The organism is Pseudomonas sp. CFSAN084952 (assembly GCF_009648855.1).
GTDB lineage: Bacteria > Pseudomonadota > Gammaproteobacteria > Pseudomonadales > Pseudomonadaceae > Aquipseudomonas > Aquipseudomonas paracarnis.
This window is the reverse complement of sequence record NZ_CP045767.1, coordinates 4344019-4455904: the sequence shown is the minus strand read 5'-3', so window position 1 is coordinate 4455904 and position 111886 is coordinate 4344019. Positions and strand designations below refer to the sequence as shown.

General features: G+C 59.3%; 117 protein-coding genes, 1 tRNA gene and 3 pseudogenes (2 of these 121 running past the window's edge). 75 read left to right on the top strand and 46 right to left on the bottom strand.

What is annotated here, in order from left to right; genetic code table 11:
- The 4 genes from GH769_RS20280 to antA all read right to left on the bottom strand — a co-directional run.
- Positions 1 to 496: the 5' portion of an amino acid permease gene (locus GH769_RS20280; protein WP_003194112.1), read on the bottom strand. 905 nt of this gene lie to the left of the window's left edge; the window shows 496 of its 1401 coding nt (coding positions 1-496); its start codon is at positions 494 to 496; its stop codon lies beyond the left edge, outside the window.
- 71 nt (positions 497 to 567) lie between these two features.
- Positions 568 to 1575, bottom strand: coding sequence for an anthranilate 1,2-dioxygenase electron transfer component AntC (gene antC, locus GH769_RS20275; RefSeq protein ID WP_032902506.1), 1008 nt, complete (start codon positions 1573 to 1575; stop codon positions 568 to 570).
- A gap of 128 nt (positions 1576 to 1703) precedes the next feature.
- Positions 1704 to 2195, bottom strand: a complete 492-nt coding sequence (gene antB / locus GH769_RS20270) for an anthranilate 1,2-dioxygenase small subunit (protein WP_032902508.1) — start codon at positions 2193 to 2195, stop codon at positions 1704 to 1706.
- Entirely contained in the window at positions 2195 to 3586 is a 1392-nt protein-coding gene (gene antA, locus GH769_RS20265; protein WP_032902510.1) for an anthranilate 1,2-dioxygenase large subunit, read from the bottom strand. The genes antB and antA overlap by 1 nt, the downstream gene beginning before the upstream one ends.
- Before the next feature lie 311 nt (positions 3587 to 3897).
- Here antA and GH769_RS20260 point away from each other — a divergent pair, with 311 nt between their 5' ends.
- Positions 3898 to 4890: an AraC family transcriptional regulator gene (locus tag GH769_RS20260; protein WP_032902544.1), complete on the top strand. Its 993-nt coding sequence runs from the start codon at positions 3898 to 3900 to the stop codon at positions 4888 to 4890.
- 133 nt (positions 4891 to 5023) lie between these two features.
- Here GH769_RS20260 and GH769_RS20255 read toward each other — a convergent pair whose 3' ends face one another.
- Complete coding sequence (locus GH769_RS20255) at positions 5024 to 5899, bottom strand: LysR family transcriptional regulator (protein ID WP_032902511.1); 876 nt, start codon at positions 5897 to 5899, stop codon at positions 5024 to 5026.
- 114 nt (positions 5900 to 6013) lie between these two features.
- Here GH769_RS20255 and GH769_RS20250 point away from each other — a divergent pair, with 114 nt between their 5' ends.
- The 3 genes from GH769_RS20250 to catA are packed head-to-tail and all read left to right on the top strand — an operon-like array spanning position 6014 to position 8413.
- Positions 6014 to 7141 (top strand): muconate cycloisomerase family protein, encoded by a 1128-nt coding sequence (locus GH769_RS20250; protein WP_032902512.1) that lies wholly within the window; start codon positions 6014 to 6016, stop codon positions 7139 to 7141.
- Between the two features lie 12 nt (positions 7142 to 7153).
- A complete protein-coding gene (catC, locus tag GH769_RS20245) occupies positions 7154 to 7444 on the top strand; it encodes a muconolactone Delta-isomerase (RefSeq protein ID WP_014719906.1) in 291 nt (96 codons plus the stop codon).
- A gap of 39 nt (positions 7445 to 7483) precedes the next feature.
- The gene (gene catA / locus GH769_RS20240; RefSeq protein ID WP_020302514.1) at positions 7484 to 8413 is read left to right on the top strand and encodes a catechol 1,2-dioxygenase; all 930 of its coding nucleotides are present in this window, start codon (positions 7484 to 7486) and stop codon (positions 8411 to 8413) included.
- 106 nt (positions 8414 to 8519) lie between these two features.
- On the opposite strand, the gene GH769_RS20235 is transcribed toward catA, so the two are convergent.
- Positions 8520 to 8993 carry an Lrp/AsnC family transcriptional regulator gene (locus GH769_RS20235; RefSeq protein ID WP_003176072.1) on the bottom strand — a complete coding sequence of 158 codons (474 nt, stop codon included), beginning with the start codon at positions 8991 to 8993 and terminating at the stop codon, positions 8520 to 8522.
- 144 nt (positions 8994 to 9137) lie between these two features.
- Between GH769_RS20235 and kynU the strand changes: the two genes are divergently transcribed.
- Both kynU and GH769_RS20225 read left to right on the top strand, forming a co-directional pair.
- Positions 9138 to 10388: a kynureninase gene (gene kynU / locus GH769_RS20230; RefSeq protein WP_032902513.1), complete on the top strand. Its 1251-nt coding sequence runs from the start codon at positions 9138 to 9140 to the stop codon at positions 10386 to 10388.
- Between the two features lie 132 nt (positions 10389 to 10520).
- On the top strand, positions 10521 to 11927 hold the full coding sequence (locus tag GH769_RS20225) for an amino acid permease (RefSeq protein WP_014719903.1): 1407 nt from the start codon (positions 10521 to 10523) through the stop codon (positions 11925 to 11927).
- Here the strand turns inward: GH769_RS20225 and GH769_RS20220 are convergent.
- Complete coding sequence (locus GH769_RS20220) at positions 11873 to 12763, bottom strand: LysR substrate-binding domain-containing protein (RefSeq protein WP_032902514.1); 891 nt, start codon at positions 12761 to 12763, stop codon at positions 11873 to 11875. The two genes, GH769_RS20225 and GH769_RS20220, sit on opposite strands and share 55 nt — an antisense overlap.
- Before the next feature lie 185 nt (positions 12764 to 12948).
- On the opposite strand from GH769_RS20220, the gene GH769_RS20215 reads away from it, so the two are divergent.
- From GH769_RS20215 to GH769_RS20200, 4 genes are all read left to right on the top strand, one after another.
- The gene (locus tag GH769_RS20215; RefSeq protein WP_032902515.1) at positions 12949 to 13713 is read left to right on the top strand and encodes a sulfite exporter TauE/SafE family protein; all 765 of its coding nucleotides are present in this window, start codon (positions 12949 to 12951) and stop codon (positions 13711 to 13713) included.
- 41 nt (positions 13714 to 13754) lie between these two features.
- Entirely contained in the window at positions 13755 to 14651 is an 897-nt protein-coding gene (locus GH769_RS20210; RefSeq protein ID WP_014719901.1) for a LysR family transcriptional regulator, read from the top strand.
- Between the two features lie 103 nt (positions 14652 to 14754).
- Positions 14755 to 15648: an NAD-dependent epimerase/dehydratase family protein gene (locus GH769_RS20205; RefSeq protein WP_032902517.1), complete on the top strand. Its 894-nt coding sequence runs from the start codon at positions 14755 to 14757 to the stop codon at positions 15646 to 15648.
- Positions 15649 to 15847: 199 nt separating this feature from the next.
- Positions 15848 to 17293, top strand: coding sequence for a SulP family inorganic anion transporter (locus GH769_RS20200; protein WP_032902518.1), 1446 nt, complete (start codon positions 15848 to 15850; stop codon positions 17291 to 17293).
- Positions 17294 to 17414: 121 nt separating this feature from the next.
- Here GH769_RS20200 and GH769_RS20195 read toward each other — a convergent pair whose 3' ends face one another.
- The gene (locus tag GH769_RS20195) at positions 17415 to 17789 is read right to left on the bottom strand and encodes a lysozyme inhibitor LprI family protein (protein ID WP_032902520.1); all 375 of its coding nucleotides are present in this window, start codon (positions 17787 to 17789) and stop codon (positions 17415 to 17417) included.
- 189 nt (positions 17790 to 17978) lie between these two features.
- On the opposite strand from GH769_RS20195, the gene GH769_RS20190 reads away from it, so the two are divergent.
- Genes GH769_RS20190 through GH769_RS20175 form a run of 4 tightly spaced genes read left to right on the top strand, consistent with a single transcriptional unit; the run spans position 17979 to position 22131 of the window.
- A complete protein-coding gene (locus GH769_RS20190) occupies positions 17979 to 19382 on the top strand; it encodes a gluconate:H+ symporter (RefSeq protein WP_020302507.1) in 1404 nt (467 codons plus the stop codon).
- A gap of 25 nt (positions 19383 to 19407) precedes the next feature.
- Entirely contained in the window at positions 19408 to 20268 is an 861-nt protein-coding gene (locus GH769_RS20185) for a MurR/RpiR family transcriptional regulator (protein WP_108538461.1), read from the top strand.
- Between the two features lies 1 nt (position 20269).
- Positions 20270 to 21733 (top strand): amidohydrolase family protein, encoded by a 1464-nt coding sequence (locus tag GH769_RS20180; protein WP_020302506.1) that lies wholly within the window; start codon positions 20270 to 20272, stop codon positions 21731 to 21733.
- 29 nt (positions 21734 to 21762) lie between these two features.
- Positions 21763 to 22131 carry a glyoxalase superfamily protein gene (locus tag GH769_RS20175; protein WP_014719894.1) on the top strand — a complete coding sequence of 123 codons (369 nt, stop codon included), beginning with the start codon at positions 21763 to 21765 and terminating at the stop codon, positions 22129 to 22131.
- A 609-nt stretch (positions 22132 to 22740) separates the two neighbouring features.
- Here GH769_RS20175 and GH769_RS29505 read toward each other — a convergent pair.
- Positions 22741 to 23337 (bottom strand): annotated as a pseudogene (locus tag GH769_RS29505) (methyl-accepting chemotaxis protein); the annotation flags it as partial.
- 306 nt (positions 23338 to 23643) lie between these two features.
- Positions 23644 to 24660, bottom strand: a pseudogene (locus tag GH769_RS29500) (methyl-accepting chemotaxis protein); the annotation flags it as partial.
- A gap of 255 nt (positions 24661 to 24915) precedes the next feature.
- On the opposite strand from GH769_RS29500, the gene GH769_RS20165 reads away from it, so the two are divergent.
- Complete coding sequence (locus GH769_RS20165; protein WP_014719893.1) at positions 24916 to 25533, top strand: FKBP-type peptidyl-prolyl cis-trans isomerase; 618 nt, start codon at positions 24916 to 24918, stop codon at positions 25531 to 25533.
- A 60-nt stretch (positions 25534 to 25593) separates the two neighbouring features.
- Here the strand turns inward: GH769_RS20165 and GH769_RS20160 are convergent, their stop codons facing one another.
- From GH769_RS20160 to GH769_RS20150, 3 genes are all read right to left on the bottom strand, one after another.
- Positions 25594 to 25851, bottom strand: a complete 258-nt coding sequence (locus GH769_RS20160) for a hypothetical protein (protein ID WP_005791321.1) — start codon at positions 25849 to 25851, stop codon at positions 25594 to 25596.
- A gap of 160 nt (positions 25852 to 26011) precedes the next feature.
- Complete coding sequence (locus GH769_RS20155; protein WP_032902528.1) at positions 26012 to 26353, bottom strand: zinc ribbon domain-containing protein YjdM; 342 nt, start codon at positions 26351 to 26353, stop codon at positions 26012 to 26014.
- A gap of 170 nt (positions 26354 to 26523) precedes the next feature.
- Positions 26524 to 27492 carry a polyprenyl synthetase family protein gene (locus tag GH769_RS20150; protein WP_014719891.1) on the bottom strand — a complete coding sequence of 323 codons (969 nt, stop codon included), beginning with the start codon at positions 27490 to 27492 and terminating at the stop codon, positions 26524 to 26526.
- 239 nt (positions 27493 to 27731) lie between these two features.
- On the opposite strand from GH769_RS20150, the gene rplU reads away from it, so the two are divergent.
- From rplU to GH769_RS20115, 7 genes are all read left to right on the top strand, one after another.
- On the top strand, positions 27732 to 28046 hold the full coding sequence (rplU, locus tag GH769_RS20145) for a 50S ribosomal protein L21 (protein ID WP_007950961.1): 315 nt from the start codon (positions 27732 to 27734) through the stop codon (positions 28044 to 28046).
- Between the two features lie 34 nt (positions 28047 to 28080).
- The gene (gene rpmA, locus GH769_RS20140) at positions 28081 to 28338 is read left to right on the top strand and encodes a 50S ribosomal protein L27 (protein ID WP_003176049.1); all 258 of its coding nucleotides are present in this window, start codon (positions 28081 to 28083) and stop codon (positions 28336 to 28338) included.
- A gap of 192 nt (positions 28339 to 28530) precedes the next feature.
- Positions 28531 to 29754, top strand: a complete 1224-nt coding sequence (cgtA, locus tag GH769_RS20135) for an Obg family GTPase CgtA (protein ID WP_003194084.1) — start codon at positions 28531 to 28533, stop codon at positions 29752 to 29754.
- Positions 29755 to 29863: 109 nt separating this feature from the next.
- Positions 29864 to 30982 carry a glutamate 5-kinase gene (gene proB, locus GH769_RS20130; RefSeq protein WP_003194083.1) on the top strand — a complete coding sequence of 373 codons (1119 nt, stop codon included), beginning with the start codon at positions 29864 to 29866 and terminating at the stop codon, positions 30980 to 30982.
- 16 nt (positions 30983 to 30998) lie between these two features.
- Positions 30999 to 31463 carry a CreA family protein gene (locus GH769_RS20125; protein ID WP_003194082.1) on the top strand — a complete coding sequence of 155 codons (465 nt, stop codon included), beginning with the start codon at positions 30999 to 31001 and terminating at the stop codon, positions 31461 to 31463.
- Positions 31464 to 31565: 102 nt separating this feature from the next.
- Complete coding sequence (locus GH769_RS20120) at positions 31566 to 32048, top strand: glutathione peroxidase (RefSeq protein ID WP_003194081.1); 483 nt, start codon at positions 31566 to 31568, stop codon at positions 32046 to 32048.
- Positions 32049 to 32164: 116 nt separating this feature from the next.
- A complete protein-coding gene (locus GH769_RS20115; protein WP_032902530.1) occupies positions 32165 to 33268 on the top strand; it encodes an NADH:flavin oxidoreductase in 1104 nt (367 codons plus the stop codon).
- A gap of 379 nt (positions 33269 to 33647) precedes the next feature.
- Here the strand turns inward: GH769_RS20115 and GH769_RS20110 are convergent, their stop codons facing one another.
- Together GH769_RS20110 and cysZ are read right to left on the bottom strand one after the other, a co-directional pair.
- The gene (locus tag GH769_RS20110) at positions 33648 to 34826 is read right to left on the bottom strand and encodes a glycosyltransferase family 1 protein (protein WP_019817477.1); all 1179 of its coding nucleotides are present in this window, start codon (positions 34824 to 34826) and stop codon (positions 33648 to 33650) included.
- 54 nt (positions 34827 to 34880) lie between these two features.
- On the bottom strand, positions 34881 to 35645 hold the full coding sequence (gene cysZ, locus GH769_RS20105; protein ID WP_014719884.1) for a sulfate transporter CysZ: 765 nt from the start codon (positions 35643 to 35645) through the stop codon (positions 34881 to 34883).
- Between the two features lie 293 nt (positions 35646 to 35938).
- On the opposite strand from cysZ, the gene trxB reads away from it, so the two are divergent.
- Positions 35939 to 36901 carry a thioredoxin-disulfide reductase gene (gene trxB, locus GH769_RS20100; RefSeq protein WP_003194076.1) on the top strand — a complete coding sequence of 321 codons (963 nt, stop codon included), beginning with the start codon at positions 35939 to 35941 and terminating at the stop codon, positions 36899 to 36901.
- Between the two features lie 170 nt (positions 36902 to 37071).
- On the opposite strand, the gene GH769_RS20095 is transcribed toward trxB, so the two are convergent.
- The 6 genes from GH769_RS20095 to GH769_RS20070 are packed head-to-tail and all read right to left on the bottom strand — an operon-like array spanning position 37072 to position 39995.
- Complete coding sequence (locus GH769_RS20095) at positions 37072 to 37410, bottom strand: HopJ type III effector protein (protein WP_014719883.1); 339 nt, start codon at positions 37408 to 37410, stop codon at positions 37072 to 37074.
- Positions 37403 to 37699, bottom strand: a complete 297-nt coding sequence (locus GH769_RS20090; RefSeq protein WP_014719882.1) for a DUF1244 domain-containing protein — start codon at positions 37697 to 37699, stop codon at positions 37403 to 37405. Before GH769_RS20090 ends, GH769_RS20095 begins: the two co-directional genes overlap by 8 nt.
- A 15-nt stretch (positions 37700 to 37714) precedes the next feature.
- Entirely contained in the window at positions 37715 to 38086 is a 372-nt protein-coding gene (gene folX / locus GH769_RS20085) for a dihydroneopterin triphosphate 2'-epimerase (protein WP_003194073.1), read from the bottom strand.
- A gap of 2 nt (positions 38087 to 38088) precedes the next feature.
- Complete coding sequence (gene folE, locus GH769_RS20080) at positions 38089 to 38649, bottom strand: GTP cyclohydrolase I FolE (RefSeq protein WP_003194072.1); 561 nt, start codon at positions 38647 to 38649, stop codon at positions 38089 to 38091.
- A gap of 20 nt (positions 38650 to 38669) precedes the next feature.
- Positions 38670 to 39380: a dihydromonapterin reductase gene (folM, locus tag GH769_RS20075; protein ID WP_032902532.1), complete on the bottom strand. Its 711-nt coding sequence runs from the start codon at positions 39378 to 39380 to the stop codon at positions 38670 to 38672.
- Between the two features lie 57 nt (positions 39381 to 39437).
- Entirely contained in the window at positions 39438 to 39995 is a 558-nt protein-coding gene (locus GH769_RS20070) for an antibiotic biosynthesis monooxygenase (RefSeq protein ID WP_014719880.1), read from the bottom strand.
- Between the two features lie 213 nt (positions 39996 to 40208).
- Between GH769_RS20070 and GH769_RS20065 the strand changes: the two genes are divergently transcribed.
- Positions 40209 to 41171, top strand: a complete 963-nt coding sequence (locus GH769_RS20065; protein ID WP_032902534.1) for a MerR family transcriptional regulator — start codon at positions 40209 to 40211, stop codon at positions 41169 to 41171.
- Here the strand turns inward: GH769_RS20065 and GH769_RS20060 are convergent.
- On the bottom strand, positions 41162 to 41767 hold the full coding sequence (locus GH769_RS20060; protein WP_020302026.1) for a hypothetical protein: 606 nt from the start codon (positions 41765 to 41767) through the stop codon (positions 41162 to 41164). The two genes, GH769_RS20065 and GH769_RS20060, sit on opposite strands and share 10 nt — an antisense overlap.
- 58 nt (positions 41768 to 41825) lie before the next feature.
- The gene (locus GH769_RS20055) at positions 41826 to 42293 is read right to left on the bottom strand and encodes a PAS domain-containing protein (protein ID WP_020302025.1); all 468 of its coding nucleotides are present in this window, start codon (positions 42291 to 42293) and stop codon (positions 41826 to 41828) included.
- A gap of 129 nt (positions 42294 to 42422) precedes the next feature.
- Here GH769_RS20055 and GH769_RS20050 point away from each other — a divergent pair, with 129 nt between their 5' ends.
- From GH769_RS20050 to GH769_RS20020, 7 genes and pseudogenes are all read left to right on the top strand, one after another.
- On the top strand, positions 42423 to 42878 hold the full coding sequence (locus GH769_RS20050; RefSeq protein WP_014719876.1) for a flavodoxin: 456 nt from the start codon (positions 42423 to 42425) through the stop codon (positions 42876 to 42878).
- A gap of 175 nt (positions 42879 to 43053) precedes the next feature.
- Positions 43054 to 43836: a class II aldolase/adducin family protein gene (locus GH769_RS20045; RefSeq protein ID WP_020302024.1), complete on the top strand. Its 783-nt coding sequence runs from the start codon at positions 43054 to 43056 to the stop codon at positions 43834 to 43836.
- Positions 43836 to 44738, top strand: a pseudogene (locus GH769_RS20040) (alpha/beta fold hydrolase). Before GH769_RS20045 ends, GH769_RS20040 begins: the two are co-directional and overlap by 1 nt.
- Before the next feature lie 117 nt (positions 44739 to 44855).
- Positions 44856 to 45767 (top strand): SDR family oxidoreductase, encoded by a 912-nt coding sequence (locus tag GH769_RS20035; RefSeq protein ID WP_020302023.1) that lies wholly within the window; start codon positions 44856 to 44858, stop codon positions 45765 to 45767.
- A 481-nt stretch (positions 45768 to 46248) separates the two neighbouring features.
- Positions 46249 to 48039: a DUF1302 domain-containing protein gene (locus GH769_RS20030; protein ID WP_014719872.1), complete on the top strand. Its 1791-nt coding sequence runs from the start codon at positions 46249 to 46251 to the stop codon at positions 48037 to 48039.
- A gap of 27 nt (positions 48040 to 48066) precedes the next feature.
- On the top strand, positions 48067 to 49425 hold the full coding sequence (locus tag GH769_RS20025; RefSeq protein ID WP_032902537.1) for a DUF1329 domain-containing protein: 1359 nt from the start codon (positions 48067 to 48069) through the stop codon (positions 49423 to 49425).
- A 230-nt stretch (positions 49426 to 49655) separates the two neighbouring features.
- Positions 49656 to 52151 carry a LuxR C-terminal-related transcriptional regulator gene (locus GH769_RS20020; RefSeq protein ID WP_153649879.1) on the top strand — a complete coding sequence of 832 codons (2496 nt, stop codon included), beginning with the start codon at positions 49656 to 49658 and terminating at the stop codon, positions 52149 to 52151.
- On the opposite strand, the gene GH769_RS20015 is transcribed toward GH769_RS20020, so the two are convergent.
- The gene (locus tag GH769_RS20015) at positions 52148 to 53023 is read right to left on the bottom strand and encodes a helix-turn-helix domain-containing protein (RefSeq protein WP_020302019.1); all 876 of its coding nucleotides are present in this window, start codon (positions 53021 to 53023) and stop codon (positions 52148 to 52150) included. The genes GH769_RS20020 and GH769_RS20015 overlap by 4 nt on opposite strands.
- Before the next feature lie 136 nt (positions 53024 to 53159).
- Between GH769_RS20015 and GH769_RS20010 the strand changes: the two genes are divergently transcribed.
- Positions 53160 to 54062: a DMT family transporter gene (locus GH769_RS20010; RefSeq protein WP_020302018.1), complete on the top strand. Its 903-nt coding sequence runs from the start codon at positions 53160 to 53162 to the stop codon at positions 54060 to 54062.
- A gap of 156 nt (positions 54063 to 54218) precedes the next feature.
- On the opposite strand, the gene norR is transcribed toward GH769_RS20010, so the two are convergent.
- The gene (norR, locus tag GH769_RS20005) at positions 54219 to 55766 is read right to left on the bottom strand and encodes a nitric oxide reductase transcriptional regulator NorR (RefSeq protein WP_032902541.1); all 1548 of its coding nucleotides are present in this window, start codon (positions 55764 to 55766) and stop codon (positions 54219 to 54221) included.
- Between the two features lie 147 nt (positions 55767 to 55913).
- Here norR and hmpA point away from each other — a divergent pair, with 147 nt between their 5' ends.
- The 8 genes from hmpA to queC all read left to right on the top strand — a co-directional run bounded on the left by hmpA (position 55914) and on the right by queC (position 64298).
- Complete coding sequence (gene hmpA, locus GH769_RS20000) at positions 55914 to 57095, top strand: NO-inducible flavohemoprotein (RefSeq protein ID WP_032902543.1); 1182 nt, start codon at positions 55914 to 55916, stop codon at positions 57093 to 57095.
- A gap of 222 nt (positions 57096 to 57317) precedes the next feature.
- Positions 57318 to 57824 carry a disulfide bond formation protein B gene (locus GH769_RS19995; protein ID WP_014719865.1) on the top strand — a complete coding sequence of 169 codons (507 nt, stop codon included), beginning with the start codon at positions 57318 to 57320 and terminating at the stop codon, positions 57822 to 57824.
- 794 nt (positions 57825 to 58618) lie between these two features.
- Positions 58619 to 59560 carry a ubiquinol oxidase subunit II gene (cyoA, locus tag GH769_RS19990; protein ID WP_003194054.1) on the top strand — a complete coding sequence of 314 codons (942 nt, stop codon included), beginning with the start codon at positions 58619 to 58621 and terminating at the stop codon, positions 59558 to 59560.
- A 3-nt stretch (positions 59561 to 59563) separates the two neighbouring features.
- Complete coding sequence (gene cyoB, locus GH769_RS19985; RefSeq protein WP_005791254.1) at positions 59564 to 61582, top strand: cytochrome o ubiquinol oxidase subunit I; 2019 nt, start codon at positions 59564 to 59566, stop codon at positions 61580 to 61582.
- A gap of 3 nt (positions 61583 to 61585) precedes the next feature.
- Positions 61586 to 62212, top strand: a complete 627-nt coding sequence (locus tag GH769_RS19980; protein ID WP_003194052.1) for a cytochrome o ubiquinol oxidase subunit III — start codon at positions 61586 to 61588, stop codon at positions 62210 to 62212.
- Positions 62212 to 62547 carry a cytochrome o ubiquinol oxidase subunit IV gene (cyoD, locus tag GH769_RS19975; RefSeq protein WP_003194051.1) on the top strand — a complete coding sequence of 112 codons (336 nt, stop codon included), beginning with the start codon at positions 62212 to 62214 and terminating at the stop codon, positions 62545 to 62547. Before GH769_RS19980 ends, cyoD begins: the two co-directional genes overlap by 1 nt.
- An 11-nt stretch (positions 62548 to 62558) precedes the next feature.
- A complete protein-coding gene (gene cyoE, locus GH769_RS19970; RefSeq protein ID WP_019817484.1) occupies positions 62559 to 63446 on the top strand; it encodes a heme o synthase in 888 nt (295 codons plus the stop codon).
- 153 nt (positions 63447 to 63599) lie between these two features.
- On the top strand, positions 63600 to 64298 hold the full coding sequence (gene queC, locus GH769_RS19965) for a 7-cyano-7-deazaguanine synthase QueC (protein WP_014719863.1): 699 nt from the start codon (positions 63600 to 63602) through the stop codon (positions 64296 to 64298).
- A 54-nt stretch (positions 64299 to 64352) separates the two neighbouring features.
- Here the strand turns inward: queC and GH769_RS19960 are convergent, their stop codons facing one another.
- From GH769_RS19960 to GH769_RS19950, 4 genes are all read right to left on the bottom strand, one after another.
- Positions 64353 to 65177, bottom strand: coding sequence for an IS3 family transposase (locus tag GH769_RS19960; RefSeq protein WP_372242399.1), 825 nt, complete (start codon positions 65175 to 65177; stop codon positions 64353 to 64355).
- 8 nt (positions 65178 to 65185) lie between these two features.
- The gene (locus GH769_RS29495; protein ID WP_014717988.1) at positions 65186 to 65488 is read right to left on the bottom strand and encodes a transposase; all 303 of its coding nucleotides are present in this window, start codon (positions 65486 to 65488) and stop codon (positions 65186 to 65188) included.
- 163 nt (positions 65489 to 65651) lie between these two features.
- Positions 65652 to 66515 carry a queuosine precursor transporter gene (locus GH769_RS19955; RefSeq protein ID WP_014719862.1) on the bottom strand — a complete coding sequence of 288 codons (864 nt, stop codon included), beginning with the start codon at positions 66513 to 66515 and terminating at the stop codon, positions 65652 to 65654.
- Positions 66502 to 67107, bottom strand: coding sequence for a helix-turn-helix transcriptional regulator (locus GH769_RS19950; protein ID WP_003194047.1), 606 nt, complete (start codon positions 67105 to 67107; stop codon positions 66502 to 66504). Before GH769_RS19950 ends, GH769_RS19955 begins: the two co-directional genes overlap by 14 nt.
- A gap of 211 nt (positions 67108 to 67318) precedes the next feature.
- Here GH769_RS19950 and GH769_RS19945 point away from each other — a divergent pair, with 211 nt between their 5' ends.
- From GH769_RS19945 to GH769_RS19915, 7 genes are all read left to right on the top strand, one after another.
- Positions 67319 to 68404, top strand: coding sequence for a pyridoxal phosphate-dependent aminotransferase (locus GH769_RS19945; protein WP_032903657.1), 1086 nt, complete (start codon positions 67319 to 67321; stop codon positions 68402 to 68404).
- Between the two features lie 197 nt (positions 68405 to 68601).
- Complete coding sequence (locus tag GH769_RS19940; protein ID WP_020302014.1) at positions 68602 to 69318, top strand: LuxR family transcriptional regulator; 717 nt, start codon at positions 68602 to 68604, stop codon at positions 69316 to 69318.
- 249 nt (positions 69319 to 69567) lie between these two features.
- On the top strand, positions 69568 to 70632 hold the full coding sequence (locus GH769_RS19935; RefSeq protein ID WP_014719859.1) for a fatty acid desaturase family protein: 1065 nt from the start codon (positions 69568 to 69570) through the stop codon (positions 70630 to 70632).
- A gap of 4 nt (positions 70633 to 70636) precedes the next feature.
- Entirely contained in the window at positions 70637 to 71608 is a 972-nt protein-coding gene (locus GH769_RS19930) for a proline dehydrogenase family protein (protein WP_032903658.1), read from the top strand.
- A gap of 14 nt (positions 71609 to 71622) precedes the next feature.
- Positions 71623 to 72873, top strand: a complete 1251-nt coding sequence (locus GH769_RS19925) for an ATP-grasp domain-containing protein (protein ID WP_014719857.1) — start codon at positions 71623 to 71625, stop codon at positions 72871 to 72873.
- The gene (locus tag GH769_RS19920) at positions 72873 to 74075 is read left to right on the top strand and encodes an MFS transporter (RefSeq protein WP_019817486.1); all 1203 of its coding nucleotides are present in this window, start codon (positions 72873 to 72875) and stop codon (positions 74073 to 74075) included. The genes GH769_RS19925 and GH769_RS19920 overlap by 1 nt, the downstream gene beginning before the upstream one ends.
- A gap of 1 nt (position 74076) precedes the next feature.
- Positions 74077 to 75198 carry an aminotransferase class V-fold PLP-dependent enzyme gene (locus GH769_RS19915; RefSeq protein WP_014719855.1) on the top strand — a complete coding sequence of 374 codons (1122 nt, stop codon included), beginning with the start codon at positions 74077 to 74079 and terminating at the stop codon, positions 75196 to 75198.
- A 10-nt stretch (positions 75199 to 75208) separates the two neighbouring features.
- On the opposite strand, the gene GH769_RS19910 is transcribed toward GH769_RS19915, so the two are convergent.
- The 9 genes from GH769_RS19910 to GH769_RS19870 form a co-directional block, all read right to left on the bottom strand.
- Positions 75209 to 75925, bottom strand: a complete 717-nt coding sequence (locus GH769_RS19910) for a hypothetical protein (protein ID WP_032903659.1) — start codon at positions 75923 to 75925, stop codon at positions 75209 to 75211.
- 98 nt (positions 75926 to 76023) lie between these two features.
- Positions 76024 to 76278, bottom strand: coding sequence for a Txe/YoeB family addiction module toxin (locus tag GH769_RS19905; protein ID WP_014719853.1), 255 nt, complete (start codon positions 76276 to 76278; stop codon positions 76024 to 76026).
- Positions 76275 to 76529, bottom strand: a complete 255-nt coding sequence (locus GH769_RS19900; protein WP_003194039.1) for a type II toxin-antitoxin system Phd/YefM family antitoxin — start codon at positions 76527 to 76529, stop codon at positions 76275 to 76277. The genes GH769_RS19905 and GH769_RS19900 overlap by 4 nt, the downstream gene beginning before the upstream one ends.
- A 144-nt stretch (positions 76530 to 76673) precedes the next feature.
- Positions 76674 to 77924 (bottom strand): aspartate aminotransferase family protein, encoded by a 1251-nt coding sequence (locus GH769_RS19895; RefSeq protein ID WP_153649878.1) that lies wholly within the window; start codon positions 77922 to 77924, stop codon positions 76674 to 76676.
- 110 nt (positions 77925 to 78034) lie between these two features.
- Complete coding sequence (locus GH769_RS19890) at positions 78035 to 79048, bottom strand: sensor domain-containing diguanylate cyclase (RefSeq protein WP_019817488.1); 1014 nt, start codon at positions 79046 to 79048, stop codon at positions 78035 to 78037.
- Positions 79049 to 79186: 138 nt separating this feature from the next.
- A complete protein-coding gene (locus tag GH769_RS19885; RefSeq protein ID WP_032903661.1) occupies positions 79187 to 81088 on the bottom strand; it encodes an alkaline phosphatase D family protein in 1902 nt (633 codons plus the stop codon).
- Positions 81089 to 81529: 441 nt separating this feature from the next.
- A complete protein-coding gene (locus GH769_RS19880) occupies positions 81530 to 83758 on the bottom strand; it encodes an ATP-binding protein (protein ID WP_032903662.1) in 2229 nt (742 codons plus the stop codon).
- Complete coding sequence (locus tag GH769_RS19875) at positions 83755 to 84369, bottom strand: biliverdin-producing heme oxygenase (RefSeq protein ID WP_032903663.1); 615 nt, start codon at positions 84367 to 84369, stop codon at positions 83755 to 83757. Before GH769_RS19875 ends, GH769_RS19880 begins: the two co-directional genes overlap by 4 nt.
- 212 nt (positions 84370 to 84581) lie before the next feature.
- Positions 84582 to 84944 carry a response regulator gene (locus GH769_RS19870; RefSeq protein WP_003194033.1) on the bottom strand — a complete coding sequence of 121 codons (363 nt, stop codon included), beginning with the start codon at positions 84942 to 84944 and terminating at the stop codon, positions 84582 to 84584.
- A gap of 164 nt (positions 84945 to 85108) precedes the next feature.
- Between GH769_RS19870 and GH769_RS19865 the strand changes: the two genes are divergently transcribed.
- Complete coding sequence (locus GH769_RS19865) at positions 85109 to 85540, top strand: VOC family protein (protein WP_032903664.1); 432 nt, start codon at positions 85109 to 85111, stop codon at positions 85538 to 85540.
- Positions 85541 to 85570: 30 nt separating this feature from the next.
- Positions 85571 to 85945, top strand: coding sequence for a cytochrome c family protein (locus GH769_RS19860; protein ID WP_019817492.1), 375 nt, complete (start codon positions 85571 to 85573; stop codon positions 85943 to 85945).
- A gap of 20 nt (positions 85946 to 85965) precedes the next feature.
- Here GH769_RS19860 and GH769_RS19855 read toward each other — a convergent pair whose 3' ends face one another.
- From GH769_RS19855 to GH769_RS19845, 3 genes are read right to left on the bottom strand one after another with little or no spacing between them, the layout of a single operon-like run.
- Entirely contained in the window at positions 85966 to 86250 is a 285-nt protein-coding gene (locus tag GH769_RS19855; RefSeq protein ID WP_014719845.1) for a barstar family protein, read from the bottom strand.
- Between the two features lie 58 nt (positions 86251 to 86308).
- Positions 86309 to 86566: a colicin E3-like toxin immunity protein gene (locus tag GH769_RS19850; RefSeq protein ID WP_032903665.1), complete on the bottom strand. Its 258-nt coding sequence runs from the start codon at positions 86564 to 86566 to the stop codon at positions 86309 to 86311.
- Between the two features lie 7 nt (positions 86567 to 86573).
- Complete coding sequence (locus tag GH769_RS19845; RefSeq protein WP_032903666.1) at positions 86574 to 87728, bottom strand: S-type pyocin domain-containing protein; 1155 nt, start codon at positions 87726 to 87728, stop codon at positions 86574 to 86576.
- Positions 87729 to 87922: 194 nt separating this feature from the next.
- Here GH769_RS19845 and GH769_RS19840 point away from each other — a divergent pair, with 194 nt between their 5' ends.
- Positions 87923 to 88393, top strand: a complete 471-nt coding sequence (locus GH769_RS19840) for a helix-turn-helix domain-containing protein (RefSeq protein ID WP_014719842.1) — start codon at positions 87923 to 87925, stop codon at positions 88391 to 88393.
- The gene (locus GH769_RS19835; RefSeq protein WP_032903667.1) at positions 88390 to 88965 is read left to right on the top strand and encodes a PIN domain-containing protein; all 576 of its coding nucleotides are present in this window, start codon (positions 88390 to 88392) and stop codon (positions 88963 to 88965) included. Before GH769_RS19840 ends, GH769_RS19835 begins: the two co-directional genes overlap by 4 nt.
- A gap of 80 nt (positions 88966 to 89045) precedes the next feature.
- Here the strand turns inward: GH769_RS19835 and GH769_RS19830 are convergent, their stop codons facing one another.
- A complete protein-coding gene (locus GH769_RS19830; RefSeq protein WP_014719840.1) occupies positions 89046 to 89417 on the bottom strand; it encodes a PH domain-containing protein in 372 nt (123 codons plus the stop codon).
- Between the two features lie 156 nt (positions 89418 to 89573).
- Between GH769_RS19830 and GH769_RS19825 the strand changes: the two genes are divergently transcribed.
- Positions 89574 to 90209, top strand: coding sequence for a LysE family translocator (locus tag GH769_RS19825; RefSeq protein WP_032903668.1), 636 nt, complete (start codon positions 89574 to 89576; stop codon positions 90207 to 90209).
- A gap of 8 nt (positions 90210 to 90217) precedes the next feature.
- On the opposite strand, the gene GH769_RS19820 is transcribed toward GH769_RS19825, so the two are convergent.
- Positions 90218 to 90910 carry an NBR1-Ig-like domain-containing protein gene (locus GH769_RS19820; RefSeq protein WP_020302004.1) on the bottom strand — a complete coding sequence of 231 codons (693 nt, stop codon included), beginning with the start codon at positions 90908 to 90910 and terminating at the stop codon, positions 90218 to 90220.
- A gap of 225 nt (positions 90911 to 91135) precedes the next feature.
- Between GH769_RS19820 and GH769_RS19815 the strand changes: the two genes are divergently transcribed.
- Both GH769_RS19815 and GH769_RS19810 read left to right on the top strand, forming a co-directional pair.
- On the top strand, positions 91136 to 91942 hold the full coding sequence (locus GH769_RS19815) for a 2OG-Fe(II) oxygenase family protein (RefSeq protein ID WP_032903670.1): 807 nt from the start codon (positions 91136 to 91138) through the stop codon (positions 91940 to 91942).
- Between the two features lie 26 nt (positions 91943 to 91968).
- Positions 91969 to 92607, top strand: coding sequence for a LysE/ArgO family amino acid transporter (locus tag GH769_RS19810; RefSeq protein WP_020302002.1), 639 nt, complete (start codon positions 91969 to 91971; stop codon positions 92605 to 92607).
- Here the strand turns inward: GH769_RS19810 and GH769_RS19805 are convergent.
- Positions 92578 to 92907, bottom strand: coding sequence for a hypothetical protein (locus tag GH769_RS19805; protein ID WP_020302001.1), 330 nt, complete (start codon positions 92905 to 92907; stop codon positions 92578 to 92580). The two genes, GH769_RS19810 and GH769_RS19805, sit on opposite strands and share 30 nt — an antisense overlap.
- Positions 92908 to 92990: 83 nt before the next feature.
- Positions 92991 to 93075 (bottom strand) — tRNA-Leu (locus GH769_RS19800).
- A gap of 108 nt (positions 93076 to 93183) precedes the next feature.
- On the opposite strand from GH769_RS19800, the gene queA reads away from it, so the two are divergent.
- The 6 genes from queA to GH769_RS19770 all read left to right on the top strand — a co-directional run bounded on the left by queA (position 93184) and on the right by GH769_RS19770 (position 99257).
- Positions 93184 to 94233 (top strand): tRNA preQ1(34) S-adenosylmethionine ribosyltransferase-isomerase QueA, encoded by a 1050-nt coding sequence (gene queA / locus GH769_RS19795; protein WP_003194027.1) that lies wholly within the window; start codon positions 93184 to 93186, stop codon positions 94231 to 94233.
- A gap of 5 nt (positions 94234 to 94238) precedes the next feature.
- Entirely contained in the window at positions 94239 to 95354 is a 1116-nt protein-coding gene (gene tgt / locus GH769_RS19790) for a tRNA guanosine(34) transglycosylase Tgt (RefSeq protein WP_161937012.1), read from the top strand.
- A 43-nt stretch (positions 95355 to 95397) separates the two neighbouring features.
- The gene (gene yajC / locus GH769_RS19785; RefSeq protein ID WP_003175975.1) at positions 95398 to 95736 is read left to right on the top strand and encodes a preprotein translocase subunit YajC; all 339 of its coding nucleotides are present in this window, start codon (positions 95398 to 95400) and stop codon (positions 95734 to 95736) included.
- A 62-nt stretch (positions 95737 to 95798) separates the two neighbouring features.
- On the top strand, positions 95799 to 97667 hold the full coding sequence (gene secD, locus GH769_RS19780) for a protein translocase subunit SecD (protein WP_032903671.1): 1869 nt from the start codon (positions 95799 to 95801) through the stop codon (positions 97665 to 97667).
- A 9-nt stretch (positions 97668 to 97676) separates the two neighbouring features.
- Positions 97677 to 98591: a protein translocase subunit SecF gene (gene secF, locus GH769_RS19775; RefSeq protein ID WP_014719825.1), complete on the top strand. Its 915-nt coding sequence runs from the start codon at positions 97677 to 97679 to the stop codon at positions 98589 to 98591.
- A 123-nt stretch (positions 98592 to 98714) separates the two neighbouring features.
- Positions 98715 to 99257, top strand: a complete 543-nt coding sequence (locus GH769_RS19770; RefSeq protein WP_003194023.1) for a glycine zipper 2TM domain-containing protein — start codon at positions 98715 to 98717, stop codon at positions 99255 to 99257.
- A gap of 205 nt (positions 99258 to 99462) precedes the next feature.
- On the opposite strand, the gene suhB is transcribed toward GH769_RS19770, so the two are convergent.
- Positions 99463 to 100278: an inositol-phosphate phosphatase gene (gene suhB, locus GH769_RS19765; protein ID WP_005791195.1), complete on the bottom strand. Its 816-nt coding sequence runs from the start codon at positions 100276 to 100278 to the stop codon at positions 99463 to 99465.
- A 145-nt stretch (positions 100279 to 100423) separates the two neighbouring features.
- On the opposite strand from suhB, the gene trmJ reads away from it, so the two are divergent.
- The 15 genes from trmJ to ispG all read left to right on the top strand — a co-directional run.
- On the top strand, positions 100424 to 101194 hold the full coding sequence (gene trmJ, locus GH769_RS19760; RefSeq protein ID WP_014719824.1) for a tRNA (cytosine(32)/uridine(32)-2'-O)-methyltransferase TrmJ: 771 nt from the start codon (positions 100424 to 100426) through the stop codon (positions 101192 to 101194).
- 2 nt (positions 101195 to 101196) lie between these two features.
- A complete protein-coding gene (cysE, locus tag GH769_RS19755; protein WP_014719823.1) occupies positions 101197 to 101982 on the top strand; it encodes a serine O-acetyltransferase in 786 nt (261 codons plus the stop codon).
- A gap of 287 nt (positions 101983 to 102269) precedes the next feature.
- Entirely contained in the window at positions 102270 to 102761 is a 492-nt protein-coding gene (gene iscR, locus GH769_RS19750) for a Fe-S cluster assembly transcriptional regulator IscR (RefSeq protein ID WP_003194020.1), read from the top strand.
- A 50-nt stretch (positions 102762 to 102811) separates the two neighbouring features.
- A complete protein-coding gene (locus tag GH769_RS19745) occupies positions 102812 to 104026 on the top strand; it encodes an IscS subfamily cysteine desulfurase (protein WP_003194019.1) in 1215 nt (404 codons plus the stop codon).
- 99 nt (positions 104027 to 104125) lie between these two features.
- Entirely contained in the window at positions 104126 to 104512 is a 387-nt protein-coding gene (gene iscU, locus GH769_RS19740) for a Fe-S cluster assembly scaffold IscU (RefSeq protein ID WP_003175965.1), read from the top strand.
- Between the two features lie 28 nt (positions 104513 to 104540).
- Positions 104541 to 104864 carry an iron-sulfur cluster assembly protein IscA gene (gene iscA, locus GH769_RS19735; RefSeq protein ID WP_003209680.1) on the top strand — a complete coding sequence of 108 codons (324 nt, stop codon included), beginning with the start codon at positions 104541 to 104543 and terminating at the stop codon, positions 104862 to 104864.
- Between the two features lie 8 nt (positions 104865 to 104872).
- Positions 104873 to 105394 carry a co-chaperone HscB gene (gene hscB / locus GH769_RS19730; protein ID WP_014719822.1) on the top strand — a complete coding sequence of 174 codons (522 nt, stop codon included), beginning with the start codon at positions 104873 to 104875 and terminating at the stop codon, positions 105392 to 105394.
- Between the two features lie 51 nt (positions 105395 to 105445).
- Entirely contained in the window at positions 105446 to 107308 is a 1863-nt protein-coding gene (hscA, locus tag GH769_RS19725) for a Fe-S protein assembly chaperone HscA (RefSeq protein WP_014719821.1), read from the top strand.
- Positions 107309 to 107311: 3 nt separating this feature from the next.
- Complete coding sequence (fdx, locus tag GH769_RS19720) at positions 107312 to 107653, top strand: ISC system 2Fe-2S type ferredoxin (RefSeq protein ID WP_005791182.1); 342 nt, start codon at positions 107312 to 107314, stop codon at positions 107651 to 107653.
- A 14-nt stretch (positions 107654 to 107667) separates the two neighbouring features.
- Positions 107668 to 107868: a Fe-S cluster assembly protein IscX gene (gene iscX, locus GH769_RS19715; RefSeq protein WP_014719820.1), complete on the top strand. Its 201-nt coding sequence runs from the start codon at positions 107668 to 107670 to the stop codon at positions 107866 to 107868.
- Between the two features lie 92 nt (positions 107869 to 107960).
- Complete coding sequence (gene ndk, locus GH769_RS19710) at positions 107961 to 108386, top strand: nucleoside-diphosphate kinase (RefSeq protein ID WP_003175956.1); 426 nt, start codon at positions 107961 to 107963, stop codon at positions 108384 to 108386.
- A gap of 29 nt (positions 108387 to 108415) precedes the next feature.
- Complete coding sequence (gene rlmN / locus GH769_RS19705; protein ID WP_003194014.1) at positions 108416 to 109564, top strand: 23S rRNA (adenine(2503)-C(2))-methyltransferase RlmN; 1149 nt, start codon at positions 108416 to 108418, stop codon at positions 109562 to 109564.
- Positions 109565 to 109574: 10 nt separating this feature from the next.
- Entirely contained in the window at positions 109575 to 110333 is a 759-nt protein-coding gene (gene pilW / locus GH769_RS19700) for a type IV pilus biogenesis/stability protein PilW (protein ID WP_014719819.1), read from the top strand.
- A complete protein-coding gene (locus GH769_RS19695) occupies positions 110333 to 111313 on the top strand; it encodes a RodZ family helix-turn-helix domain-containing protein (protein ID WP_032903672.1) in 981 nt (326 codons plus the stop codon). Before pilW ends, GH769_RS19695 begins: the two co-directional genes overlap by 1 nt.
- Before the next feature lie 2 nt (positions 111314 to 111315).
- Positions 111316 to 111886 carry the 5' portion of a flavodoxin-dependent (E)-4-hydroxy-3-methylbut-2-enyl-diphosphate synthase gene (gene ispG, locus GH769_RS19690; protein WP_153649877.1) on the top strand. Its footprint extends 539 nt past the window's final position, so 571 of the gene's 1110 nt are visible here — the first part of the coding sequence; the start codon lies at positions 111316 to 111318; the stop codon falls past the right edge of the window.

The following is a 111886-nucleotide window of genomic DNA, read 5'->3' as shown; positions in this document are numbered from 1 at the left end:
CGACAATCGCCACCACCTTGATGATCGCAAACCAGAATTCGGCTTCACCGAAGAACTTCACGTTCAGAGTGTTGATCAGGTTCACGGCGACGAAGAACACCAGCGCGCTGACCCAGGTTGGAATCTCCGGCCACCAGAACTGGATGTACTTGCCGACGGCCGTCAGTTCGGCCATGCCCACCAGCACGTAGAGCACCCAATAGTTCCAGCCCGCCAGGAAGCCTGCGTAACCGCCCCAGTATTTATGTGCGAAGTGGCTGAAGGAACCGGCCACCGGCTCTTCGACGATCATCTCGCCGAGCTGGCGCATGATCAGGAACGCGATAAACCCGGCCACCGCATAGCCCAGGATCATCGACGGCCCCGCCGACTTGAGTACCCCGGCCGAGCCGAGGAACAAGCCTGTACCAATCGCACCTCCCAAGGCGATCAGCTGAATGTGCCGGTTCTTCAGGCCTCGCTTGAGGCCCACCGGGTTAACCATGTCATCCGCCATTAACATTCCCTTCTACTTGTTTTTCTCAAGGGTGATTGCACGCCGCATCGGCCCCTCAGAACTGCTGAGGGTCAGATATTACTCTGCGTAAACTTTTCGTAATACAGCTGAACGCCATCAAGTGTCTGATCCGCCAGCCATTGTTGGATGGATTCGACCATTGGAGGGGGGCCGCACACGTACATATCCGCCGATCTGTCCCGCAATTCGGCCAGGTCGAAATGTTCGGTCAGGTAGCCGCGTTTGCCCGTCCACTCGGCTGAGGCGTCGCTCAGCACTTCGGTGTAGCGAAAGTTCGGGATTTTCGTCGCGTAGGCTTGGATACGTGCCGCTTCACATAAGTCTTCGGCGCCGCGCACGCCGTAGTACAGGTGCACAGGTTGTGTGCAGCCGTTGACGACCAGCTCATCGAGCATGCCCAACAACGCCGACAACCCGGTGCCGCCCGCCACCAGTACCAGCGGTTGGGTGACGTGCCGCAGATAAAACGCACCCAAGGGCGCCTCCATCAGCATTTCATCACCTACCTGGCAGCGTTCACGCAGGTAGTTGCTCATGACTCCGTCGGGCAGCAGGCGTACCAGGAACTGCAACTGATTACCCGGCCGGTTGGCGAAGGAGTAGGAGCGCCAGCTATCGGTGCCGGGCACTGACAGACGCGCATATTGGCCCGGCAAAAAATCCAGTGGCTGGTCCAGTTGCACCTGCAAGATGGCGGTGCTGGTCGAGACCTGCTGCACCGCGCTCACCGTGCCGCGTACCTGCACGGGCCCGGGGGCGTTGCACAGGCTCGAATCAAAGTCGAAATAAAAGGTGGCGTCGGACTTCACCCGAGTCTGGCAACTGAGCATCTTGCTCTGTTGCAGGTCGAGGCTGGAGAGCGCTTCCTCGTCGACGTAGTCCTGGGTGTACTCACCGGATTCGCAACGCCCCTGGCAGGTGCCGCACACACCTTCGCGGCAATCGAGCGGGATCTTGATGCCGTTGCGCAGGGCCGCGTCCAACAGGATTTCATGGGCGCCCACCGGGAAGAACAGGGTCTTGCCATCGGCAAAGCTGAAGGCCACTTTGTGATTCATTGATGAACTCCACGCGTGCCCCTGTGGCGAGGGAGCTTGCTCCCGCTGGGCTGCGAAGCTGCCCCAAAAAACTGGGAGCGCTGCGCACTCCAGCGGGAGCAAGCTCCCTCGCCACAGGGGGGCTGGTTTTAAAGGTGATAGAAATCCAGCACCGAGTTGATGGTGTCGTTGAGCAGCAGGGCGTGCTTGCGCGTGATCAGCCAGCTTTCGCCCTCGGGCTTGAGGCGATAGGTTGCGTGCCCATAGAACTGCTCGGAAGTAGCCAGCCGATAAAACAGCGTGTGCCAGTTCAAGCGCACCTCCAAGGTGCCGTCACTTTGTTCGGCAATGCGTACGTTATTGATCAGGTGCAAGGTGCGCGGCATCGGCGTGGCAGAGGCGGCTTTGCCGGTGCGCAGGCGGAACACACGGTCCTCCAGGCCCGAGCGGTTGGCGTAGTAGATCAACGACATCTCGCGCTTGGGGTCTTGGGTGTAGACGTGTTCGGAATCCCATTGCGGCAGGTGGAATTCGCTCTGCGGGTCGAACAACTGCACGTAGGCATCCCAGTCCTGGGCGTCGCACAGTTCGGATTTGCGGTAGAAAAACTGCTCGATCTGGTACTGCAATTGCGCATTCATCACTTCACCTCCCGCAGTGTCAGCGCTTGTCGCTCCAGGCCCTGGAGCAGGAACTGCTGCCAGTTGCGATGTTGGTTGACGTACAAACCTTCGTGGGTGAACTCGGTGCCGGTCATGGCTGGTTGGATGCCAATGGCTTCGCTGTTGGGCGTCGGCCCAGTCTCCCAGCGATGGCTGCCTCGTGAGATATCGCTCCAGCGCTCCAGGCGGCCCTGGAAACCGCGCTGGGCTTCGCGAAACTCCACCAGGTCATCCGGCGTGCCCATGCCCGAGACGTTGAAGAAGTCCTCGAACTGGCGAATCCGGTTTTCGCGGTCGGCGTCGGACTCACCCTTGACCCCCAGGCACTGGCTGATGATCTCGGTCTTGTTCCAGGCCACCGGGCGGATGATGCGCAACTGCGAGCTGATCTGGTCGAGAAAGAACAGGCTGGGGTAGATATTCAGGTTGCGCAGGCGGTGCATCATCCACTCGGCCTTCTGCTGGCCGTGTTCTTCTACCAGGCGCGGCATGATGGTGGCGTAGCCGGAGCGCACGCTGGGGTTGGGCATGTCGCTGAACAACACACTGTGGCCATTGTTGAAGGCGAACCAGCCGTCGTCGGTATTTGCGTCGCCGGCGCCGAGCTTGCTGTAGTCCAGCGTCGTGCTGGAACCTGCGCCGTTCTCGGTGTTGACCTGCTGGCGATGCTGCACGGTGGCCACGTAGTTGTAGTGCACGGTGCTGACGTGATAACCGTCCAGGCCGTTTTCGTTTTGCAGCTTCCAGTTGCCGTCGTAGGTGTAGGCAGACTTGCCCGCAAGCACCTCCAACTCTCCGGTGGCCGATTGCGCCACCATCATGTCGAAGAACACGTTGGCGTCGCCGAGGAAATCTTCCAGGCTGTCGGTGCCGTTCACGTCCAGGCTGATAAACACAAAGCCCTTGTAGCTGTCGATGCGCGCTTTTTTCAGGCCGCGGGTGGCCTTGTCGAAACCTTCCGGGTATTCCCCCGGCGCCTTGACCTTCACCAGTCGGCCATCGCTCTTGTAGCACCAGGCGTGGAACGGGCAGGTGAAGGTGGATTGATTGCCCTTGCCCACGCGGGTGAGGGTAGTGCCGCGATGCTGGCAGGCGTTGATCAGCGCGTTGAGCCGGCCTTCGCCGTCGCGGGTGATGATCATCGGCTGGCGCCCGGCGCGCATCGTCACGAAGTCGTGGTTATGGGCCAGTTCGCTTTCGTGGCAGGCGTAGATCCAGTTCTTCTCGAAGATCAGTTCCATCTCCAGGTCGAACAGCTCGGGCTCGGTGAACATGTCGCGGGCGATGCGGAACACTTCATCCGCCGGGCGAAAGTCCAGGCAACTTTCGATAAAGGATTTCCACTGCTCGACGGTTCTTGCACCACTCATGGGAGGCACCTTTTGATCATGGCTAAACGGTGAGCCATTAAGCGGCTGCGATGCGGTGGCGGGCTATCCGCTTAATGGGGGAACGCAGGCCGCAAAGTTGGGCAGCAAATACCCATGGCGGTGCGCGCAGGTGACGGCATGCGCTACTGTGATGGTGGGCGATGGTCGTAAAGCCCTGGGATTTATCCACATAGTCGACCGTTACTATCCACCCAGTGGCCACGCTGCTGGCGTGGCCTGGAACTTGCTGTCGAGGTTCAACGACGCGCCGCCAGAGCGCGCAAATGCCTAACCGCCGTGGGTGCACCCTGATGAGTAGCCAGACACGCGATATTCATATTCAACGCTTCGACCTGGAAGGCGCGCGCAGCTGGATGTCCGGCATCTGCGGGCCCCATCGCCTGGCGACGGCCACCCCCGATCGCCTGCGCTTTCACCACAGCGCCAACGTGTTCAAGTCCCGCGCCACCACCCTGGGCGTGATCGAATACGGTACCGATGTGACCATCGACATCGAAGACGCCGAGCACTTTCGCAGCTACAGCTTGAGCCTGCCGCTGGTGGGCGAGCAGGAGCTGAGCAAGAACGGTGAGCGCCTCAGTTCCAACCGCGACCAGGGCGTGATCATTTCACCCAATGAGCATCAGGTGCTGGCGATTTCCGGTGACTGCCGCAAGTTGCAGGTGGTGATCACCCGCGCGGCGATGAGCGAGTCACTGGAAGGTTTGCTGCAACGGCCCATCGATGCACCGCTGCGGTTTGAGTCGGTGATGGATGCTGTGGACGGAGCACCGGCCTCGTGGTGGCGCATGGCGCGATACTTCATCGCCGAACTGGAATGCAGCAGCGAGTTGTACGAGCAGGCGGCGTTTACCCGTGACCTGGAAAGCTCGCTGATCAAGGGGCTGATCCTGGCCCAACCGAATAACTACTCTGAAGAGTTGCGCGACGTGTTGGGGGTAAAACTGCCGCACTACTTGATCCGTGCGCGGCAATTCATCCACGACAACGCCCGTGAAGTGCTGCACCTGGAAGACCTGGAAGCGGCGGCGGGCGTGTCGCGGTTCAAACTGTTCGATGCGTTTCGCAAGTACTTCGCACTGTCGCCCATGGCGTATCTGAAGAAGCATCGGCTGGGGGCGGTGCGCCAGGAAATTCTGGAGCAGGGCTCAATGCGCACTATTTCTGAAATCGCCCTGGGCTGGGGGTTTACGCACCTGGGGCGGTTTTCGGCGGAATACCGCAAGCTGTTCGATGAGTCGCCCAGCCAGACATTGCAACGCAAGCGCCTGCGCATTACTTGAACTCGGGTGAGGATCAACAGGTGGGAGCTGGCTTGCCTGCGATAGCGGCCGGCCGACCAACACGATGCCAACTGATCCGCCGCCATCGCAGGCAAGCCAGCTCCCACATGGAGTATGGGGTGCCTGGAGAATCTCAGATCAACTCCTCAACCAGTTGCAGGCAATGAGTCAGCCCCGGCGACCGGTCATTCACCCGCCGGCTGAGGATGATCGGCGAACTCGCCGTCGCCTCCACCACCGGCGTATAGCCAATATCCGCCCGATGCAGCACCTGCACCGACGCCGGCACCAGCGTCACGCCCATACCGGCGCCCACCAGGCCGATAGCGGTCTGCAATTCGTTGGTCCACTGCGCCACCTTCACGCTCAAGCCATGGGCGTCGAACAGCGCGATCACATGGTCGGCATAGCTGGGGCGCGGGTTGCCGGGGTAGAGCACGAAGGGTTCGGCAGCCAACTGGGCGAGGGTGGCCGGAGCGCCCAGCAACGGGTGACCGCTGGGCAGCACCGCCACCAGGCGGTCTTCCACCAGTACGCGCTGGACAATGGCCGGGTCGTCGATGCGAATACGCCCGAAGCCCACGTCAATGCGGCCAGCCTTGAGCGCTTCGACCTGCTGCAAGGTGGTCATTTCCGACAAACCCAGCTCCAGCTCCAGGGCGTCGTGGGTGCGCAGGCGCCGAATCAGCTCCGGCAGCACGCCATACAAGGTCGACGGCGCAAAGGCGATGCCCAGCCAGGTTTTCTCGCCTTGGCCGATGCGCCGAGTGGTGTCGCAGACCTTGTCCAGTTGTTCGAGCAGTACATTGGCGTGCTCATAGAAAAAACGCCCGGCTTCGGTCAGGCGCAAAGGCCGACTGCGCTCCAGCAGCACCACCCCCAGTTCATCCTCCAACTGCTGGATCTGCCGGCTCAAGGGCGGCTGGGCGATGTGCAGGCGTTCGGCAGCCCGGGTGAAGTTAAAGGTTTCGCCCAGCACCTGGAAATAGCGCAAGTGACGCAGTTCCATATCGACTCCTTTCATACCTTGAGGGTATCGCACCAGACCAATTCTATATTGGAACCCCAAAAAAATGCGGCACAGAATCGACGCAAATCTATAAAGAACCCAACGGGTATTGCCATGCCGATTTGCGCCATCGAATCGATCGACACGCTTATTGTTGATCTGCCCACCATTCGCCCGCACAAGCTGGCGATGCACACCATGCAAAACCAGACCCTGGTGATCATCCGCCTGCGTTGTGCCGACGGCATTGAGGGCATCGGCGAAGCCACCACCATTGGCGGCCTGAGCTACGGCAATGAAAGCCCCGACAGCATCAAAATCAATATCGACCGCCACTTTGCGCCGCTATTGATCGGTCAGGACGCGAGCAACGTCAATGCGGCCATGTTGCGCCTGGAACGCAGTATTCGCGGCAACACCTTTGCCAAGTCCGGTATCGAAAGCGCCTTGCTCGACGCGCTCGGCAAACGCCTCGGGCTGCCGGTCAGCGAGCTGCTGGGCGGGCGTGTGCGTGATGCGTTGCCGGTGGCCTGGACCCTGGCCAGCGGTAATACCGAACAGGACATCAACGAGGCCGAGAAAATGCTCGACCTGCGCCGTCACCGCCTCTTCAAATTGAAGATTGGCGCCGGTGAAGTCAGCCGCGACCTGGCCCATGTGATCGCAATCAAGAAAGCCCTGGGCGAGCGCGCCAGTGTGCGCGTCGACGTCAACCAGGCCTGGGATGAGGCCGTGGCCCTGCGGGGATGCAAGGTGCTCGGCGACCACGGTATCGATCTGATCGAACAACCGATCTCGCGCAACAACCGTGGCGGCATGGCCCGGCTCAACCTGTCGAGCCCGGTGCCGATCATGGCCGATGAATCTATCGAATGTGTGGAAGACGCCTTTAACCTGGCCCGTGAAGGCGCGGCCACGGTGTTCGCCCTCAAGATCGCCAAGAACGGTGGCCCTCGCGCTGTATTGCGCACGGCGGCGATTGCCGAAGCGGCTGGCATCGGCCTGTACGGCGGCACCATGCTCGAAGGCGGCATTGGCACCCTGGCCTCGGCCCATGCCTTTCTCACGCTGAACACCCTGGCGTGGGGCACCGAATTGTTCGGCCCGCTGTTGCTCACCGAAGACATCCTCACCGAGCCACCGGTGTACCGCGATTTCCAGCTGCATGTGTCCACTGCGCCGGGCCTGGGTCTGACGCTCGATGAAGAGCGCCTGGCGTTCTTTCGCCGTGACAAACACTAAGAGGCCTCTGCCATGTTGTTCCACGTAAAAATGACCGTGAACCTGCCCCTCGATATGCACCCCGAGCGTGCCGCCAGCCTCAAGGCCGAGGAGAAAGCCTTGGCGCAGCGCCTGCAACAAGAGGGCAAATGGCGCCACCTGTGGCGCATCGCCGGGCATTACGCCAACTACAGCGTGTTCGATGTCGACAGCGTCCAGGACCTGCACGACCTGCTGATGCAACTGCCGTTGTTCCCCTACATGGCCATCGAAGTGAACGCGCTGTGCCGCCATCCGTCGTCGATCCATGCGGACGACCGCTGAGCCGGCTTGCACCTATAACTACAAGATGAGGAATGCACCATGTCCATCCGCCTGTCCCAGACTGCCCACGCCCAACAGTTTCTCGAAGAAGCCAGCGGCAACCTCAATGACGCGGGCAACCCACGTACCAAGGCGCTGATTTACCGGATCCTGCGCGACACCGTGAACATCATCGAAGACCTGGAAGTGACCCCGGAAGAATTCTGGAAGGCGGTCAACTACCTCAATGAACTGGGCAAAAACCAGGAGGCCGGTCTGCTCGCTGCCGGCCTGGGCCTGGAGCATTATCTGGACCTGTTGATGGACGCCGCCGATGAGCAGGCAGGCAAGTCCGGCGGTACACCGCGCACCATCGAAGGCCCGTTGTATGTGGCCGGCGCGCCGCTGTCCCAATACGAAGCACGGCTGGATGATGGTCAGGACGACGCGGTGCCGTTGTTCATGCGCGGGCAAGTGCGCGATACCGCAGGCAAGCCATTGGCGGGGGCGATTGTCGATGTGTGGCAGGCCAATACCGGCGGCACTTACTCGTGGTTCGACCCGAATCAATCTGAATTCAACCTGCGTCGCCGTATCGAGACCGACGCCCAGGGCAACTACCGTTTTCGCAGCATCGTACCTTCGGGCTACGGTTGCCCGCCGAGCGGGCCGACGCAACAGTTGCTCGACCAATTGGGGCGCCACGGGCAACGGCCGGCGCATATCCACTTCTTCATTTCGGCGCCTGGGCACCGGCACCTGACCACGCAGATCAACCTGTCGGATGACCCGTACCTGCACGATGACTTCGCCTATGCCACCCGCGATGAACTGATTGCCGAGATCCGCTTCAGCGACGATCCGCAACTGGCGCGGGAATTTGGCGTGCAAGGACGGTTTGCGCAGATTGATTTTGACTTTGAGTTGCAGGTGGCGGATGCGCCAATAGAACAGCAGCGCATGCAACGAGTGCGTGCTCTGGAAGACTGATCAACTCGGTCAACTGTGGGAGCTGGCTTGCCTGCGATAGCGGTGGAACATTCACTACCGCTATCGCAGGCAAGCCAGCTCCCACATTGGTTTTGGGGTGTTTGTGTTATTTGCGCACGACCAGGTCCAACACCTCATCCCGGTCCTTGATCTTCTGCAGCACGATCTCCGAACGGATATCCATCACCCCCGCCGTGCGGTTCAGGTGGTTCACGATAAAGTCCGAAAAGTGCTTGAGGTTGCGCGCCTGCACCCGCAGCACATAGTTGCTGGCGCCGGTGATCACATAGGCGCTCGCCACCTCCGGCCAGCCTTGCACCTTCTTGATGAACGTCTCATGCCAGTCCTCCACATCCTGGCGCAACGACAGGTGCACGATGGCTTCCAGCTCGATCCCCAACTGCTCGGCGTTCAATACCGCGCGGTAGCCGCTGATGATTCCCTCGCTCTCCAGCAGGCGCAAACGGCGCAGGCATGCAGACGGCGACAGCGCGACTTTTTCCGCCAATTCCTGGTTGCTGATGCGGCCATCCTGTTGCAGGAAATGCAGGAGGCGCAGGTCGGTGGCGTCGAGAATCATGCTTGGAAGATATCCGCGTATTTGGAGGTTAAATTCGAATTTCCTACAGCTTAAATAGCCGTTTACCCACCACTTTGCACGAAAATTCTCTAAAAGTTCGTTCATTATTTGGTCCATCCTCACCTATAAAAACCAGGACGACCCATGACCACTCGAAGCCATTGCCAAGCCCTCGACGCACAGGACCCTTTGGCCCCCCTGCGTGCCCAATTCGCCTTGCCCGAGGGCGTGATCTACCTCGACGGCAACTCCCTCGGCGCTCGCCCGGTGGCGGCGCTGGAACGCGCACAACAGGTGATCGCCGAGGAGTGGGGCAACGGCTTGATTCGTAGCTGGAACAGCGCTGGCTGGGCGCAGTTGTCCCAGCGCCTGGGCAATCGCCTGGCGCCATTGATTGGTGCGCGTGACGGCGAGGTAGTGATCACCGACACCACCTCGATCAACCTGTTCAAAGTGCTCAGCGCCGCCTTGAGTGTGCAGCGCCAACGTACACCTGCGCGCAAGGTCATCGTCAGCGAAGCGAGCAACTTTCCCACCGACTTGTACATCGCCGAAGGCTTGGCCGAATTGCTGCAACAAGGCTATTCCCTGCGCCTGGTGAACAGCCCGGCCGAACTGCCCCAGGCCATTGATGCGGACGTGGCGGTGGTGATGCTCACCCACGTCAACTACAAGACCGGCTATATGTACGACATGGCGGCGCTGACCGCACTGAGCCACGAGTGCGGCGCGCTGAGCATCTGGGACCTGGCGCATTCGGCGGGCGCGGTGCCTGTCGATCTGCACCATGCCGGCGCGGATTATGCGATTGGCTGCACCTACAAATACCTCAACGGCGGCCCGGGCTCCCAGGCGTTTGTGTGGGTCAACCCGGCGTTGGTGGATGTGGTGCGCCAGCCGTTGTCGGGTTGGTTCGGGCATACCCGCCAGTTCGCCATGGAGTCCACCTACGCCCCCAGCGCCGGCATTGCCCGCTACCTCTGCGGTACCCAACCGATTACCTCGCTGGCCATGGTGGAATGCGGCCTGGATATTTTTGCCCAGACCGACATGGCGCGCCTGCGCCGCAAATCCCTGGCCTTGACCGACCTGTTTATTGCGTTGGTCGAAAGCCGTTGCGCCGCCCATGGCCTGGAACTGATAACCCCGCGTGAACACACCCGGCGCGGCAGCCACGTCAGCTTTGAACACCCCGAAGGTTACGCGGTGATCCAGGCCTTGATCGCCCGAGGCGTGATCGGCGATTACCGTGAACCGCGGATCATGCGTTTTGGCTTCACGCCGTTGTATAGCAGCTTTACCGAGGTGTGGGACGCCGTGGAAATTCTCGGTGAAATTCTCGACAACGCCACCTGGGACCAGCCGCAATTCAAAGTCCGCAACAGCGTTACTTAAGAGCAACACAGATCAAATGTGGGAGCTGGCTTGCCTGCGATAGCGTCGGTGCATTCACTACCGTTATCGCAGGCAAGCCAGCTCCCACAGGTTCAGCGTCAGCCACTATCACAATAATAAAGGGGCACACCCGTGACCACGCCAGACAACGGCTTTGCAGAGATTACCCACCGTGAACTGGGCCTGAGGCGCCAGCTCACTTCCGGCCAGATGAGCATGATCGCCATCGGTGGCGCCATCGGCACCGGGCTGTTCATGGGCAGCGCCTACGCCATCGGTTATGCCGGGCCGAGCGTGCTGGTGAGCTACGCCATCGGCGCGTTGATTACCTTGCTGCTGATGGGCTGCCTGGCGGAGATGACGGTGGCCCATTCCACCTCCGGCTCCTTTGGCGCCTATGCCGAGTTCTACATCAGCCCATTGGCCGGGTTCCTGGTGCGGTATGCCTACTGGGCAGCGATTGTGCTGGCGGTGGGGGCCGAGGTCACGGCGGTGGCGATGTACATGAAGTACTGGTTTGCCAACGTGCCGGAGTGGGTGTGGATCGTGTCGTTTTCCAGTGTGCTGATCCTGCTCAACGCGATCAGCGTGAAGACCTTCGGCAACTTCGAATACTGGTTCTCGACGATCAAGATCAGCGCTATTGTCGGTTTCATCATACTGGCAGTGTATGTGGTGTTCGGCTCTGGTAACCCCGACTACGGCGTGCAGAACTACACGGCCCACGACGGCTTTTTCCCCCATGGCTTGAGTGGCATGTGGATCGCGGTGATCGTGTCGATCTTCAGCTACCTCAGTGTCGAGATGATCGCCGTGGCCGCCGGTGAAGCTGCTGACCCGGAGCAGGCAGTGAAGAAAGCCTTCCGCGCTACCATCGTGCGGCTGGTGGTGTTCTATCTGCTGACCCTGGCGCTGATGCTCGCCATCGTACCGTGGAACCAGGCCGGCCAGGCCCAGAGCCCGTTTGTCACAGTGATGCAGACTATCGGCATTCCCGGTGCCACCGGGGTGATGAATTTCGTGATCCTGATCGCGGCGCTGTCGGCCATGAACAGTCAGCTCTACATCACCACGCGCATGATGTTCAGCCTGTCGCGCGCTGGTTTTGCGCCCAAGTCCATGGGCGCGCTGAGCAAGAACGGCATCCCGCTCAACGCATTGCTGCTGTCCAGCTCGGGCATTGCCCTGGCGACGTTGCTTAACGTGGTGTACCCGGAAAGCTCGTTCACCCTGATGATGGCGATCTCGATGTTCGGCGCAATCTTCACCTGGTTCATGATCTTCCTCACTCACCTGTTTTTCCGCCGCTATCGCAAGCGTCATGGCGGGGCGAAGTTGTCGTTCCAGTTGCGCCTGTTTCCCTACAGCACGTTGCTGGGGTTGGTGCTGATGGGGGCGGTGATGATCACCACCTATTTCACCGACGCCTTCAAGATGACACTGGTGTTTGGCGTGCCGTTCCTGCTGATTCTGTCGGCTGTGTATTACGGGTTCTTCCGCAAGGGCAGGGCCAAGGCGTCGAACAAAGCCCTGGCATAACCCGGCAGTTGCTCGAACGAGCGTGCGCATAACAGCAACGTGCGGCAGGCCCACTCCTCTTGCAGGAGGTGGGCCTTGAAACGGCGTTCTGACGGCCAGCGGTCCAAGGCGGCCTGAGGCACGATGCCCAGGCCCGCACCGCCGACGACCATGCGAATCAACCCCTCAAAACCGTCGGCGCGAATGCGCGTCTGCAAGCGAAAGCCAGCGTGCAGTGCCTGTTCTTCCAGGTAAACCGCCAACGCGCTGTTCGCCCCCAGGCCCACGTAGTCGTATTGCAGGCTCTCGATAAAACTCGGGTTGGTCAACGGGTGGTCCAGGGGCATGATCAGCACCAGCGGGTCGTCGCGAAACGCCAGGGTCTGCAAGCCGTGGGTGTCTACTGCATCGGAAATAATCCCCAGCTCGGCGGTGCCCTGGCGCAAGGCGTGGGTGATGCGCAGGCTGGGCAACTCTTGCAGGTCGATATCGAGGTTGGGGTGCTCGCGCAAAAACTGCGCGAGCAGTTCCGGCAGGTATTCGCTGAGGGCGGTGGTGTTGCACAGCAGGCGTACCTGGCCTTTGACGCCATTGGCGTATTCGGCCAGGTCTTGCTGCAGATGGTCGGCCTGCTGCAACAGCAGGCGAGCATGCCGGGCCAGGGCTTTGCCCGCGGGTGTTGGGGTTACGCCACGGCGGCCGCGCTCGAGAAACGCGATGCCCAGTGAAGACTCCATGGCTCGGATGCGTGCGCTGGCGGCAGCCAGGGACAGGTGGCTGCGGGCCGCGCCGGCGGTGATATTGCCGCTGTCCAGGATGTGCAGGTAGAGGCGCAGGTCGATGAGGTCAAAGTGCATGAAGTTTCCCAGTGACTGGAAGGGCCTCATCGCAGGCAAGCCAGCTCCCACCCTTGAATGTATTCACAATTCCAAATGTGGGAGCTGGCTTGTCTGCGATAGCGTCATCAGCCTCACGCAAAACAAGAGGCTGGCTCAGTATATGGCGAATTTTCAGCCACTCTCCAGCCCTGCACAATCGATGCATGAATACCTTCCTCTGCTTCTACCAAAACCTCGGTCCCGCACTGACAGCGCTGGTCATCACTACCTTCCTGCTGGCCGGTACGGTGAAGGGCGTCATCGGCCTGGGCTTGCCCACTGTAGCCATGGGCATGCTTGGCCTGGCTATGCTGCCGGCGCAGGCTGCGGTATTGCTGATCATTCCTTCGACGGTGACCAACCTGTGGCAACTGTCCTTTGGCGGGCACTTGGGTGCCTTGCTCAAACGCCTGTGGCCGATGCTGTTGCTGATTTTTCTCGGCACCGGGCTGGGCACCTTGTGGCTAGGCATGGGTAGCGGACCTTGGGTGGTGCGTGCCCTGGGCGCGGCTTTACTGGTGTATGCGCTGAGCGGGTTATTCCTGCCGACCTTCAAGGTCGCGCCCCGAACCGAGCGCTGGCTGGGCCCCATGTGCGGGGTGATCACCGGCATCATTACCTCGGCCACCGGTGTCTTCGTGATCCCTGCGGTGCCGTACCTGCAGGCGCTGGGCTTGAGCCGTGACCAGTTGGTGCAGGCGCTGGGGCTGTCGTTCACCGTATCGACGTTGGCACTTGCCGCCGGGTTGGCTTGGCGCGGTGTGCTGGGCGGGGGTGAAATGGGGGCGTCGGTGTTGGCGCTGGTGCCGGCCTTGCTGGGGATGTGGCTGGGCCAGGTGGTGCGTCGGCGTATCAGTGCCGTGTGGTTCAAACGTGGATTTTTTACCGGCATGGCGTTGTTGGGAGGCCATTTGTTGCTGGCTGGTTAATAATGAGCGGGCATTTTTCAGCCGTTAATGAAGGACTGCCCGTGAAAGCCCGTTCCGATGAGCTACAGATCTTCGTCAGCGTGATTGAATGCGGCTCGATTTCTGCCGCCGCCGAAAAGGTCGGGCAAACGCCGTCTGCGGTCAGCCGCACGCTGTCGCGCCTGGAAGCCAAGCTCGATACCACGCTGATCAACCGCACCACGCGACGCATGGACCTGACCGAGGAGGGCAAGTACTTCTTCGAGCAGGCCAAGCTGATCCTGGCGCAGATGGATGAGCTGGAAGAGCGCCTGTCCTCGCGCCAGAAAAAGCCGGCCGGGCGCCTGCGTATCAACGCCGCCGTGCCGTTCATGCTGCATGGGATCGTGCCGTACATCGCTGAATTTCGCAGCCTCTACCCGGATATCCAGTTGGAGCTCAACAGCGATGATTTGATCATCGACCTGCTGGAGCAAAGCACCGACATCGCCATTCGCATCGGCGCCCTTGCCGACTCGACCCTGCATGCGCGGTTCCTGGGCAGCACGCCGCTGCATGTCCTGGCCAGCCCCGACTACCTCAAGCAGTACGGCACGCCGACGACCGTTGCCGAGTTGGCTGATCACACCTTGCTGGGCTTCACCCACACCGAGACCCTCAACCACTGGCCGCTGCGTCACGGCGAAGGTGACCGCTGGCTGATTCAGCCCGGCGTCAGTGCATCCAGTGGCGAAACCCTGCGCCAGTTGGCGCTGCAGGGGCAGGGCATTTGTTGCCTGTCGAATTTCATGACCGTCGCTGACATCGACGCCGGCCGCCTGGTGCCCATGCTGGAGGCGTCCAACAGCGGTTATCGCCAGCCGATCCACGCGGTGTTCTATCGCAACTCGCAATTGGCACTACGCATCCAGTGTTTCCTGGACTTTATTCAGGCCAAGCTGGCGCGGTATGCGCGCTGATTCGTGACCTGAGCGCAAGAGTGAATTGGGCCGCACGGGCTTATTCGGCAGCAGTGGGAGCTGGATACTGGACGCATCACTTACCCAGTCAGGAGCAACCTCCATGAATGTATTCGTTACCGGTGCAGCAGGGTTTATCGGCGGTTCGATCGCCACCGGCCTGGTCAACGCTGGCCATGACGTCACCGGCTTGGTGCGCAGCGCCGAACAAGCCGCCGAAATGACCGCCCTGGGCATTACGCCGGTGATCGGCACCCTCGACGACGCAGCCGTATTGACCGAGCAGGCACAGAAGGCCGATGCGGTGATCAACGCCGCCAGCAGCGACCATCGCGCCGCTGTGGAAACCTTGCTGGCCGCCTTGAAAGGCTCGAACAAGCCGTTCCTGCATACCAGCGGGTCGAGCATTGTCGGTGATGCGTCGGGCGGCAAGGCCAGTGAGGTCATCTACTTCGAAAGCAATCTGCCTGAGCCGACCGTCGACAAGGCTGCCCGCGTGGCTATCGACAACCTGATCCTCGCGGCGGCCACTGACGGCATCAATTCGGCGGTGATCTGCAACACCCTGATCTACGGCCACAGCCTGGGCGTGAAGCGTGACAGCGTGCAATTGCCGCGCTTGCTCAAGCAGGCGCGCAAAAGCGGAGTAGTGCGCCATGTGGGCAGCGGGCAGAACATCTGGTCCAACGTGCATATTGAAGATGTGGTCGCCCTGTATCTGCTGGCGCTGACCAAAAACGTCCCGGGTACTTTCTACTTCGTGGAAAGCAGCGAAGCAGCATTCATCGACATGACCACGGCGATTGCCCAAGCGCTGAACCTAGGCAAACCACAGGATTGGCCATTGGCCGAGGCTGAGGCCGAGTGGGGGTATGAAATGGCCAATTACGGGTTGGGCTCCAACAGCCGCGTGCGCGGTAAACACGCTCGTGAACTGTTGGGCTGGGCGCCGAAGCGTACGTCGGTGGTGGAGTGGATTCGCAACGAGATGATTTGATGTTCGCTTAGCACCGCGGCGTGGCCATCGCGGGCAAGCCCGGCTCCCACATTTTTAAGGTGTGACCCCTATCAAATGTGGGAGCTGGCTTGCCTGCGAAAGAGGCGACTCGGTACCTCGGAGCTGACACTTCACTAGCCCCACCCGACGCAATTCCGTACCATTCCCCGCCTTATCCCCCGCAACTCCCTGGTACTCCATGAACCTCACCCGTCTGCGCGCCGACGCCCTGGCCGGCCTCACCACGTCTTTCGCCTTGCTGCCCGAATGCATCGCCTTTGCCTTGGTGGCTCATCTCAACCCGCTGATGGGCCTCTACGGTGCTTTCATCATTTGCACCCTCACCGCGTTGTTCGGCGGCCGGCCGGGCATGGTCTCGGGCGCCGCCGGTTCGATGGCGGTGGTGATCGTCGCGCTGGTGGTGCAACACGGTGTGGAGTATTTGCTGGCGACGGTATTGTTGGGCGGGTTGATCATGGTCGCTTTCGGCCTGTTGCGCCTGGGCAAGCTGGTGCGCATGGTGCCGCATTCGGTAATGCTCGGCTTCGTCAACGGCCTGGCGATCATCATTGCGCTGGCGCAATTGGAGCATTTCAAGAGCGGCGAAACCTGGCTCAGCGGCACGCCGCTGTACGTGATGGCCGGGCTGGTGGCAGTCACCATGGCCATTGTGTACCTGCTGCCGCGCCTGACCCGTGCCGTGCCGCCCGCGCTGGTGGCGATTCTGGGTGTGGGCCTGGCGGTGTACCTGCTCGGTTTGCCGACCCGTACCTTGGGGGATATGGCGCACATCGCCGGTGGCTTGCCGACCTTCGCGCTGCCGCAGATTCCCTGGACCCTGGAAACCCTCGGCATCATCGCGCCCTACGCGTTTTTGATGGCGATGGTTGGCCTGTTGGAAACCTTGCTGACCCTCAACCTCACCGACGAAATCACTGAGACCCGTGGTTATCCTGACCGCGAAAGCGTGGCCCTGGGCGCGGCGAATATGGTCTCGGGTCTGTTTGGCGGCATGGGTGGTTGCGCGATGATCGGGCAAACCGTGATCAACCTCAGCTCGGGCGGGCGTGGGCGTTTCTCCGGGGCGTTTGCCGGGGTGATGATTCTATTGTTCATTCTGTTTCTGTCGCCACTGATCGAGCGAATCCCGCTGGCGGCGTTGGTGGGCGTGATGTTCGTGGTGTCGCAACAGACCTTCGCCTGGGCGTCGCTACGGGTGATCAACAAGGTGCCGCTCAATGATGTGCTGGTGATCATGGCGGTGACGATCATTACGGTGTTCACCGACCTGGCCACCGCTGTGCTGTGCGGTATCGTCATCGCCGCGCTGAACTTCGCCTGGCAGCAGGCGCGGGAACTGTACGCCGATGAACACCTGGAGGCCGATGGCAGCAAGCTCTATCGGCTGCATGGCACGTTGTTCTTTGCCTCAACCACGCCGTTTTTGAATCAGTTCGATCCGGCCAACGACCCGGCTCAGGTCACGCTGGATTGCCGTCACCTGAGCTTTGTCGACTATTCGGCGATTGCCGCCCTGATGACCCTGCGCGAGCGCTACACCAAGGCTGGCAAGCACCTGCGGGTACTGCATTTATCCGAGCGCTGCAAAAAACTGCTCAAGCGCGCCAAGGTTCATCACGACTGATTGAGCCCCTGTGGCGAGGGAGCTTGCTCCCGCTGGCGTGCGAAGCGCGCCCAGGATTTTGGGGCCGCTGCGCAGCCCAGCGGGAGCAAGCTCCCTCGCCACAGGGGGGGAGCTCTAGCAGTTACGGCCCGACCAGGTCTTCCAACTCCTGGGCGCGGGTCTGGGTCATGTCCAGCACGCAGCCTGAGCCGTTTACCTGATCAATCGTGCCGCCGGTGGCGCTGCCTGCGTAGGCGCAATTGGCGTCGCGGTATTTGATCCACAGGCGCTGCACGTCTTGCAGTTGCTGTTTGCGCGGGCCTTCCTGGGCGGCGAGGGCGGTTTTGTAGGCACGGTTCAGACGGTCGTCCTGCACCTTGGTTTGCCTGGCGTTGCAATTGACCATGTCGGCGGTGGTATTGGCGCTGTCCATGCATTTTTTCAAGGCAGGGTTGTCGGCGGCATAAGCGCTGCTGCACAAGAGCAGGACGCTGGCGGCAATTGTGGTGCGAATCATGAGCGGGTTCCTGGGCAATGGATGCGCAGTCTATGACTCAAGGGCGGCGTTTGAGTTTCGGCCTTCACTGATCTTCATGTAAGAACACCCTCCGAATTTTCATCCACCCACGTCGGGCATATCCCCAAGCGACAGCGCTTATCCGTGGGCGAAAATTACTTTCATAAAAATTGAAAATGCTCCTCGGGAATGATTTATGAGTTTCACAACCAATTCGACGTGACCCTTTCCGAGGAGTACCGCATGGCCGCATCACCGGGCTTCGGGCTGTTGGCATACGCTGCCATCGCCATCATTGCATTGATCGTGCTGATTGCACGCTACCGACTCAACCCCTTTATCGTGATTACCCTGGTGTCCATCGGCCTGGCGCTGATGGCCGGAATGCCGGCGGACACCATCATGGGTTCGTACGAGGCGGGTGTCGGCAAGACCCTGGGGCATATCGCCCTGGTGGTGGCGCTGGGTACCATGCTTGGCAAGATGATGGCCGAGTCCGGTGGCGCCGAGCAGGTGGCGCGCACGCTGATCAACCGCTTCGGTGAGCGCAATGCCCACTGGGCGATGGTGTGTATCGCGTTCCTGGTGGGGCTGCCGCTGTTTTTCGAAGTCGGCTTTGTGTTGCTGGTGCCGATTGCCTTTACCGTGGCGCGGCGCGTGGGCGTGTCGATCCTGATGGTCGGGCTGCCGATGGTCGCTGGCCTGTCGGTGGTGCATGCGTTGGTGCCGCCGCACCCGGCGGCAATGATGGCGGTGCTGGCCTATAACGCCTCGGTCGGGCAAACGGTGCTGTATGCGATCCTGATTGGCATCCCCACGGCGATCATTGCCGGGCCCGTCTACGCCAAGTTCATCGTGCCGCACATTCAGTTGCCGGCGCAAAACCCGCTGGAGCGTCAGTTCATCGAGCGTGAACCGCGTACGCGCCTGCCCAGCTTTGCGCTGACTATGGGCACCATCCTGTTGCCGGTGGTGTTGATGATGATCGGCGGCTGGGCCAACGTGATTTCTACGCCGGGCAGCGGTTTCAACCAGTTCCTGTTGTTTATCGGCAACTCGGTGATCGCCCTGTTGGTGGCGACCCTGGTGAGTTTCTGGACCTTGGGCCTGGCCCAGGGCTTCAACCGCGAGTCGATCCTCAAGTTCACCAACGAATGCCTGGCGCCGACCGCCAGCATTACCTTGCTGGTGGGCGCGGGCGGTGGGTTGAATCGCATCCTGGTGGACGCTGGTGTTACTCATGAAATCCTTGGCCTGGCTCATGCGTTCCAGTTGTCGCCGCTGGTGATGGGCTGGCTGTTCGCCGCGTTGATGCGCGTCGCCACCGGCTCGGCCACGGTGGCCATGACCACCGCGTCCGGGGTGGTCGCGCCGGTCGCCTTGGGCCTGGGTTATCCACACCCTGAATTGCTGGTGCTGGCGACTGGTGCGGGCTCGGTGATCTTTTCCCACGTTAACGACGGCGGCTTCTGGCTGATCAAGGAATACTTCAATATGACGGTCATCCAGACCTTCAAGACCTGGACCGTACTGGAGACCCTGATTTCGCTGGTCGCCTTCGGTCTGACCTACGGCTTGTCCCTGGTGTTATGAGCCTGATTCTATAACCGGAGCCTGCATGGACATCCTCTACCAGATCCGCGCCCGCCAGGACTCGTTCAGCGCCGGCGAAGGGCGTATCGCCAAGTTGATGCTTGAAGATGTGGGCTTTGCCGCCTCGGCCAGCCTGGAGGCGTTGTCCCAGCGGGCCGAGGTCAGCACCGCGACCTTGTCGCGTTTTGCCCGCAGCGTTGGCTGCCGTGACTTGCGCGATTTGCGCCTGCAACTGGCCCAGGCCAGTGGTGTGGGCAGCCGCTTCCTGGACCCGGCGGGGTTGCCGGAACAGTCGGCCTTTCATCGGCAAATTCTGGGCGATATCGAAGCGACGCTGCGCCAGCATTTGTCAGGTTTTAACCAGCACAGCTTTATCGATGCGGTCAGTTTGCTGGGCAAGGCGCGGATGATTCATGCGTTCGGCATGGGCGGCCCCTCCAGCCTGTGCAGCGATGAATTGCAGGTGCGCCTGGTGCGTCTGGGCTACCCGATTGCGGCCTGCCATGACCCGGTGATGATGCGCGTCACGGCCGCGACCCTGGGCCCGCAACATGCCTTGATTGTCTGTTCCCTCACCGGCCGCACACCTGAATTACTGGATGTGGTGAAACTGGCGCGCAACTACGACGCACGGATCATTGCCATCACCCTCGCGGACTCTCCCCTGGCCGAATTGGCGGATGTCCTGCTGCCGCTGCAACCGGCGGAAACCAGTTTTATCTACAAACCCACCGCCGCCCGCTACGGCATGCTGCTGGCCATCGACCTGCTCGCCACCGAGCTGGCGCTGGCCCTGCCGGACGACAACCAGGAACGCCTGCGCCGGATCAAGCTGGCCCTGGATGATTACCGCGGCGGCCCTGACAGCCTGCCGCTTGGAGACTGATATGACGTACGACACGCTGATTCGCCAGGCGCTGATCATCGATGGCAGTAACACCCCAGGGTATGTCGCCGATGTGGGCGTGCACGCAGGGCGCATCCGCACGATTGGCGACTTGTCCACAGCCCGGGCCGAGCAAGTCATCGACGCCCATGGCCGCGTATTGGCGCCGGGTTTTATCGACGTGCACACCCACGATGACACGGTGGTGATCCGACAGCCGCAGATGCTGCCCAAGCTCAGCCAAGGCGTGACCACGGTGATTGTCGGCAACTGTGGCATCAGCGCCTCGCCGGTGAGTTTGCGCAGCGACCCGCCGGACCCAATGAACTTATTGGGCAAGCGTGAGCAGTTCTGTTATCCGCGGTTCAGCGATTATCGCAACGCAGTGCAAGGCGCCGATCCGGCAGTGAACGTTGCCGCCCTGATCGGCCACACGGCGCTGCGCAGCAACCATATGGATGACCTGCATCGCACCGCCACGCCCTATGAAATCGCGGCCATGCGCGTGCAGTTGCAAGAGAGCCTGGAGGCCGGTGCCCTTGGGTTATCCACAGGCCTGGCCTACGCCAGCGCATTCAACGCCGAGACTGATGAGGTGTTGCAGCTTGTTGAAGAACTGACGGCCTACGGTGCGGTGTACACCACGCATTTGCGCAGCGAGTTCGAGCCGGTACTGGAGGCAATGGATGAGGCGTTTCTGATCGGCCGACATGCCAGGGTGCCGGTGATTATTTCCCACCTTAAATGCGCGGGTGCCGGTAATTGGGGGCGCAGTCCGCAGTTGTTGGCGGCTCTGCAAGCTGCAGCGGAAAATCATCCGGTGGGCTGTGATTGCTATCCCTATGCTGCCAGTTCCTCGACCCTGGACCTCAAACAGGTCACCGACGCGTTTCGCATCACCATCACCTGGTCGACACCGCACCCGCACATGGGCGGGCGCGATTTGCAGGACATCGCTGGCGAGTGGAACGTTTCGCTGTTGGAGGCCGCTCGCCGTTTACAGCCGGCAGGGGCGGTGTATTACGGGATGGATGAGGCCGACGTTCGGCGCATCCTCGCGCATCCGTTGTCGATGGTGGGCTCAGACGGCTTGCCTGAAGACCCGTTTCCTCATCCACGCTTGTGGGGGGCCTTCCCACGGGTACTCGGGCATTTCAGTCGGGATGTCGGCTTGTTCCCTTTGCACACGGCGGTGCACAAGATGACCGGCTTGTCGGCGGCGCGCTTTGGGCTGGCCGAGCGTGGCGAGATCCGTGAAGGCTACTGGGCTGACCTGGTGTTGTTCGACCCCCTGCGGGTGCGGGATGTGGCGGATTTCACCGCACCGCAGCGCGCAGCTGAAGGGATTGATGGCGTGTGGGTCAATGGCGTATTGAGCTATCGCGATGGGCAGGCGAACGGCGCGAGAGCAGGCCGGTTCCTGGCGCGTAGCGGGGATTTGCGTGGTGGGTTTACGGCTCTATAGTGGGGCTTCTTTTATACGGAGCTGTCGCCATGCACTTAGGAAAAGTCGTCCCCATTCTGCGGATTTTCGACGAGGTCAAAGCCTTGGAATTCTACGTCGACTTCCTGGGGTTCAAGGTCGATTGGCAGCATCGTTTCGAGGCGAATTTCCCGTTGTACCTTCAGGTCTCGCTGGGGGAGTGCGTGCTGCATTTGTCCGAGCATCATGGTGATGCTTCGCCGGGGGCGGCGGTGCGAATTCAGGCCCAAGGGGTCGATGCGTATCAGCAGCAGTTGCTGGGCAAAGAGTACCGATATGCCAAGCCTGGGGTTGAGGACACGCCCTGGGGTTCGCGGGAGATGAGTATCCGTGACCCGTTTGGGAATCGGCTGGTGTTTGTCGAGGACAGCGAGGTCTGAAGGGTAAATGGCAGGCAAAAAAAAACCGCCTTAGTAGGGCGGTTTTTTATTGCAAACCCAGTGAGTGGCTGGGGTTTGCTATCTCAAAGGACGCATTGACCCGCAGGTGGATACTAACTGCCGGTCACGTCGTCACGCAAGACGGAACGATGGCCGGCATGGATCCTTTAGGCATCTTCTCTTGCCTGATTTTGACTGCAAAAGCTTGCAATGAATCTATCGGCGATACTGGATATTTGACCACTGTTAGACACACCTTAGACGGGAATGTTGTTTAGGATCTTCCCCGTTCTGCGTTTGTCGCTTTTGGGGGGCCGGGTACGCGCGCGAATTCTGGACTGACCGCCACGGGCTAGTAATCCGTGCCGGATTGATGCGGAAGGCCTACTAGCCCGGCCACCTCAAAGGACGCATTGACCCGCGTCCAAAGGCTCACGTGTTCCGGTAAGTGCGCTGGAGGTAAGGCCCAACTCTAGGAGGGCCGAGTATGTCTAAGTTTGCACCTGTGGCGAGGGAGCTTGCTCCCGCTGGGGTGCGAAGCGCCCCTAAAAAACGGGACTGCTACGCAGTCCAACGGGAGCAAGCTCCCTCGCCACAGTGGTTGTGGTGCTACACCCGGAAATGACTGACCATCTGCTGTAACTGGCTACCCAATCGAGCCAGTTCCACACTCGACTTGGCCGTCTCATCACTGGCAGTCGCGGTCTGCTCGGACACATCCCGCACATTCACGATACTGCGGCTGATCTCTTCCGCCACGGCGCTTTGCTGTTCGGCGGCCGCTGCAATCTGCTGGTTCATCGACTGGATATTCGACACGGTGCGGGTGATGTTTTCCAGGGATACCCCGGCCTTGCGCGTCAGTTCGACACTGCTGTCGGTGAGGCTGCGGCTGTTGTTCATCACGCTGGCCACTTGTTGGGTGCCGTTCTGCAAGCCGGCCACCAGGCCTTCGATTTCCTCGGTGGATTTCTGTGTACGCTGGGCCAGGCCGCGTACTTCGTCGGCGACCACCGCGAAGCCACGCCCGGCCTCACCGGCACGCGCGGCTTCAATCGCGGCGTTCAGGGCCAGCAGGTTGGTCTGTTCGGCCACCGCCTTGATTACGTCCATCACGCTGCCGATCTTGTTGCTCTCTTGTTGCAGGTGCGTCATGGCGTCGGTGGAGCGCGCCACTTCGGCCGCCAGGCGTTCGATCTGGGCGATGGCTTCAGCCACCACTTTATCGCCTTCGCGGGCTTGGCCGTCGGCGTCGGAAGCGGCTTGGGAAGCCTGCTCGGCATTGCGCGCGACTTCTTGCACAGTGGCCGTCATTTCATGCATGGCGGTAGCGACCTGATCGGTCTCGATCTTCTGGCTGTTCACGCCGGCGCTGGTCTGCTCGGTCACCGCTGACAACTCTTCGGCGGCGCTGGCGATCTGAGTGACGCCATCGCGGATGCCGCTGATCAACTCGCGCAGGGTCGTGCCCATGCGCTGGATGCCTTGTTGCAGCACGCCCAGCTCATCACGACGGGTTACCTGGATGTTGTGGCTCAAGTCGCCCGAAGCGATGCGCTCTACCACCGCCAGGGTGTCCTGGATCGGGCGGGTGATCTGTCGGGTGATGACCCAGGCGGCAATTACGCCAACCAGCAAAGCCAGCAAGGTGCTGATCAATTGCAGGCTGCGGGCCTGGGTGCTTTCAGCGTCGCGACGTTCCAGTTGAATGTCGTACAGCTTGTCGCTGATGGTCACGATATCGGCGCCCTGGGTGGTCATTTCGGCGCGGGCGGTGACGATGTTGGCGTTGGCTGCCTTGTAGCTCTGCACGGCGCTGCGGTAGGCACCGAGGGCGGTTTCCAGGGCCGACAATGCGCTTTGCTGACCGGTACCGAACGCCGCGCTGAGGTCCTTCAAACCGGCGACGGCTTTTTCCAGTTGCGCCGCAGCGCGGGCTTCGGTTTCTGCGTTGGGACTATTGGTATAGCCGCGCACTTCGTAGCGAGCTTGCTGGAACTCATTCTTGGCTTGGGTCACGGCCAGAAATTGCGTGAAGCGTTCCGGGCTATCCGGCGCCTGTTGCACACTGGTTTGCAGCGCATTGATTTGCGCGTTGGCGACATCGGCCTTGGCGCCCATGACGTCGCGCGCAGCGTTGCCATTGCGGTAGGCCTCGCGCATTTTGTTCAAGGACTGGCGGTAGGCGGTAATGACGGCTTTCTGGTCATTGAGCAGCTTGAGGTTTTCCGGGCTCTTGAAGCTATCCAGCAGCTTCTGTTGCTGAGCGGCGAAGGCATCGAGGCTGGTCTGTACGTTCTGCGCCACGGCTTCGTCGCCATTGGCCAGCATGTATTGCAAGCGCACGATGCGCAGCTTGGTCAGCGAGGCGTTGAGCTGGGTGATATCGCTCATCCAATTGCTACGGTCGATCAAGCCGCCGAGGCTGGTCCAGCCCGTGAGCGCCAGGACTGAAGTGAGGACCAACACCAGGCCGAAGCCCAGGCCGAGTTTGAGATTGACGCTGATGTTACCGAACCAGCTGTTCATCGAAAGCTCCTTGAAGAGTGATGTCTGTCTGCTGGACGGTGTGTTGTTGTTTGAGCCAGCCAAGATGTGTAGGGCTGTATCGGCGGCAAGGGACAATTCTGAAATACTTTTATTGCCGGGCGACGAAGGGTCATCGGCACGCTAATGCGATGCCGGGGTGGGGCTGATCATGGGCCGCTCTTGTGTGCTAGTCTGCGGGCCCTTTTATTTCTGGGCAGCGCGGGAAACCGTGGTGCCCTACAGCGGAGCCTCTTCATGTCCGAAGTTAATCTGTCCACCGACGAAACCCGCGTCAGCTACGGTATCGGCCGTCAGTTGGGCGACCAACTGCGCGACAACCCGCCACCGGGCGTGAGCCTGGACGCAATCCTGGCCGGTCTGACCGACGCGTTTGCAGGCCAGCCAAGCCGTGTTGACCAAGAGCAAATGGCAGCCAGCTTCAAAGTAATCCGCGAAATCATGCAAGCCGAAGCCGCTGCCAAGGCTGAAGCTGCTGCGGGCGCTGGCCTGGCTTTCCTGGCAGAAAACGCCAAGCGTGATGGCATCACCACCCTGGCTTCCGGCCTGCAATTTGAAGTGCTGACCGCCGGTACCGGCGCGAAGCCGACCCGTGAAGACCAAGTGCGCACCCACTACCACGGCACCCTGATCGACGGCACTGTGTTCGACAGCTCCTACGAGCGCGGCCAACCTGCGGAATTCCCGGTGGGTGGCGTGATCGCCGGCTGGACCGAAGCCCTGCAACTGATGAATGCCGGCAGCAAATGGCGCCTGTACGTGCCGAGCGAACTGGCTTACGGCGCTCAAGGCGTTGGCAGCATCCCGCCGCACAGCGTTCTGGTATTCGACGTCGAGCTGCTCGACGTTCTGTAAGACCTGCTGATTACCTGTTGGGACGAACGCGTTCGCCCCAACAGGCATTTGCCAGTTTCTTCATGGATGGAACTTGCCATTCAAGTCGGTCGCCGGGCGCAACGCGCGTGCATAGCAGAACAGAAACAGATTCCTTACCACCTCCTTCAGCACCCCAGGCTCACTGGAACTCAGGCCATTCACGTCCAGATCGCCTTGGTCCTGTAGCTCGTTCAGCGCTTCTTCCTCAAGCACCGCACAGACTTCACCGGTTTCCCGATGCAGGATTCGCAGGTAAGGGTGGGGGCGATCCAGCCAGGCATCTATCAAATAAGTCATGGTCGTTCTCCTTGATGGGTTTCAATGAGAATAATTCTTATTCGTAGAATAGCAAGCGTCTATTGGCAGTTTCTGGGTTTTTCTGTGTGGGTATTGCGTTCGATCAACGCAGAGGGCGAAACGCCATCCCGCGGCGGGCGCGGGATGGAATGCAGCAGGATCAGACTTTGCGTACGAACTCGGACTTGAGTTTCATCGGGCCGATCCCGTCGATCTTGCAGTCGATATCGTGGTCGCCGTCGCACAGGCGGATGTTCTTGACCTTGGTGCCGACCTTGACCACCAGGGAAGTGCCCTTGACCTTGAGGTCCTTGATCACGGTGATGGTGTCGCCGTCCTGCAGGACATTGCCCACAGCGTCTCTCTTCACGGTTTCATCACCAGCCACTTCGGCCTCGCCAGTGGCGGACCATTCATGGGCGCATTCCGGGCAGATCAGCTGGGCGCCGTCTTCGTAGGTGTATTCGGAATTGCATTTCGGGCAGGGAGGCAACGTGCTCACTAAAGCTCCTAGAAAGTCAGGGATGGCTAAAAGTCGCACATTATATAGGGTTTTAAACGCGGATGGGGTTGGACTCGTCCTAATGTGGGAGCTGGCTTGCCTGCGATAGCGGCAGTGAGTTCACTCCAGTCATCGCAGGCAAGCCAGCTCCCACATTAAACAGCGCGGAATCAGTGAGTACGGGCGACCGCAAACTCACTCAGCTCAACCAGGGCATCCCGGTATTCACTGGCCGGCAGCGCTTGCAGGCATGTGATCGCCCGCGCCACGTAGTCACGCGCCAGTTGCGCGGTGTACTCCAGGGAACCCGAAGCTTCTACAGCGGCACGGATGGCTTCCAGGTCTTCGATCCCGCCTTTCTGGATCGCCTTGCGCACCAGGGCGGCCTGTTCCGGCGTGCCTTCGCGCATGGTGTAGATCAGCGGCAAGGTCGGCTTGCCCTCGGCCAGGTCGTCACCGACGTTCTTGCCCAGGGTTTCGGCATCGCCCTTGTAGTCGAGCAGGTCATCCACCAGTTGGAACGCCACGCCCAGGTGATCACCAAAGGTACGCAGGGCTTCGGCCTGTTCGGCGGTGGCGCCACACAGCGCGGCAGCACTGTGGGTAGAGGCTTCGAAGAGCATCGCGGTTTTGCCGCGAATTACTTCCATATAGGTTTCTTCGGTGGTGCTGGCGTCGCGCACCTTGGACAGCTGCAACACTTCGCCTTCGGCGATGATGCGCGTGGCCTGTGAAAGAATCTTCATCACCGGCATCGAGCCCAGCTCGACCATCATTTCGAACGAGCGCGAATACAGGAAGTCGCCCACCAACACGCTGGGCGCATTGCCCCACATCGCGTTTGCAGTCTCGCGACCACGGCGCATGCCGGACATGTCGACCACATCATCATGCAGCAAGGTGGCGGTGTGCAGGAATTCGATCGTGGCGGCCAGCAGGCGCAGGTCATCGCCTTGGCGGCCCAGGGCCTTGCCGCACAGCAACACTAATAAAGGACGCAGGCGTTTGCCGCCCGCCGACGTAATATAGTCGCCAATTTTGGAGACCAGCGGCACTTTAGACGTCAGCTGCTGTTTGATGATGCCGTCGACGGCGCTAAAATCGTCCGCGACCGCGCGGTAGAAAGCTTGGGGTTGCATCAGCGACAGTCGCTCCAGAAGGGTTGCGCGGCATGCTAGGACCCTGACCCCCGGGTGTCAAGGCGCGATAGACGGCCCCTTGCAAGCCTCCCATAGCTTGCGTACAATCGCGCACCCTGAACTTCCTGGGCAGCACCTGCCTTACGCAATTGCATTCGGGACGTCCATCCCATGCAGCCATGCCAGCCAATACCTCTTCTTATAAAGCGCTGGGTGAGCAGGATTATCGGAGAAATACCATGTCGTACGCAGTAATTGTTACTGGTGGCAAGCAATACAAAGTCGCCCCAGGTGAATACCTGAAGATCGAGAAACTGGAAGTCGCTACTGGCGAATCCGTTACTTTTGATCGCGTTCTGTTGGTCGCCAATGGCGATGACGTGAACATCGGCGCTCCAGTTGTTGCTGGCGCTACCGTTGTGGCTGAAGTGATCTCCCAAGGTCGTCACGATAAAGTCCGCATCATCAAGTTCCGTCGTCGTAAGCACCACATGAAGCGTATGGGCCACCGCCAGTGGTACACCGAGATCAAAATCACCGGTATTCAGGCTTAATTTCAGCCTAATTCCTCACTAGGAGAATTGACTCATGGCACACAAAAAAGCTGGTGGTAGTACCCGTAACGGTCGCGACTCAGAAGCCAAACGCCTTGGCGTGAAGATGTATGGCGGCCAGAAAATCATTCCGGGCAACATCATCGTGCGTCAGCGCGGCACCCAATTCCACGCCGGTTACGGTGTTGGCATGGGTAAAGATCACACCCTCTTCGCTAAAATCGAAGGCGTGATCAAGTTCGAAGTAAAGGGCGCGTTCAACCGCCGTTACGTGAGCGTTGTCGCAGCTTAATTGCGAGATCGCTGGAAAAGCCCTGTCTTGCGACGGGGCTTTTTCGTTTGTGGAGTGAGTCTCTTGCAAAGCTGTCTGTGATGAGCTCAGGCGCTGGTTTGCGGTCGCTGATTGAGGTCGCTGCGCTCATTTTTGCAAGAGTCTTATGTCTTGGTTTCTTAAGCTCGTCCATGCGGCGAGAGGCGTTTTGTTATGAAGTTCGTTGATGAAGTTTCCATCCGAGTAAAAGCAGGCGACGGCGGTAACGGTTGCATGAGTTTCCGTCGCGAAAAATTCATCGAAAACGGTGGCCCGAACGGCGGTGACGGCGGTGACGGCGGTTCCATCTACATGATGGCCGACGAAAACCTCAACACCCTGGTCGACTACCGTTACACCCGGCACTTCGATGCCGAGCGTGGCTCCAACGGCGGCAGCACCGACTGCACCGGTAAAAAAGGTGAAGACCTGGTACTGCGCGTACCGGTCGGCACCACGATCATCGACTCCGCGACCCAGGAAGTGATTGGCGACCTGACCAAGGCCGGCCAGAAACTGATGGTTGTGCAGGGCGGCTGGCACGGTTTGGGTAACACCCGATTCAAGTCCAGTACCAACCGTGCACCACGCCAGACCACGCCGGGCAAGCCGGGCGAGCAGCGCGACCTGAAGCTGGAAATGAAAGTACTGGCGGACGTGGGCCTGCTGGGCCTGCCGAACGCGGGTAAAAGTACCTTCATTCGTTCGGTATCGGCCGCCAAGCCGAAAGTGGCCGACTACCCGTTCACGACCCTGGTGCCAAACCTGGGCGTGGTCAGCGTAGACCGCTGGAAAAGCTTCGTAGTCGCCGACATTCCTGGCTTGATCGAAGGCGCTTCCGACGGCGCGGGCCTGGGTATTCGCTTCCTCAAGCACTTGTCCCGTACCCGTTTGCTGCTGCACCTCGTCGACATGGCACCGCTGGATGACACCAGTGCCGCCGATGCCGCCGAAGTCATCGTCAGCGAACTGACCAAGTTCAGCCCGGCCCTGGCCGAGCGCGATCGTTGGTTGGTACTGAACAAGTGCGACCAGATCCTTGAAGAAGAGCACGAAGAGCGCGTCAAGGAGATCGTTGATCGCCTGGAGTGGGAAGGCCCGGTCTACGTCATCTCGGCCATCGCCAAAGAAGGCACCGAGCGCCTGACCCGCGACATCATGCGTTATCTGGAAGACCGTGCCGACCGCCTGGCGGCCGACCCGGTGTACAAGGCCGAACTCGCCGAACTCGACCAGCAGATCGAAGACGAAGCCCGTGCCCAGTTGCAGGCCCTGGACGACCAGCGCGCCCTGCGCCGCAGCGGCGTGAAGTCAGTCCACGACATCGGCGACGATGATTGGGACGAAGAAGACGTGGATGATGAAGATGGCCCGGAAATCATTTACGTGCGTGACTGATCCGTTGCGATAAACTTGAACGCCGCTCCCTGGAGCGGCGTTTTGGTATCCGGGTATAACGTTATGGGCAGCGCTGGGTCGCGCGGCCCTCACTCTAAGGTTGAAGATGATGCGGAGCAAAGTGACAGGTGCGCAGCGCTGGGTCGTGAAAATCGGCAGTGCGCTGTTGACGGCGGATGGCAAAGGTCTGGATCGCGCAGCCATGAGCGTCTGGGTCGAGCAGATGGTGGCCTTGCATGAAGCAGGCGTTGAGTTGGTGCTGGTGTCGTCCGGAGCGGTTGCCGCCGGGATGAGCCGCCTCGGCTGGACCGCGCGACCCAGCGCGATGCACGAACTGCAAGCCGCCGCCGCCATCGGCCAGATGGGCCTGGTGCAAGCCTGGGAATCCAGCTTTGCCGAGCACGGCCGCCACACGGCGCAGGTGCTGCTGACCCACGACGACCTGTCCGACCGCAAGCGCTACCTCAACGCCCGCAGCACCTTGCGCGCGCTGGTGGAGCTCAAGGTCATCCCGGTCATCAACGAGAACGACACCGTGGTCACCGACGAAATCCGCTTCGGTGACAACGACACCCTGGCCGCCCTGGTGGCCAATCTGGTAGAGGCCGACCTGCTGGTGATCCTCACCGACCGCGATGGCATGTTCGACGCCGACCCGCGCAACAACCCCGATGCCCAGCTTATCTATGAAGCCCGCGCCGATGACCCGGCGCTGGATGCGGTCGCCGGCAGTGTCGGCGGTGCCCTGGGTCGCGGTGGCATGCAGACCAAGCTGCGCGCTGCGCGCCTGGCCGCGCGTTCGGGGGCCCACACCATCATCGTCGGCGGGCGCCTGGAGCGCGTGCTCGATCGCCTCAAGGCCGGTGAGCGCATCGGTACGTTGCTGTCGCCGGAGCGCGGCATGCTGGCGGCGCGCAAGCAATGGCTGGCCGGTCATCTGCAAACCCGTGGCACCCTGGTGCTGGACGCAGGCGCAGTAGCGGCGTTGTCCCAGGGCAACAAAAGCCTGCTGCCGGTGGGTGTGAAGTTGGTGCAGGGCAGCTTCCGCCGTGGCGAGATGGTGGTGTGCGTTGCGCCAGACGGTCGCGAGATTGCGCGCGGCCTGGCCAACTACAGCGCCCTGGAAGCACAGAAGATTATCGGACAACCCTCCGACGCCATTGTCGGACTCTTGGGTTATATGGCAGAACCGGAACTGGTTCACCGCGACAACCTGATCCTGGTCTAACCATAGGAAATACACGATGCGCGTGATGAAGGGATTGCTCGGCCTGCTGTTGGCCATGCCACTGCTGGCCTCGGCCGAAGAGGTCGGCCAGGTGTCGACGGTGTTCAAGTTCGTCGGCCCCAACGATCGGATTGTGGTCGAAGCGTTTGACGACCCCAAGGTCGATGGCGTGACGTGCTACCTGTCCCGCGCCAAGACCGGCGGCGTAAAGGGCGGCCTGGGCCTGGCCGAAGACCGTGCCGAAGCCTCGATCGCCTGCCGCCAGGTGGGCCCGATCCACTTCAAGGGTGAGCTCAAGGACGGCGACGAAGTGTTCAAGGAGCGCACCTCCCTGGTGTTCAAGACCATGCAGGTCGTGCGTTTCCTCGACAAGAAGCGCAACACCTTGGTGTATCTGGTCTACAGCGACCGCCTGATCGAAGGCAGCCCGCAGAATGCGGTGACGGCGATTCCGATTTTGCCCTGGCCGACCGCTCAGTAACCTGCAGGCGAGTTTCGTCATCGGCGTCTATGATTGCAGCTTTGCCGGTTGTAAGCTCCGAAGGGCTGCAATGCAAAGAACATGGGATATCTGGAGTTCGTCATGAGTGCTTTCCACGATCTGAAACTCAAAGCCTTGGACGGACAAGCGCTACCGCTGGCGCCTTTCAAGGGCCAAGTCGTGCTGGTGGTCAATGTGGCGTCCAAATGTGGTTTGACCCCGCAATACGCGGCGTTGGAGAACCTCTACCAGCAGTACAAGGGCCAAGGGTTTACGGTGCTCGGCTTGCCGTGCAATCAGTTTGCCGGTCAGGAACCGGGCAGCGAGGAAGAAATCCGCGAGTTCTGTAGCCTGAACTATGGCGTGACCTTTCCACTGGGCAGCAAGATCGACGTCAACGGCCCTGATCGGCACCAGTTGTACCGCTTGCTGGCGGGCGAGGGCGCTGAATTCCCCGGGGATATCACCTGGAACTTCGAGAAATTCCTGTTAGGTAAAGATGGCCGCGTACTTGCGCGCTTCTCACCCCGTACGCCCCCAGAAGATCCCTCCATCATCCAGGCCATCGAAAAAGCCCTGAGTTGACGCCTACAGGTATTCGGGCGCTTCTATACCTTAATCATTTAGATCAATAGTGCTTTGAGAGACGCTCTGCTCTCCATATTATCCACGTCATAAATTTCTTAGCCGTGGAGCGCTCCATGCCCGTCCAAGCCTTGTTCAAACCCTTCCAGCTCGGTGCATTGCAATTGTCGACCCGCGTGGTCATGGCGCCCATGACCCGCTCGTTCTCCCCAGGTGGCGTACCCAACTCGAAAGTCATTGAGTACTACCGTCGCCGTGCCGCTGCCGGTGTGGGCTTGATCATCACTGAAGGCACCGTGGTCGGGCACCCAGCCTCCAACGGCTACCCCAACGTGCCGCATTTTTACGGTGAAGCCGCCTTGGCCGGCTGGAAGAAAGTGGTCGATGCAGTCCACGCCGAAGGCGGCAAGATTGTCCCGCAACTGTGGCATGTGGGCAGTGTGCGCCGTATCGGCACTGAACCTGACGCCAGCGTGCCGGCTTATGGCCCGATGGAAAAGCTCAAGGACGGCAATGTCGTTGTGCACGGCATGACCAAACAGGACATCACGCAGGTGATCAACGCCTTCGCCCAAGCGGCCAAGGATGCCCAGGCGATCGGCATGGACGGCGTGGAAATCCACGGTGCCCACGGCTACCTCGTCGACCAGTTTTTCTGGGAAGGCAGCAACCAGCGCACCGACGAATACGGTGGCAGCCTGGCCAACCGCTCGCGCTTTGCCATCGAACTGATCCAGGCGACCCGCGCCGCTGTCGGCCCGGATTTTCCGATCATCTTGCGTTTCTCCCAGTGGAAGCAGCAGGACTACACCGCGCGCCTGGTACAAAGCCCTGAAGCGTTGGGTGAGTTCCTCAAGCCATTGTCTGACGCTGGCGTGGATATTTTCCACTGTTCCACCCGTCGTTTCTGGGAGCCGGAATTTGAAAGCTCGGACCTCAACCTGGCCGGCTGGACGCGTCAGCTCACCGGCAAGCCAACCATCACGGTGGGCAGCGTGGGCCTGGATGGCGAGTTCCTGCAGTTCATGGTCAACACCGACAAAGTCGCCCAGCCTGCCAGCCTGGAGAAACTGCTGGAGCGCCTGAACAACGATGAGTTCGACCTCGTGGCAGTGGGCCGTGCATTGCTGGTGGACCCGGATTGGGCGGTGAAGGTGCGCGAAGGGCGTGAAGGCGACATCCTGCCCTTCAGTCGTGAGGCGTTGACGACCTTAGTGTAAGGACTCGGACTCCCTGTGATGGGGCACAGGGAGTTCTGTTGCTTTAGTGATTAATACCCTGGCCGCTTATTCAGCTCTTTGTGATGATCAGTCTTGAGCCCATCTTTGTGCCCAGGCTGGCCGTAGGTTGGCGGTTCTGCACGGGATTGATCCAGCCATTGTTGCTGGCGTGTCCACTCCGCGGTTGGCATGTTGACGCCATTGCGTACACCCATTCCATAAATTGGCATTGTTCATTATCTCCATATTCAAAGGGCCTGCTTGATCGGCAGGTCTCTATGATTGGCGTTACGCAACCGTTGGTTCCCGGTTTAAATACCGGGCAAAACTTGAGTGGCCGGTAGCAGGCTCGCCATGCGTTTGATCATTGACCGATTGTTCAGCGCACGTAAGGTTGCGTTGGAAGGTCAAAACTCTCCCCGCACACCCCACGTAACTGATGCTCGAATTGCTCGACAATCGCTGGCCAGCCTTGGCGGCTTGCGTGTTGACGGGCATTGAGGCGCATACGGCGTAAACCTTCTGCGTCCTCCAGCAGCCAATTGGCGGCATCGCAAAACGCATTTTCATCCCCCGGCATCGCCAGCACCCCGTTATAGCCATGACGAATATGCTGGGTGGCGGCTGCCTGGTCGTAGGCCACAACTCCCAGTCCTGAAGCCATGGCCTCCAAAACCACATTACCGAATGTTTCGGTCAGGCTGGGGAACAGGAACACATCGCCGGATGCGTAATGACGAGCCAGTTCTTCACCGCGCAAGGCACCGCAGAAAATGGCGTCGGGAAGGTCTTTCTCCAGCATGGCTCGTTGCGGCCCATCACCAACGATGATCAGTTTCATCTGACGCAGTGGGTATCTGTCTTGCAAGGTCTCGAAACAGCGCTTGAGCAGTCCCAGGTTCTTTTCCTGCGCCAGTCGTCCTACATGCAGTACTGCGATTTGCTCATTATTCAATGCCCAGCGTTCGCGCAGAGTGCTGTCGCGTTTAGCGGGGTGGAACAGTTGGCTGTCGACGCCTCTGGCCAACATCCCCAAGCGCTCAAAATGCCGACGCTCCAGTTCCAGACGCTGACTGGCGCTCGGTACCAGGGTCAGGCTCGAGCGGTTGTGAAACCAGCGCAGGTAATGGGTGACCACGCGACTGAGCAGGCTCAAGCCGTACTGGTTCGAATACTGCTGAAAGTTGGTATGAAAGCCGCTGACGACGCTGATTCCCAACCGCCGCGCCGCCCGCAAAGCGGACAATCCCAGCGGCCCTTCGGTGGCGATATACAACACATCCGGGCGCTGCCGGCTCCAGCGTCGGAGCAGTTTTCGCATCGACGATTGGCCCCATTGCAGCCCTGGGTAACCGGGTAATGGCCAGCCGCGGCACAGCAGCAGTTGATCGTCACTTGATCGGCTCTTATCGGTGTTCTGACGTGGGCGCACCAGTTCGACCTGATGGCCGCGTGAGCGCAAACCCTCGCACAGGCGGCCAAGGGTATTGGCCACCCCGTTGATTTCCGGCGGGAAGGTTTCGGTAATGAGGGTGATGTGAAGCGAGGCTGTCGTCATGACCCACAGTGTCGGCGTGGGCCATGTCGCCATTGTGTCAGTGCGATGATGGATTTATGACTTGGCCACCGCTTGCTGCGCCATCGCCTCGGCGCCTTGCTCACGCACCCAGAACAACGTTGCGCCGGCCACCGCCGCTGGCATCATCAACAGGTTGACCACCGGCACCAGCAGTACCAGGTAGACAATGCCGCCAAAACTCATGCTCTGCCAGCGTTTCTGGCGCAGCCATGCGAGCATCTCGTTCCAGCCCAGCTTATGGTTATCGGCCGGGTAGTCGATGTACTGGATCGCCATCATCCAGACGCCAAACAGCAGCCACAACGGCGCCGCGATCAGGTTGACCACCGGGATGAACGACAGGATAAACAGGCCGATGGCACGTGGCAGGAAGTAACCCAGCTTGCGCATCTCCCGCGCCAGGGTGCGTGGGACCATGGCGGCCAGTTCGGTCCAACTGAACGGCGGGAAGTCGTCGGTGCCACGTACCACGACCTCGACCTTCTCGGCGAGAAACCCGTTGAACGGCGCGGCGATGATATTGGCGAGCATGGTGAACGTGAAAAACACCATCAGCACCACCAGCACAACAAACAGCGGCCACAACAGGTAATTCAAAAAGCCTAGCCAGTGGGGCAGCGTCGGCATCAAGCTATCGACCCACAGGCTGAACTGATGGCCGGCGAAATAGATCAACCCGACGAACAGCACCAGGTTGATCGCCAACGGCAGCAACACGAACAGGCGCAGGCCAGGGCTCAACACCAGTTTGAGGCCTTCACGCAGGTATTGCGGGCCGGAAAGAGCAGGGGCGGGCATGGAATACTCCGAGCAAAATGGCGAACGCGCCGACCTTACCGGCTTTGCACCTGTTGTGAAAGCGCGGGCAGGTAGGCGACATCCACGGTTACAAAGGTGTCGATTAACTTAATTGCGCACATAGAGAACACCTATGAGCTGGATTGTTAATGCGTATTTCCTTAATCTTGCCCCCCTCGATACGCTGCACCCATTATTTTCAGGACCTGGCGAGTCAAAGCCTTCCCCAAGTGCTTCGCGGTCCTTTTTTATTCCCGCCGCCCTGTGGTTTGGGCGGTCGGTAGGAGTGAGTCATGTCTGATACCCGTCATTCCCGAGTGATTATTCTCGGTTCCGGCCCTGCCGGTTACAGCGCCGCTGTCTACGCTGCCCGGGCCAATCTCAAGCCGCTGCTGATCACCGGCATGCAGGCGGGCGGTCAGTTGACCACCACTACTGAAGTCGACAACTGGCCTGGCGATGTCCACGGCTTGACCGGCCCGGTGCTGATGGAGCGGATGAAAGAGCACGCCGAGCGCTTTGAAACCGAGATTGTCTTCGACCATATCAACAAGGTCGACTTCTCGAAAAAGCCTTACAGCCTGACCGGTGACAGCGGTGTGTATACCTGCGACGCGCTGATCATCGCCACCGGCGCCAGTGCGCGTTACCTGGGCCTGCCTTCGGAAGAAGCGTTCATGGGCAAGGGCGTTTCGGCCTGCGCCACTTGCGATGGTTTCTTCTACCGCAACAAGCCGGTTGCCGTGGTCGGCGGTGGCAACACTGCTGTGGAAGAGGCGCTGTACCTGGCCAACATCGCCAGCACCGTGACCCTGGTTCACCGCCGCGAGACCTTCCGCGCCGAGAAGATCCTGATCGACAAGCTGCACGCCCGTGTCGCCGAAGGCAAGATCATCCTCAAGCTCAACGCCACCCTGGATGAAGTCCTGGGCGACAACATGGGTGTGACCGGTGCCCGTCTGAAAAACAACGACGGCAGCTTCGACGAGCTGAAAGTCGACGGTGTGTTCATCGCCATCGGCCACACCCCGAACACCTCGCTGTTCGAAGGCGTGCTGGAAGCCAAAGACGGGTACCTGGTGGTGCAAGGTGGCCGTGAAGGCAATGCGACCGCGACCAACATCGAAGGTATCTTCGCTGCCGGCGACGTGGCAGACCACGTCTACCGCCAGGCCATCACCTCGGCCGGCGCCGGTTGCATGGCGGCCCTGGATGCCGAGCGTTACCTCGACGGTTTGAAGGACGCTTCGTTCTAAACCTGTGAAATTGAAAAAACCGGCGAAAGCCGGTTTTTTTATGCCTGCGATCTAGCCGAGACACCGCAAAACAAATGTGGGAGCTGGCTTGCCTGCGATAGCGGTGTGATAGTCACCACCGCCCTCGCGGGCAAGCCCGGTTCCTACATTGAGCGGGGTTGATTATTAAATCAGCGGCGAGTCAGAGGCTGTTCAGCAAACTTCACTGCGGCCAGCCCATGGGCAATCAACGCTCGGATATTGCCATGGTCACTGCCCTCAGGCGTCGCCACCACCGACCGATAATGCTCACCAAACGCTAGCAGTGCTTCCTTATCACTCAACCCTTCCAGCAGCGCCAAACCCAGGGTCTTGCACGAACCTTCGTTCTGTCCGGCAGCGTTTTCCACACCGCCGTTGGTGAAAGCTTGCGGCTGGTAGTTGTAACCGGCCGCGACGAACGCCAGGGTGTCGGCAAAGAGGTGTTCGCCACTGTTGAGGCTGGCGCGCAGGGTGTTCAAATCAGTCATGAGGCTTTCCTTTGGCAAACGCGGCCTGTTGGTCGGCGTTGGCTTCTTGCTGGTATTGGGCTTTCCACTCGGCGTACGGCATGCCGTACACCACTTCACGGGCCTCATCGAGGCTGACCTCGATCTGGCGTTCGTCGGCCTCGGCCTTGTACCACTTGGACAGGCAGTTGCGGCAGAAGCCGGCGAGGTTCATCAGGTCGATATTCTGCACATCCTTGCGGCTGTCCAGGTGGGCCACCAATCGGCGAAAGGCGGCGGCTTCGAGTTCGAGGCGTTGTTGGTCGTTCATAGGGCTCACTTAGTATCAGCGGCTGGCGGCCAGAGTGATCGAAACCGACTCGGCAAAGCGCAGCGCGTGGGGCTTGTCCACTTCGACTTCGGCGTACAGCACCGATTCGTTGCTCATCACCAGGTCCAGCAGTTCCTGGGTCAGGCGCTCCAGCAGGGCAAAGCGATTGCCTTCGACGTGAGCGATGATGGCCTTGGTGATGGTGCGGTAGTTCAGGGCGTGGTCGATGTCGTTGTCACGCACGGCTTCCTGGGCGGCATACAGGATGGTCAGGTTGATCAGCACATCCTGTTTGTTGAGGATTTCGTCCTCGTTGATGCCGATAAAGGTGCGCAGGCACAGGTCCTTGACCCGGATACGCGCCATGCCTGGTTGAAGTTGTGGCATTGCTACTTGCTCCGTCCAATCAGTTGCAGGAACTCCATGCGGGTGGTGTTCGACTCGCGAAAGGCGCCGAGCATCACCGAGGTGTTCATGGTTGAATTCTGTTTCTCCACGCCGCGCATCATCATGCACATGTGCTTGGCTTCGATCACCACCGCCACGCCGGCGGCCTGGGTCACGTCCTGGATGGCGTCGGCGATTTGCCGCGTGAGGTTTTCCTGGATCTGCAGGCGCCGGGCGAACATGTCGACAATGCGCGCCAGTTTTGACAGGCCCAGCACCTTGCCGGTCGGAATATAGGCCACATGGGCCTTGCCGATGAAGGGCAGCAGGTGATGCTCGCACAACGAATACAACTCGATGTCCTTGAGGATCACCATCTCGTCATTGTCGGACGCGAACAGTGCGCCGTTGACGATTTCTTCCAGGTTCTGCTCATAGCCATGACACAGGTACTGCATGGCCTTGGCGGCACGCTTGGGCGTGTCGAGCAGGCCCTCGCGCTGCGGGTCTTCGCCCAGGCCCTTGAGGATCTCGCGGTAGTGGTGGGGCAGGGATAAGGTCATACAACATCCTCAAAAACGGCTTACTTGACATGCCGCCCACCGTTGACGGTCAGGGTGGTACCGGTGACATAGGGGTTGTCCAGCAGGTAACGCACGCTCTGGTAGATCACCTCGGGCCCGGGCTCGATGCCCAAGGCCGACTTGGCCAGGACCTTGGCGCGATAGGCCGCGTCATCGCCTTCGTTGAACATCACCATCGCCGGTGCGATGCTGTTGACCTTGATCAGCGGCGCAAACTGCGCGGCAAACGATAACGTGAGGCTGTCGAGTCCGGCCTTGGTGGCGCAATAGGCGATGTGCTGCCGGCTGCCCTTGCGCACTACGTCATCGCTGATATGCACGATATCGGCGGGTGTCGAGCGTTGCAGCAACGGTGAACAATGCAGGTTGATCAGGTACGGCGCAAGCATGTGCACGCTGAACATGTCGATAAAGGCACGGCTTTCGCCGCCCGGGGTTTCGGCGACCCAGGCTGAAGCGTTGTGGATGATTGCGCGCAGGCTTTGGGTATGGGTTTTCACTGCGCCAATGAAAGCCAGCACGCCGGCTTCGCTGGAGAAGTCGGCAAACACGCCGACGGCGCCTCGCTCACGTAGCGCCTGCACGCCGGGGCGTTCGCTGCGGTAGCTGAAAATCACGGCTTGGCCTTCATCCAACAGGCGCTCGGCGCAATGCAGGCCGACACGCTGGCCGGCACCGGTGATCAGGATCGGAGCGTTGGTTGCATTCATGGGAGGCTCAAGTCGCTGGCAGGCTCAAACTATACCAGCGCGCCGGCCTCCCTGTACTCAAGCGGCTGCTTCGGTGACCTTGCGAGGGGGCGAAGGGTGCAGCCAGTTCGCCAGCAGATGGGTCGACAGCGGTATAAAGAGGTAAACCATCAACGGGGTCAGGGCAGCGGTGCTGACCAGTACGCGGCTGAACAGGTCTAACTCGCTGAGCAGCGAGCCCAGGCCGAAGTTGAACAGCAGCGATACCGGGAAAAAAGCCAACCAGATGGCCACCGCCTGTTTCCAGCGTGGCGGGCGGGCACCCACTGCGCCAAACCAGCCATCGATACCGCTGACGCGGTGTTCCGACGGGTCGGCAAACAGCTCGCTGCCTCGGCTCAGCCACGCGCTGCGCGACGCGGAGAATTCCCAGGCATGCAGGGTTTTTTCATCGGCAAAGCGGAAGATGATCTGGAACTCATCATCATGGGGTGGCGGGGCCAGCACGCCGGAACCCAGGTAACCGGGGAAGTCAGTCGCCAATTGCTCGCCTTCACGCAGCCAGGCCATCAGTTCTTCGTAGCGACCTTTGGCCACGCGGCGCGCAACCATCAAGGTGACGGGTGAGGTAGACATCGTATATCTCCAAATCAGCAAGTGCGCCGAGCCGGGTAGGCTGTGCACGAACGAGGCTGCGGGGTGGTGCAGCGACGCAAAAGAACAGGCAAGGATTATTCCGGATTTGCCCAAATACGCCAGAAACTTCGGATGGATCGCCGTAGATCTTGAATCATGCAGTTCAATCGGCGTTAAATGGTGTTCAAATTCATACAAGTTTTTTGACCGCTGATGCCCGAAATCACTGCGCCTCTTCGCGAAACGACAGCCGACAGCCACTCTGACTGCGAGGGGCTGTTTCCGATTCGTGAAGTGGCAAGACTCACAGGTGTAAACCCGGTGACCTTGCGGGCGTGGGAGCGTCGCTACGGTTTGATCCAGCCTTTACGCACCGAAAGTGGGCACAGGCTGTACTCAAGCACCGATATCGACACCGTGCACCGCATCCTCGACTGGATCGAACGTGGCGTGGCGGTGAGCAAAGTCGGCAAGCTTTTGGCGCGCGACCCACAGCCCAACGAACCGGCTACCGCGTCACGCAGCGATACCGAACTGGAGTGGCGCCAATGGCAGGCGCAATTGCGGCAGGCCATCAGTGCCTTTGATGATCGTGAGCTCGACCGGTTGTACGGCCAGATCTTCAGCGTCTATTCGACGGCCGTGGTGTTCCAGGACATTCTGGTCCCGCTGTGGCAGCAGTTGTTACGTCACCAAGGCCGCTTTGGCCAAGCCAGCGAGTGGCTGTTCTTCGATAATTTCCTGCGCTCGCGTGTCGCACGGTGCCTGCAAATGGCCTGTGCCTCGCCAGCGCCCAGGGTATTGCTGTCAGCCATTGCCGGAGAGTGCCGTGAGCTGGAGTTGCTGGTGGCGGGCTTGTTGATGTCGAGCGAGAAACTGGCGGTCAAGGTCCTGGGCGTTGGCCAGCCACTGGATGAGTTGACGCTGATCTGTGAGCGCACTCGGCCGCAAGCCCTGGTGCTGTTTTCCAACCATGCCCCTGGCGCAGAGCTGGCGTCGCGGCTCAATCGCCTGGCCTTCACCCTCGACTGCCCGTTGCTGCTGGCTGGAGAGGCGTCAGAGCTGGCAGAACACAGCCTGGAGGGGGCATCGATTGGTTGTCTGGGCAATGACGGGCGCTTGATGCCGCGCCGCTTGCAGCAACTGCTCAGCGGCCATCTGGAGTCTCAGGCATGAACGTGAGGATGAACCAGGCGATGCTGGTGCAGGATGAACTGGCGTAACCGTTCGATCTCATCGGCATCGCTCTGGCTGAGGCGATAAGCGAACAGGCCGCGGGCGGTTTCCCGCTCCAGCGTACCGCGCAGGGCGATGCGTTCGTAGCCGGAAGGGCTGAACCACAGGGAAAACGTCTTTGGCGGTTTGACCCGGCCACGCACTTCTACCAGCACCCCTTTGAATGACACTTCGTGCACCCACAGCGCGCTGGAGTAGCCCTTGATGTTTTCCAGCGCCACCGGCGTTTCAAGCGCCAGGCGCCACGGGCGGATCATCGGCCCATCTTCAAAAATGCTCGGTACGCCCAGGCGCAAATGCACGGCATGAAACTCATCTTCCACCAGGTGCAACGGGAAGGTGAGTTGCTGGTTGTCGAACTGCGCCTGGATGGTGACCTGGTCGTGAGCCGCTAGCCGCGTGAGCAGATCGCGAATCTGTGCGCCGCCATTAACCGTCAGGCTCGACCATGCATCCCGCAGGTTGAGCTGCGGGTTGTGCTGCATGTCCTGGATAAAATCCAGCTCGTCCTGCGTCAATAGCGTGTCGCGTTGCATTGATCTGGCTCAAGGCTGAGGCATTAAAAAGCCATTATCGCTCTAAAGACCGCGTTTTTTACAGTTTGTTAAATCCACTCGTCGCCTTGAGTGCCGCGAGCTCACTTTTGAGCTCGGCTAACTGGGCTTCCAGCTGGGCGACGCGCTGTTGGGCTTTGACTTGAGTGGTGACGTCTTTTTGCACGCCGACGAAATACGTTTGCTTGTCGACCTCGTTGTACACGGTCGAAAGCGACAGTTCGTTCCAGAAAGGCGTGCCGTCTTTGCGAAAGTTGCGCAGGATCTCCCGGCAGGCGCCGCCGCTGTCGAGCGCGTCACGGATGGCGATCAAGGCCGGTTGGTCGCGGTCGCCCGACTGCAGGAAGCGGCAGTCCTGATACAGGATCTCGTCGAGGGTATAGCCGGTCAGCCGTTCGAAGGCCGGGTTGACGTAGATCAGCGGTTTGTCGTTGCCTTCGCGCTCGGCAACAACGATTCCGTCGTTGGACGCATTGACGACCATTTGCAACAGTTTGGCGTTAATCATAGAGCGGTCCATGGCCTGGTTTTGACCTTGCCAGTTTATGGCAAGTCTGGAATGTTGCACGGTGCGCACTGAAATATTGGCACGGGCTGCTAATATCCCACGCTTTCGCTCAACCACAGGATCAGATTGATGAAAGTCGCCATCCTCTCCGGCTCGGTCTACGGTACGGCTGAAGAAGTCGCTCGCCACGCGGAAGAAATCCTCAAGGACGCAGGTTTCAACGCCTGGCACAACGCACGTGCCACGCTGGCAGACGTGCAGGCCTTTGCTCCCGATGCATTCCTGGCAGTGACCTCGACCACCGGCATGGGCGAGTTGCCCGACAATCTGCAGCCTCTGTACTCAACCATCCGCGACCAACTGCCCGCCGCCTGGCGCGGCCTGCCGGGAGCGGTCATCGGCCTGGGCGACGCCAGCTATGGCGATACTTTCTGTGGCGGCGGTGAACAAATGCGCGAATTGTTCGCCGAACTGGGCATCCGCGAAGTGCAGCCGATGCTGCGCCTGGACGCCAGCGAAAGCGTCACCCCGGAAGCTGACGCCGAGCCTTGGCTGGCCGATTTGATCACCGCGCTGCGCGGTTGAGCCCCAGGGAGCGCCGTTATTGACGGCGCTTGTTTGACACGTATTTGTACTATTCTCTTGACTGACTCGCTCAGTCATCAAGCTGGCTGCCAAGGAAACTCCTTGCGCCTCGGCGTCTGACTAGACTGGCTCTCACTTTAGACACCATAAGAAGTGCGCCAAGGAGGTCATTGCCATGAGCCTAGCCCCTGCTCCATCGCCACAAAACGTCAAAGCCCAGGTCAGCGCCGCCGAATGGCAAACCCGCGTGGACCTTGCGGCCTGCTATCGCCTGGTGGCCATGCACGGTTGGGATGACCTGATCTTCACGCATATTTCGGCCAAGGTGCCGGGCACTGAAGATTTCCTGATCAACCCCTATGGGCTGATGTTCCATGAGATCACCGCGTCGAGCCTGGTCAAGGTTGACCAGGCCGGCAATAAGCAAATGGAGAGCCCCTACGATATAAACCCTGCGGGCTACACCATCCACAGCGCCATCCACGAAGTACGCCACGACGTGACCTGCGTGCTGCACACTCACACTGCTGCGGGCGTGGCGGTGTGTGCGCAAAAGCAGGGTGTATTGCCCATCAGCCAGCAATCGCTGTTTGTACTGTCCAGCCTGGGCTATCACGCCTATGAGGGCGTGGCGCTCAATCACGAGGAAAAGGCCCGCCTGCAAGCGGATTTGGGCCAGAACAATTTCCTGATGCTGCATAACCACGGCCTGCTGACCTGCGCCGGCACCATCGCCGATACCTTCCTGATGATGTTCACCTTCCAGCGCGCCTGCGAGATCCAGGTGCTGGCCCAGAGCGGCGGCACCGAGTTGATCGCCATCGAGCCGCAGATTCTCGCCGGTGCCAAGGCGATGGTGGCAGCTGTCACAAAAAGCGCCCAAGGTATGGGTGGTGCGCTGGCCTGGCCGGCGCTGCTACGCAAATTGGACCACCAGGACCCCGGGTATAAAAGCTGATGCCACTCGCCGAGATACCGCTCAGAGCCTGGCGCAAGCGCGGCCAGGACTTCGTCTTTCGTGGCCACACCGTGCGGTATTGGATGGCCGGGCAGGGCTAGCCGTTGCTGCTGATTCATGGTTTCCCCACGGCCAGTTGGGACTGGCACTACCTGTGGCAACCCCTGGCCCAGCGCAATCTGGTGATTGCCTGCGACATGCTCGGCTTTGGCGACTCGGCCAAACCCTTGGACCACGACTATTGCCTGTTGGAACAGGCCGATCTGCAACAGGCGCTGCTTGAGCACCTGCGCGTAGAGCAGCCGGTGCATGTGTTGGCTCATGACTACGGCGACAGTGTCGCCCAGGAATTATTGGCTCGGCATTACGAGGGCCGGTTTCCGATGGCGAGTTGTGTATTTCTCAACGGCGGGCTGTTTCCGGAAACCCATCGGCCGGCGCTGGTGCAAAAGCTGCTGCTCAGCCCGTTGGGCTGGATGATCGGTCGGGCCTTTGGGCGCAATGCCTTGGCCAGCAGTTTCAACCAGATCTTCGGCCCCCAGACGCGGCCCAGTGAAAGCGTGCTGGATGATTTCTGGAGTTTGATCAGTTGCAACGACGGCCCGCGTATCCTGCACAAACTCATCGCCTACATCCCCCAGCGCCGTCGTCTGCGCGAGCGCTGGCTCACGGCCATGCAGCGAGGTGAAGTGCCGCTGCGGGTGATCGACGGCGAAGTAGACCCGATTTCCGGGGCTCATATGGTCGAGCGCTATCGCCAACTGGTGCCCGCGCCCGACACGATAAGGCTGGCCAATATCGGCCACTACCCGCAGATCGAGGCGCCGGTCCAGGTGCTCAAGCATTACCAGGCGTTTCGTGAGCGCATCAGCCAGCCTTCACCCCGCGCGGCCTATTCCTGATTCCGCGCATCATCCCGCTGCCTTATCAAGCACCATTCAGCCCCGGCCGTCTTTATTGTGACCAAAGGCTGCGTGCGTGACACTCTGCCTATCCCATTGTCGCCAGCGGAGTTCGGTATGAGTGAGTCAGTGCAGTTCCAGGATAAGGTCGTGATCGTCACCGGCGCCGGTGGTGGCTTGGGTCAGGCCCATGCGCTGCTGTTCGCCAGGCACGGGGCCAAAGTGCTGGTCAACGACCTCGGTGGCTCAACCCAAGGCGAGGGCGCCAACGCCTCGGCGGCCGACCGGGTGGTGGCGCAGATCCGCGCGGCGGGCGGCATTGCCGAAGCCAACCATGACTCCGTCACCGACGGCGACAAGATCGTACAGAACGCCCTGGATGTTTTCGGCCGGGTCGACGTGGTGGTCAACAACGCCGGCATCCTGCGCGACAAGACCTTTCACAAAATGGACGACAACGACTGGGACCTGGTTTACCGGGTGCATGTCGAAGGCGCCTACAAAGTCACCCGCGCCGCCTGGCCGCATTTGCGCGAGCAGGGTTATGGCCGGGTGATCTTCACGGCGTCGACGTCAGGCATTTACGGCAACTTCGGCCAGTCCAACTACGGCATGGCCAAGTTGGGCCTGTATGGCTTGACCCGCACCTTGGCGCTGGAAGGGCGCAAGAACAACATTCTGGTCAACGCGATTGCCCCCACCGGTGGCACACGCATGACCGAAGGGCTGATCCCGCCGCAGGTGTTCGAGCGCCTCAAGCCGGAACTGGTCAGCCCGCTGGTGGTGTACCTGGGCAGTGACGCCTGTGAGGAAACCGCAGGCTTGTTTGAAGTGGGTGGCGGCTGGATCGGCAAGACCCGTTGGGAGCGCAGCCTGGGTGTGGGTTTTGATCCCGAGGCCGGTTTTTCGCCGCAGGATGTGGCCGCGCACTGGCAGCAGATCTGCGATTTCGAAGGGGCTGCGCACCCCAAGGACAATATCGAGGCACTGAAGGAAATGATGGCCAACTTGCAGAAGTTCAGCCTCTGATCATTGCCGGTAAATCAATGAATCCCACGGGGCGTCGATGACGCCCCGTTTTATTGCAGGCATAAAAAAGGCCGCTGCATAGGCAGCGGCCGAAGTAAGACGTTGGATCAAGGAGCGACAAATCAACGTCAGTGAACACCGGGAACAGACTGATTACGGGATCAATCCGTTATAAATCAGCTTTTCTCCCCAATGCGGGAGCGGGCTGTTTGCCCTGAAAGCCAGGCAAGAATAGTCGGTTGTAACAAAATGAGTAATAGCGAATCAGGACAAGGACTATTACCAGATCGGCAATAATTACAGGGCGCCATCGATCCTTCTGATAACCCTTCATCCATCGCATGCATGTCACCAAGCCAACGCCCGGCCAGAGAACCCCGTCATCCTTTCGAGCGACAACACGAATACCTCCTTGGTGCGCTTATCGCTCCTCAAGGGCGGCAGTAGGGTGGGGCCTTCTGTCACTCACCGGGGAAGACGCATGACAAAAACAATAATGCGCGCCATCTTCACGCCACAGGCGCTGGCCACTGCGGTTGCGCTGGGCTGCTGTGCCCAGGCGCAGGCTGTTTCGTTCAACATCGGCGAGATCGAAGGGCAATTCGACTCCTCGCTGTCGGTCGGCGCCAGTTGGGGCATGCGCGATGCCGATAAAAGCCTGGTCGGCACGGTCAATGGCGGGACGGGCCAGGCGTCCACCGGGGATGACGGGCGCCTCAACTTCAAGAAGGGCGAGACCTTCTCCAAGATCTTCAAGGGGCTGCACGACCTTGAGTTGAAGTACGGCGACACCGGGGTATTTGTGCGTGGCAAGTATTGGTACGACTTCGAGCTCAAGGACGAAGACCGCGAGTTCAAGCCCATCAGCGATCACAACCGCAAGGAAGGCGCCAAGTCCAGCGGTGCGCAGATCCTCGATGCCTTCGTCTACCACAACTACTCCCTGGGCGACCTGCCCGGCACCGTGCGCGCCGGCAAGCAGGTGGTCAGTTGGGGCGAAAGTACCTTCATCGGTAACTCCATCAACAGCATCAACCCGATCGACGTGTCGGCGTTTCGCAGGCCCGGTGCCGAGATCAAGGAAGGCTTGATCCCGGTGAACATGCTGTTTGCCTCCCAGAGCCTGACCAATCAACTGACAGTGGAAGGTTTCTACCAACTGGAATGGGACCAGACGGTGCTCGACAACTGCGGCACCTTCTTCGGTGGGGACGTGGCGGCGGACGGCTGCACCAATAACTACACCGTGGGCAGCCCGGCGATCCGACCGCTGCAACCGGTGGCCGCTGCCTTTGGTCAAGGGTTTGGCGTGACCAATGAAGGCGTGATCGTGCGGCGTGCCGGTGACCGCGATGCGCGTGACTCCGGCCAGTTCGGCGCGGCCCTGCGCTGGCTGGGTGATGACACTGAATACGGCCTTTACTTCATGAACTACCACAGCCGTACACCGACCGTCGGCACCCTGACCGCCAATACCAACCTGGCCACCATCGGGCGCATCATCAACACCGCCAACGCCCTGGCACCCGGTTCCGGGGGCGGTTTGGCGCAAAGCACCATGCTTGGCCGCGGCCAGTACTACCTGGATTACCCGGAAGACATCCGCCTGTTCGGCGCCAGTTTCTCCACCACCTTGCCCACGGGCACGGCGTGGACCGGCGAAATCAGCTATCGGCCCAATGCGCCGGTGCAGCTCAACACCACCGACCTGACCCTGGCCCTGGTCAACCCCATTGCGGGCCAGCTCGCCTCACCCATCCGCAGCAATTTCGGCGATGACAACAAAGGCTACCGCCGCAAGGAAATCACCCAGATCCAGAGCACCATGACCCAGTTCTTCGACCAGGTACTGGGCGCCGAGCGCCTGACCCTGGTGGGCGAAGCGGCGGTGGTGCACGTCGCCGGCCTGGAAGACAAAACCAAACTGCGTTACGGCCGAGACTCGGTGTACGGCGCCTACGGTTTTCAAGGTGACACAGACGGTTTTGTCACCTCCACCTCGTGGGGCTACCGAGCGCGGGCGATCCTTGACTACAACAACGCCATTGCCGGTGTGAACCTCAAGCCCAACCTGTCCTGGTCCCACGACGTGGCGGGCTACGGCCCCAACGGCCTGTTCAACAAAGGCGCCAAGGCCATCAGCGTCGGCGTGGATGCGGACTATCGCAGCACCTACACCGCAAGCCTGAGCTACACCGACTTTTTTGGCGGTGACTACAACACCCTGACCGACCGCGACTTCCTCGCCCTCAGCTTCGGCGTGAACTTCTGATCTGGCTTAAAAGAAGGACAAGACCCTATGCGTAAGATGATTGCAATGTTGGCCCTGAGCGTATTGGCCGCCAACGTAATGGCGGCGGTATCGCCCGAAGAAGCCGCCAAGCTCGGCACTTCCCTGACCCCGGTCGGCGCGGAAAAAGCCGGCAACGCCGATGGCTCGATTCCGGCCTGGACCGGCGGCATCCCCAAGAATGCAGGCGCGGTGGACAGCAAGGGGTTTCTCGCCGACCCCTTCGCCAGTGAAAAACCACTGTTCGTGATCACCGCTGCCACGGTGGACAAGTACAAGGACAAGCTCTCCGACGGCCAGGTGGCGATGTTCAAGCGCTACCCCGAGACCTACAAGATTCCGGTGTACACCAGCCACCGCACGGTCAACTTGCCGGCGGACATTTACGAGTCGATCAAGCGCAGCGCCGTGAATGTGAAGGCGATCAACGATGGCAACGGCCTGGAGAATTTTACCGGCAACCGTTACTACGCGTTCCCTATCCCGAAGAATGGCGTGGAGGTGCTGTGGAATCACATCACCCGTTACCACGGCGGCAACCTGCGGCGCATCATCACCCAGGCCACGCCACAGACCAATGGCAGCTACACGCCGATCCGTTTCGAAGAAGAAGTGGCGGTGCCGCAAGCCATCCCGGATATCGACCCGGCCAAGGCCGCCAACGTGCTCAGCTATTTCAAGCAATCGGTCACCGCCCCGGCGCGGCTGGCGGGCAACGTACTGCTGGTGCATGAAACCCTCGACCAGGTGAAGGAACCGCGCCTGGCCTGGATCTACAACGCCGGCCAGCGCCGGGTGCGGCGCGCGCCGCAGGTGTCCTACGACGGCCCAGGCACCGCCTCCGACGGCCTGCGCACCACCGACAACTTCGACATGTTCTCCGGCGCGCCCGACCGTTATGACTGGAAACTGGTGGGCAAGAAGGAGATGTACATTCCCTACAACAGCTACAAGCTCGATTCGCCAAGCCTCAAGTACGACGACATCATCAGGGCCGGGCATATCAACCAGGACCTGACCCGTTATGAACTGCACCGCGTGTGGGAAGTGGTCGGCACCGTCAAACCGAGCGAGCGGCACATCTACGCCAAGCGCCATATGTATATCGATGAAGACAGCTGGCAGGTTGCGCTGGTAGACCATTACGACGGTCGCGGCCAACTATGGCGCGTTGCCGAAGGCCATTCGCAGTTCTACTACGACCACCAGGTGCCGGCCTACACCGTGGAAACCCTGTACGACCTGATTGCCGGACGCTACATCGCGCTGGGCATGAAGAACGAGGAGAAGAGCAGCTTCGTGTTCGGTTTCGCAGCCAAGGCGGCGGACTACACCCCGGCCGCACTGAGGTCGGCGGGCGTTCGCTGATTCCACACTGAAATGAGGTTGAAAATGTGGGAGCTGGCTTGCCTGCGATAGCGGTGGGCCAGGCCGCTCATCGATTGCTGTTGCACCGCCATCGCAGGCAAGCCAGCTCCCACACTGAAGGACGTATACCTTGGTTTTTATGGTCTTCAATCAACCCGCTGAATACTTCTTCAACAACCGCCAACCACAGGTCTAGGGTGACGCAACAATAAAAACAGCAGGATGCAGCAATGACCGCCATGACCCGCTGCCTGGACCGTTCTGGATTTATGCCACGGCTGTCCGCCCACCATGTGTTGCGTGCGCGGCTGACTGTGCCGCTGCTGACGGCGCAGGCGCGGGTAAGGTTGCTGTGCGCGCCGGGTGGCAGTGGCAAGAGCGCGTTGCTCGCCGAGTGTGCGTTGCAGGCGCCGAAGGGGTGCCGGGTGGTGTGGATGCCACTCAACGGTGCCGCGCTCAGCCCCTTGGAATTCTGCGCACGGCTGGCGCAGCAGCTTGGCTTGCCGTTTGTGGATGAAGCCACGTTATTGCTCGACTTGGGCCGTTGGTCACACACCACGTGGTTGTTTCTGGATGATTTCTGTCGCTCACCTGCGCCTGAGCTGGATGCGCTGCTGGACCGTTTGCTCGCCGCTGGCAGCCCGCAGTTGACCTGGTGGCTGGGCGCGCGACGGCGCCCGTTGTGCAATTGGCCACGCCTGTTGCTCGACGATGAGTTGCTGGAGTGCAGCGAGTTGTTTTTCAGCGCCGAGGAAGTCGAGCAACTGCTCGCCCCGGGGCATACCGTCGACAGCCTGATGCAGTTCAGCGCCGGTTGGTGCGCCGGTGTGCGTATCGCCTTGTTGGGCGACGGCCACCCCGACAAAACCCTGCTCGATTACCTGCAGCATGAGCTGTTCAACACCTTGTCGGCGCCATTGGCTGAGGCCTGGCGGGTGTTGGCCCATCTGCCGCGTTTCAACCTGAACCTGTGTGAGTACTTGTTCGGTGGTGGTGACGGCGCTGAGCATTTGCGCGAATTGCAGGCACTGGGTGCGTTTATCCAGCCCTGGGAAGACACCAGCGACTGGCTCCACGTTTTCCCACCGTTGGCGCGACTGCTGCGCGATGAGCCCTGGCCGGCCAAACGCTCCTGGCACCGACGCGCGTGCCAATGGTTCAGCGCCGAGGGTGACTGGCAGGCCGCGTTCGAGCAGGCGTTGCTGGCGCAGGAATACGAAGTGGCGGTGAGCCTGTTGCAGTATTTCAGTTTTGAGGATCTGTTTCGCCAGCAAAATGCCCTGCTGCTGTTGCGCCTGCATGAACAGCATGGCGATGAGTTGATGTTGGGTTCGGCGCAGTTGGTGGGGCTGCTTACGGCCGCGTTGTTGTTTGCCGGGCGCTTCGAACAGGCCGCCTTGTGCATCGACCAACTGGCCCGGTTCGCCCCGCAACCGACGGCCGCCGCGCAGCGCTACCTGCTGGCGCGTTGGCAGGCGCAGTGGGGGTGGTTGCTGCATTTGAGCGGTGATGCCGAGCGCTCCCGTGAGCACTTTCTCGAAGCCCTGCAAGCGCTGCCTGACAGCGCCTGGACATCACGGCTGATGTGCCTGTCGGGCCTGACCCAGCAAGCCTTGCTGCGCGGTGAGTTGGAGGCCGCCCAACGCTTGAACCGTGAAGCGCTATGCCTGGCCCGGGCCCACGGTTCGCTGGTATTGGAGGCCCTGCTGGAGTTGGATCACGCCCAGTTGTTGGAACAGCGTGGCGCGCCGTACCGGGCACAAAGCCTGTTGGAAACGGTGCAAGCGATGTTGGCCGGGCAACGGCTCACCGCCGGGCCGTTGGTGGGGCGTATTGTCCTGCGATGTGGGCATCTGGCCTTGCGTCAGGGCCAAGACACCCTGGCCGCCGAGTGTTTCGAGACCGGCTTGAGCATGTGCCTGCAAAGCCAGGACAAGCGCGTGCTATATGGCTATCTCGGCCTGGCGCTGCTGGCGGCCAACCGTGGCGACTACGCCCAGGCGTTCATTCAATTGCGCGACGCCGAGCGCCTGATGCAGCAGCGCCATGTCCCGGAGACGGTGTATCGCGCGGTGTTGTTGTTGGTCAGCGGACACCTGTGGCTACAACAGGGCCGGGCTGAATTGACGGTACAAGCGGTGCGCCGGGTGTTGCGCCATTTCCGTGGGCCCAGTGCCAAGCAGGCACCGCCGGCGACCCTGGAACTGATCCCGCGTCTGGAGTATTTGCTGGTGCTGGCCGAGGTCAGGCTGGGCTGTGCCGAGCAACCTATCGCACGGCTCAATGCCTTGCTCGAAACCTCCCGGCAGCGCGGCATGCTGTGTCTGGAAACCGAACTGCACCTGGTGTTGGGTGAGGTGACCTGGCAACTCGATGACCCGGCGTTGGCCCGTCGTGCATTGCAGGCCGGGCTGGCGCTGGCGGCTCGTTGCCAGGTACAGCAGGCGATTCGCGAACTGCGCTTGCGTGCACCCGGGCTATTGAGTGAGCTGGGCCTGGAGCCTCAGGTCACGCCTGCCGGTGCGACGCAAAACCCTCTGAGCCAGCGCGAACTCGAAGTGTTGCAGTTGATCGCCCTGGGCAACTCCAATCTGGAAATCGCCGACCGCCTGTATATCTCCTTGCACACCGTCAAGACCCATGCACGGCGCATCCACAGCAAACTCGGGGTGGAGCGCCGCACTCAGGCGGTGGCCAAGGCCAAGACGCTGGGCTTGATGGCCTAGGCGCGCAGTGCCTGGCGATATTCACCCGGGGTGGCGCCCATGGCTTGGCGAAAGCGTTGGTTGAAATGGCTGGCGCTGGAAAAACCGCACCTCAAGGCGACCTCACCCAAGGGCAACGAGCTGTTGCGCAGCAAAGTTTGCGCGCGTGCCAGGCGGCGTGCCAGCAGGTATTGATGGGGCGGCACGCCGAAGCTCTGACGGAACATCCGGGCGAAATGGTATTCCGACAGCGCGCACATCGACGCCAACTGGCCGAGGCTGATGGGATCTTCAACATGGTGGTCGATGTACTCCACCAAACGCCGCCGTTGGTGCGCCGCCAACCCGCCTTTGAGGCGCAGGCCGTCGCGCACGCCGACCTGGTTGAGCAGGGTGTGGCTGAGCAGTTCATGGGCCAGGCTGCTGGTCAGCAGGCGCTCGCCGGGTTCGAGCCAGTTGAGGCTAATCAACTGGTGAAAGCGTCGGGCCTGACGGGCGTCCTCAAGGAAGGTCGTCTCACGCAACTGCAACTCCCGCGGCTCGCGGTCCAGCAAGGTGACGCAGCCGAGGGCAAATTGCTCCGGGCTGAAATACACATGGGCCAGGCGTATCTCGCCATTGATCACCCACGCCGACTGGTGCTCGGCCGGCAGTATGCACAATTTGTCGGGGCCGCCCTTGGTGCCTGGCCGGTCACGGCGAAAGGTGCCCGTGCCGCCGCCGATATAACAGGACAAGGTGTGATGGCTGGGCGCCTGGTAGTCCTGGGCATCGTGGTGGTTGCTCCACACGGCCGCAGACAAACCGTCACCGAGCTCGGCGCAGGCTTCCAAGCGTGCGTGAGGCGAGCGGTTGAGGGATTGAAAGACGTGCAGCGATTCCAGCTCTGGCATGGTGTGTTCTCCGACGTCTTGCATCCTACTCCCGGCGGCGGGCGCTGTGAGCCCATCGCCCGACAAAAGCGCAAGAATGTGCAAGAACCTCAGGGTGGTTGAAGGCAACACTGTGGCTCAAACGACGGAGCCTGCTATGAACCTCTTCCTGTATTTACTCACGGTGCTGATTTGGGGCACCACCTGGATTGCGCTCAAGTGGCAGCTGGGCGTGGTGGCGATTCCCGTGTCGATTGTCTATCGCTTCGGCCTGGCGGCGCTGGTGCTGTTTGCGCTGTTGCTGCTCAGCCGCAAGTTGCAGGTGATGAACCGGCGCGGGCACCTGATCTGCCTGGCCCAAGGGCTGTGCCTGTTCTGCGTCAACTTCATGTGCTTTCTCACTGCCAGCCAGTGGATCCCCAGTGGCCTGGTGGCCGTGGTGTTCTCCACGGCGACCTTGTGGAACGCGCTCAATGCCCGGGTGTTTTTCGGCCAGCGGGTGGCGCGTAACGTGTTGATGGGCGGGGCGCTTGGGTTGCTGGGGCTGGGCTTTTTATTCTGGCCGGAGCTGGTTGGGCATACCGCTAGCCCGCAAACCCTGTTGGGCCTGGGCTTGGCCCTGCTGGGCACCCTGTGCTTCTCGGCGGGCAACCTGTTGTCCAGCCTGCAACAGAAGGCTGGGCTCAAGCCGTTGACCACCAATGCCTGGGGCATGGCCTATGGGGCGGCGATGCTGGCGACCTATTGCGCGGTGCGTGGCATTCCCTTCGAGATGGACTGGAGTGCGCGGTATATCGGTGCGCTGTGGTACCTGGTGATCCCGGGTTCGGTGATTGGTTTTACCGCTTACCTCACCCTGGTGGGCCGCATGGGCCCGGAGAAGGCGGCGTATTGCACGGTGCTGTTTCCGGTGGTGGCGCTGAATGTGTCGGCCGTGGCCGAGGGCTACCAGTGGACGGCGCCGGCGTTGATGGGGCTGGTGCTGGTGATGCTGGGGAATGTGCTGGTGTTTCGTAAACCCCGGTCCATCTTGGCGGGCCTCAAGGCTAGCCAAGCCTGAATGTGGGAGCCGGCTTGCCGATAGAAGCAGCACCTGCCACGAATCCCCTGAGGGAGCGGGCTTGCCCGCGAAGGCGGTGTGCCAGTCAATGTATCTTTAACTGACCCACCGCTTTCGCAGGCAAGCCAGCTCCCACATTGGACTGAGGTGCCTGCTTTATTTGAGGCCTAGCCGCTTGGCCATGCGCCCCAGGTTGGCGCGGTCCAGGCCCAGTTCGCGGGCGGCGCTGGCCCAGTTGCGCTGATGGCGTTCCAGGCAGGCGCTGATGAGTTGGCGCTGGTAGTGCTCGGTGGCCTGGCGCAGGTCGCCGCTGACCATGGGCAAGGCTTGGGCCGGTGCTTGTTCGGCCACCGCCGTACTCACGTCGGGCAAGTCCAGGTCCAGGGCGCTCAGGCTGAGAATTTTCGGGCGCTCGCGGCAGTTGCCCAGGGCTTTCAACGCGCTGCGGCCGATCAAGTGCTCCAGCTCGCGCACATTGCCGGGCCAGTTGTAGGCCAGCAACGCCGCCTGGGCATCGCCGGTCAGGCGCAGGCTGCCCAGGCCCATGCGCGAACGGTTCTGTTCAAGGAAGAAGCCAGCCAACAGCAGCACATCACGCCCGCGTTCACGCAGTGCCGGCACTTGCAGCGGGTACACGCTCAGGCGGTGGTAAAAATCGGCACGGTAGCGGCCATTGCGCACTTCTTCGGCAAGGTCGCGGTTGGTGGCGGCAATCAGGCGCACGTCCACCTGGTGTTCCTTGTCCGAACCCAGGCGCTGCAACTGGCCGCTTTGCAGCACGCGCAGCAGCTTGGCCTGTACGCTCAATGACAGTTCACCGACTTCGTCCAGGAACAACGTGCCGCCGTTGGCCAGTTCAAACTTGCCTCGGCGCTCATTCAGCGCTCCGGTGAAAGCGCCGCGTACATGGCCGAACAGCTCGCTTTCTACCAGGGTTTCCGGCAGTGCGGCGCAATTGAGGCTGATCATGGGCTTGTCGGCACGCGATGACGCGGCATGGATCGCCTGGGCCACCAGCTCCTTGCCGACCCCGGTTTCGCCGGTGATCAGCACGGTCAGGTCGCTGCCGCCTACCAGCTTGATTTCCTCGACCAGCCGTTTATGCGCCTTGCTCTGGCCGATCATTTCCTTGTGCTGCTGGCCGCTGGCCTGGCGATAGATTTCGGCGCGCTGGTGCTCGTCTTCGGCCCGCAGCGCCAGGCGCTCAATGCGTTCAGCCACATTGACCGTGGCCGCGGCCAGGCTGGCGAAGGCCTGCAGCGCGTCCAGTTCGACCCGTTCAAAGCGCTCGTTGTCGAGAGCGTCAAGGGTCAGCAGGCCCCACGGCTGGTCGTCGATAAACAGCGGGCAGCCCATGCAGTCGTGGACTTCGAGGTGGCCGTGTAAACCGGCGACCAGGCCGTCATAGGGGTCGGGCAATTGGCTGTCGCTGTCGAAGCGGGTAGGGCCGGGGCTACTCAGCAGTATTTCAAAGCGCGGGTGTTCGCTGATCTTGAAACGTCGGCCCAATGTGTCAGGGCTCAAGCCATCCACCGCCAGCGGCACCAGCCACTCGCCATCCAGCCGCAGCAGCGCGGCGGCATCGCAGGGCAACAGGGCGCGCATGGTTTGCAGCAGGCGGCGGTAGCGCTCGCCTTCGGGCAGTTCCCGGGACAGATCGGCGACCAGCGGCAGCAGGGCGGTGAGCAGCGGTTTTGCAGTCATAATGACTCCTTGTAGTCGATATGACTATAAAGCGTAGGAGGTCATACTGACTACATAATGTTTAAGCTCTTGAAAAACATGGGTTTATTAGTTGGCACGAATACTGACTACCTAAGGGTAATGAGTAAAAAGACCGAGGAGTCTCCCATGCTGAGTGCCCAAGACCGTGCCATCGTTAAATCCACTGTGCCCCTGCTGGAAAGCGGCGGTGAAGCACTGATCACCCATTTTTACCGCATGATGCTGTCCGAGTATCCCGAAGTCCGTCCGCTGTTCAACCAGGCCCACCAAGCCAGTGGTGACCAGCCTCGCGCCCTGGCCAATGGCGTGCTGATGTACGCGCGGCATATCGACCAGTTGGACCAACTGGGCGACCTGGTGGCCAAGATCATCAACAAGCACGTGGCCTTGCAGATTCTGCCGGAGCATTACCCCATCGTTGGGGCCTGCCTGCTGCGGGCTATTTCCGAAGTGCTGGGCAGCGAGATTGCCACCCCCGAGGTCATGAGTGCCTGGGGCGCGGCCTACGGCCAGTTGGCGGACATTCTGATCGGCGCCGAAGCGGCCATCTACGACGAAAAAGCCCAGGCGCCCGGCGGCTGGCGGGGTGCGCGGGCGTTCCTGCTGGTCAAGCGCGTGGAGGAGAGCGACGAGATCATCTCCTTCTACTTCGCCCCGGTGGACAACGGCCCGATCCTGGTCGCAGCCCCCGGCCAGTACATCGGTCTGAAACTGGTGCTCGATGGCGAAGAAGTGCGCCGCAACTATTCCCTGTCGGCCCTCACCGACACCGGGCTGTACCGCATCAGCGTCAAGCGCGAAGTGGGCGGGCGGGTCTCCAATTACCTGCACGACCAGATGCACGTCGGCGCGACCATTGACCTGTTCCCGCCGTCGGGTGAGTTCACCCTGGCCGCCAGTGATAAACCGCTGGTGTTGATCAGCGGCGGGGTAGGCATTACGCCCACACTGCCGATGCTCGAAGCCGCCCTGGCAACCGAACGCCCGGTGCACTTCATCCATTGCGCCCGTAACGGCGGGGTGCATGCATTCCGTGACTGGGTGGACACCCTGGCGGCCAAGCATCCGCAGCTCAAGCGTTTCTACTGCTACGCCGAGGATGACGGCATCAGCCCGGCGGCAGACAAGGTCGGGATGCTCAATCAGGAGCAACTGGCGGCCTGGTTGCCTGAGCAGCGTGATATTGATGCCTACTTCTTGGGCCCCAAGGGCTTCATGGCGGCGATCAAGCGGCATCTCAAGGCGCTGGGTGTGCCGGAGAAGCAGGCGCGCTATGAGTTCTTTGGCCCGGCGGCGGCGTTGGAATAGAATTTGGCCAATTGACCGTATCGGCATCATCGCGGGCAAGCCCGGCTCCCACAGAGGATTGCATTCCTATGTGGGAGCCGGGCTTGCCCGCGATGGCGTCCGCACAATCATTACATTTGCCACGATTAATCCGCTGTTAACCCCCCTCTGTTTTAACCACTGCCTGTGTGTAAACTCGTTGCCATCAGGCACAACCATAATCAGAGAAAGGGAAAGACGGGGATGATTGACGACATGCGTTTAGGCAGGGAGCGGCGCTTTCTGGTGTTGCTGGGCATCATCTGCCTGGCGCTGATTGGCGGGGCGCTGTACATGCAAGTGGTGCTGGGCGAAGCGCCGTGCCCGCTGTGCATTCTGCAGCGCTACGCCTTGCTGCTGATTGCGCTCTTTGCGTTCATCGGCGCCGCCATGCGCACCAAGGGCGCGCTGACGTTCTTTGAAGGGTGGGTGGTGCTCAGCGCCTTGGGTGGCGTGGCTGCGGCCGGCCACCATGTGTACACCCAGTTTTTCCCCCAGGTCAGCTGCGGCATCGATGTGTTGCAGCCGATCGTCGACGACCTGCCCCTGGCCAAGGTGTTTCCCCTGGGCTTCCAGGTCGACGGCTTCTGCAGCACCCCCTACCCACCGATCCTCGGCCTGTCCCTGGCCCAATGGGCACTGGTGGCATTCGTGCTGACGGCGATCCTGGTGCCCCTGTGCATCTATCGCAACCGTCACCCCAAAGCCTGAGTCGCCGCGGCTGCCAAACGCTCCGTTCCTTCTGAATGAAGGCCGGAGCGTTTTTGTTTGTAGGGATTTGTGAAAGCACCGTGACGAGGGGCAACGGAAGGTGCGCGCAGCGTGCGACATGTTGTCACACGGACGCTGTCGCAGGACGTTTCTGACCCGCCAAATCGGCCCTTTAATTTGCACCCGGCGCACAAATTGTGCTGTCAGTTCGTGGTTCGTGCAGTGGCCCGATTTGTGTGCGGCTCCAACCCCTGCTGCCTCTATGAATGCCTTGTTTTATGGGGACTTGGACGGCATCCGCATGCCCTTACAAGCCGTAAGGGAAGTGGCACTGTGCCCAATAACACGGCAATTTTTGTGGTTTTTGTTGAGAATCGAACACGATAAGATCGCGAATCTTTGCAACTTTGGTGAAGGATTGTTGCTGGAATCGATAAAAATTATTTCTTTATAAGACATGGTTTATACATCGCTAGCTAACTACAATCGCCCGCACTGAATGTCCGGTGCTGTTCAATATTTGAGCATTGGAGCGGTCGAGGAGCAGATGGAAGGCTCAATGCGACCCCAGGTTCCGGCAGCCTTTCAACTATCCGCACCAAATGGAATTGGTCTGTAACAAGGCCTTTAGCCACGAAATCGAATAAGAACTCACTGCAGGTCCGTGAAACGTACAGTCATGACGTGTCGGGCAGGCTCTTATTCAATCGAAGAGAAATGCCAACCCTTGGCAGGGTGAAGTGTTGGCGATCAAAACCCAACTGCATTGCGCAAGCTGCTTTAGAGGTCGTGAGATGAGTAAAAACAGGTACCCCCGATTACTAGGCTTTTTGCCGCTGCTTGGCATGATGTTAATGCTGGGAGGCTGCAAGTGGACCTTGCTCGACCCAAAAGGACAGGTCGGTCTGGATGAACGAAACCTGATCATCACCGCTACCCTGCTGATGCTGCTGGTTGTGGTGCCTGTGATCGTGATGACCTTCGCCTTCGCCTGGAAATACCGCGCGTCCAACACCAGCGCTACCTACGCGCCGAAGTGGTCGCACTCCACCAAGATCGAGATCGCGGTGTGGCTGGTTCCGATCCTCATCATCATCGCCCTGGGTTACATCACCTATAAGTCGACCCACGCGCTGGACCCGTACCGTCCGCTGGAGTCCGACGTCAAGCCTGTGAACATCCAAGTGGTCGCGCTGGATTGGAAGTGGCTGTTCATCTACCCGGACCTGGGTATCGCCACTGTCAACGAGATCCGCTTCCCGGAGCACACCCCGCTTAATTTCCGGATCACCTCCGACGCCGTGATGAACTCGTTCTTCATCCCAGCACTGGGTGGCCAGATCTACGCGATGGCAGGCATGCAGACCCGCCTGCACCTGATCGCCAACCAGAAAGCTGAAATGGAAGGCATCTCCGCCAACTACAGCGGCGCTGGCTTCACCGGCATGAAATTCAAAGCGATCTCGACAAGCCAGGAAGATTTCGACGCCTGGGTAGCTGCAGTCAAGGCCGCACCTAAACAGCTTGATCAAGCTGAATACGATGCTCTGACCAAACCGAGCCAGAACAACCCTGTCGCCTTGTACTCCGCGTATGAGCCGGACCTGTTTCAGAAAATCGTCGACAAGTACGAAGGTATGAAGCCAGGCAAGCCGGTCAAGCACGAGAAGAAAGAAGTGGCCGTGGTTGAAGGTTCTGATACGGGCGCGCATTCAACTGCTGGGGCAGAGGAGTAAACGATGTTTGGTAAATTAAGTTGGGACGCGGTCCCATTCCACGAGCCGATCGTAATGGTGACTATCGCCATGATCGCGCTGGGTGGTTTGGCGCTGGTTGCGGGTATCACCTATTTCAAGAAGTGGTCCTACTTGTGGACCGAGTGGTTGACCTCGGTCGACCACAAGAAAATCGGCGTCATGTACGTCATCGTTGCCATGGTCATGCTGCTGCGTGGTTTTGCCGACGCCATCATGATGCGTACCCAGTTGGCCATGGCCACCGAAGGTTCGCCTGGCTACCTGCCACCTGAACACTATGACCAGATCTTCACCGCTCACGGTGTGATCATGATCATCTTCATGGCGATGCCATTCTTCACCGGCTTGATGAACCTTGCCTTGCCGCTGCAGATTGGTGCGCGTGACGTTGCCTACCCGTTCCTGAACTCCCTGAGCTTCTGGCTGCTGGTTTCCGGCGTGGTGCTGATCAACGTTTCCCTGGGCGTCGGCGAATTCGCCAAGACCGGTTGGGTTGCGTATCCGCCATTGTCGGGGCTGCAATACAGTCCGGGCGTGGGTGTGGACTACTACATCTGGGCGCTACAGTTATCAGGACTCGGGACGACATTGACGGGGGTCAACTTCCTGGCCACCGTCCTGAAAATGCGCGCCCCTGGCATGAAACTGATGGACATGCCGATCTTCACCTGGACCTGCACCTGGGCAAACGTGCTGATCGTGGCTTCGTTCCCGATCCTGGCCGCTACCATGGCGCTGCTGTCGCTTGACCGTTACCTGGATTTCCACATTTTCACCAATGAACTTGGTGGCAATCCAATGATGTACGTGAACCTGTTCTGGGCATGGGGTCACCCTGAGGTGTACATCCTGATCCTGCCGGCGTTCGGTATCTTCTCCGAAGTGATCTCGACCTTTACCGGCAAGCGCCTGTTCGGTCACCACTCGATGGTCTACGCCTCGGGCGCAATCTCCGTACTGGGCTTCATGGTATGGCTGCACCACTTCTTCACCATGGGTTCGGGGGCCAGCGTCAACGCCTTCTTCGGCCTGGCGACGATGCTGATTTCCATCCCGACGGGGGTGAAGCTATTCAACTGGCTGTTCACCATCTACCACGGTCGTCTGCGCATGACCAGCCAGGTTCTGTGGACCCTGGGCTTCATGGTGACCTTCGCCATCGGCGGCATGACCGGCGTACTGCTGGCCATCCCGGGTGCTGACTTCGTGCTGCACAACAGCCTGTTCGTGATCGCTCACTTCCACAACGTGATCATCGGTGGTGCGGTATTCGGCTACATCGCTGGTTTCAGCTTCTACTTCCCGAAAGCGTTCGGCTTCAAGCTGCACGAAGGTTGGGGCAAGGCTGCGTTCTGGTTCTGGATCTCGGGCTTCTTCGTCGCGTTCATGCCGCTCTATGCACTGGGCTTCATGGGCATGACCCGTCGTCTGAACGCCACCACCAACCCTGAGTGGGTACCGTACCTGTACGTTGCCATGTTCGGTGCGGTGATGATCGCTGTGGGCATCGCCTGCCAGCTGATCCAGCTGTATGTCAGCGTGCGTGATCGCAAGAAGAACATGTGCGAGTCCGGCGATCCATGGAACGGCCATACCCTGGAATGGTCGACCTCGTCGCCACCACCGTTCTACAACTTCGCTGTGATCCCGACTGCGAACACCATTGATGCGTTCACCGAAGCCAAGGAAGACGGTACTGCGTACCAGAAGCCCAAGCACTACGAGCCGATCCACATGCCAAACAACACCGCCACCGGCGTGGTGATGGGTGCGCTGTTGACCGTGTTCGGTTTCGCGATGATCTGGCACATCTGGTGGCTGGCAATCGCGAGCCTGGTGGGCACTATCGGTTACTTCATCATTCACGCTGCCCGTGATGATCAAGGCTACATGGTGCCGGTCGAAACGATCGAACGCATCGAAGCCGAGCAGCACGCTCGCCTGGTAGCCGAGAAGAAGATCCCGGCCAACCGTGTAGAAACCTCGTTGGAACAGGCTTAAACCATGTCGAACTTAGTGACCAATGCTGGACACGCCCATGTCGATGACCATGGGCACGATGACCACCACCACGACTCGGGGCCAATAACCGTCTACGGTTTCTGGCTCTACCTGATGACCGACTGCATCTTGTTTGCGTCGATCTTCGCGGTGTACGCGGTACTGGTAAACAACGTAGCGGGTGGCCCGTCGGGCCACGACATCTTCGAACTGCCTTACGTGCTCGGCGAAACCGCCTTGCTGTTGTTCAGTTCGATCACCTACGGCTTCGCCATGTTGGCCTTCTACAAGGGCAACAAGAAGGGCGTACTGAGCTGGCTGGGCCTGACCTTCCTGTTCGGCCTGGGCTTCATCGGCATGGAGATCAACGAGTTCCACCTGCTGATCTCCGAAGGCTACGGCCCGCACCGTTCCGGTTTCCTGTCGGCGTTCTTCACGCTGGTCGGCACCCACGGTCTGCACGTATCCGCTGGCCTGCTGTGGATGGCAGTGATGATGTATCAGGTCAATAAGCACGGCCTGACCAACACCAACAAGACCCGCCTGAGCTGCCTGAGCCTGTTCTGGCACTTCCTGGACGTGGTCTGGATCTGCGTATTCACCGTCGTTTACTTGATGGGGACTCTGTAATGGCTAATGCACACTCCCATGACAGCCACGATTCAAGCCACGGCAGCGTAAAGTCTTACGCCATCGGCTTCATCCTGTCGGTCATCCTGACCCTGATCCCGTTCGGCCTGGTGATGTACCCAACCTTGCCGAAGTCGATCACCTTGATGATCGTCCTGGCGTTCGCGGTGATTCAGGTTCTGGTTCACCTGGTGTACTTCCTGCACCTGGACCGCTCCAAAGAGCAGCGCGAGAACGTGATCGCGTTTGTGTTCGCAGGCCTGGTGATCGTTCTGCTGGTTGGTCTGTCGCTGTGGATCATGTTCAGCATCCACACCTACATGATGGCGAAGTGAGGTAAGACCCGATGTCGCTTAAGCACTTTATCCAAATCACCAAACCGGGGATCATTTTCGGTAACGTGCTTTCTGTGGCGGGCGGTTTCTTCCTGGCCTCCAAGGGACATGTCGATCTGGCCATCTTCCTGGCTGCAATGATCGGTACGTCCCTGGTGGTTGCTTCCGGTTGCGTATTCAACAACTGCATCGACCGTGACATCGACATCAAGATGGAGCGCACCAAGAATCGCGTGCTGGTCCAGGGGCTTATTTCCCTGAAGCTGGCACTGATCTTTGCGACCGTCCTGGGTGTTGCCGGTGTGGCCCTGTTGTACAAGGTGGCCAACCCATTGGCGGCGCTGTTTGCCGTGATTGGCTTTGTCATCTACGTCGGTCTCTACAGCCTGTACCTCAAGCGCAAGTCGGTTCACGGCACGCTGGTGGGCAGTCTGTCGGGGGCGATGCCGCCGGTGATTGGTTATGTGGCTGTGACCAATAGCTTCGACATGGCCGCGCTGGTGCTGCTGGTGATGTTCAGCCTGTGGCAGATGCCGCATTCCTACGCCATCGCGATTTTCCGCTTCAATGACTACCTGGCTGCGTCGATTCCGGTATTGCCGGTCAAGCGTGGCATCCAGGTGGCCAAGAAACACATCCTGCTCTACATCCTGGCCTTCCTCGTGGCGACCTTGATGTTGACCTTCAGTGGCTACGCCGGCATGAGCTACCTCGCCGTCGCCGCCGCCATGGGCATGTACTGGTTGTACATGGCCTGGACCGGCTACAAGGCGGTGGATGACACCGTCTGGGCGCGCAAGCTGTTCGTGTTCTCGATTTTCACCATCACCGCGCTCAGCGTGATGATGTCCCTGGATTTCCAAGTGCCGAAAGAGCTGTTGCTGACCTACGCCCACTGAGTGGTCTTGCAGTAAAAAAGCCCCGCCTTCGAAAGTCGTGCGGGGTTTTTTATTGAGCGCTGCGCTAAACCGGATACGCTGCGTTATCGTTGACGTTTTTCGCGAGCGAGCGCACTCCTACATCCCAATTCTACAAATGCAGGAAGCAATGCAATGAGTAAAAAAGCCGTGATGGTCTTCAGTGGCGGGCAGGATTCGACCACCTGTCTGATCCAGGCCCTGCCGCTGTATGACGAAGTGCACTGCATTACCTTTGATTACGGCCAGCGCCATGTGGCAGAAATCGAAGTGGCCCAGAAGCTGGCCAAGCAGTTGGGGGCCACTGTGCACAAAGTGATGGATGTGTCCCTGCTCAATGAGCTGGCGATCAGCAGCCTGACGCGCGACAACATCCCGGTACCGACCGTGAACAGCTCGGGTGAAAGCCTGCCGAGTACCTTTGTGCCGGGGCGCAACATCCTGTTCCTGACCCTGGCTGCGATCTACGCCTATCAAGTGAAGGCCGAGACCGTCATCACCGGTGTGTGCGAAACCGACTTCTCAGGCTACCCCGATTGCCGGGATGAGTTTGTCAAAGCACTCAACCAGGCCCTCAAGCTGGGCATGGAATACGACGTGCGCCTCGACACCCCGTTGATGTGGCTGAACAAGGCCGAAACCTGGGCCCTGGCCGACTACCACGGGCAACTGGAGCTGGTGCGCGAGCAGACGCTGACTTGCTACAACGGCATCATCGGTACCGGCTGTGGCGAGTGTGACGCGTGCAACCTGCGCGCTCGGGGCTTGAATGACTACCTGCAGAACAAGACAACTGTCATGCAGAGCCTCAAGCACAAGTTGCAGCTGAAATAACCCTTGTAGGAGCGAGCTTGAACTGGTCAAGTAATCTTGGACACCGATTAAGGTTCACGCCACCAACCTTTCCTTCGCGACCGGCGACCGGTAGTCGTTGTAGCTGTGAGGCCTGCTGATGTTGTAGCGCGAGACATAGCGCTGCACGTCTGCCCGGGCCTCATGTTCCAGTTTGTAGCCCGTTTCAGGAACCCACTCTGATTTCAAACTACCAAAGAAACGCTCCATGGGGGCGTTGTCCCAGCACTCGCCTTTACGGCTCATACTTTGTCTAAATCCGTGTTTCACAAGCTCGTTTCGGAATTTATGACTGGTGTACTGACAACCTTGGTCTGAATGAAACAACACATCCTGGGGGCGGCCGCGTAGCTCAACCGCCATGCGTAGCGCTTCGCAGGTCAGATTGGCATCAGAAATCATCGAGAACGACCAACCCACGATCCTCCGAGCGTACAAATCCAGAACGGCGGCGAAGTACATCCATCGCTTGCCGACCTTGATGTAAGTTACGTCGCCACACCACACCTGGTTAACCGCCGTTACATCAAATTTTCGCTTGAGCACGTGCGGCGCAACCAATGCCTCAACGCCCGGCGACTTGTACTTATGGCGCCTGCGCTGACGGCTAGCGATGCCAGCTTCGCGCATCAAACTGCGAGCCATATAACGTCCGATACGATGCCCTTTGGCTTTTAGCTCCTTGGACAAAGTACGTGCGCCGGCCGACTCTCTGGACGCCCTGTGGTGCTTGACCAGCGCGGCTTTGAGCTTGTCCCGTTCAGGATTTGCTCTGCCCTGGCGCTGGCGCCAGGCGTAGAAACTACTACGGTTGATCCCAAACGCCCGGCAACACCTTTTAACGCCGTATTTCTCGTCCAGCTCATCGATCAGCGTGAATGATCTTTGGCGTCCAAAAGCAGGAGAGCACTGGCCTTTTTTAGGATTTCAATGTCCAGGTCTTTCTCCCTGAGTAGGGCTTTGAGCCTCTGGATTTCTCGCTGATCAGCGGTAATCGCCTTGGCCCCTACCGGGGTCGAACCCAGGCGTTCTTTCTGCACTTGATCGACCCAGCGGCGTAGAGCAGTGGGGCCGATATCTAGGCTGGCACAGACCTCAGTAACCGGCTGGCCTTCATCCAGCACCATGCTGGCAGCCTTGAGCTTGAACTCACTCGAATAAGATTTACGCATATCCAAACACCTCAGATTTGGGCGCTATCATAACGCCCGATTGAAGTGTCCAAAATCATTAGGCCAGTTCAGCTTGCTCGCGAAGAACGTCAACGATAACGCAGCGCATCGGGTTGAACGCGGCGCGCTCGGGTTCTTCGCGAGCAAGCTCGCTCTTACAGGATTATTGATAGCGCTTGAACAATGAACGTGCCCCGTAGGCAGGCAGGATGTTGAAGAACGCAAAGCCGACTTTGATCGCGATCTGTACATAGATCATGCTGAGTATGTCGCTGGTCTGCATCGCCCCGTAGAAGGCGATAAAGCAGAACAGGAAGCTGTCGATAATCACTGCAAAGAACGTACTGAGGAATATCCGCAGGTATAGGTACCTGGAGTTGGTCAGCTCCTTGATCTTGCACAGCAAATAGGAATTTATATTCTCCGACACCAAGAACGACACCGAAGAGGCCACCAGCACCGACGACACTTGCAGGATCACGTCGGTATAAGGCCCATCCAGCTTCCAGCCCGGTAGCCCCGGCAGGAACGTGGAGCCATACAGCAGGATGATGATCATCGCGTTGCTGGCAAACGCAAACAGAATGGCTCGCCTGGCCAGGCGCAAGCCAAAATTCTCGTTGAGCAAGTCCACGATCAAGAAGGTCAGCGGGTACAGGAACGTGCCCGGCGTGACGATGATGCCCAACGACTCCAGGTAAATCGGTTTGGTCGCGGCAATGCTGGTGAAGATATAGAAGGTGAACAGCAGCAAGTTCAGGATGATGTAGATCATCCAGGAGTTTTCATTGCGGTCGTTTATATCGTAGGCGGTCAGTGTCCCGCCTTGGGAGTAGAACTTTTTGTACAGGTTCTTGATTTCCATCTTGTTGAAGTTGTCCATCATTTCACTGCTGAGCACTTCACTCAGCTTGATCTTGAGGACCTTGCCCGTGGCGATCACCATGATCACCGCCAGGCGTTTGTCGTTTTCAAAGCCCAGTAACTTGTATTTGCTGTTTTCCACGGCGCCCTCAGACGTTGTCATTGAAGCGCTCCTCAAGGATGTCGCCGATGACACACAAACGCTCTGAGTTCCCGCAGGGTTCGAGGGTGATGAACAGCTTCTTGGTGGCGCGGTCGTACACCAGCTTTTCTTTATCGTCGCTCGACGAGCCTTTCTGCACGATCAGCAAGTCCCCCGGTTCATTGAGGCCCGGAATCCCGTGCTCCAGGCGCACGCCGATCAAGTTGCAGGCGCTGCCGAAGTAATACGTCAGCGGATGAAGCGTGGCCAGTTCACCGATGCGCTTGCCCAGGTTCTGCATGAGCAGGCTTTCCTTGAGCACAGGCACTGCCGCCGGGTTCTTGTTACCCAGTGGGGAAACATTGCTCTCGATGACTTCCTTGGCCTCAAAACTGATGGTCTCGATTTCTTCGTAGGAGACGCCGAAGAAGTCCGAGATTTTGCGAATGGTCGACTGCTGTACGTTAACGACCTTGCCTTCCAGGATGTTGTAGATGGTGGTCCTGGTCAGGCCGGCGGCACTGCTTAACGAAAGCTGGGTTTCGCCACGACTCTTGATCAAGTACTTGATGTTGCTCTTCAAGTGCTCGGTTTTTTCCCGTCTGTGTATCAAGTGCTCACCACTTCCATTTAGTCATCAGTCCATGCCGGCAGAACCCGTTCTTGAAGGTTCGCGGCAGTGAAAGTGTTGCATGCGCCCGCTATAACAATAAAGTGCTGAGTGCAGGGATACGCCTTGGTGGTAAATCAGGCAACGGCTTTCTCGTCATAGTCTTCTATACGGCCTGCGCGAATCCCTCGCGCCTCTACAAGGAGTAGTCACCATGGTGCGTGTCAGTCGTCGATCCCTTCTCGCGCTGGGCGCGGCCCTGCCTGTGATGGGGCAGCTCAAATGGGCCCTCGCCAGCCCAGCGCCGACAAAATCTGACCAGGTGCTGCTCAATTACAACGAAAGCCCCTACGGCCCTTCAGACGCGGCTCGCCAGGCAATGCAGCGCGCGATTGCAACGTCCGGACGTTACCCTTACCCCGATATGTACGCATTGGCCGCGCTGTTCGCCCAACAACAGGGTATAGCCGAAGACAACGTCGGGGTGTTTGCCGGCTCGATGGCTGCCTTGCGTTACGCAGTGCTGGCGTTTGCCAGCCAGACCCGCGGCCTGGTGATGGCCACGCCGTCCTACGAAGTCCCGCGCCAGGCGGCCGAGTCGATCAAGGCGCCGGTGCATGAAGTGAACCTGGATGCCCAGCATGCCCATGATGTGCCCGCCATGCTCGCGGCTGACCCACAGGCCGGCATGTTGTACCTGTGTAACCCCAACAACCCGACCGGCACCCTGACCTCGACCGATGCCATCCGGCGGGCCCTGGCGCACAAACCCAAGGGCAGCGTGCTGGTGGTGGACGAGGCTTATATCGAATTCTGCGATACCCCCAGTTGCGTGAGTTGGGTGAACGACCACGACGACCTGCTGGTGCTGCGCACCTTCTCCAAGATCTACGGCATGGCCGGTGCGCGCCTGGGCCTGGCGATCGGCCACCCGGCGTTGCTGGAGCGGTTGGCGGTGTTTGGCGGCGACAACGTCCCGGCCGGCGCCAGCTTGCTGGCCGCCCGTGCCAGCCTGGAAGACGCGCAACTGGTGGGCCAACGCAAAGCGCTCAATGCCAGGTTGCGCGATGAAACAATCGCGTGGCTCAAGGGTCGGGGCTTTAGCTGCACCGTCTCCCACAGCAACTGCTTCATGATCGACGTGAAGCGGCCGGCAGAGCAGGTGATTGAGCAGTTGGCGGCGCAGAATGTGTTGGTTGGGCGGGTATGGAAGGACTGGCCGCATTGGGTGCGGGTGACGGTGGGCAACTCGCGGGAGATGGAGCGTTTTCGCGAGGCCTTTGCGACGCAGGTGGTCTGATCAGGCGGCGCTATAGCTGCTCACGGTCGGTTCGCCATCGGAAGCACTGGACAAGGCCGTCAGGCGTGTTTCATTCTTTCCCCTGTTTAGAGAAATTTCCTACGGAGTGGGTCGGCTCTGATCAGAAGCTTCCGGATTGAAGCACTTCCGTCAGATCGCTAGCTTCACCCCGTTGTCACTCATCAGGGATGATATTCATGCGAAGCGATGGTCAAGCCAATAACAACACGCTCATTCAGCCCGCTGATGTGCGTCAATTGCTCGATGCCGAGCTGAGTCGACGTGGCCTCGGGCATTTCGAGGTTTATCAATGCGGGCCGACGCTGGACGAAGCGGAAATCATCACCAATTACCCCGATGCGCTGGACCGCGGTGACGCGGCGGATGATTTTTACCAACGCGGTCATTTGTTGTCCTTGTCCAAGCGCCGCATAAAACCGTTTTTCTGGAGCGATGAAAACATCCTGGCCCCTGCGGCAGAAGCGGTGCCGGTGCCGGGGCCGTGTGCGCCTGTGGGCGAGGGCGCCAGTTTTATTGTGCATGGCAACCAGGGTTTTTATTCCATTCTCAACCTGTGCAGTTTCGGAGAGCATCAACAGTTTCGCGAAAGAGTGCTGGCCAACAAAAGCGAACTGCAGATGCTGCTGGTCTCGGTTTACGACGAGGCGCTGGAAAGTGGTGCAACCTCGCTTGCCCCTGTTGTACGGGAAACCGTGCTGACGCCTCGCGAAACAGAGGTATTGTCCTGGACCAGTCTGGGCAAGACCTATAACGAAATAGCGCTCTTGGTCTCCATGAGCCCGCGTACGGTAAAGTTTCATATGAAGAATATCTTCAGCAAGTTGAATGTCACCAACGGCAAGTCCGCAATCCGTAAAGCCTTGCAACTGGGCTACATCCGCGAACAGGCCTGATCGGCAAGCCTCCCTCGTAAAAATACCGCGCTCGCCGATGAATTTTCATCGGCGAGCGCGCGCGTGCGCGCGTGATTTGGCGCTACCTGTCTAAAAGGGCAGCTTGTTCACTGTTAAGCGGTGCTTTAGTTTTTTTGCAGCCGATGAGTCTAGCTCAGGCAAAAAAAACAATAGGCGCAGCACTCAAAAAATCATCTTCGCCCTGCGCGGATCGAGTGCTGCAGCGCGCCGCTTAATTATGGAGTGATTATGCTGGTCGATAAAAACAAAGAACCTGCTAGCGAATACGCTGCCGGTATTTCCCGGGAAACATTCGGGATGCTTAAACACTTGTGTAAAAAAGATAACTATCACTGGGCCATCGCACTGGGTAAGGACTATGCAATTATTGCGTTTGCCATTTACCTGTCGTTGGGCATCAGCTATTGGTTCTACCCGGTATCGCTGTTTCTAATCGGCACCACCCAACGCGCTTTGACTAACGTACTACATGAGTCAACCCACAAGGTGTTGGCAAAAAACCGTGCGATCAACTGGTTTGCCGGTACGTTTCTTTCTGGGTATCTGGTCTTCCACTTGTACCAGTCCTACAGCACTTCGCACATCAAGAACCACCACGTGCACTTGGGGCATCCAGAAAAAGACCCTGACTACAATTTCCATCTCAAGTGCGGCCTGTATGACCTTCAACAAAGCGAGCGCGAGTTCTTCTTGAAGAACGTCGTGATGGCGCTATCCGGCTACAGAACCCTTCAGTACATCAAGTATGTGGTCAAGGACCGTGTCCAGGGGCAAGACCCGCGCATCCGCAAGGAACGCATGATGATGTGGGCTTATTGGGCGGTAATTTTTGCTGTGGTCGCCTGGTTTGGGGTGGTCGCTGAATGGGTGTTGTTCTGGCTGGTGCCGCTGTTTACCACCGCCGTGGCCGTAGGCTGGATCATCGAGTTGGCCGAGCATTATCCGATGCCGGCGGTTGAGACCGACAAGTTGTTGCTGACCCGCAACCGTAAAGGCAATGTTTTGGAGAACTTCTTTTTCGGTCGCCACGACGACAATTACCACCTCGTGCACCACCTACATCCGTCCATTCCCCACTGGAATATGCGCAAGGCTCATAAGCTGCTGATGACTCACCCTGAGTACGCGCGCTGGGACAACCTGTGGGCCGGGATCTTTACCCGTGATCGGCAGAGCCGCCACAAGGAAACGTTGCTCAGTTACGCGTCCAAGTTCCGCGCTCACAAGATTGCCAACCACACCGACGATTCGAGTTTCGCACGTCGTATGCTCAACCAGTCCTACGGGGTTTAATGCCATGAACACGACCGACAACAGCCTGCTGGCAACCCTGGCCCTGAAGAAACTGGCGGCAAACAAAACCTATCGCGATTTGTTCCTGCAGAGCGAGACGCTGCGCGATTTCCTGCGGCCCGCCGCTCTTCGTTACATCATCTCCGAAGATCGCCTGGAGATGCTTGATAAGCTTGGGGCCCTGCTGGAGAAAGGCTATCGCACCGGTGTCGAGTTCGTTGGCGAGGAAGCGACGACATTAGCCGAGGTCACCACGGCTACCGATGAGTACCTGAAACTCATCGACTTGATTGCACAGCATCCCAAGCTTGAAGAACCCCCGCAGCTGGGGTTCGACCTGTCCAACGTCGGCACCATCATTTCCCGCGAACTGGCGATTGAGAACTGCTCGAAGATCCTCACCCATGCAGCCGATAAGGATATCGGTGTGATCATCAGTATGGAGCGTTCTCAATGGACGGATTCGATCCTCGATATCTTCCTGCAACTGAGCGGGCGCTTTCCCAACGTGGGTATCACCTTGCAGGCGCAATTGAATCGAACCCCGGATGACCTCGGGGCGGTCCTGGAAACTGGCTGCAAAGTACGCTTGGTCAAAGGCGTCTATGCTGAGCCTGCCGCGATTGCTTTACCGCGTGGCAATGCGCTCAACGAGCGTTACCTGGGGTTGCTGGACCGAATCAATGGCGGCCGTGGCCCGTTCGCTTTCGCGACCCAGGACCCACAGCTGGTTGAAGAAATCCTCACCAGCCGCATCGCCGACCGAGGCGAGCTGGAGATGCTTCACGGTGTGCGCCCTGAATTGATTCAGAAGGTGAAAAACCAGGGTCAGGTCAAGGCCCGCGTGTCGGCGGTGTATGGCATCAATTGGTACCTGCACCTGTTGCACCGTGTGGCTGAGTTTCCGCAGAACATTTTCCTGGCGCTGGATGACGTGGCTTCGCCACGGGCCTCTGAAACCGCCACTCATTACTGAAAAAGGACATTCTTATGAAGCAGTACGTCGCATTGGTGGATGTCTACTCGAGCGGTAATTTCCTGCCGCAATATTTTCGGGATGCGGGCTTCAGCCTGATCCATGTACAGAGTACCCCAGAGTTGATGCCGAGCATGCTCGGGCCGAATCTGTCGGAGTTCGAACACAATTTGGCGTTCAACGACAACGCTGAAGAGATCGTGCAACGCCTGCGCGAATTCAACGTAGTCGCCGTCATTGCTGGCCAGGAGCCAGGCGTGCCATTTGCCGACTACTTGAGCGAACAACTGCAGTTGTCCACTTCCAACGGCAGCGCGGGGTCACGTGCGCGCCGCGACAAGTTTGAGATGATCAATAAAGTCGCGGCCGCGGGCCTGTTGACCGCCCGCCAGATCAAATCCTCGGACCCCCAGCAACTGCTGGCTTGGGTAGAGGCCGGCCATGTGTTTCCGTGCGTGATCAAACCGCTGAGCTCGGCTTCGACAGACGGCGTCTCGATCTGCCACAACGTCGAGGACGTCAAGCGCGCCTGTGAGGAAGTCATATCCAACCTGGATATCTTCGGCCTGGCCAACACCGAAATTCTTTGCCAGTCCTACCTCAAGGGCCCGGAGTATATCGTCGATACCGTCAGCCGTGATGGGCAGGCCTACGTCTGTGGGATCTGGCGTTATGTGAAGCGTGAAATCAGTGGCGGCAAGAACATCTATGACCGTGACGTTCTGATTGCGCCGGACAGTGCCGAGGCCAACGTACTGGTCGATTACATCGTGCAGGCGCTCAAGGCGTTGGGTATCAATAACGGCCCAGCCCATTCGGAAGTGATCCTCACTGAAGCCGGCCCTGCGCTGGTAGAAGTCGGTGCTCGCTTGAACGGCAACATGGAGCCCCGATTCCACGACATCAGCCTGGGCGGCAACCAGGCGCAGCTCACCTATCTGGCGTACTGCGATGGTGAGGCGTTCAAGGCAAACTATGCCGGCAAGCGCTATCAAAAGCTCAAGGAAGCCTGTGTCATCAACACCGATACTACGCTGCAAGGTGAGGTCACTGGCTTCAACGACTCAGCTATCCAACTGATCGAGGCGCTGCCCTCGGTGCATAAGCTGAGCGTCAAATACAAGGCCGGTAAGTTGATGAAAAAGACCGTGGACCTGCTCAGCAGCCCTCTGCGGGTGTTTCTGGTATCGGAGAGCCAGCGCAGTATCGACGAGGATTACGAGCAGATTCGCCAGAACAAAGACCACGTCTATGTGATCCGCTGATGATGGGCACCTATCGCGCTTTACGTGGGCTCAATGCCCGCTTGCAGTTGCTGTTCCTGATCACCTTGGTGTTCCGCATGGGCACCATGGCGTTCCCTTTCTATGCGGCGTACCTGATTCATCAGCACGCCGTATCGGCGGGCACCGCAGGTTTGCTGGTGGGCGTGTATGGCGCGGGTGCGTTGTTTGTGGACTTGATCATCGGCGGGGTGATCAAGCGTTTTTCTGCCAATCGGGTGATCCTCGGTTCGTTACTGCTCAATGCGGTGCTGCTGCTGATCATTCCGTCGGTGGATAACACCGTGGTGTTGTTTGTGCTGTCGTTTCTATGGGGGGGCTGCTACGAAGCATTCACCCCCGCCACGTTCTCCGAAACAGTGGCTCACAGCAGTAGCGAATCGCGCAAAGTGGCGTTCTCCTGCAACCGCCTGGCGATCAACATCGGCATGGCAATCGGGCCGCTCTTGGGCAGCCTGATTTTCCTGAGTAACGCCGATGCGGTGTTCTACCTCAACGCGGCGTTGTCCCTTGTCGCCTTTATCGCCTGCCTGTGGTTTGGGCGTACGGTGCCGGTGACACAAGGGGCTGGCGTTGCCAGTAAAGGCAATGGGCTGCCGGAAAGCGCAATGCACGAGCGTTCGCGCTTGCTGGTGATTCTGCTGGCAGCGTTGCCGGTGCACATCGCCTATGCGCTGCCGCCAACGTTTCTGTCGGCCTACATCATCAACTACACCGAGTTGCCGGCCTACTACGTCGGCATCATCTTTTTTATCAATGCACTGCTGGTGATTCTATTCGAAGTACCGATTAACCAACGCATGTCGCACCTGTCGAGCAGTCGCTCACTGGTGGCGGGTTTCCTGATGGCCGGCGTAGGGTTTTTCCTGATGGGCTTCAGCCATATCGGTGCATTGTTGCTGGCCGCCACCGTGCTCTGGAGCCTGGGGGAGATGGTTGTGTTCCCCGGTATCACCCACTACGTCAGCAGTATCTCCAGCCGTCACACCGTTGACCGCAACCTCGGCTATTACTCGGCGGGGGTGAATATCGGCGTGATGATCACACCGCCGCTGGCGTTCATGCTGATGTCACAGCCATCCCTGCCGTCGCCGTGGCTGCTGGCGGGTACGGTATTGCTGTTGTTCGCAGTGGCAGTGGGCGTGATGAAAGGATCGGCTGTTTTGTGGAACAAGGAAGCATGAAATGAATAGGGTGCATTTGAACACCGCCGGTGCGGGCCTGATGTCGTCGGCCACGCTCAATGCTATACAGCGTTTTACCTCCATTGAAGCGCAGATAGGCAGCTATGAAGCCGAGCTTGCCTATGAAGAGTTGCTCAACGTCGACCTGTACCGAGTGATGGCCGGGCTGTTGAATGCTCAGCCTTCACAGATTGGTTTTTTCAGCAGTGCCACCGAAGCCTGGACCAGCATCCTCGGCAAACTGCAATTTCCCCGGGGCAAGCGGGTCTGGGTATCAACTTCTGAGTACGCGGCCAACCTGATCTTCTTCAACTACCTCAAGTTATCGAGTGACATTCGCGTCGAAGTGATCCCCACCACGGCCACCAGCCCGCTGGATCTGGAGTGGGTGCGGCGTCATTTGGACGATGATGTGTTCCTGGTCAGTGTGTCGCACCTGCCTTCGTGCTGTGGGGTGATCAATCCGGTGGAAGCGCTGGGCGCGTTGCTCAAGGACGCGAATGCGTTGTATGTGGTGGATGCCTGCCAGTCGTTGGGGCAGTTACCGCTGGATGTGCGGGATATCCATTGTGATTTGTTGACAGGTGCGGGCCGCAAGTTTCTCTGCGGGCCCCGTGGCAGTGGGGTTGCTTACGTGTCGCCACGCTTGCTTGGCCAATTGCAGCTCAATTTTGCCGACTTGCACGCCGCCAGCACCGATGGCCAGGTCAACCGGCTGGACGTGGCCAGTGCGCGGGTGCTGGAAATTGCTGAAAAAAGCCTCTCGGCTCAGGTGGGCATGCATACGGCGCTGCAGGAGTATGTGCAGGTCGGCGGCGGGCAGGTGAGTACAGAGCCCTATGCGCTGCTGGCGAAGGAATTGCGGCGCCTGCCGCAGTTGACGCTAATGTGCGACCAGTTCGAGCAGACTGGAATTGTCTCGTTTGTGCCGCACAACCTGCCGGCCAAGGCATTTGTCGGCCAAGCCCGCGAGCTGGGGCTCAACTTGTGGGCAGGCACCACCGCTCACACTCCGTTGTTGCTTAAGGACCTGGGCGTCACACACTTTGTGCGTGCCTCGGTGGGCCGGCATATCACTCTCGCCCAGGTCGAGCAGGCTCTTTTGACCCTGCGAAGTTTGTAGTGTTGGGCACTTACTGGGCGGCGATGGCGTAGCCGTCAAAGGCGCTTTGCTGTTGCAGCGCGGTCACGATGCTCTTGCGCGTGACCGGCTGCTCGGCGCCGCTGTTGTCGATGAAGGTTTCGCTCGCAAGCTCCGCCTCGCTGCCTTCGCCTACAAAGGTGAAGCCCAGGAACTCCAGTGCTTCGCGGTCCACATTGAGCTTGGAGCGCGGCGTGCGCAGCGGCAGGGTGACGCTGATGCCATCTTTGCTGATTACAAACACTTCGGTGTCTTTCTTGGTGCGTGCAGCTTTGCCCTTGCCGGCGCTCGGGTTGCTGATGGCCTGGTGCGACTGGTTAAGCACCTTGAGGGCCAGGCCATAGACCAGTTCCTGGAACTCGGGATCGTCCTTGAAGCTGGACAGGATGCGGCTGATCGAGAACTGACTGCTCAGGTGTTCCAGGGCGGCGTTGTCTGCGGCTTCGGCGTCTTTCAATTGCTTGAGCTGGCCCATCAGCTCATAGGCTTTGTCATCATCGAAGGCATCGTGGGCCTGGCGGATGGCAACGCGCAGCTCGCGGATCTGGTCGCTTTCTTTGGAGGTGTGAAACGCGTCCAGCACCATCTCGCTGATGATCTTGGCGGCTGGCACATGCTGTGAAAGATTGATGGCGTTTTCGTATTCGGCTTTGGCGTGCAGGGCGACTACGGATTCTTCGGCGGATTTTTCGGTGTAGGAATCAGACATTAAAATTTCACTGCGTAGTATGCGGAGAGACAAAAAACGTCGGGCATTTTCAGCGGGTGGGGGGATCAGGTCAAGGTGGCTGGGGCGTCAGAATAATTTCAGTAGTGGTAGCGGCACATCAATATTTGTACTTCATCATCCTCGATGCCATAAACCAAACGATGCTCCGCGGTGATTCGTCGAGACCAGAAACCACTCAGGTTATGTTTGAGGGGTTCAGGCTTCCCCACGCCGCCGAACGGGTCTCTTTGTATGGCCTTGATCAAGAGATTGATGCGCTTGAGCCCGGCTTTGTCGTTCTGTTGAAACCAGAGGTAGTCGTCCCAGCCTTCAGGGGTAAAGAGTATTTTCATTCTTCAATCAACCGCCTTGGCTTGGCTTTGCCTGCTCGTAAGCTGTTGACTGAGTTAATGAGACGTTCGGCATTTTTAGGCGAGCGCAGCAGGTAAGCCGTCTCTTCCAGAGCATTGAACTCTGATAACGAGATCATCACCACGGGCTCGCCTTTTTGTCGAGTCAGTAGAAGTGGGACGTGATCATCGTTGACGCGGTCCATCGTTTCGGACAGATGGGCTCGGGCGTTGGTGTAGTTGATAGTTTCCATGGGGACTCCTTGTTGGGTGGGTTTAACGTACAGAAATACGTACATATCCACAACGGGAATCTTATCAACGGTCATCCACCTCGCCCGGACTTCACGAACAAGCTCAACGACTGAGTGGAGCAGCGTCCAACCTGTTGATACATGTTACTCGTCCAGTTCTTCGAGGCACGCCTGGAGAATATCCAGACCTTCCTCCAACACCTCAGGCTCAATGGTCAGCGGGGCCAGCAAGCGCACGATGTGCCGCGACTTGCCGCTGGGCATCAGCAACAAGCCAGCCTCTCGCGCCAGCTCCAGCAGTTGCGCCAGTTGCTTGGGGGCGGGTGTGCCGTCGGCATGGGCCAGTTCAATGCCCCGCATCGCGCCGACACCGGTGAGGCGGCCCAGGTAGGGCGACAGTTGCTGTGCGCGCCAGGCTTCATAGCGGCCCACAATCGCGGCCGCCTGCGCGACGCCCCAGGCGTGCAGGTTTGTGTCGCTCATCACCTCAAGGGTCGCCAGCGCCGCCCCACAGGCGATGGGATTACCCGAGTAGGTACCGCCCAGGCCGCCTTTGGGCAGGTTGTCCATCAGCGCCTTGCGCCCGACCACCGCCCCCAGCGGCATGCCGCCGGCGATGCTTTTGCCGAGCAGCAGGTCCGGCTCGATGCCCAGGCGCGAGAAGGCGAAACGCTGGCCGGTGCGACCAAAACCCGACTGGATTTCATCAATGATCAGCAGGATGTTGTGCTGGTCGCAGAAGCGCCGCAGCGCCTGGGCGAACTCAGTGTCCAAGGCGAGAAAACCGCCTTCGCCCTGTACCGGCTCGATGATGAAGCAGGCCACATCGGTTACGTCGATCTCCACGCTGAACAGACGCTCCATGGCCTTCAGCGCTTCGGCGCAGGACACGCCGTTATCGGTACTGGGGTAGGGCAGGTGATACACAGGGCCGGGCAGTACACCGACCTTCTGCTTGTAGGGCGCGACCTTGCCGTTGAGGTTGAGGGTCGCCAGGGTGCGCCCGTGGAAGGCGCCGTCAAAGGCGATCACCGCCGTGCGCCCGGTGGCACCACGGGCGATCTTCAGGGCGTTTTCCGCCGCCTCGGCACCGCTATTGGTGAGCATGCCGCTGACGGGGTATCCCACCGGGATAAAGGCGCTGAGACGTTGCATCAACTCGATGTAGGGCGTATGCGGTGCGGCGTTGAACGCGTAATGGGTTAGCCGGGTGGCTTGCTCGCAAATGGCCGCCACCACGGCCGGGTGGCAATGGCCCAGGTTGAGTACGCCGATACCGCCGACAAAGTCGATGTAACGCTTGCCCGCCGTGTCCCAGACTTCGGCGTTTTTACCGTGGCTCAGGCTGATGGGGTGAACGATGGAAATCGACTGGCTGATGCTAGCGTAGCTCATGACTCGGGGACTCGGCAGTGGTGGGCGCAGCGCTATCTAAGCCGCGCGCCTGGCCTTGCCGCAAACGAAATAAAGTTGCCGGTTCATTCCACCTTGGAAGGAGCTGCGGCCTATTCCGACACCCCATCCTTGCCCGCCGCCTTGGATCGGTACAAGGCTTGATCGGCCCGCGCCATCAGCGCCGCCGGCGATTCCCCCATGCGCCGCTCTACTACGCCCAGGCTCAGGGTAACGTTCAACGCGCCCAAGGGGGCCGCCGCCTTGATTTTATGGCGAATCCTTTCGGCCAACTCTTTGGCCGTGTCCAGGCTGCTTTTGGGCAGCACCACCATAAACTCGTCGCCGCCCCAACGCGCCAGCAGGTCGCTTTTACGTACGCAGGCTTCCAGGTGTTCCACTACCCGTATCAGCGTCTGGTCGCCGACGCCGTGGCCGTATTGGTCATTGATCGGCTTGAAGTCATCGACATCCATGGCCACCAGTGCCAAGGGCAGGCGGAAGCGCTCGGCGCGGTCGCATTCCTCCAGCAGCACCTTTTCCAGGCGGTACCGATTGGCGATGCGCGTCAGGGCGTCCCGCTCGGCCAAAGAGCGGTTTTCGTCCAGTTGCAATTGCAGTTGCTGGTTGACGCGCGACAACTCGAGGGTGCGCTCCGCGACCAGCGCTTCCAGAGACTGGTTGCGCTTTTGCAACTGTTCGATGGAGCATTTGCGCGTATGGATATCGCGGTGTGCGCCGACCATGCGCGCCACGGAACCGTCGGGGTTGCGTGCAATGACGTAGCCGCGGTCCTCGATCCAGAGGTACGTACCGTCTTCTTTTCGGCAACGGTATTCGGCCCGGTAATGAGCGGCGCGTTGGCTGATGTAGTCATCGAACACCGCCATCACGCGAGGGTAATCCTCGGGGTGGATCACGTTCTCCCAGGTGAAGACGCTGTTTTCCAGGGAGTGGTGGGAGTAGCCAAGCATTTCGTACCAGCCGGGATTGCGGTAGACGAAGCCGGTATTGGCGTTCCAGTCCCAGATGCCATCACTGACCAGTTCCATGATGGCGTGCAACAGGTCGACGTTAAGGTCGGACACCTCATTGCGTAGCGGTTCTTTGCCGGATGTATCGTCCATCTGCGCGCTTCCTGCGGGGGGCTGGCGCCCAAGGCCAGTCATGGTTGACGCCGATACTCCGTGGCTGGCGCTACTGTACATCGGCGCTTGCGCGCTTTGAATAGGGCAGGTGTGCTGCTTATGACGAGTGGCGAAACGCTATTTTTCTGGCGCCATCATCTGTGTCCGAGGCCTTCCATCCGCGTTGTGCTGGTAAATGGCCTGCGGTTGGCCCTGCTCATTGAAAAACACCTGGCCAATGCCCGCCGAGTTCCACAACCGCTCACCCGCTTCGGCATGCTCTGGGATATAAGGCATCACCTGCATGGTGCGGCGGCGGGTAAACCAGTTGAGGGGCGAGCGCGGGGAGTAGAGCCAGCGGTTGAGGCGATCGAACCATTCCAGCAGGCGCGGCGGGAACTCGTTCTTGATGCCACTGCTGGTGATTTGCCAGATCTTGGGGCCGCCGTTGCGGTGGCGGATCAGCACTTGGTAGACAAACGAGTAATGCACGTCACCGGAAAGGATCACGTAGTTACCTGGCGTGCGTGAGTGGCGGAAGATATTCAAAATCACTTGGGCGGCGCCGCGGTGGGCCATCCAGTTCTCGGCGTCCACCAGCAGGGGAAAACCGCACCAGCTGAAGACCTTTTGCACCGTCTCTATCAGCTTGACGCCAAAGACCGGCGCGGGCGAGACGATGATGGCGGATGGATGGTCCAGCAGCGCTTGTTGCAGTTCGCTCAAGGCTTCCCAGTCCAGCAGGCCGGAAGGTTGCTTGAGGGTGAACTCGCTGCGCCAGCGTCGGGTGCGGGTGTCGAGTACCACCAGCGCCGGGGTGGTGGGCAATACGTAGTGCCACTGCTGGAATTTCAGCAAGGCCTCCAGCAACGCGTCTTGCGCCGTCGCCTCGAGATGATTGGCCTGTACCCGGCCGGTCAGTGCCTGGGTCTGGTCCAGCAGTTCGCCAAACACCTGGGGCTGGTTGCCCCAGCCCTGGCATAACAGATACGCCAGCAAGGCATTGCCGATGATGCGCTTGGAGAAGGGGTGGCCGTAGGCGGTTTCTTCCCACTGGGCGCTGAGGTTCCAATCGTCAGTGATGTCGTGATCGTCGAACATCATCAGCGTCGACAGGTGCGCGAACACCCGCGCTACCCCAGGCAGGCCGTCGCGGAACTGATCGATATGAACCTGTTCGCGCGCATAGCGTTGTTGTTCTTGCGCACTCAGCGGCGGCGGTTCTGGTGCGATCAGCGTCCAGGGTACCGGCGACCAGGCCAGCAGGTACATGGCGATCACTTCGGCAAAGGTCACCAGGTGATTGTCGGCGGTGCTGCTGGTGAAGATGGGTTTCTTCACACCGCCGAAAAAGCGTTCGCGCAAGGTCTCGTTACTGTCCAGCGCAGGGAGCAGGTCGGCCCGGTGGTAATAGCTGGCGCGATGCCCATAAAGGCTGGCGCTGTCGCTCACCACCGCACCCTCTAGAAACTCATCGAACAGGCCCAGGCGCGCAATCAGCCCGTGAATGGCTCGCAGCATGGGCCCTGCGACGTCGTCGGCGTAGATCTGGTCGCCATTCATCATCAGCAAGGCTGGGCGTTCGAGCGGTGTGCGGGCGTCCGCCAACAGACGGTCGACACACAGCAAGCCTTCGTCGGCACGATGGTGGGGTTTGCGGCACGAGCCATGCACCAAGTGATGGATGCGGCTATGCAGCACGAAGCTTGGCGTAGTCGCGTCGCCATACAGCAAGTGCGGTGCCCATTGTGCAATGCCGAGGCCGTCGATCAACAGGTCGTAACCGATGATTTCATCCTGTGGCAGGGCGTGGCTCAGGGCTATGTCGATCAGGTGGATAACGGCATGGCGGCCGACGGGCACGACTTGGCAGTGCGTTGCATCGAGCGGGATATCCAGCGCCTCGCCCGAGGGTAATTGCAGCCGCAAGCACAGGGGCAGGGCACGACTGCCCACCAACCAGATAACCAGGCGCTGTGGTTCCAGGCGTCTTAGCAAGGGGCCGGCGATCACGGCAGGCAGGATTTCAGGTTGACCCATGAAGAATGCAGCTCATACCAAGTGGGACTGGAAAGGATAACGCAGAGGATGTCAGTGTTTTGTTAACGCAAGTGCAGCGCGTTGCGTTGCACTCGTTGCCGGTGACTCCTAACGGTTTAAAGCAGTTTGCCTCCTCCGAGAGAGGTCATACCCGAATCTTTGGGTTTTGGTCGCGTGTCCTGCCCCTGTGGGGGGCTGCCAATCGGCGAAGAGGTAGGGGCGGGATTGGCTGAAGGCTGGTTATCTTTCATGCCTTGCTGGATGTTATAGCTCAAGCTGTCAAACGAATTGCCAATGATCATCGGTAAACCCCTTACTCAATTGGAGGACTGTTGTCGCACCAATACTCCCTTTGAGTGCGCACCGTTTCAGTGGCATTGGCCGGGTTGTTCGTTCCCGGCCAAAGGTATCCGCATGTTGGGTTTAGAAAATGGGCGCGTTTCAGGCAGGCTTTGGCACCGTAAACCTGAACTCACTACCGCACCCCAACTCACTTTCGGCCTCGATGCGCCCACCATGAGCCTGGACAATCCCCTGGGTGATATACAGCCCCAACCCGCTGCCGGTGGGGTTGTTTTCAGTCTGGGTCCAATAGCGATCGAACACATGGGGCAAATCGTCCGGTGCAATGCCTTCACCGGAGTCTCGCACCGAAAATACAATCTCCTCACCGTTGCTCATGGCGCTGATGCCGATGTTGCCTTGGCGTGGGGTGAACTTGATCGCATTGCCGATCAGGTTCGACAGCACCTGGAACAAGCGCTCCGGGTCGGCCTTGATCTGCAGGCCGGGCTCGACATTGAACGACAGGTCGATGCCTTTTTCCGAGGCCAGGGGGGCCAGCAACGAATACGCTTCTTCAAAGATCTGGCTGACGTCCAGCGCCACCGGCTTGACCACATAGCGCCCGGCCTCGATCTTCGAGGTGTCGAGCAAATCTTCCAGCAACACATTCATGCGCCCGGCGGCCTGTTGCATGGTGTCGATCGCGGAAGAGATACGGCGTGAGGTGTGTGGACCATCGGAGCTGAAGGCTTTTTGCATCATGCCGCAGAGCATGGAGATGACGGTCATGGGGTTGCGCAGGTCGTGGGAAACCACCGCGACCAGCTCGTCCCGCGCACGCACCGCTTGTTGCTCGCGCAGCACTTGGCGGGACAGGTCGTTCTCCAGGGCCGAGCGGCGCAAATCGTTGGCGGCAAACAGGTCGCCATGGCTCCATTTGGTGGAGATGCCGGCCATCTCCACCTTCCAGATTTCAAACGAGGTGCGTGGGCGAAGGCGCATGCCCGCGTCGCAGGTTTCCAGATTCAGCGGCTTCTGCGGGTCGCCACTCCAGTGGATGTTCTCTTTGACTTCCGGGCGAAACCACAACACACCGTTATCCACAGGCTTGGGCAAGCTCATGGCGAGCACGCCGCTGGCCACGCTCTGGAACTCAGCGGCAGGCGGGTAAACCGAGGCCAGGTTATGGCTGGAAAATACCGGTTCACCGTTGGCCTGCAACCACTTGTGCAGCGCGCGTATCTGCGCCGGTTCCGGGCAATTACCGTAGCGGTGCAGTTGTTTATCTTCGATGATCGCCACGCCGCCGGAGAGGGTCAGGTCCATCAGCATTCGGCCTTGTTGGGCCAGGCCGTCGAAGACGTTATTGGCAGAGGCTTTCATCGCCAGGTCCAGCAGCGCCAGCGCTTGGACTTTCTCGTCGCGCTGGCGGGTCAGCTCCAGGGCCTCCATGGCACTGATCTGCAATGACAGCACCTGGCCGATGGTCTGGCAGGCCATGCGCAGGTCATTAGGTACCAGCAGCGGCTCACGGTTGCCGCAGCTGATCAGGCCCCAGAGTTTGTCGCCCTTCATCAACGAAATACTCATGGACGACAACACGCCCATGTTCTGCATGTACTGGCAGTGAATCGGCGACACGCTGCGCAGGGTGGCGAAGCTCAGGTCCAGGGGCTGCCCGGTGTCCGGGCGCAATTTGGGCACCAGCGGTACCGGTTCGTAGGACGCATTCGGGATGATCCGTAGCCAGTTGGTGCGATACAGCTCCCGAGCCTGCTCGGGGATGTCGGACGCGGGGAAGAACAGCCCGTTGAACAATTCCATTGACGGCGCCGAGGCCTCCGCGATCACCTGGCCATGGCCTTCCTCTTCGAAGCGATAGATGAGCACCCGGTCATAACCGGTCATGGCCTGGATTTCGTTGACGGTGATGGCGTAGAGCGCCTCCAAGGTCTTTGCCGATTGCAGGCGGTGCAGCATCTTGCCCAGATCGCTGGTGCGGCCATTGTGCGCTCGGGGTTTGAAATCCTTGAGCCGTGGTTCGAATTCCAGCACTAACACGCCCTGGTGGCGATGCAACAGGCCTTCGAACTGCTCACCCTTGAAGGTGATCAGCAGGGGCGGCGAGTCCAGGAATGCGCTGTCCTCGGCCATGGTTTGCACGGCCTGGGCGTACTCCTCGCCAATCAATCTGTGCAACGGTTGATCCAACAGCGCCTCGGGGGCGTGGCCGAACAACGTACCAACGTTGGCACTTACCTGAATAATGTTCAGGCCAGGTTCCGACAAAGTCAGCAGCACGCCGTGGGGCTGGATGGCCCCCGGAAAACGAATGGGTTCGTCGGCGCAGTTGGCAAGCAGCTCTTCAAAATCTTCGGGTTTCATAGCAATACCTCCTGGCTGTCGAGCCATCGCTCAAAGCCGCTGAATGTCGAACGGGCCGCCATCACCGCGCGCGCGGCGGCACCTGTATCCAGTGGCTGGCGGCTCAGATAATCGAGGAAATCTTTCCAGCGCCGTCCGGTCTCGGCGCCGTATACATTGAGAAAGGCACCGCCGTTGTCGGCGTTCACATCCAGGCGCAGGGCCATTTCCCGGCGCAGCACTTGGCCACCCAGGGTGGCGCCTTCCAGCACATACAGGGCGCCGAGACACGCAGCCGGCGTGTTTAATACGGGGAGTTGGGTACAGCGAGGCAGGGCATGGATGGCGTGGTCAGTCAGGCCGAGTGCGTGCAGGTCATGGACCAGTGTTGGCGTTTTCACACGCAACACAGGCTCATATCCATCGGGAATCAAACCGCTGTCATACAGCGCCGCTTCCATCGGCTGATAAAAGCCGTAGTACGCTTGCAGCAGGCGCCGATACCACTGGGCATCCAGGCGCTCGGAAAAAAACGGCAGGCGCTGTTCCAACGCCACATGCAGCAGGCCCGTGCCCGTGCGCAACGTTTCCAACAAGGAGGGCGCACTAACGTCATGGGCCTGTGAATGCATTCAATGAGCTCGAACTGTGGGCCTGTCGGCCATGAATGACGCGTGAAAATGGGCGACGATTCTACACAACTCATTGTCGTCAGTTGAACGCAGAAGCGAAAAGGCTGACCAGCGGATCAGAAAAGTCGCTCCCTGCACCTTACATGACCGCAGAACTGGCCCTCAAGTTCGGTTGAAATGATATCGCGCTGCTATCAACGCAGGGGCAGGCCCTAGTGCGTCAATGCTGTCTGCACGCACTCAAGCAAGTGGTCGGTACTCCAGGGCTTGGGCAGAAACCGCACGGAACTGCCCAACTCGGCGGCGATTTTCGTATTACCTGAGGTCAGCACTACTTGTACTTCAGGCCAGCGGTGGGCGACCACACGGCTCAAGTCATAACCATTGAGCAAGCCGGGCATTTGAATATCACTGACAATCAAATCCACCGGGTCATCGCCGCGCTCCAGGTAAATCATCCCTTCGTCTGCCGATGCAAACGATGTCACCACCGCACCAAAGTCTTCCAGCACATCTACCATCAACGCCCGAATGATCTCGTCGTCTTCCAATACCAAAATCGATGGCTGAGCCATGATCCTTACTCCACCATCAGGGGGTTCAGTAAGGTGGAGTGGAAGGTGGCCGGATAGGTTCGATTGGATGTTTTTTAATCGATGGGTGGTCGTTTGACTGCTTGTGAGCCATGGGCACGACAATCCGTTAAGGTGAACGCCACCCCGCCGTCCCAAGGAATGCCATGTTTAACCGTAACCCGCTCGTGCCGGAACTGATCGTCACTCGCCTCAGTGTCAGCCTGGCGTTCTGGATAGAACAGTTAGGCTTCACCATCGCCTACCAGCGCGCTGAAGAAGGCTTTGCCTACCTTGACCTTAACGGCGCGCAAATCATGCTCGAAAAATACGACCCCGACGCCGGCCAGTGGCTGACCGCACCGTTGCAGCCACCGTTCGGGCGCGGCATCAACCTGCAAATCGATGTGCCCGCCGTGGCGCCTATCCTGCAACGGTTGGCGCACATTGGCTGGCCATTGTTCCGCGATGTTGAAGATGCCTGGTACCGAGCCGATGACGTGGAGGCCGGGCAACGCCAGTTCATCGTGCAAGACCCGGACGGTTATCTGGTGCGTCTGGTGCAGCGGCTGGGAGAAAGGCCGGTCGAACAGGCATAATCCACGGCAACAGCCGATAGGGATACGTGAATGAAGTATGTGTTATTGACCCTCGTCCTGACCGTTATCGCCGCACCCGCGTTCGCTGCGGGCGACGCCGACGCGGGCGGCAAACTCTTCACCAAGACCTGCGGTGGCTGCCACAGCATTGGTGAAGGCGCGCGGGGTGGTTTTGGCCCGGAACTGAACGGCATCATTGGCCGGCCTGCCGGTACTACCACGGACTATCAGTATTCGGATGCGATGAAGAACTCAGGCGTGGTGTGGACACGGGAAAAACTGGCGGCCTACATTGAAGATCCGAAGTCGGTGGTCAGTGGCACGCGGATGATCTTCTGGGGGATCAGTGACCAAGAGAAGATTGAAAATATCCTGGCGTACTTAGCGACATTCCAGCCCAAGTGAGGCGCCCAGGCTGACGGGCATCAGTAGCGAACCCGCGACGCAAGGTCCGGGTAATGGGTCGCGAGCTCAGCCAAGCACTGCCGCAGCATCTTGGCATCGTGAGGTAGGCACTCTGAAAAAATATCCCAACCAGAAAACTCAAGCGTCTCGGGCATTTCTACCAAGCCGGTGATGGCGTCCCAAAAAGCATCCCAGTTCTGGCCATACCAAGTGGGGAAGTTGAGTGAAGTGCCCAGCGTGGCGTGAAGCTCTTTGGGGTTCTGAATGCGGGTCAGGTCTATTTTGATGATGGATGATCGGGTCACTTGTGCACCATTTGCTTTTTCATCTACTACAGCTCAGGCTGAATTCTTTGAGTCTGCATTACTCGTTTGCAATTTCGTAATCAAATGCGATGAAGTAGTCACTTTCTGAAAGAGCAATTTCATGAAAAAAGTGTGGCTGTATCACTGATAGCCATTCCCTGCGCAATTCAAACATGCCGTTATTGACGTCCACTGCGCTCAACAACCCGAGCGTGGAAATCACCGAGTAGTCATCTCCGCAGTCCGCTGAACTCTCCGTTCCGTTTAGCCTCTCTGTGGTTCTGTCGAACCATTCCAACCTTATTTTTAGTCCCATGTAGCCCTCACAGATATTTTTTGATGTTTCGTTTTCTGATTGGCCCTTTTAGCTGCTCGCCGCTTATGTGGTTGAACGCACCTATATGGCTCCCATCACTCGCTAGATAAACCTCCAGCTCTCCGTGCTGAGAGTCCCATTCATAGATCTTCCGACCTTTTTCCTCAATCCAGCGTTCTCTCAGCCCGGCGCCTCCTTGTCTGGGAGTCTTGGGTTTTGCTTTTATCAGTTTTTCAAAGCCAGTTATTTGTTCAGTGTCGGGCGCTTTGTGGTACTTGTGATCCCCAGACTTGGCACCTACCACCACATACAGCGGCCGAACCCCCGACCCCGCCGGAAACACCAGAATAAAATCCCGATAGGCCGGTGGGTAAATAGGGTTAACCAGAATCTGCGCCGCCGTCTCAGTCGGTGGGTAGATCCAGATCACGGGTGCTTGCGGCGCAGCCTCCAATGCCGGAACACCTAAGGTGTCATTTGGATCAACGGAGGGCGTCCAGATCAGCTCTACGCCATTATTCAAATCTGCTATTAACTGGCCGCTGCGGTTTTGAAACTGCACCACGTCAATCATCTGCCAATCGGCATTGTTACCTGTGTAAAACCCATACCCCTTAAGCGTGCCGTCGTCGCGTTGCTCGATATGCAGCCGCATTTGCGAACGCGCTCGTTGCAGCGAACGCAACTGTTCCTCGTTGTAGAGCGCGCTATCATTTAGATCCGACGGCCAAGCCAGCGCTACCAATCCTGTCAACAGGCTACCAGCGACGGATGCGCTGACTGTCGCCGCCGACTCCAAAAACGCTGAACGCAATGCCAACTGCCCTAAGCCGGTTGGCAGTGCGCTGCCACTGATCTTGCGCAAGGCAACCGCGCCCCGGGCGTCCACTTCGCGCCCGCCCAACAGACTTACATGGCCGTACTCCTTGATCAGTTCCAGTGGGACAAAACCGGTGGGGCTCGAGTAATGAGCGATACCGTCAGGCAGTTGGCATGGTTTTATGAAAACGCAGCTTGGAGGTTGGGCTGGTGTAGGTGGCTGGGCAGGGGACGGCTCGAAAAAATCGATAGTAGGCGAATACGGCACACGCGACGGTTGCCGGGTGAGGATTCGTCGCTTGAGTAACGCTTGTTCGGTGGGTGGATAAAAGCGTTCTGACATGACCGATTCACTTCCTTGTGCGAGGGAGTGAGCCTATGAGGGGGAGTCAGAAACCGATATCAGCTCAATTTGTCAGTTGATGTGGGAAAAGTTGACTGGTACGTGAGTCGCCAGCATTGTTTCGAATATTGCGATTTTCGTTTGTTTTGTTTAGCGTTGACCTCAACTGAATTGCGTAAGGCCGGAGTTGCATCATGACCATCAACAATCTTCCCAAAACGATCCTTCCGCTGGAAAAAGAAGTCGAGGCGGCAGTGCAAGGTCAGCGTGAATTAGCGTCCCTATTGTCGACCAAATTTGAAACCCAGCGCATCGATATCTTCGACAAAGAAGACAAGCCACACAGGCTTGTCCTACCAACCTCCGCACTGCGTCTGCTGGTCGATATTCTGGGCGAATTGGCGCTGGGCAATGCCGTCAAGGTAGTGCCGGTTCATGCCGAGTTGACCTCGCAGGAGGCTGCCGACCTGCTTAATGTGTCACGCCCGCATTTGGTCAAGATGCTGGAGGAAGGCGCCATCCCCTTTACAAAAACGGGCCGACATCGGCGAGTCCGTTTTTCGGATTTGATGGCGTTCAAGCAACGGCGTGACGAGCAAAGCCAAGAGGCAATGGAAGCGCTGGTTCAACAGGCCCAAGAGTTGGGAATGGGGTATGACGGATGAGGTGTTCGCCCTTTACTGCGGTGTACGATGCTTGTGTTCTCTATCCTGCGGCACTTAGGGACTTACTCATGTGGCTTGGTTTGTCTGGTTTGTATCGAGCGCGATGGACTGGCCAGATTCAGGATGAGTGGAAGCGCAACGTACTTAAGAACCGACCCGATCTTACGGCGGCTCAGGTGGACTGCATGTCGGCGCTAATGGACATTGCTATACCTGACGCGTTGGTGACGGGATATGAGGATCTGTGTTCGAGTTTGGATTTACCAGACCCGGATGACCGGCATGTGTTGGCGGCGGCAATTCGGAGTAAAGCTGAGGTCATCGTGACCTTCAATTTGAAAGACTTTCCACCTCATATATTGGCTGCCTATGACATTGAACCGATGCATCCGGATGACTTTATTTCGGATCTCTGGGATTTGGATCAGGCGGCAGTGTTGGGAGCGGCGCAGAAGCAGAGGAGGGCGTTGAAGAAGCCCGCGATGGAGGCGGGAAGTTATCTTGAGATGTTGATGCGGCAGGGCTTGGTGCAGACTAGCAAGGCAATGGGACCCTATGAAATGATGCTGTGAGCAGGATGAGCCCGGTGTACGTCAGCTGAGCCGCAATAAAAAAGACCTTGAAACACCAAGGTCTTTTGGGTGCCTGCGGATCAACTCAGCAGATGCTTGGAAATCAGCCGGGAGATTTCCACGATCGAGGTCTTGCCAGTGAACTCGAATTTCACCTTCCCCAACGACGAAAAATAAATCTCCAACTCCGAATCCAAGTCAAACGTCCCGGACGTTTCCACCGAGTACGCCACGATGTTCTTGTATGGCAATGAGGTGAAATCCTTCTTGCTGCCGGTAATTCCCTGCACGTTCACCGCGATGATGCGTTTGGTGGTGAACACGACGCCGTCGCGCATGGCCTTGTAGGCGTCGACCACTTCTTCGCCGTCCAGCAGCAGGGCCGCTACGCGTTCGGCGTATTCGTTGTTTTGCTTGAGCTTGAAGAAACCTTTGTTGTTGAAGTCGATCATGTGCCTGTCCTGGGTAAGTGGTGCCGTCGGTGTATGACGTTTTGCCTGCGGATCTGTATCTAACGCCCTGGCCTGCAAGCCCCTAGCATGACGCTCAACACGACCGCGTCGGCGAAGGATTTCACGCTGGCAGCCTAAAAAACCAGGAGCCAATCCATGCCTGATATGTCCAGCTTGCTCGCCTACGGCCTGATTTCACTCGGCATGGTACTGACTCCCGGGCCGAACATGATCTACCTGATTTCCCGCTCCATCTGCCAGGGGCGCACGGCCGGGTTGATTTCCCTGGGCGGGGTGGCGCTGGGGTTTGTGGTGTACATGGTGTGCGCGGCGCTGGGTATCACGGCGTTGGTGATGGCTGTGCCGTTTGCCTACGACGCGCTGCGGCTCGGCGGGGCGTTGTATCTGGTGTATCTGGCATGGCAGGCGGTCAAGCCGGGTGGGCGCTCGCCATTCCAGGTGCGCGACTTGCCCAAGGACAGCCCGCGCAAGTTGGTGACCATGGGCTTGGTCACCAACTTGCTCAATCCCAAAGTGGCGGTGATGTATTTGTCGTTGCTGCCCCAGTTCATCGATCCGAACGGTCATGGCAGTGTGCTGGTGCAATCCCTGGCGCTGGGCTCCCTGCAGATTGTTATCAGCGTGAGCGTCAACGCGGTGATTGCCTGCATGGCGGGCTCTATTGCGGTGTTTTTCGTCACACGGCCAGGTTGGCAGGTGCTGCAGCGCTGGCTGATGGGGTCGGTGTTGATGGGTTTGGCGGTGCGGATGGCGGTAGAGGGGCGCAAGTAAGGCTGCTTTCAGCGCGCCATGACGTTGACAATCACATGCAGGATGAATGCTGGCCCGTAGCAAGGCTGCCCATGTTCATCTTCGATACGCCAGATTGAGGTGACGGTACTGGTCTCCCTCGGGGCTCCGAACTCCACGGTGATATGCACTGGCTGGCCGGGCAAAGTATCTGCTATCGGAATATCGTTATTCAGGCTTCGCAGATGGCTATCCATCACCACTTCCAATGGCTCCCCCGAAGCGGTTCGACGGGCGATCACGTACTCACCGTCCACTCTCACCAATCGCCGCCCGCGCCAGGGGCGAATCCCGAGGTTCTGGATCTCCCAGGTTTTCTGAAAGGTTTCACCGGGCAGCACTACGGTCTGGTCAGGCGTGGTCACGTCTGCATTGAATACGGCAATGTCAGATGGGTCGTGCAAGCCAATGGCCCGGTTGGTGATAGCCATTGAGTAAGCATCAGTTGGAGCACCGGTCAGGTCGGCAAAGTAGCGAAACAGCAGCAGCGGGGAGACACGTAGCGCTTTGGCTAATTTGATCAGGGTACGTACGGACGGATCTTTTGAAGCACCGTCCGCCAATGCATAAAGGTAGGTTCTGGAGATGCCAGCCTCCTTAGCCAGGTTAGTCAGGGGTTTTCCCAGTTCTCGGCTGCGTCGTACAACAAGCGCTCGAAGAGTATCGCCAGTTTTGATGCTCATATTTTGCAAACCCGTTTCCAGTGGAAGTCGTCATCTTGTAAGCCAAAAAGGACAACCTGCCCGCCGTCACGGTTACATAGCGATTCAGACTTTGGTCTTGCTGGCGACGTTGTGAAAGACATGGATAGGTCCCGGTTTGGTTGGCATATCCAGTGTCGCGGTTTCTCACATGCTTGCGAACCTTGTGTGTGTTGCATTCCTTTACATCTATCTGTGGATATAGCTATGAGTCCAATGAAAGCGTGCTGTGAATCCATTGCCCGATCAGGCTTTGGCATCCTGCAAATTCCTGATGCGATGTTGCAGGACTACAAAAAGATCATTGATGGCTATTCGGCCATTCCCCAGGCCATCAAGGATGAGTTTTCCTTTGCCCAGGACACGGATGGTTTTTTCCCTTTTGGCGCCGAGTACTCCCTTGCCGAGGATCACCCGGACCTGTGCGAGCGGTTTTGTTACTGGCCCGCGCACGCTTCAAAAAGAACCGCTTTCGAATTCACCCGAAGTACTTTCGTTGTCGCAGTCGGCAGTTTTGAACGACAGATGAGCGAGTTGGCCCAGGGAGTTATGGATGGCATTTGCGAGGAATTTGGCGTTGCCCCCTTGGCCCCCTTTCGCGCGGCATCGTACATCCAGTTATGTGTCTATGGTCCACAGGCGAAAGACCATTCTCGTCAATATGCCCAGGATCCTCATGAAGACGGGCATATGCTTTCGTTTATCAAGCCTACCCGCGAAGGGCTGGTTTTGATGAAAGGACGATCGTTGGAGCCGGTACGCCTTCTGGAGAACGAGGTCGCGGTGCTGGCGGGTTCCTTGCTGACAGAGCTCTCCGATCATGCCGTGCCTGCCGCCTACCATGCTGTACTTGCGCCCAGCAAACCGGTCGCCAGAAGCTCATTGATCTACTTTGCAAATCCCAATCCGGATCAGTTGCTGACGACCTTTTACCGCCAGAAATCCATTGACCTGGGCAGTACTGTGAATGCTCGTCATACCGGTTTCGGTAATCAACCGATTCAACTGCGCTAAATAGTCCTGGAGGGCTCGAACAGTCCATGTTTCCTCACTTCAATGCCCTTTACATCGAAGGTTTGCTCTTGGGTATCGGACTGTTCGCCGCCCCTGGCCCGAAAGACACCTTGGTGATCCGCCAAGGTGTCGGTCGCGGGCCGATCTGGGGCGTTGTCGCTATTTGCGTAATGGCCGATATTTTCCTGATCGCTTTCGGGGTCACGGGTTTAGGTTCGTTGTTGGGAAGCCGGCCTGAGGTGATGGCACTATTGCTGTTGTCCGGCGCTGCGTATCTGCTTTGGTTTGGTGGCCAACGTCTGTTGGCCTGCATCCGGGATCAGTCCATGCCGGACGCTCAAGGCGGCAACTCGCAAAGAGGGCTGTTGCGCTCGGCGGTCATACTCGGCTTTGCCAACCCTTACGCCTGGCTCGATACCGTGGTGTTGATTGGTTCCATCGGTGCCACGAAACCTGCGGGTCAACAGGCGCTGTTCGCGACAGGCGCCATGACGGCATCACTCGTGTGGTTCGTGGTGTTGGCGCTGTGCTGTCAGCGATTGACGGTATTGTTTCGCAAGCCTGCGGTCTGGCGCTGGCTGGATGCAGGGGTGGCGGTGTTGATGGTTTACCTGGCCGTTACCCTGATTACCGATTCATTGCACATCTTTCAGATAGCTCTTTAGTACGGTCAGCGGGCAGGTCAACTCATCAAGACGAGCGATGTTTTGCACATCGGTGGATAGCCTTTGCAATTCACGCCCGAGAACGCTGTCCGCTCCACCCAATGCAATCAACGCCTGGGTGATGCACTCATCGAGCTTCAACTGGATCTCGGCCAGGTTTCCCTGGCGCACCAACAACCCAAACACCTCGCGATCATAGCCCTCCATCACGGGATCATCGCGCAGCAATGGGCTGCCGTGGTCAGTCTCATGCACCAGCTTCAATGCAAACAACGCAACCGCTTCAAGCGTCAACTCCATGGTCCCGCTCCCTCCACTGCCACGCCTGGCACTTTTTTGCAGGCGAAAAAAAAGACCTTGAATTTCAAGGTCTTTCTTTAAGATGGTGCCCCGAGGGAGACTCGAACTCCCACTCCTTTCGAAAACGGATTTTGAATCCGCCGCGTCTACCAATTCCGCCATCAGGGCTCAATGGCGGCGAAGTATAGAGATGAGATTACCGTTGGTCAATCACGTTTCATGGTCTATTTTCACTATTTCCGCTAGACTTCCCGGCCCTGCTAGACGAACCCCATCATGCGCGTTGCTGACTTTACTTTTGAGCTCCCTGATTCGCTGATCGCTCGCCACCCTTTGGCCGAGCGTCGCGCCAGTCGACTGCTGACCCTGGACGGGCCCAGCGGTGCCCTCGCACACCGTCAATTCACTGATTTGCTTGAGCATTTGCGCCCAGGCGATTTGATGGTTTTCAACAATACCCGGGTGATTCCGGCGCGGCTGTTTGGCCAGAAAGCGTCCGGCGGCAAGCTGGAAATTCTGGTGGAGCGGGTGCTGGACAGCCATCGCGTGCTGGCCCATGTGCGCTCCAGCAAGTCGCCCAAACCGGGGTCGAGCATCTTGATCGAGGGCGGTGGCGAAGCCGAGATGGTGGCGCGCCACGATGCCTTGTTCGAGCTCAAGTTTGCCGAAGAAGTGTTGCCGCTGTTGGAGCGCGTCGGCCATATGCCGTTGCCTCCTTATATAGACCGCCCCGACGAAGACGCGGACCGCGAGCGCTATCAGACCGTGTACTCACAGCGCCTCGGCGCCGTCGCCGCACCGACTGCCGGGCTGCATTTCGACCAGCCACTGCTGGATGCGATTGCCGCCAAGGGCGTCGACACCGCCTATGTAACCCTGCACGTGGGGGCCGGTACGTTTCAGCCGGTGCGTGTGGATAACATCGAAGACCACCATATGCACAGCGAATGGCTGGAGGTCAGCCAGGACGTGGTGGATGCGGTGGCGGCGTGCAAGGCGCGTGGCGGTCGAGTGGTTGCCGTGGGCACCACCAGTGTGCGTTCGCTGGAGAGTGCAGCGCGTGATGGCGTGCTCAAGCCGTTCAGTGGCGACACCGATATTTTCATTTTTCCAGGGCGACCCTTTCATGTGGTCGATTGCCTGGTCACCAACTTCCATTTGCCCGAATCCACGCTGTTGATGCTGGTGTCGGCATTTGCCGGTTACCCGGAAACCATGGCTGCCTACCAGGCCGCCATCGCTAACGAGTACCGTTTTTTCAGCTACGGTGATGCGATGTTTATCACCCGTAACCCGGCGCCGCGCGGCCCTGAGGACAACTTATGAGTCGTATGTCGTTTGAATTGCTCGCTACGGACGGCAAAGCCCGTCGTGGTCGCCTGACCTTCCCGCGTGGCACTGTGGAGACCCCGGCCTTCATGCCGGTCGGCACCTACGGCACCGTCAAAGGCATGTTGCCCCGCGACATCGTCGCCACCGGTGCCGAGATTATCCTCGGCAATACCTTCCACCTGTGGCTGCGCCCGGGCACGGAAGTGATCAAGAAGCACGGCGACCTGCATGACTTCATGAAGTGGCAAGGCCCGATCCTTACCGACTCCGGTGGTTTCCAGGTGTTCAGCTTGGGCGCCATGCGCAAGATCAAGGAAGAGGGCGTGACCTTTGCCTCGCCGGTCGACGGCGCCAAGGTGTTCATGGGCCCGGAAGAGTCGATGCAGGTACAGCGCGATCTGGGTTCGGACATCGTGATGATTTTCGACGAGTGCACGCCGTACCCGGCCGATGAAGACGTGGCGCGTATCTCCATGGAGTTGTCGCTGCGTTGGGCCCAGCGTTCGAAGAATGCCCATGGCGATAACACCGCGGCGTTGTTCGGTATTGTCCAGGGCGGCATGCATGAAAACCTGCGCAAACGCTCGCTGGAGGGCCTCGACAAGATCGGCTTCGACGGCCTGGCCATAGGCGGTTTGTCGGTGGGCGAGCCCAAGCATGAAATGATCAAGGTGCTGGATTACCTGCCGGGCCTGATGCCCGCAGACAAACCTCGTTACCTTATGGGCGTTGGCAAACCGGAAGATCTCGTAGAGGGTGTGCGCCGCGGTGTGGACATGTTCGATTGCGTGATGCCAACCCGTAATGCCCGCAATGGGCATCTGTTCATCGATACAGGCGTGCTGAAGATCCGTAACGCGTTCCATCGCCATGATGATTCGCCGCTGGATCCTACCTGTGACTGCTACACCTGCCAGAACTTCTCCCGTGCTTATCTGCACCATCTGGACAAGTGCGGGGAAATGCTGGGTAGCATGTTGAATACCATCCACAATTTGCGTCATTACCAAGTCCTGATGGCTGGTTTGCGCGAGGCTATTCAACAGGGTACATTGGCCGCCTTCGTCGATGCCTTCTATGCCAAGCGTGGCCTCCCTGTGCCGCCCTTGGACTGAGTTTTCCGACCCTAAGATTCACTATTTGCAACTGGAGTGCTAAATGAGCTTTTTTATCTCTAACGCCATGGCTGACGCCGCTGCGCCTGCTGCTGCCGGCCCTATGGGCGGTGGTTTCGAGTGGATTTTCCTGGTCGGCTTCCTGGTCATCTTCTACCTGATGATCTGGCGTCCACAGGCCAAGCGCGCCAAAGAGCAGAAAAACCTGCTGGGCAGCCTGCAAAAAGGCGACGAAGTCGTGACCACTGGCGGTATCGCCGGCAAGATCACCAAGGTCTCCGATGCTTTCGTGGTACTGGAAGTCTCCGACACCGTGGAAATGAAGTTCCAGAAGGGCGCCATCGCCGCCACGCTGCCTAAAGGCACGCTCAAAGCGATCTGAGTAACAACCTTTACCAATCGACGGGGCGCGCAAGGCGCCCCGCGTTATAAGCGGGCGGCGTGATGCTGAACAAATACCCTCTGTGGAAATACGTACTGATCCTGGCGGTGCTGGCGATCGGTTTTATTTATTCCGCTCCCAATCTCTATCCTGATGACCCGGCGATCCAGATCTCTGGCGCCAGCACTTCGCTGCAGGTCAATCAGGCTGACCTGGACCGTGCGAGCAAAGCGCTCACCGACGCGGGTATCCAGGTTAAAGCGGCAACCTTGGCGGCTGGATCCAAAGGCGGCTTGTTGCGCCTGACCAAGCAAGAAGACCAATTGCCGGCCAAAGATGTCGTACGCAAGGCCATGGGTGACGACTACGTTGTCGCGCTCAACCTGGCCCAGACCACGCCACAATGGCTGCGCAGCATTGGCGCGCACCCGATGAAGCTGGGTCTGGACTTGTCCGGCGGTGTGCACTTCCTGCTGGAAGTCGACATGGACAAGGCCCTGGACGCACGTCTGAAGGTCTACGAAGGCGACGTGAAGAGCCTCCTGCGCAAAGAGAAGCTGCGTTATCGCAGCCTGCCGCAGCTCAATGGCGCCATCCAGTTGGGCTTTGCTGACGAAGCATCCCGCGAACAGGCCCGTGCGCTGATCCGCAAGAACTTCAATGACTTCGACATCGTGCCTGCCGACCTGAACGGCCAAGCGGTACTGCGTCTGGCGATGAGCCCGGCCAAGATCGCTGAAATCCGCGAATACTCCATCAAGCAGAACCTGACCACGGTCCGTAACCGCGTCAACGAGCTGGGTGTGGCAGAGCCGATCGTGCAGCGCCAGGGCGCCAACCGCATCGTGGTTGAGCTGCCAGGCGTACAGGACACCGCTGAAGCCAAGCGTATCCTCGGCAAGACCGCCAACCTGGAGTTCCGTCTCGCGGCAGACCCAGGCGCTACGCGTGCCACTTCCGAAGAATTCGAATTCCGCGAAGGCAACCGCCCTCCAGCGCTGATCGAGCGTGGTTTGATCATCACCGGTGACCAGGTGACCGACGCCAAGGCCGGTTTCGGCGAGCACGGCACGCCTGAAGTGAACATCCGTCTGGATGGCCATGGCGGCGAACTGATGAGCCGCGCCACGCGCAGCAACGTTGGTCGCAGCATGGCGGTGATCTTCATCGAGCAGCGCCCGGTGACCACCTACACCAAGCAAATGGTCAATGGCGTCGAGAAAGACGTGCCGGTGCAGACCTTCAAGGAAGAGAAGAAGATCATCAGCCTGGCGACCATCCAGTCGCCGCTGGGTGCTCAGTTCCGTATCACTGGCCTGAACGGCCAGGGCGAGTCTTCCGAGCTGGCGTTGCTGCTGCGTGCCGGTGGCCTGGCTGCACCGATGTACTTCGCTGAAGAGCGTACCATCGGCCCGAGCCTGGGTGCCGACAACATCACCAAAGGTGTCGATGCGGCGCTGTGGGGTATGTTGTTCGTGTCGCTGTTCATCATCGCCATCTACCGCTTCTTTGGTGTGATCGCCACTGTCGCCCTGGCGGGCAACATGGTGATGCTGCTGGCGTTGATGTCGTTGCTGGGCGCCACACTGACCCTGCCAGGTATCGCCGGTATCGTACTCACCATGGGTATGGCGGTGGACGCCAACGTGCTGATCTTCTCGCGGATTCGTGAGGAGATCACCGCCGGTATGACCGTGCAGCGTGCAATCAACGAAGGCTTCGGCCGGGCATTTACCGCGATCCTCGACTCCAACCTGACCACACTGTTGGTCGGCGGGATTCTCTTCGCCATGGGCACAGGCCCGGTGAAAGGTTTTGCGGTGACCATGTCCCTCGGGATCTTTACCTCGATGTTCACGGCCATCATGGTGACCCGCGCAATGGTCAACCTGATCTTTGGCGGGCGTGACTTCAAGAAGTTGTGGATTTAAGGGGCTGCCATGTTACGTACAATCAACTTCATGGGCGTTCGCAATATTGCGTTCGGCGTCACCGTGCTCCTTACCGTTCTGGCGTTGTTCAGCTGGTTCCATAAGGGCCTGAACTACGGCCTGGACTTCACCGGCGGTACGCTCATCGAGCTGACCTATGAGAAGCCGGCCGACGTTACCCTGGTGCGCAGCGAGCTGGTCAAGGCCGGCTATCACGAAGCCGTGGTGCAGAGCTTTGGTGCCACCACCGACCTGCTGGTACGCATGCCTGGTGAAGACCCGCAACTGGGTCATCAGGTAGCCGAGGCCTTGCAGAAGGTCGGCGGCGATAACCCGGCGTCGGTCAAGCGCGTCGAGTTCGTCGGCCCGCAAGTGGGTGAAGAACTGCGCGATCAGGGCGGCCTCGGCATGCTGATGGCGCTGGTCGGCATCATGATCTACCTGGCATTCCGCTTTCAGTGGAAGTTCGGTGTCGGCGCCATTGTGTCGCTGATCCACGACGTGATCGTGACCGTGGGTATCCTGGCCTACTTCCAGATCACCTTCGATCTGACCGTATTGGCAGCTGTGCTGGCGATCATTGGTTATTCGCTCAACGACACCATCGTGGTCTTCGACCGGGTTCGTGAGAACTTCCGGGTGCTGCGCAAGGCGACGTTGATCGAGAACATCAATATCTCCACCACGCAGACCCTGCTGCGGACCATGGCGACGTCGATCTCCACCTTGCTGGCGATTGCTGCGCTGATGATCTTCGGTGGCGATAACCTGTGGGGCTTCTCCCTGGCGCTGTTTATCGGCGTTCTGGCGGGTACCTACTCGTCGATCTACATCGCCAACGTGGTGCTGATCTGGCTGAACCTCAACAGCGAAGACTTGATCCCTCCTGCCGCTACCGACAAGGAGGTCGACGACCGTCCTTGATGGGCGTTTGTTGATCCGCTGTTACAAGAAAGGCGCGAGTATTGAACTCGCGCCTTTTTTTTTGCTCCAAGGCTGGGTATAGCGCGGATCTTTCGGTCCGCTTGTGATGGTCAGGAGGTTCATGTGAACAAGTCGTTGCTGGTTGGTGCGGTATTGGGTGCTGTCGGTGTGACTGCCGGAGGCGCTGTTGCCACCTACAGCCTGGTAAAAAGCGGCCCTGAGTATGCGCAAGTACTGGCGGTACAGCCGGTGAAAACCCAGATCAAAACCCCGCGTGAGGTCTGCAAGGACGTCACCGTGACCCGACAGCGTCCGGTGCAGGACCAACATCAAATCGCCGGTACCGTGGTGGGCGCCCTTGCGGGTGGCCTGCTGGGCAACCAGATTGGTGGCGGTAACGGTAAGAAGCTGGCCACCGTGGCCGGTGCGGTCGGTGGTGGCTACGCCGGTAACAAGGTTCAGGAAGGTATGCAGAACCGCGATACCTACACCACTACGCAAACTCGCTGTAACACCGTTAACGACATCAGTGACAAGGTGGTCGGTTATGACGTGCGTTACAACCTGGACGGCAAGGAAGGTACCGTGCGTATGGAGCGCGACCCTGGCAGCCAGATCCCGGTGGATAAGGAAGGTCGTCTGATCCTAGGTCAGAACCAGCAGTAATCCCAAGCCTTGCAAGGTTCAAGTGTGGGAGCTGGCTTGCCTGCGATGGCGGTGGGTCAGTAACCCGTGAGTTGGCTGGCAGGCTGTTATCGCAGGCAAGCCAGCTCCCACATTGGCTTGTATTGAGTCAGTTGGAATTGGTTTTTTGCTAAATCCCAGGCATAAAAAAAGCACCCCGAGGGGTGCTTTTTTTGTGCTCGCTCGCTTAGCGCTTCAGCGAAGCCGGCAGGTGCGGCTGGATCGCCGTCAGTACTGCCTTGAAGCATTTGGTGTTGCCAGCCACGACGTGGCCTTTCTCCAGGAAGTCATGACCACCGGTGAAGTCGCTCACCAGGCCGCCCGCTTCCTGAATCAGCAGGGCGCCTGCTGCCATGTCCCATTCGGACAGGCCCGACTCCCAGAACGCATCAAAGCGACCGGCGGCTACATACGCCAGGTCCAGGCTGGCTGCACCGGCGCGGCGGATGCCGGCGGTCTGGCCAACCAGGGCGCGGAACATACCCAGGTAGTTTTCCAGATTGTCCATCTGGTCGTCACGGAATGGGAAGCCGGTACCCAGCAGAGCGCCTTCCAGGCTGGTGCGGCCGCTGACACGCAGGCGACGACCGTTCAGTTGGGCGCCACGACCACGGCTGGCGGTGAATTCTTCCTGGCGAACCGGGTCCAGCACGACGGCGTGTTCCAGGCGGCCACGGTATTTGCAAGCGATGCTCACGGCAAAGTGCGGGATGCCGCGCAGGAAGTTGGTGGTGCCATCCAGTGGGTCGATGATCCACAGGTAGTCTTCGCCTTCACCGCTGCCTTTGTGCAGGCCGGTTTCTTCACCGAGGATACCGTGGGTAGGGTAGGCCTTGCGCAGAGCGTCGATGATTTTCTGTTCGGCGGCGCGATCCACCTCGGATACATAATCCTTGGCGTCTTTTTCGTCGACCTTGATGGTATCCAGGCGCTCGATGGAGCGGAAGATCAATTCACTGGCGCTGCGGGCGGCGCGCAGCGCGATATTCAGCATGGGCTGCATGGATAGGTCACCTAAGGTTGTTAAAGAAAGCCGAGCATTCTAGCAGAAACTTTCCTCAGGTGAAGGACGACGTTCGCTTTCATGGCATAACCTTAGGCGGTTCTGTAAGATTTGCTCCCCTTTCCTGTGTCCGCGAGCGCCTCCCTTGCTGCAAAACATTCGTGTCGTCTTGGTCAATACCAGTCATCCCGGCAACATCGGCGGGGTGGCGCGAGCCATGAAAAACATGGGGCTGACGCGCCTGGTGCTGGTCGAACCGCGGGTATTCCCGCACCACGAGGCGGATGCCCGTGCGTCCGGCGCCAATGACTTGCTTGAAAATGCCCAGGTGGTCGCCACCTTGGAGGACGCCTTGGTCGGCTGCAATCTGGTGCTCGGCACCAGCGCCCGTGACCGTCGTATCCCTTGGCCGCTGCTGGATCCGCGCGAATGCGGCACTAAAGTGGTGGAGGAGGCTGCTGGCGGCGCTGAGATCGCCTTGGTATTCGGCCGTGAGGACTCCGGCCTGACCAACGAAGAGCTGCAGCGATGTCATTACCACGTGCATATCCCATCAGACCCTGAGTTCAGCTCGCTGAACCTCGGGGCTGCGGTGCAGGTGCTGACTTACGAAGTGCGCATGGCCTGGCTGGCCGCTGCCGGCCAGCCGAGCAAGGTGGAAAAGGAAGAGGTTGCATCGACCAAAAGTGGTGAGTTGGCCACCATGGACGAGCTGGAACGGTTCTATGAGCACCTGGAGCAAACCCTGGTCGCCATCGAATTCCTCGACCCTGAAAAGCCACGGCACTTGATGGCGCGCCTGCGTCGTTTGTACGGCCGCAGCTCGGTGAGCCGGGCTGAAATGAACATATTGCGTGGCATCCTCACGGAAACCCAGAAAGCGGCCCGTGGTGAGCTTCTTAAGCGGAAGGATTAAAAATGTTCGAGCGTTTGCGAGAAGATATCCAAAGTGTTTTCCACCGTGACCCGGCGGCGCGCAACGCCTTTGAAGTGCTGACCTGCTACCCGGGCATGCACGCGATCTGGATCCACCGCCTGTCCGGCGCCCTGTGGGGCATGGGCTGGAAGTGGCTGGCGCGGCTGGTATCGAACTTTGGACGTTGGTTGACCGGTATCGAGATCCACCCGGGTGCCAAGGTGGGCCGTCGGTTCTTTATCGATCACGGCATGGGCATCGTGATTGGCGAGACAGCCGAGATCGGCGATGACGTCACCCTCTATCAAGGCGTGACCCTGGGCGGCACCACCTGGAATAAGGGTAAGCGCCACCCAACGCTGGGCGATGGGGTGGTAGTAGGGGCGGGCGCCAAGGTGCTCGGGCCGTTTACCGTGGGTGCGGGCGCGAAGGTTGGCTCCAACGCGGTAGTGACCAAGGCTGTGCCGCCGGGTGCCACGGTTGTGGGTATTCCAGGCCGCATCATCGTCAAGCCGCAAGACGGTGATGAGCAAGAGGCCAAGCGCAAGGCGATGGCCGAAAAGATTGGTTTCGATGCCTATGGCGTTAGTGAAGACATGCCCGATCCAGTGGCTCGTGCTATTGGTCAATTGCTTGATCATCTGCAGGCGGTGGATGGCAAGCTGGAGGGCATGTGCGGGGCGCTGAAGGAGCTGGGCAGCCCGTACTGCGCCAAAGACCTGCCTGAACTGCGTGAAGAGGATTTTGCTGAGATCAAGGACGAGGCCGCTACCACCAAGGCGGGCTGAATGCGGACTCTTGTGGGAGCTGGCTTGCCTGCGATAGCTGTCTATCAGCTTGCTTATAGGTTGCTGGCCCACCGCAATCGCAGGCAAGCCAGCTCCCACATTTGATCTCCATTGGCTCGGTGGTCTTGCAGCAGGCCTGGTTGCGCTGTTCGATCCCACCCCATCCTGCTATGATTCGCGCGCCCTTTTTACGGGTATTCCTGACTAAAGTACTAGGTCTTATAGTTGACTTAAATACTCGGGAATCGCATACTTGCTCCCATTCTGAAACACCTTGGTACTTGTCCATGAGACTGACTACAAAAGGCCGATACGCGGTGACCGCCATGCTCGACTTGGCCTTGCACGCGCAAACTGGGCCGGTGTCCCTGGCCGATATCTCCGAGCGCCAAGGCATTTCCCTGTCCTATCTCGAGCAGTTGTTCGCCAAATTGCGCCGTAGCAATCTGGTTTCCAGCGTTCGCGGTCCGGGTGGTGGCTATCAGTTGTCCCGCGACATGCAGGGCATTCAGGTGGCCCAGGTGATCGACGCGGTCAACGAATCCGTCGATGCCACCAAATGCCAGGGTTTGGGTGACTGCCATGCCGGTGACACCTGCCTGACGCACCACTTGTGGTGTGACTTGAGCCTGCAGATCCATGAGTTTTTGAGTGGTATCAGCTTGGCTGATCTTGTGACTCGCCGTGAGGTGCAAGAAGTAGCCCAGCGTCAGGACCAGCGCCGTTGCAACACCAAGGCGCCGCGTCTGGACAAGATTGAAGCGTCCGCCGTCGAGTGACAGCCGAAGAGCTAACGGCACGCCAGCCAGCCTGATTTAGGAGAAAGTCCATGAAATTGCCGATTTACCTTGATTACTCAGCGACCACCCCGGTTGATCCGCGTGTCGCGCAAAAAATGAGCGAATGCCTGCTGGTCGACGGAAACTTCGGCAACCCGGCCTCCCGTTCCCACGTATTCGGCTGGAAAGCCGAGGAAGCGGTCGAGAACGCTCGTCGCCAAGTCGCTGACCTGGTCAATGCCGACCCGCGCGAAATCGTCTGGACCTCTGGTGCCACCGAGTCCGACAACCTGGCTATCAAGGGCGCGGCGCATTTCTACGCGACCAAAGGCAAGCACCTGATCACCACCAAGATTGAGCACAAGGCTGTCCTGGACACCATGCGCCAACTGGAGCGTGAAGGTTTCGAGGTTACCTACCTTGAGCCAACCACCGACGGTATCGTCACCCCGGCCATGATCGAAGCCGCGATGCGTGAAGACACCATCCTGGTTTCGGTGATCCACGTGAACAACGAAATCGGCACTATCAACGACATCGCCGCCATCGGCGAGCTGACTCGCTCCAAGGGCGTGTTGCTCCACGTCGACGCTGCTCAGTCCACTGGCAAGGTCGATATCGACCTGTCCAAGCTGAAAGTCGACCTGATGTCGTTCTCGGCCCACAAGACTTACGGCCCTAAAGGCATCGGTGCTCTCTACGTAAGCCGCAAGCCGCGCGTACGTATCGAGGCCACCATGCATGGCGGCGGTCACGAGCGCGGCATGCGTTCGGGCACCCTGGCGACCCACCAGATCGTCGGCATGGGCGAAGCTTTCCGTGTGGCCAAGGAAGACATGGCTGCCGAAAACGTGCGCATCAAGGCCCTGAGCGATCGCTTCTACAAGCAGGTCGAAAACCTTGAAGAGCTGTACATCAACGGCAGCATGACCGCTCGTGTACCGCACAACCTGAATTTGAGCTTCAACTACGTCGAAGGCGAGTCGCTGATCATGGCGCTCAAGGACCTGGCGGTATCGTCCGGTTCGGCCTGCACCTCGGCGTCCCTTGAGCCTTCGTACGTACTGCGCGCCCTGGGCCGCAACGACGAACTGGCCCACAGCTCGATCCGCTTTACGTTCGGCCGCTTCACCACCGAAGAGCAAGTCGACTACGCCGCGCAGAAGGTCTGCGAAGCCGTCAACAAGCTGCGCGTTCTGTCGCCACTGTGGGACATGTACAAAGACGGTGTCGATATTTCCAAGATCGAGTGGGCGGCACACTAACTATAGAAGCCGCCACCCAAGCTCTGTAGGAACGTGGCGGAAAACGCAGGCGTTTCTACAGGGTTCCAGAGCGGCCCTGATGAGTGAGGATTCAGTACCATGGCTTACAGCGAAAAGGTCATCGACCACTACGAAAACCCGCGCAACGTCGGCAAGATGAACGCGGAAGATCCAGATGTCGGCACCGGCATGGTCGGCGCCCCGGCGTGCGGCGATGTAATGCGCCTGCAGATCAAGGTCAATGATGCTGGCGTTATCGAAGACGCCAAATTCAAGACTTACGGCTGCGGTTCGGCCATCGCCTCCAGCTCCCTGGCGACCGAATGGATGAAAGGCAAGACCCTGGATGAGGCTGTCACCATCAGCAACACCCAGCTGGCCGAAGAACTGGCGTTGCCGCCAGTGAAAATCCACTGCTCCGTACTCGCTGAAGATGCCATCAAGGCAGCTGTTCGCGACTACAAGCAGAAGAAAGGCTTGATCTAAGCATTTGGCGACGAGTAAGGAGTCAACGATGGCTATCAGCATGACAGAAGCGGCTGCGCAGCACATTCGCCGCTCCCTGAATGGGCGCGGTAAAGGTGAGGGGATTCGTCTGGGTGTACGCACCACGGGCTGTTCCGGCCTTGCCTACGTGCTGGAGTTTGTCGACGAGGTGGTTGAAGAGGATCAAGTGTTCGAAAGTCACGGCGAGAAAGTGATCATCGACCCCAAGAGCCTGACCTACCTGGACGGCACCGAACTCGATTTCGTCAAGGAAGGGTTGAACGAAGGTTTCAAGTTCAACAACCCTAACGTGCGCGGTGAATGTGGCTGCGGCGAAAGCTTCAACATCTGAGGCTACTCGTGGGTACTCCTTGTCATTTCGCTTTATTCGAGCTGCAGCCGAGCTTTCGGCTGGACCTTGAGCAGCTCGCCACGCGCTACCGTGAATTGGCGCGTGGGGTGCATCCGGACCGCTTCGCTGACGCTTCCGAGCGTGAGCAGCGCTTGGCCCTTGAGCAATCGGCCAGCCTCAACGAAGCCTATCAGACGCTCAAAAGCCCCCCCAAACGCGCGCGCTATTTGCTGGCGATGAAGGGCGGTGAGTTGCCGATGGAGGTCACCGTGCATGATCCGGACTTCCTGATGCAGCAGATGCAATGGCGTGAAGAACTCGAAGAACTGCAGGACGAAGCCGATGTGGCGGGTGTCGCGGTCTTCAAGCGTCGTCTGAAAACCGCCCAGGATGAGCTCAACGAAAGCTTCGCAGCCTGTTGGGATGATGCGGCGCAACGCGAACAGGCCGAGCGCCTGATGCGGCGCATGCAGTTTCTCGACAAGCTCACCTACGAAGTGCGCCAGCTAGAAGAGCGCCTCGACGATTAACCCAGTGCTGCCCGTGATGCACGCCTGATAGACAGATAAGACCTGATTACCATGGCTCTACTGCAAATCGCCGAACCCGGCCAAAGCCCTCAACCGCACCAGCGTCGCCTGGCGGTCGGGATTGACCTGGGCACCACCAATTCCCTGGTTGCTGCCTTGCGCAGCGGCCTGTCCGAGCCACTGCCTGACGCCGATGGGCAGGTGATCCTGCCGTCCGCTGTGCGTTATCACGCAGATCGCACTGAAGTGGGCGAGTCGGCCAAGCTCGCCGCGTCCGCAGACCCCTTGAACACGGTGTTGTCGGTCAAGCGCTTGATGGGTCGTGGGTTGTCCGACGTCAAGCAATTGGGTGACCAACTGCCGTACCGCTTTGTCGGCGGCGAGTCCCATATGCCGTTCATCGACACCGTCCAGGGGCCCAAGAGCCCGGTCGAAGTGTCGGCCGATATTCTCAAGGTGCTGCGCCAGCGTGCGGAAAATACCTTGGGTGGTGAGCTGGTAGGGGCGGTTATCACCGTTCCGGCGTATTTCGATGACGCCCAGCGTCAAGCCACCAAGGACGCGGCGAAACTTGCCGGCCTGAACGTGCTGCGCTTGCTCAACGAGCCGACTGCGGCAGCTGTGGCCTACGGCCTCGATCAACACGCTGAAGGCCTGGTCGCTATTTATGACCTGGGCGGCGGTACCTTCGATATTTCGATCCTGCGCCTGACCGGCGGTGTGTTCGAAGTGCTCGCGACCGGCGGCGACAGTGCCCTGGGTGGCGATGATTTCGATCACGCCATTGCTGGCTGGATCATCAGCAGTGCCGGCTTGTCGGCTGATCTGGACCCAGGCGCGCAGCGCAACCTGCTGCAAACTGCCTGCGCGGCCAAAGAGGCGCTGACTGACGCTGCTTCTGTTGACGTTTGCTACGGTAATTGGTCGGCCCCACTGACTCGCGAAGCCTTTGATGCGCTGATCGAGCCGATGGTCGCCCGCAGCCTCAAGGCCTGCCGTCGTGCTGTGCGTGATTCCGGTATCGAGTTGGAGGACGTTGGCGCAGTGGTCATGGTAGGCGGTTCCACCCGCGTGCCGCGCGTGCGTGAAGCGGTAGCCGAAGCCTTTGGGCGCCAACCACTGACCGAAATCGACCCGGATCAAGTGGTCGCCATCGGCGCTGCCATCCAGGCCGATACCCTGGCTGGTAACAAGCGTGATGGCGGCGAATTGCTGTTGCTCGACGTGATTCCGCTGTCGCTAGGCCTGGAAACCATGGGCGGCCTGATGGAGAAGGTGATTCCGCGTAACACCACCATCCCCGTCGCGCGCGCCCAGGACTTCACCACCTACAAAGACGGTCAGACAGCCATGATGATTCATGTGCTGCAAGGTGAGCGCGAGCTGATCAGCGACTGCCGTTCCCTGGCGCGCTTTGAATTGCGTGGCATTCCGGCGATGGTCGCGGGCGCGGCGAAAATTCGCGTGACCTTCCAGGTCGATGCCGATGGCCTGCTCAGTGTCGCTGCGCGCGAACTGGCGTCTGGCGTTGAAGCCAGCATCCAGGTCAAGCCGTCCTACGGCCTCACCGATGGCGAAATCGCCAAGATGCTCAAGGATTCATTCCAGTATGCCGGTGACGACAAGGTCGCCCGCGTATTGCGCGAGCAACAAGTGGATGCCCAGCGTCTGCTCGAAGCGGTGCAGGGCGCCCTTGAAGCCGACGGCGAGCGCTTGCTGGATGCCGAAGAGCGCATGGTCATTGACCTGCAAATGCAGGAACTGGCCGAACTGATGAAAGGCAACGATGGTTACGCCATCGAGCAACAGACCAAGCGCCTGTCGCAAGTCACTGATGCCTTTGCTGCCCGCCGTATGGATCAGACGGTTAAAGCCGCGCTGGCGGGCCGCAACCTGAATGAAATTGAGGAATAACTGATGCCGCAGGTCACTTTTCTACCGCACGCCGAACATTGCCCTGACGGCATGGTCGTGGAGGCTGAGACCGGCAAGTCCCTGCTTGACGTCGCCCATGACAACCACATCGAGATCGAAAGTGCTTGTGGCGGCGTCAATGCCTGCACCACGTGTCACTGCATCATTCGTAAAGGTTTCGACAGCCTCAATGAGGCTGACGACCTGGAAGAAGACTATCTTGATCGGGCGTGGGGCCTGGAGCCGACGTCGCGCCTGAGTTGTCAGGCGAAAGTGGGGACTGAAGACCTCACCGTCGAAATCCCGAAATATTCGCTCAACCATGCAGCCGAAGCGCCGCATTGATTCAAGGAAATGTCATGAGCCTGAAATGGGTTGATGTACAAGAAATCGCTATACAACTTGCGCAAGCTCATCCTGAGGTCAATCCTCTTACCGTGAACTTCGTCAAGCTGCGCGACCTCGTAATGGCACTGCCGGATTTTGACGACATCCCTGACCGGGGTGGCGAAAAGGTCCTTGAGGCGATTCAAGGCCTGTGGATCGAAGAAGCAGACTGAGCCGCCTTTTTACGCAGTTAGGCAATACCCAATAACCCGCGTATAATTCGCGGGTTTAATTTTTCGTAAATTACCGTTTCTGGAGTTACACCATGGCTGTTCAACGTACTTTCTCCATCATCAAGCCTGACGCTGTTGCAAAAAACGTCATCGGCGAGATCACCACTCGTTTCGAAAAAGCCGGCCTGAAGGTTGTAGCTTCGAAACTCAAGCAACTGTCCAAGGCTGAAGCTGAAGGCTTCTACGCTGAGCACAGCGCTCGTGGCTTCTTCGGCGACCTGGTTGCCTTCATGATCTCCGGTCCTGTTGTTGTTCAGGTTCTGGAAGGCGAAAACGCTATCGCTCTGAACCGTGAGCTGATGGGCGCTACCAACCCTAAAGAAGCTGCTGCCGGCACCATCCGTGCTGACTTCGCTGAATCCATCGACGCCAACGCTGTTCACGGCTCGGACTCCGAAGCTGCCGCGGCTCGCGAAATCTCGTACTTTTTCGCTGCTACTGAAGTAACCGCTCGCTAAGCATCGGCTTAAAGAGTGAGGGTGAATCCATGACTACATCGACTGTTAAAACCAACCTGCTGGGTCTGACTCAGCCGGAAATGGAGAAATTCTTCGACTCAATCGGGGAGAAGCGTTTCCGTGCCGGTCAGGTAATGAAGTGGATTCACCACTTTGGCGTCGACGATTTCGACGCCATGACGAACGTCAGCAAGGCCCTGCGCGACAAGCTCAAGGCCATTGCCGAGGTGCGTGGTCCCGAAGTGGTCAGCGAGGACATTTCCAGCGACGGTACCCGTAAATGGGTGGTGCGCGTGGCGTCCGGTAGCTGTGTCGAGACCGTGTACATTCCCCAGGGCAAGCGCGGCACATTGTGCGTTTCGTCCCAGGCAGGCTGTGCCCTGGACTGCAGTTTCTGCTCCACCGGCAAGCAAGGCTTCAATAGCAACCTCACCGCCGCCGAAGTCATCGGCCAAGTGTGGATTGCCAACAAATCCTTTGGCAGCGTCCCGGCGACCGTCGACCGTGCCATCACCAACGTGGTGATGATGGGCATGGGTGAGCCGCTGCTGAATTTCGACAACGTGATTGCGGCCATGCATTTGATGATGGACGACCTGGGCTACGGCATCTCCAAGCGCCGTGTGACCCTGTCGACCTCCGGCGTGGTACCGATGATCGATGAGCTGGCCAAGCACATCGACGTCTCCCTCGCGTTGTCGCTGCACGCACCTAATGACGCATTGCGTAACCAATTGGTGCCGATCAACAAGAAGTATCCGCTTAAGATGCTGCTCGAATCGTGCCAGCGTTATATGGCGACCCTGGGTGAGAAGCGTGTGCTGACCATTGAGTACACCATGCTCAAGGACGTCAACGACAAGCTGGAGCACGCGGTCGAGATGATCGAATTGCTCAAGGACACCCCGTGCAAGATCAACTTGATCCCGTTCAACCCGTTTCCTCATTCTGGTTACGAGCGGCCGAGCAACAACGCCATCCGTCGTTTCCAGGATCAACTGCACCAGGCCGGCTATAACGTCACTGTGCGAACCACTCGTGGTGAAGACATCGATGCCGCCTGTGGCCAATTGGTAGGGCAGGTGATGGACCGCACCCGCCGCAGTGAGCGTTACATCGCCGTGCGCGAACTTAACGCCGCTGAAGATTTGCCGCAAATCGCTGTGAATCGAATCTGAGAGGATCTCTATGCCCTTGCGCCTTGCGCTGCTTTTACTGTTTACCGGCCTCGTGGCCGGTTGCGTTTCATCGGGCCATGACAGCCCGTTGCGCACTGATAAAGGCCGTGATGAGGCGCGGGTTGCCTATGTGCAACTGGGTTTGGGGTACCTGCGCCAAGGCATGAGCGAGCAGGCCAAGGTGCCGTTGAAAAAGGCCCTTGAGCTGGACGCTGATGATGCCGATGCCAACGCCGCGCTGGCCCTGGTGTTTCAGGCTCAGGCTGAGCCCGAGCTGGCCGACCGCTATTTTCACAAGGCCCTGGCCTCCCGCCCTGCCGATCCGCGGCTGCTGAATAACTACGGCAGTTTCTTGTTCGAGCAGAAACGGTATGACCTGGCGTCACGTTATTTCCAGCAAGCCGCCACCGATACTCTCTACCCGCAGCGTTCGCGGGTGTTCGAGAACCTTGGTGTGACCTCGATGCGCCTCGGCCAGCGCGACAGCGCCCGCCAGCAACTGGAAAAAGCCCTGCACCTGAACAGTCGCCAGCCACGGGCATTACTCGAAATGGCTGAGTTGTCTTACGAAGACAGGCATTATGTGCCGGCACGTGACTATTACGAGCGTTTTAGCCTGCTCAGCGGGCAAAATGCACGTAGTCTATTGCTCGGTGTGCGCCTGGCGACGGTTCATGAAGAACACGACACGGCCGCACGTTTTGGCCAGCAACTCGAACGACTCTATCCCGGTACGCCGGAATATCAGCAATACCTGTCGGAGCAATGATGAAAGCCGCGCACCCGGAAGATGTAGCAGCTAATCGCGTCAACCCAGGCGAAACCTTGCGCCAGGCCCGCGAAAGCAATGGTTGGTCGCTGGCGGAAGTGGCCCTCAAGCTCAATTTGACCAGCACCTCCCTGGCCAACCTGGAAGCCGGCGCGTTCGATAAGCTGCCTGGGCATACCTTTGCCCGCGGCTATATCCGCGCCTACGCCAAATTGTTGGGTATCGACCAGGCCGTACTGGTGCAGGAATTCGACCAGTTCACCGGTACCGATGCACAGGGCAGTAATGTCCATGGCCTTGGGCGCATCGAAGAGCCAACGCGGGTTTCCCACACGATTTTGCGGATTGTCAGCCTGTTGTTGCTGGTTGCCGTGGTCGGCGGCGGTTTCGTCTGGTGGCAAGACCAAGCCTCCCTGCGCAGCAAAGACCTGACCAGCAACGCCATGGAGCACGTCGAAGTCGAAAGCGCCGATGGCACCACCCAGATTCATCCGCTGGACGAGCCGGAAGACCAGGCCGTGGTAGAAGGGCAAGCCGCGCCGCAAGCGCCGGCCACTGCCGAACAGCCCACGCCAGATGCTGGCGTGGACCCTGCTGCGGTACCGGCTCCGGCTGTTCCGACCGCTCCCGCAGCACCCGTGGCACAGGCTCCGGCGGTTCCTGCACCTGCGCCCCCTGCGCCAGCCGCACCCGCAGCGCCGGCGATGTCGCCTCCCACCACTCCGGCGTTGATCGCCGGCGACGGGCGCGTACAAATTACCTTCATCGCTGACTGCTGGACGCAAGTTACCGATGGCAACGGCAAAGTGCTGTTCAGCGGTTTGAAGCGTAAGGGCGATACGCTTGACCAGGGCGGCAAGCCTCCTTTGACGCTGCGTCTGGGCTTCGCCCGTGGCGCGCAAGTGGCCTACAACGGCCAGCCTGTAGACGTGGCGCCGTTCACCAGTGGCGAGACCGCTCGCCTCAAGTTGGGACAATAGTCATGCACGGCGAATCTCCAATCAAACGTCGCGTATCGCGCAAGATCTGGGTCGGCTCGGTGCCGGTGGGTGGCGATGCCCCTATCGCAGTGCAGAGCATGACCAACAGCGACACCAACGAAGTAGCGGCCACCGTGGCCCAGATCAACCGTCTGGAAGCGGCCGGTGTGGACATCGTGCGAGTTTCCGTACCAGACATGGACGCAGCCGAGGCCTTTGGTCGTATCAAGCAGTTGGTCAAGGTACCGCTGGTTGCCGACATTCACTTCGACTACAAGATCGCGTTGCGCGTGGCCGAACTGGGTGTGGACTGTCTGCGTATCAACCCCGGCAACATCGGGCGTGAAGACCGCGTGCGTGCTGTGGTGGACGCTGCCCGTGATCGCGGTATTCCGATCCGCATCGGCGTCAACGCCGGCTCCCTGGAAAAAGACCTGCAAAAGAAATACGGCGAGCCCACTCCGGCAGCGCTGGTCGAGTCGGCCCTGCGCCACGTTGAACACCTTGAACGTCTGAATTTCCAGGACTTCAAGGTCAGCGTAAAAGCTTCCGACGTGTTTATGGCGGTAGAAG

Coding starts and splice junctions, on each gene's coding strand:
- antC (WP_032902506.1), bottom strand. CDS start 1,575: ATGAATCACAAAGTGGCCTTCAGCTTTGCCGATGGCAAGACCCTGTTC.
- antB (WP_032902508.1), bottom strand. CDS start 2,195: ATGAATGCGCAATTGCAGTACCAGATCGAGCAGTTTTTCTACCGCAAA.
- antA (WP_032902510.1), bottom strand. CDS start 3,586: ATGAGTGGTGCAAGAACCGTCGAGCAGTGGAAATCCTTTATCGAAAGT.
- GH769_RS20260 (WP_032902544.1), top strand. CDS start 3,898: ATGAGTAGCCAGACACGCGATATTCATATTCAACGCTTCGACCTGGAA.
- GH769_RS20255 (WP_032902511.1), bottom strand. CDS start 5,899: ATGGAACTGCGTCACTTGCGCTATTTCCAGGTGCTGGGCGAAACCTTT.
- GH769_RS20250 (WP_032902512.1), top strand. CDS start 6,014: ATGCCGATTTGCGCCATCGAATCGATCGACACGCTTATTGTTGATCTG.
- catC (WP_014719906.1), top strand. CDS start 7,154: ATGTTGTTCCACGTAAAAATGACCGTGAACCTGCCCCTCGATATGCAC.
- catA (WP_020302514.1), top strand. CDS start 7,484: ATGTCCATCCGCCTGTCCCAGACTGCCCACGCCCAACAGTTTCTCGAA.
- GH769_RS20235 (WP_003176072.1), bottom strand. CDS start 8,993: ATGATTCTCGACGCCACCGACCTGCGCCTCCTGCATTTCCTGCAACAG.
- kynU (WP_032902513.1), top strand. CDS start 9,138: ATGACCACTCGAAGCCATTGCCAAGCCCTCGACGCACAGGACCCTTTG.
- GH769_RS20220 (WP_032902514.1), bottom strand. CDS start 12,763: ATGCACTTTGACCTCATCGACCTGCGCCTCTACCTGCACATCCTGGAC.
- GH769_RS20215 (WP_032902515.1), top strand. CDS start 12,949: ATGAATACCTTCCTCTGCTTCTACCAAAACCTCGGTCCCGCACTGACA.
- GH769_RS20205 (WP_032902517.1), top strand. CDS start 14,755: ATGAATGTATTCGTTACCGGTGCAGCAGGGTTTATCGGCGGTTCGATC.
- GH769_RS20200 (WP_032902518.1), top strand. CDS start 15,848: ATGAACCTCACCCGTCTGCGCGCCGACGCCCTGGCCGGCCTCACCACG.
- GH769_RS20195 (WP_032902520.1), bottom strand. CDS start 17,789: ATGATTCGCACCACAATTGCCGCCAGCGTCCTGCTCTTGTGCAGCAGC.
- GH769_RS20190 (WP_020302507.1), top strand. CDS start 17,979: ATGATTTATGAGTTTCACAACCAATTCGACGTGACCCTTTCCGAGGAG.
- GH769_RS20185 (WP_108538461.1), top strand. CDS start 19,408: ATGGACATCCTCTACCAGATCCGCGCCCGCCAGGACTCGTTCAGCGCC.
- GH769_RS20180 (WP_020302506.1), top strand. CDS start 20,270: ATGACGTACGACACGCTGATTCGCCAGGCGCTGATCATCGATGGCAGT.
- GH769_RS20175 (WP_014719894.1), top strand. CDS start 21,763: ATGCACTTAGGAAAAGTCGTCCCCATTCTGCGGATTTTCGACGAGGTC.
- GH769_RS20165 (WP_014719893.1), top strand. CDS start 24,916: ATGTCCGAAGTTAATCTGTCCACCGACGAAACCCGCGTCAGCTACGGT.
- GH769_RS20160 (WP_005791321.1), bottom strand. CDS start 25,851: ATGACTTATTTGATAGATGCCTGGCTGGATCGCCCCCACCCTTACCTG.
- GH769_RS20150 (WP_014719891.1), bottom strand. CDS start 27,492: ATGCAACCCCAAGCTTTCTACCGCGCGGTCGCGGACGATTTTAGCGCC.
- rplU (WP_007950961.1), top strand. CDS start 27,732: ATGTCGTACGCAGTAATTGTTACTGGTGGCAAGCAATACAAAGTCGCC.
- rpmA (WP_003176049.1), top strand. CDS start 28,081: ATGGCACACAAAAAAGCTGGTGGTAGTACCCGTAACGGTCGCGACTCA.
- cgtA (WP_003194084.1), top strand. CDS start 28,531: ATGAAGTTCGTTGATGAAGTTTCCATCCGAGTAAAAGCAGGCGACGGC.
- proB (WP_003194083.1), top strand. CDS start 29,864: ATGCGGAGCAAAGTGACAGGTGCGCAGCGCTGGGTCGTGAAAATCGGC.
- GH769_RS20125 (WP_003194082.1), top strand. CDS start 30,999: ATGCGCGTGATGAAGGGATTGCTCGGCCTGCTGTTGGCCATGCCACTG.
- GH769_RS20120 (WP_003194081.1), top strand. CDS start 31,566: ATGAGTGCTTTCCACGATCTGAAACTCAAAGCCTTGGACGGACAAGCG.
- GH769_RS20115 (WP_032902530.1), top strand. CDS start 32,165: ATGCCCGTCCAAGCCTTGTTCAAACCCTTCCAGCTCGGTGCATTGCAA.
- GH769_RS20110 (WP_019817477.1), bottom strand. CDS start 34,826: ATGACGACAGCCTCGCTTCACATCACCCTCATTACCGAAACCTTCCCG.
- cysZ (WP_014719884.1), bottom strand. CDS start 35,645: ATGCCCGCCCCTGCTCTTTCCGGCCCGCAATACCTGCGTGAAGGCCTC.
- trxB (WP_003194076.1), top strand. CDS start 35,939: ATGTCTGATACCCGTCATTCCCGAGTGATTATTCTCGGTTCCGGCCCT.
- GH769_RS20095 (WP_014719883.1), bottom strand. CDS start 37,410: ATGACTGATTTGAACACCCTGCGCGCCAGCCTCAACAGTGGCGAACAC.
- GH769_RS20090 (WP_014719882.1), bottom strand. CDS start 37,699: ATGAACGACCAACAACGCCTCGAACTCGAAGCCGCCGCCTTTCGCCGA.
- folX (WP_003194073.1), bottom strand. CDS start 38,086: ATGCCACAACTTCAACCAGGCATGGCGCGTATCCGGGTCAAGGACCTG.
- folE (WP_003194072.1), bottom strand. CDS start 38,649: ATGACCTTATCCCTGCCCCACCACTACCGCGAGATCCTCAAGGGCCTG.
- folM (WP_032902532.1), bottom strand. CDS start 39,380: ATGAATGCAACCAACGCTCCGATCCTGATCACCGGTGCCGGCCAGCGT.
- GH769_RS20070 (WP_014719880.1), bottom strand. CDS start 39,995: ATGTCTACCTCACCCGTCACCTTGATGGTTGCGCGCCGCGTGGCCAAA.
- GH769_RS20065 (WP_032902534.1), top strand. CDS start 40,209: ATGCCCGAAATCACTGCGCCTCTTCGCGAAACGACAGCCGACAGCCAC.
- GH769_RS20060 (WP_020302026.1), bottom strand. CDS start 41,767: ATGCAACGCGACACGCTATTGACGCAGGACGAGCTGGATTTTATCCAG.
- GH769_RS20055 (WP_020302025.1), bottom strand. CDS start 42,293: ATGATTAACGCCAAACTGTTGCAAATGGTCGTCAATGCGTCCAACGAC.
- GH769_RS20050 (WP_014719876.1), top strand. CDS start 42,423: ATGAAAGTCGCCATCCTCTCCGGCTCGGTCTACGGTACGGCTGAAGAA.
- GH769_RS20045 (WP_020302024.1), top strand. CDS start 43,054: ATGAGCCTAGCCCCTGCTCCATCGCCACAAAACGTCAAAGCCCAGGTC.
- GH769_RS20035 (WP_020302023.1), top strand. CDS start 44,856: ATGAGTGAGTCAGTGCAGTTCCAGGATAAGGTCGTGATCGTCACCGGC.
- GH769_RS20030 (WP_014719872.1), top strand. CDS start 46,249: ATGACAAAAACAATAATGCGCGCCATCTTCACGCCACAGGCGCTGGCC.
- GH769_RS20025 (WP_032902537.1), top strand. CDS start 48,067: ATGCGTAAGATGATTGCAATGTTGGCCCTGAGCGTATTGGCCGCCAAC.
- GH769_RS20020 (WP_153649879.1), top strand. CDS start 49,656: ATGACCGCCATGACCCGCTGCCTGGACCGTTCTGGATTTATGCCACGG.
- GH769_RS20015 (WP_020302019.1), bottom strand. CDS start 53,023: ATGCCAGAGCTGGAATCGCTGCACGTCTTTCAATCCCTCAACCGCTCG.
- GH769_RS20010 (WP_020302018.1), top strand. CDS start 53,160: ATGAACCTCTTCCTGTATTTACTCACGGTGCTGATTTGGGGCACCACC.
- norR (WP_032902541.1), bottom strand. CDS start 55,766: ATGACTGCAAAACCGCTGCTCACCGCCCTGCTGCCGCTGGTCGCCGAT.
- hmpA (WP_032902543.1), top strand. CDS start 55,914: ATGCTGAGTGCCCAAGACCGTGCCATCGTTAAATCCACTGTGCCCCTG.
- GH769_RS19995 (WP_014719865.1), top strand. CDS start 57,318: ATGATTGACGACATGCGTTTAGGCAGGGAGCGGCGCTTTCTGGTGTTG.
- cyoA (WP_003194054.1), top strand. CDS start 58,619: ATGAGTAAAAACAGGTACCCCCGATTACTAGGCTTTTTGCCGCTGCTT.
- cyoB (WP_005791254.1), top strand. CDS start 59,564: ATGTTTGGTAAATTAAGTTGGGACGCGGTCCCATTCCACGAGCCGATC.
- GH769_RS19980 (WP_003194052.1), top strand. CDS start 61,586: ATGTCGAACTTAGTGACCAATGCTGGACACGCCCATGTCGATGACCAT.
- cyoD (WP_003194051.1), top strand. CDS start 62,212: ATGGCTAATGCACACTCCCATGACAGCCACGATTCAAGCCACGGCAGC.
- cyoE (WP_019817484.1), top strand. CDS start 62,559: ATGTCGCTTAAGCACTTTATCCAAATCACCAAACCGGGGATCATTTTC.
- queC (WP_014719863.1), top strand. CDS start 63,600: ATGAGTAAAAAAGCCGTGATGGTCTTCAGTGGCGGGCAGGATTCGACC.
- GH769_RS29495 (WP_014717988.1), bottom strand. CDS start 65,488: ATGCGTAAATCTTATTCGAGTGAGTTCAAGCTCAAGGCTGCCAGCATG.
- GH769_RS19955 (WP_014719862.1), bottom strand. CDS start 66,515: ATGACAACGTCTGAGGGCGCCGTGGAAAACAGCAAATACAAGTTACTG.
- GH769_RS19945 (WP_032903657.1), top strand. CDS start 67,319: ATGGTGCGTGTCAGTCGTCGATCCCTTCTCGCGCTGGGCGCGGCCCTG.
- GH769_RS19940 (WP_020302014.1), top strand. CDS start 68,602: ATGCGAAGCGATGGTCAAGCCAATAACAACACGCTCATTCAGCCCGCT.
- GH769_RS19935 (WP_014719859.1), top strand. CDS start 69,568: ATGCTGGTCGATAAAAACAAAGAACCTGCTAGCGAATACGCTGCCGGT.
- GH769_RS19930 (WP_032903658.1), top strand. CDS start 70,637: ATGAACACGACCGACAACAGCCTGCTGGCAACCCTGGCCCTGAAGAAA.
- GH769_RS19925 (WP_014719857.1), top strand. CDS start 71,623: ATGAAGCAGTACGTCGCATTGGTGGATGTCTACTCGAGCGGTAATTTC.
- GH769_RS19920 (WP_019817486.1), top strand. CDS start 72,873: ATGATGGGCACCTATCGCGCTTTACGTGGGCTCAATGCCCGCTTGCAG.
- GH769_RS19915 (WP_014719855.1), top strand. CDS start 74,077: ATGAATAGGGTGCATTTGAACACCGCCGGTGCGGGCCTGATGTCGTCG.
- GH769_RS19910 (WP_032903659.1), bottom strand. CDS start 75,925: ATGTCTGATTCCTACACCGAAAAATCCGCCGAAGAATCCGTAGTCGCC.
- GH769_RS19905 (WP_014719853.1), bottom strand. CDS start 76,278: ATGAAAATACTCTTTACCCCTGAAGGCTGGGACGACTACCTCTGGTTT.
- GH769_RS19900 (WP_003194039.1), bottom strand. CDS start 76,529: ATGGAAACTATCAACTACACCAACGCCCGAGCCCATCTGTCCGAAACG.
- GH769_RS19895 (WP_153649878.1), bottom strand. CDS start 77,924: ATGAGCTACGCTAGCATCAGCCAGTCGATTTCCATCGTTCACCCCATC.
- GH769_RS19890 (WP_019817488.1), bottom strand. CDS start 79,048: ATGGACGATACATCCGGCAAAGAACCGCTACGCAATGAGGTGTCCGAC.
- GH769_RS19885 (WP_032903661.1), bottom strand. CDS start 81,088: ATGGGTCAACCTGAAATCCTGCCTGCCGTGATCGCCGGCCCCTTGCTA.
- GH769_RS19880 (WP_032903662.1), bottom strand. CDS start 83,758: ATGAAACCCGAAGATTTTGAAGAGCTGCTTGCCAACTGCGCCGACGAA.
- GH769_RS19875 (WP_032903663.1), bottom strand. CDS start 84,369: ATGCATTCACAGGCCCATGACGTTAGTGCGCCCTCCTTGTTGGAAACG.
- GH769_RS19870 (WP_003194033.1), bottom strand. CDS start 84,944: ATGGCTCAGCCATCGATTTTGGTATTGGAAGACGACGAGATCATTCGG.
- GH769_RS19865 (WP_032903664.1), top strand. CDS start 85,109: ATGTTTAACCGTAACCCGCTCGTGCCGGAACTGATCGTCACTCGCCTC.
- GH769_RS19860 (WP_019817492.1), top strand. CDS start 85,571: ATGAAGTATGTGTTATTGACCCTCGTCCTGACCGTTATCGCCGCACCC.
- GH769_RS19850 (WP_032903665.1), bottom strand. CDS start 86,566: ATGGGACTAAAAATAAGGTTGGAATGGTTCGACAGAACCACAGAGAGG.
- GH769_RS19845 (WP_032903666.1), bottom strand. CDS start 87,728: ATGTCAGAACGCTTTTATCCACCCACCGAACAAGCGTTACTCAAGCGA.
- GH769_RS19840 (WP_014719842.1), top strand. CDS start 87,923: ATGACCATCAACAATCTTCCCAAAACGATCCTTCCGCTGGAAAAAGAA.
- GH769_RS19835 (WP_032903667.1), top strand. CDS start 88,390: ATGAGGTGTTCGCCCTTTACTGCGGTGTACGATGCTTGTGTTCTCTAT.
- GH769_RS19830 (WP_014719840.1), bottom strand. CDS start 89,417: ATGATCGACTTCAACAACAAAGGTTTCTTCAAGCTCAAGCAAAACAAC.
- GH769_RS19825 (WP_032903668.1), top strand. CDS start 89,574: ATGCCTGATATGTCCAGCTTGCTCGCCTACGGCCTGATTTCACTCGGC.
- GH769_RS19820 (WP_020302004.1), bottom strand. CDS start 90,910: ATGAGCATCAAAACTGGCGATACTCTTCGAGCGCTTGTTGTACGACGC.
- GH769_RS19815 (WP_032903670.1), top strand. CDS start 91,136: ATGAGTCCAATGAAAGCGTGCTGTGAATCCATTGCCCGATCAGGCTTT.
- GH769_RS19810 (WP_020302002.1), top strand. CDS start 91,969: ATGTTTCCTCACTTCAATGCCCTTTACATCGAAGGTTTGCTCTTGGGT.
- GH769_RS19805 (WP_020302001.1), bottom strand. CDS start 92,907: ATGGAGTTGACGCTTGAAGCGGTTGCGTTGTTTGCATTGAAGCTGGTG.
- queA (WP_003194027.1), top strand. CDS start 93,184: ATGCGCGTTGCTGACTTTACTTTTGAGCTCCCTGATTCGCTGATCGCT.
- tgt (WP_161937012.1), top strand. CDS start 94,239: ATGTCGTTTGAATTGCTCGCTACGGACGGCAAAGCCCGTCGTGGTCGC.
- yajC (WP_003175975.1), top strand. CDS start 95,398: ATGAGCTTTTTTATCTCTAACGCCATGGCTGACGCCGCTGCGCCTGCT.
- secD (WP_032903671.1), top strand. CDS start 95,799: ATGCTGAACAAATACCCTCTGTGGAAATACGTACTGATCCTGGCGGTG.
- secF (WP_014719825.1), top strand. CDS start 97,677: ATGTTACGTACAATCAACTTCATGGGCGTTCGCAATATTGCGTTCGGC.
- suhB (WP_005791195.1), bottom strand. CDS start 100,278: ATGCAGCCCATGCTGAATATCGCGCTGCGCGCCGCCCGCAGCGCCAGT.
- cysE (WP_014719823.1), top strand. CDS start 101,197: ATGTTCGAGCGTTTGCGAGAAGATATCCAAAGTGTTTTCCACCGTGAC.
- iscR (WP_003194020.1), top strand. CDS start 102,270: ATGAGACTGACTACAAAAGGCCGATACGCGGTGACCGCCATGCTCGAC.
- GH769_RS19745 (WP_003194019.1), top strand. CDS start 102,812: ATGAAATTGCCGATTTACCTTGATTACTCAGCGACCACCCCGGTTGAT.
- iscU (WP_003175965.1), top strand. CDS start 104,126: ATGGCTTACAGCGAAAAGGTCATCGACCACTACGAAAACCCGCGCAAC.
- iscA (WP_003209680.1), top strand. CDS start 104,541: ATGGCTATCAGCATGACAGAAGCGGCTGCGCAGCACATTCGCCGCTCC.
- hscA (WP_014719821.1), top strand. CDS start 105,446: ATGGCTCTACTGCAAATCGCCGAACCCGGCCAAAGCCCTCAACCGCAC.
- fdx (WP_005791182.1), top strand. CDS start 107,312: ATGCCGCAGGTCACTTTTCTACCGCACGCCGAACATTGCCCTGACGGC.
- iscX (WP_014719820.1), top strand. CDS start 107,668: ATGAGCCTGAAATGGGTTGATGTACAAGAAATCGCTATACAACTTGCG.
- ndk (WP_003175956.1), top strand. CDS start 107,961: ATGGCTGTTCAACGTACTTTCTCCATCATCAAGCCTGACGCTGTTGCA.
- rlmN (WP_003194014.1), top strand. CDS start 108,416: ATGACTACATCGACTGTTAAAACCAACCTGCTGGGTCTGACTCAGCCG.
- pilW (WP_014719819.1), top strand. CDS start 109,575: ATGCCCTTGCGCCTTGCGCTGCTTTTACTGTTTACCGGCCTCGTGGCC.
- GH769_RS19695 (WP_032903672.1), top strand. CDS start 110,333: ATGAAAGCCGCGCACCCGGAAGATGTAGCAGCTAATCGCGTCAACCCA.